Genomic DNA, 115,343 nt, shown 5'->3' on the forward strand with positions numbered 1-115,343 from the left:
TCTTCTTTTTCTTCCTTGCTTATAGCGAATGAATTTATAAATAACCTGATACCAATAAAAAAAAATGTTATTGAGGCTATTAATTTAAGGACTACTTCTGGTAAAAAACTTGAAATAGACCCTCCTGTTAATGCTCCTAGTAAACTTGCAAAGACAAGTGCAGATGAAGAACCTATAAAAACTGCCAATGGCTTATTTGAAGTTCCGCTAATTGTTAAAGTAGCTAGTTGAGTTTTGTCACCTAATTCAGCTATAAAAACGGTAATAAATGTTGACAGTAATAAACTTAAAATCATTTATATATAATTTTTGAAGGTATCAAAAGCCAAATATAAACTTACAATTATCATCAAGACACCTGTAAATAGTGCAAATTTACTTGCAGATATTTTTTTCGATATCCATTTCCCAATTAGTACTCCAACAACACTAGAGCTTATTAAAGCAATTGAACTGCCAAGAAAAACAATTATAGGCTTACCCGATTCGGCAGAGAGCATTAATGTGGCTATTTGGGTTTTATCTCCAAGTTCAGCAATAAAAATTGTTGTAAATGTTGTTATTAATATAGATAAAAAACTCTTCTCTATGTTGTTTTCTTTTTTTTCTATATTACTGTTCATTTTTGTGAAACTGCCATTTTAAATCTTTTCATTTCTTTACTTTTGTATCCATAATTTGATGAAATATGTTGTTTGCAGCAATCTATAAGAAATTTATCTCCAGACTTCAAATATCCTTTAAAGGCCATTGAAAATTTGTCTACCCGGCAAAAATGTGGTCTCGTCTCGTAAATTAAGCATTTTTTATTTTCTCTGTCCAAATTCTTACACCATCCCTCTTTATCGGTCATTGAATTTATTAAAGCAATATCTTTTTTATTAAGTTTGTCCGCCAGACCACTTCTTTCATTCAAGTTGAATTTACAACAAGCTCCACAATTTTCTATACATGTCCATGATTTCATAATTTAATTCAATCTTGTTACGTATCAGTACAGTTCTATCATTTATTTGTAAAAATAGTATCACAAAATATATTCATTAATCATGGCAACACTTATTCCTTTAGCCGTAGTTGCATTGGCAGGACCAGCAATAATTGCACTTGTATTTTATCGTAGATAACGAAAAAATTCCCTGGTGACTTATCTAGAAGGTGTTTATTGGGATTTAGATGGTACTATCGCAAATACTGAATTAGAGGCTCATTTACCTGCTTTTAATAATGCTTTCAATGATCTTGGTATCAATTGGAATTGGGATACTAATAAATATATAGAACTTTTGAAGATAAATGGGGGCAAAAATAGGATTGCTTATTACGCTAAATCGAATAATGATGATTTCTCAGCAAATTTAATTCTCAAAATTCATGAAACAAAGCAGTTTCATTATTTAGAAATTATAAAAAGAAATTGCGTTAGTTTAAAAACTGGTGTTTTTAGATTAATCAATGAATTACATAGAAAAAAAGTAAGACAATTTATTGTTACTTCAAGTTCAAGAAATCAAGTCAATCTTCTTGTTGAATATCTTTTAAATGGTTTCAACCCTTTTGAGTTCATTATTTCAAGTGAAGACGTTGAATTAAAGAAACCAAATCCATTACCATATTTAAAGGCAATCCAATTAAGTGGTATTAACAAAAACAACTCAATTGTTTTTGAAGACTCCAATCCAGGATTAAAATCTTCCTTGGCAGCTAACTTGCCTACAATTTTTGTCCCTTCAAATATCCCAATTGTTCTTGAAGAAAATATTAAATTAGATTGTATTTTAGACAGTCTTGGTGATGAGAATAATGTGGCAAATGTAATTAAAGGCCCTAAACTAAAAAAAACATATGTTGACTATAGCTTTCTAAGTGATTATTTAGTGTCTTTTAGTAATGCAAAAAACTAATTTTTCAAGAATTACCTACCAGTTAATTAATTTATTTTTTGGTTTTCTAAGTGATACTTGGAGGACAAAATCTATTGGTCTAATTTCTGTTTTGACAGGTTATTTTTTGTTCGCAAATTTTCTTACCAAATTTATATCTGAAGGTAAAAATGAGTTGATAATGGTTCCAATAATTATTGTTTTTATTGAAATCATTATAAGAATTAAACCTGCCGCAAGTTCAAAATTTTATTATCTATGGACCGTAATTGATAAATTAAGAATTGGTGCAATTTATGCCGTTATACTTGAGGCATTTAAACTAGGATCTTAAAAGCTATTCTTCTTCTTCTTCTTCAATAGGATAAACAAATCCTTGAGCTTTTCCAGTTAAAACTGATTTACCTAAAGATATAGCTTTTTGAGCGGCTATTGCTGCTTTCCCTTTCCAGACAGCGTGCCTTTGGTTCCTTTTGCTCTTTGATTTTTTCTTCTTTGGTACAGCCATTCTGTTTCTTTATTTCCATATAATAATATAACCTTTAACTGGTTATCTCCAAAACTATTGAGTATATTTTGTATATATACTTCAATTTTTTAAATAAGCATATATGCTTTATTAATCACTTATAAAGATTAGTGTTTAGATCAAAATTCTCATATTCAGATTCTGAATCAAGTTATTCCGATCTTCTAGAAGATATAGAGACGGGGAAAATAGAATCAATATTTTTCTACCCTAGGCAGAGAGAAATTGATGTTCTGTATAAAAATGGTGATAAATTTAAAATACCTATTCTTTACAACGATCAATTAATCCTTGAAAAGGCTACTGAAAATAAGGTAGATCTCACTATTAACAATAGTAGAAAAGAAGCCTCAGCTGCTAATTCATTTGCTTCAATAAGTCTTTTACTGATTTTAATATTAGCTGTAGTCTTAATCTTGAGGAGCACATCAAAATTGGCTTCCAGAGCCTTTGGTTTTACCAAAAATCAAGCTAAATTTGTAACTATTGATGATGTAGAAACGAGATTCGATGATGTAGCTGGTGTACCTGAAGCCGCTGAGGAATTAAAAGAGGTAATAACATTTTTGAAGGAACCAAAGAAATTAGAAAATCTTGGCGCAAAAGTTCCTAAGGGAGTTCTTCTAATTGGCCCACCAGGAACAGGTAAAACATTATTGGCTAAAGCAATTGCTGGTGAATCAGGAGTGCCTTTTATCTCAATATCGGCTTCAGAGTTTGTAGAACTTTTTGTTGGTGTTGGAGCAAGTCGAGTTCGGGATCTATTCTCTAAGGCTAAAGAAAAATCTCCTTGTATAATTTTCATTGATGAAATTGATTCTATTGGTAGGCAAAGAGGTTCTGGGATCGGAGGTGGAAATGATGAAAGAGAACAAACCCTTAATCAGCTTCTAACTGAATTAGATGGTTTTGCTGATAATTCAGGGGTTATTGTTTTAGCCGCAACAAATAGACCAGATATTTTGGATGCAGCATTATTAAGACCAGGTAGATTTGATAGAAAAATTGAAGTAATGCTTCCAGATTTAGATGGAAGAAAAGAAATTCTTTCAGTTCACTCACTTTCCAAACCTATTTCAAGCGAAGTTGACTTAGGATATTGGGCTTCAAGAACAGTTGGATTTTCGGGAGCAGATCTTGCAAATTTGATGAATGAGAGCGCTATTCACTGTGCAAGAGATGAATCTAAATTAATCAGTGACCTTCATGTAGAAAATGCTCTCGATAAAATTACCATTGGCCTGAGAAGTTCATTAATAACTTCTCCAAATATGAAAAAAATTATTGCTTATAACGAAGTAGGCAGAGCGATTGTATCTGCTGTGAGAAATGGAATTGAATCAGTTGATAAAATAACTATTTTACCTAGATCTGGATCTACAGGAGGATATACAAAAATATGTCCCGACGAAGATGTAATTTCTAGTGGCTTGATTTCAAAAAAATTATTATTTTCAAAAATTGAAATTGCTCTAGCTGGAAGAGCAGCAGAATCGATTGTTTTTGGTGAAAATGAAATTACACAATGCTCTGTAAGCAATATTTCTTATGCTACAAATATAGTAAGAGAAATGGTTACGAAATATGGATTTTCAACTATTGGTCCAATTTCAATGGATTCTGATAATAATGAAATGTTTTTAGGAGATGGATTATTTAGAAGAAAGTCCCGCATCGCAGATAATACTAGTTCTAAAATTGATAATGAAATCATAAAGCTTTCTAAAATTTCATTAAATAATTCAATAAAAATATTGAAAAAAAATAGAGTTTTACTAGATAAATTAGTTGATATCCTTTTAAATTTAGAAACTATAGATAAACAAGTATTTAAATTAACAACTTCTAAATTGTTGAAAGTTTGATTTAATTGTTTTAAATTAAATTAAATAAAAAATAAATTATTTTTCTTGATAATTAAAAACAACTCGACAAGGTTAATAATTACGCTTTCATTCTTGCTTATTTTTCCATTCGTTCAGAAGCAATGGTTTAATTTGTATTTATTCAATATTAATAATGTTTCTTTTTATTCAATTCTTTATTATTTAAGCGGCACTATCTGTCCATTTCTAATATCTTTAAACTCATTTAATAACTATACACACTATAAATTTAATAATAATAAAGACTATAGTAAAAATTTAATTAAAGGTAGAGCTTTATTCTTCTTAGTAGCAATAAATTTGATATTTCTATCGTACTTAGTTTCTTATTATTTTTATATAAATTTTGATCTTATAACTAATTTGTTTCTCAAAGGAATTCAAATATCACAACCTAATATTTTTCAATTGAATCTTTTCATATTTTTAATTTCTATGTTATTAATATTCAAGAAATATAGGATTTTCTTTAAGAAATTAATATTAGTAAATTTTTGTTTGATTTCTTTTTTTATTTGGTTTATGCAAATTAATAATATTAAAATTGATGATCAGTTTCATATACATAGATATTATGGTTTAGAAAACATTAATTTAATTAATGTTTTTATTTTACTAGTTATAGAAATAGCTTATTTTATATGGTCTTTTCTATCTTATAAATCTAATTTAAGTGATTGGATGGTTCAACTACCTCAAAAAGGGGATATGAACCCCATTTTGAATATTTTAATTTTTTATTTATTTTTAATTTTTTACTATTCAGTAATAATGTAAAACTTATCTATTCTATAGCGCAGAGAAATATTCTTTACTACTTTTTGGGTCTTCTAACATTGTTTTCTCACCCGGGGTCCAGTTTGCAGGACAGACCTCATCAGGGTTTGCTGCAACGTATTGATACCCTTGAAGGATTCTTAGTGTTTCATCGACATTTCGCCCTACAGGGGCTTTATTAACTGTAGTATGCATAACTATTCCTTCAGGATTAATGAGAAATAAACCTCTATCAGCCTCTCCATCATCATTAAGAACATTATATGCTTGGCAAATTTCTCTTTTTAAATCAGAAACTAATGGGTAGTTAATATCCCCTATTCCACCCTCATTTCTTGGCGTTTGTATCCAAGCCAAATGACAATGTTTGCTATCAACTGATACACCAAGTATTTCTGTATTGATTGATGAAAAATCTTTATATCTATCACTAAATGCAGTAATCTCGGTTGGACACACAAATGTAAAGTCTAATGGGTAAAAGAATAAAACAACCCACTTACCTCTTAGAGCGGAGAGTGTAATCTCCTTAAACTCTTGATCATATACTGCTGTAGCACTAAAATCTGGTGCTTCTTGTCCAACTCTTAAGCTCATGAAAAAATTTGTCCTTTTTTTAATTATGTATGGTCTATATGACCGTATTAAACATTATAATTTTATTAACAATGAATTAGCAAGTTTTTTTAAAATTCAATGAAATGGCATCATACCTTCACTAGGAAGTTTACAATTTTGAATCATAATAAACTTTTAAAAAACCTCAAAAAGGAATTAACTAAATATCCAATTAATAGGCCTGAAAACAAAAAATCTAATTAAAGAAAGTTCTTTTTTATTTAAGATTCCATCAAATTCAACTACCTATAATAGTTGATATTATTGTTTTCGATAATCTTAAATATGGCTAATTACATTGAAAGGTTAAAGAATAAAATAAAAATAAAAAAGTTAGATTCTGAGCAACCAATTGGAGCTTGGATTTTCGTTCTTTTATTAAATATCATTGGCTTTGCTGGTTATTTTTATTTAAAGATAAATAATATTCAACTAAGTAGTTGATAAGTTATCTTATTTCTTTTTTGATTGAACGACAAAAATTTTTTAATCTTTCATTGCTTGTCAAGTCAGGTAAAGTCCATATTGATTCTGTCTTAGGAATAGGATCATTACTCCATTCCTTAAATTCTTCCATTATTGAGGTGTTATTTGATTTTGATATTTCTTTTTTCCTTTTTTTTAAATATTTTCTAATAACTTTTATGTTTGTTTCTATATATTCCCGCATAATAATTATGAATCTATTATTAATCTATCATCTCATTTATTCTGTTTTTCAGGAGAATTCGATTAGACGTTTTGTACAGCTTGAAAAAGTCCAAATGAATAACCTCCTATTAAGATCCATCCAAGTACACTTGAGATTATTGTAGATCTTCTATTATGTCTCCTAATTGCTGATTCAATCATCTCATTTACTTCATCTCTATTAAGAAAATTTTGTTTAGAGTCATTTTTCATTTTTTTTTTTTTTTACGATAAACGAATTTATAAGAAAGTGAGTTTTAGATTTTTCTAATGACTAAGATTTTTATATTTATGAATTTAAGATATTGTTTATCCCTAGCAAAAAATATTAAAAATTATCATGTGATATTTTAAATTTAAGATAAAATGAAGTTCAGTTATAAAAGCATTTTCATCAAAACCAAGAATGAATATCAATGATAAATCTGTTCTAGACTTGCTTAATAAACTTATAGTGATTAATAGATTAAATAAAGTTCAAATTCTCCAAATGGTTAATTTGGTTGATATATCAAATGATATTAATGATTTAAAAGAAAATTTAAAATGGGAAAGTTCTAATTCTTATCTTTAAGCTACTTTTTCTAAACAAACTAATTTCCGGGGAACCTCAAAATTTGATATTTAAATATATAGATTAAGGCATACTTAAACCAATAAATTTTTAGGTCTAAATATTAACTATTTAAAAATTGAAGTTTTAATATTCAGAAAAATTGTTCTTAAAAAATTTTTGACCATAAGATATTTCCTCTTGATTAATTTGATTAAGTGCTGTCTTCTTATTTTGATTGAAGCTTTTAACTACTACTGCCCCAGTTAGGAGGATGATAATGATGATTAGTAAATCTCCAACAGTTACTCCTCTCTCCTTAAGATTCATAGTCAATATATATTTTCTTTAATATAGCCTGTTTAAATTAATCTTTTTTTTTATTTCATAAAAAAAATATATTAAGTAAATATAAAAAAAATATAAAAAATTTATGATTAGGAGGAGTTAAATCATATAAAAATAATAGTTAAATTTATTCGATGGATATTCCAAAAAAAAATCGTTGTTCTAGTTCTCCATCTTTTTATTCTAAAGAGATGATCATTACAAAAAAATCTCTTAACGAAAATCAACTCAAATATACTTATCAAAAACAGTTAATCTCAGACTTAGATCATAAGCACAAAGAATGGTCAAAATTTGCTGGCAGATAGTTTAAATTATTCCATTTATTATATTTAAAAGTTTATTTCTTTTATTTCTTTTCTCCTCTTCCAAATGTAGTGTTATTTCATCATTAATAATGGGTTTTGCTTCATAAGCTAAATACCAGAGAAAAAAACCAACAGGTAATATTAAAATATGCATAACAAAAAATAGTTGACTTAAATCAAATATAGTGCAACACTTTAAATGTGCAAGTGTGACACTAAATCTTATTATTATGCCCTCTCAGAGAAAAAGAATTGGGTTTTTGCCGAGTGAAGAAGTTCAGGACATTATTGATAAATTATGTAAAGACAATAAATTTAGTCAGTCTAAATTAACAGGTTTATTGGTTGAAGAAGCGTTAAGGTCTAGAGGAGTGTTAAGGAACTCTTTTAATCCCAATAGCAATGATAAAAATAATTTCATCAATAATTCCTTTGAAGAAAAGTACTTATCAAAAAATAATAAAATCCCAAGAAAAAGTGATCTTTATTCATTTAACAAACATGAATTTTCGGATGATATCAAAATGATGCATGAATTTATTGAGTTTAAGTATTTTAAGAAAGTAATGAAGCAAAATAATAATATTTTCGAATAAATGGTGTCACACTTAATTTCCCTAAATTTTTTTTGCTTTACTATTTTATGTTGTAATTAAAAAAATTATATTTATATAACTAATTCAAAAAAAATGCTAAATAAGATTAACAAAAATCAAAAAATCTTTGAAATTTAACGGACTAAGTCCTCGTGGAGATAATGAACTTTAGTCCGCATTAAAAAAATAGCAATAAAAAAAAATTAAACAATAAACATTTATTTTTACTCTCGATCTAAAATTAATAAGTTAAAACCCTCTATAATTAATTTCAGTATCTGAATTTAATGAAGACACACAGGATCAAATTTGTGATCTTCTTGAAAATCTACAGCAATTAGAGAAACTTAAAAATAAAGATATTCGTATTTTGCTTGATAAGATAGTGAGACAGTATGTAGGAAAGGAAGTAAATAAATGAAACGATTATTTTGTTATTGACAGTCTTTTTATAATAAAAAAATGAGAACCTTTATTTATTAATGGAATACAAAGGATTTAACTTGACTCAAGGAATGGCTTTGCTACTTTTGAAGCCATTAAACTTGCCTTCTAATTTCGTTCTAAATCTAATAATTTATATAACTAACCCTAGAAATAATATTGGTTATTAACAGTTTCCTCAACTTTTTTAAGTATTGTCCAACTTTGAGCAATTAACTTTTTATATTCATCTCATGCTCCATCATTTTTATGTCGTTCTCTTCTTGTAATAAGAATTGATTCTTTTGCGAAAATAAAAATAACTTTTCCAGAGGAAATAAAAATGTATATTCAAAAAATTAAGATTACATACTTAATTTATTACAATCTTTAAACCCTTGATTCGTTTCAATTTATAAGCCAAAAATTATCTGACAGACATTATTATTTTTAGGCTTTCTCAATTGGTGCCATTGTTAATCCTTTGTTAACAAGTTGCTCATGATATAGCTCTGCTTGTTCAAGATTACCTCTCCATACTTCTGCAGAACCTGAATTATCTACTTTGATGGTTAGATTCCATGCCTTTTTTTTACTCATTCCTGGAATAATTGTCATAATACAATTTGCCACATGTTGAAACGTATTAAAACTATCATCTAGAACTATTACCCTTGCTTCGGGATACTTTGCTTTTTTTTGATCTAAAAAAGTAATAGTGGCATTTAACATAGTAAATTTTCTGATAGTTTTAGCAGTTTATAAATTACACCTAAGCAAGTTAATAGCATAGTATTTAGTTATGTCTCGAGCGTGACTTGAACACGCGACCTGCGGGCTATGAATCCGCCGCTCTAACCAGCTGAGCTACCGAGACATGAGAATATTGTAAGACATTGTTTGTACTTAATTAGGATTTAAAAAATTAATTTGTTTATGAGCCTCATATATCGCAATACCACATGCTACAGAAAGATTTAAACTCCTAACACCCTTCTGATAATTGTCTCTAGATTGTAGATTTGGCATAAATATTGATATTAAAAAGTCGCTTTCATCAATAATGTAATCTGGCAATCCTAAATCTTCTCTACCAAATAGCAAAACATCATCTTTCTGAAATTTAAAATCATTTAAATAAATCCCATTTTTTTTACTAAAAGAAATTATTCTTTTTGTTAATTTTGACTCCAAAAAATTTTCAAAATTTCCATATTTATTAACAGTAACTAATGGCCAATAGTCTAATCCTGCTCTTTTTAAATATTTATCTTCCAGTTTAAAACCTAAAGGTTCTATAAGATTTAAAGGAATGTTAAAGGCGGCACAAGATCTAGCAATATTCCCAGTATTTTGGGGAATTCTCGGTTCAAAAAGCGCGACTTCCAATTTTATGTAGGAATTTCTAAACTTATTTCATCTATTTTGATTGCTCTGCCGTTTATTGCAAGCCAATTATCTTTTGATAAAGTGGTAATTCTCTTTTGAAGCTCACCGATTCTTTCAATATAAGTATTACCAATTTTATATTCTGAGACCAAACTCCAACCTACTTGCTCTCCAACAATAAATGTTATGCTTTTTCTTTTCTTTAAAAAACTTATTAGTGACTCCATCTTTATTAACCATTCTTTATGTTCTCTTTCAATAGTTTCCATAACAAATCCACCAATTGAGTCAATTAATAATGGACCAACTTCTTTGTTTAATGTATTTAATAGATTTGTTGTCTCAATTAATTTCCAATCTTTTGGCCTTCTTTTTCTATGTGATTTAATTTTGTTTTGCCATTCTTTATCATCAGGGTTGTTTTCTGATAAGGCAACATACGATAATTTCTTGATATTCTTTGCTAGATGTTCAGCAAATGCACTTTTACCACTCTTTGTGCCACCTGTAATAAAAATAATTTTAGATGACTTATCACTAAGACTTGAATTATTAGAATTCATAAAATCTCAGTTATTTAGAGAAGTACCACCATGTTGCTAAAGGGATAATCGTAGCAGCAATTAATAACCCAACAACTATGTAGGTAGCAGTAGAACTTTCAGCATCTTTGGATCTCATTACGTTGAAATTCGGATCAACTACTGGGTTATTAATTGATGAAGGCTGACTTTTTTCATAAGTAATAACATTCTTTTGTTGAGTGACAAGAAAGAATTTATTAATTTTGCCAATACCTTCCGCATATGTGGTTGTAGGCAATAGGATAAATATTAAACCAGAAAAGATAGCAGAATAAAAATATTTATATATGTTTGATTTCATTTTTAAAGGTTTTGATTAATTATATATTAAAAACTATATGTTTGAGTATCATTAAACTTACTAACTAATATAATGATTTCATAAATTAAATAGAATTAACATATTTCATATATGGGATTTAATTGGAAATCTTTAATATTAATCGGTACATTACTTTTTATATTTCAAATAGCAAATTTCTTTTCAATAGAGACAATTACTCCCGAGCTTGAAAGAGCACAAGTAGTAGCTGCATTAGCTTCATTGATTATTATCTTGATAGGTTTCTTATTTAAAGAATTTGAACCTTTGGCTGGTGAGAAAATTGATCTTAAAGGGGAAAATAAATTTCTCTTTGATAAAAATATGCCGGATGAAGTTATTGATGAACTTGCATGGGGTTCTGAAGCTATTTTAACTTCTACTGCAGCTGCCTCAATATTAATTCACAATGATGGAGTTAATATTTTGAGAAGAGGAATTACTTCAAATAATGAGTTTAAACCTGGAGAAACTTGTTTGAGATCAATAAAAGATATGAAATTAATATCATTGGCAAGCACTAAATTTTATCCAGGAAGAGATGAATTTTTTAATTTTTGTCCCGATATTCCATCTATTTTGGTTGTACCAATAAATAGGAAGGGGTTTATATTAATAGGAGGTTGGAGTACAAAATGTTTTACTAAGTCTGATGAAAAATGGATAACAAACTGGTCGAAGAAAATTAATAATATTTTTTCAAAAAATAATATTTAAAAATAAATTATGGACCGTACTCTTTTATCATTTCCTTTAAAACTTATTGATTCTGTTTCTAAATTATAGTAGGCATTTTCTGATTTAATTTCAAATTTATTCTCATTATTATCGTCCTTAATTATATATTTTACTGGATTAAAGAATTCAATTATATTATTCTCACCCAACTTTGCTTTTCCTGAATTTAGTATGATATTTTTATTTTTAAATTTTATATTTCCCTCTAAATGATATTTATTCTCTTCTATGTTCCAAATAAAATTATCTGCATATAAATAATCTTCATCTTCCGTTAGAGTTTTTAATTTTACATTTCCTTTTAATTTTAGAAGTTTATTGTTCTCAGATAATGTAGATTCATCTGAAGTAATAATATATTTAGTTACCTCACCGTTAAAAATATTTATGGTAGGTTTTTTAAATCCAAATTTTAATTCATTATTATCATAAGTAGAGCTTGAACTAGTAATAGAATATATTTTATCTCCTCTCTTAGAGAAAATATTCATATCTAAACTATCTATTTGTTGTGTTACTTTATTTTCTTTAACTATATTAGGTGAACATCCAAGAACAAAAACTGGAAGTAATATTAATAATCTAAATATGTTATTCATACTCAAGTTTATTTATTATTGGATTGGGTTTTGGAAGGCTTGAGTTACTCTTTAATAATCCCCATCTTAATTGCTGTTCCCAAGGAATTTCTTTTTTGTATATAGAACCAAGTTGATCATTTATTTTTGATGATAATTCTGGCAATAATGGCAGTAATAATAATCCTATTATTCTTGAACTTTCTAGTACGTTGTAAATAATTTCTTTAATAATAGGAAAATTATTTTTTTCTTTTATTAAAATCCATGGTTGATTATCATTCAAATACAAATTTGTATTAATCGCAAGACTAAGCACTTCATTTGCTGCAAGATCTAATTTGTATATATCAAATTTATGTAAATAGCTTTCTACTGCAATTTTGGCAAAATTCTCTAATTTATTATCACTTGATTTTTCTTCAATATTTGGCACTTTATTTTCAAACCATTTTCTAGACATAGATGATGTTCTATTTAACAAATTACCAATTGTATTAGCTAAGTCATTGTTGATAATGTCAACAAATCTTTTATCTTGAAAATCTCCATCATTACCCAGTGCTATGTCTTTAATTAGATACCACCTTACAGGATCATTTCCATATTTAGAAAGTAATAGCTCAGGGTCGAGAACATTCCCCAAACTTTTACCCATTTTTTGACCCTCTCTGGTGAGAAAACCATGTCCTAAAACTTTTTTAGGAACTTTCATGCCAGCAGAAATGAGCATAGCAGGCCAATAGACGGAATGAAATCTAAGTATATCTTTTCCGATTAAATGAATATCAGCTGGCCATCCTCCAATAATAGATTTTTCCAATGAAAAATCAGTATCATTAGAACTAATAGCACTTACATATCCAAGCAAAGCATCAAACCATACGTAAAAAGTGTGATTTTCGTTATCAGGGACTGGAATTCCCCATGAGACATTAGTTCTTGAGATTGAAAAATCCTTTAGACCCTTAGAAACAAATTTTATAATTTCATTTCTTCTTTCAATTGGCTCGATGAAGGAAGGGTCATTGATTATTCTTTCAATTTGTTCTTGGTATTTCGAGAGCCTAAAAAATAAATTCTCCTCATTTTTCCATTCTAAATTTTTTTGATGTATTGGACATTTGTATGTTGATGAGTTTTCTGGATTATCTTTAAATTCTTCACAACCTACACAATACCAACCTTTTTGTACACCCATATAGATATCATCAGATGATTTAACTCTTTCATAAAATTCATTAACGACCAATTTATGATTTCTGGAACTTGTCCTTATGAATTTATCAAAGGATATATCCCAATTTTTCCAATTTATTTTAAAAATTTTTGAAATTTCATCGCAATGTGACTTTGGTTCAATACCCTTCTCATTTGCTGTTCTTTGTATTTTTAAACCATGTTCGTCAACTCCTGTGATAAAAATAACTTCTTCACCAACAAGCCTTTTATACCTAGCTATGGCGTCACAAATTATTGTTGTATATACACTTCCTAAATGAGGTCTATCATTTACATAATATAAAGGGGTAGTAATGACAAAACTCATAAATCTTTTTTTTTAATATTAACAGATATTTTTTTAACTAATAATAAACTATTAGATAAATTTTTGTTTAATAAATAAACTCTAAAAGATTATTATCATTATTGCTATATTTAACTTTATATACTTTATTACTATATATTTCTATTGATACAAAAAGAGTAATAAGAATTTCTAATGAATATTCTGAAAAAAAAACTAAAGCAATATTTCTTTTATGATTAATCCATTTTACAAATATTATTTTATAAAAAGGTTTATTTTCATTCTTAAAAAATAATGTCAAATATTTATATTTATTATTTTTAAAGATATGATTGTTTTCAATTTGTCTATTTTTTGAATAATCAATAAGTTTTGAAATTGTATTAACACTAAGAGATTCATTATTATTAATTTTATTATATATCTGTCTTTGTATAATTAAATCTAAATATCTTCTTAATGGAGATGTACATTGTACATACGATGTGAGACCTAATGATTCATGATTACTTGGTTTAGTTGTAATATAACTTCTTCCCATATATTGTTTTAGCAAAATATATTTTATCTCACTATCTTTATATTTAGTCAGTATTTCATTTGTATTACAATTTAATTTTTGAATTCTATATGCAGCCGCTAAATTATACTTTTTTAAAAATAAACTAGCTACATAACCCATTAATATCATTGCCTCAGAAACAATTATTTGTGCTATTGTATTTTCTAATTTAGTTATTATAATTTTGTCTTTATTTAACATTATTTTGCTATTAGGACTTTCAAATATAATCGCCCCTTGTTTTTTTCTAAATATAATACTTTTTTCTAATAAATTCTTAATTACAATTAATTCAAATTCTTCTTTAGGCTCTAATTCTAATATTTCATTTGCATCTTCATATGTTAATTGATATTTAGGTTTAATAATTGCTTCAATTATTTCATAATTATGTATTGAACCATCCTTATTGAATTCTATTGCTGCGCTAATAGTTTCTGAAATTTTATTTTGAGCTAAGTTTGCTTTATGAAGTATTTCTTTAGGTAGCATTGGGACATATTGATCTGTTAAATATAAACTGCTATTTTTTCTTCTTGCATCAAGATCAATATTAGAATCTTGCAAAAATAATCTGCATGGATTACTAATATGTATCCATAGATTTTTTATATTTCCTTCTTTTATTTCCAGGGAAATTGCATCATCAACTTCGTCTGGATCTTCAGAGTCAATAATATATGTTTTTAAACTTGTTAAATCTCTCAAATATTTTAAAAATTAATTATGGAGAAACTATATCCGATATGTAACTATCCTTCTGGATTTACAAAGGGTAAGAGAGCTACAATTCTGGCTCTTTTTACTGCTAATGTTAGATCTCTTTGTTGCTTAGAAGTTAAACCAGTCATTCTTCTTGGAAGTATTTTACCCCTCTCAGTTATGAATTTTTTGAGAAGTTCTACATCCTTATAGTCAATGGGATCTCCTGGCTTAATTGGTGATAATTGTTTTTTAAAAATTGAATTTGGCATGATTTGATTACTTTATTTCTTTGTGAATAGTCATTCTGTTTAAATGACGATTAAACTTTTTTAGTTCCAATCTTTCAGTTGTATTTCTACGGTTCTTTTCAGTAGTATATCTTGAGACACCATTCGATCTCTTAGGGTCTGTGCTTGTTCTAGCTTCAGTACATTCCAGGGTAACTACAACTCTTGTCCCTTTTTTTGCCATTTTAATTAATACGTTAATGTATAATTTTCTATTGTACATCTTCAATCAACTATTTTGAAGATATATCCATTTCTATTATTATTGAATAAAAATTATATATGAAAGTATCTCAAAATTGGTTGAAAGAATTAGTAGAAATTAATTCTACACCTGAAGTCCTTTCTGAGAAATTGTCTATAGGTGGGTTTGAGGTTGAATCATTAGAAGATTGTTCAAAAAATGCTAATGGTGTAGTTTTAGGCAAGGTTTTATCTGTTTTTAGACATGAAGGATCTGATAAACTTTCTATTTGCCAAGTAGATATTGGCAATTCAAAGAAGCTACAAATTATCTGTGGTGCGCATAATATTAAATCAAATATTTATGTCTATGTTGCTACTGTTGGTTCAAAATTAAATGCTGTAAATTTAACTATTAAAAGAAGTGAAATTAGAGGTGTAATGAGTGAAGGAATGATATGCTCATTGCAAGAGCTTGGCATAGAAGACTCTAGTGATGGGATAGCGATTATTGATGAAGGTTTGGCCTTGAAATATGAATTGGGGACTCCAGGATCTATCCTCCTTCAATTAAATGATTATATTTATGATTTAGCCATTACAGCTAACAGACCTGATGGAATGTCTGTGATTGGTGTAGCACGTGAAATTTCTGCTTTATTAGAATCAAAATTTAATTTTCCAGAATTAAATCGTAAATATAATATTCATTTACTTAAAGACATTAAACTTTGCCCTGATGCAATAACATCAAATTGTCTTTATACAATAACTTCTATTCACGGAGTAAATGGAGAAAAATTATCCCCAAGATGGCTTAAAGATCGTTTAGAAAAATCAGGTATTAAATCGATAAATCTTTTAGTTGATTTAACAAACTATATTCTTTTAGAACAAGGGCAACCATTGCATGCGTTTGATAAAGATAAGCTTTCAAATTTAATTGGAAAGGACGTTTCTGCAGATGACTTTTCTGTAAGGAAAGGAGTAGATAACGAAAGCCTGGTATGCCTGGATGGAAAAAAATACGATTTAAATCAAAATATAACAGTAATTACTTGTTGTGATAAACCAGTTGCTATTGCTGGGGTTATCGGAGGTTTAGATACTTCAGTAAGCAAAACTACTTCATCCATTTATCTAGAAGGGGCTGTTTTCAATCCAGTCACTATAAGAAAATCATCAAAGGAGATTGGAATAAGAACTGAATCTAGTAGCAGATATGAAAAAGGAATTTCATTCAGAAATACAATAGATTCTGTCACGAGGGCCATCAATCTTTTAGAAGAATTTTTTTCTATTAATGTACCAACTATTTGTACTTCAAATTTAATAAATACTGACGAAAATTTTATAAAATTACGAAGAAGTCGTATACATAAAATTCTAGGCCCATTAATTATCAATGATCAATTAGAAAAAAGAAATTTATCTGACTCTGAAATAGTTGATAAATTAACACTCATAGGTTGTACTTTAAAAAGTAAAGAATATGGCTGGGAGGTAACAGTAATTGCTAATAGATCACAAGATTTAATAAGGGAAATAGATTTAATTGAAGAAATTGCACGATTAATAGGTTATGACAGATTTGATTTAAACCTACCTAATCCAATTAAGCCTGGAAAATTAACATCACAGCAATTGGCATTGAGAAAGATAAAAAATGGTTTAATAGAGAGCGGTTTTAATGAGGTACTGAGTTATTCTCTTGTTCCAGAAGAAAATGACAAACTTATTAAGATTTCTAATCCTTTGCTATTAGAAACTAGCTGCCTTAGAGACAATATCTGGAAAGAACATTTAGAGATTGTTAATCGTAATATAAAAGCTGGACAAACAAGTTGTTATATATTTGAAGTTGGAAATGTTTTTTATAAAAATTCAGAATTTAATCAAGAAGAAATATTGAATGGTGCAATTTTTGGAAATAAAAAAATTGGAAAATGGGCTAATTACTATAGTGATATTGATCTTAATTATTATCAGGCAAGAGGAAAGTTAGAGGAGTCACTTTCATGTTTGAATATAAAAATTGATGATAAACCAACTAATTCAATAGATTTTCTTCATCCTGGGAGAACAGCGGAATTACTTATTGAAGGAAAAAATGCGGGATATTTTGGTGAAATTAATCCAAAACTTATATTAGAAAAGAAGGTATTAAAAAAAGTTTATTTATTTAGAATTAATGTTACTAACCTCTTAGGAGCTGGTACAAGGAAAAATAAATGGATTCCAATTTATAAGCAATTCCCAATAGTTCCAAAAATGGAGCGGGATATAAATTTTATTTTTAGTAAGGAATATTTAATTGGCGATATAATATCAGAAATAAGAAAAACAGGAAAAAACCTCTTAGAGGATGTAAATTTAATCGATGTTTTTGATGATAATAAGCTTGGTGAAAATTTTGTAAGTTACACATTTCGATTATCGTATAGAGATAAAGATAAAACTTTACTTGACTCAGATATTTCATTAATTCACTCGAATATAGTTTCTAAAGTTGAAAAAATTTTTAATACTAAATTGAGAAATTAATCATATTAATAGTCTTGCATGAGACTACACATAAGTCTAGATGTAATTCTCAAACTAGACAGTTAATAATCCTATAAAACTGTTTTGTTTTGTATTATAATGTACATGATCAATATGCTGTCTTTTTTGTTATCTTCATTGCTATAGGTCCAAGTTCCCAGAGGTCAGACGATTGGTCAAAATGTTATTTTGATGTTCCTGATGCATCAATACATTGATATATAAATGCGCCCGATAATACTTTTTGCGATGGCTTTATTGGTCAAGCGTCCCATGGTTTGATGTTAATGGCATTAACAGATGTTCCTAATATTGACAAGGAAAAAGCAATTCAAGGCCTTTAAGTTAAGTAGTACTGTCTTTAAAGCAGTACTTAAACATTTATAACCCTTTATTTGCAACGTTTCTGTGAATAAAACAAATTACTGGACCTAGTAAGGACGAGATATTATTTTTTCCTTATATTATTTCATTTTTTTTATGTTTTTAATATCCAGTAGTAATTTTTATAAATGCAATCCTGATTTATGTATCTCTTTATTCTCTTTTTGGACTATTTAATAGACTAATTATTAGTCTATTATGAGATAAGTAATATAGTGATTTTATAGCTATACGCCAATTTCACCTCTAGAAGAAATATATATTTATTTTAAAAAATTTTTGCACAATAATTACGAATATATTTTTACCGTAAATTGTCTATTTCGTCTTATATAAGAATTGCTTTTAGACTTATAACAAGTCTAGGATTAGACAGTTAATACTTGTTTCTGTATAAATTTTTAAGTAGTTGATATGCTTCATTTAATTTTCTCATTTGATCTGTTGAACCTCCAGCATCAGGATGTGTCTCTAAAGCTTTTGATTTGTAAGCTTCTTTAATTTTTCGTAATGTATGCGCTGATCCTGCTGCTATTGATAGATTCAATAATTTAAGTGCTCCATGTATAGTCATTGTTGAATCCAAGGCTTCAAAGGAGTTTGATCTATTTTTTCGTTTAAATCTACTTACAAATCTTCTTACCAATGTTGGCACTCGATTAATCAATTCAGATGTTGCAAATGGATCTTCTAAGACTCCAATCATTAATAAAACTATTTCCAGTGATGGGTTTTTCTTAACCCAAAATGGACATAATTCAGACATTAATTTATTCGCTGCGCTCCACGTAAAGGGTAGATTCTCTGTTCCATCAAGATTTGGCCATATATCATTTCCAAACCAATCCATTGATGCTTCTATTATATGATCATTAGGTATTGTTCCATATAAGTTTTTCCAATGAGTTATTAACTCGATTCGACATTTTATTAATTCATTTTCATTAATAGTATTAATTTGGATATCATTTATTTTTTCCTTTAACCTCTCGCTATTAATACTCCTTCTTAGATTTTTTACTTTTTTTTCAACAAAATTTGGAAGACTAATGTTTGATTTGACTTTTTCATTAATTTGATTTTTATTCAAAACTATTTTATTAAGAGGTTTCTCTTTAACTTGATTTTTATTTTTTGCTTCGATTAGTACTAAAGCAGTGTTTTCATCAATATTATAATTTTCATCATTACTCCTATCCTCAAAAAAATTTATTTCTTGTTGTTGAGTTTTAGGTATTAAATCATCTTCTTGAAGAAGTTCTGTTAGCAGCTTTTCAATTACAGGTCCTCTGGCTCTAAACCCCCACTCTTTACGTAATTGATCAAACCTAGTAATTAGTCCCTCAGGTAAATCAATTGATATTCTTTTAGTATTTAAATTTTCAGGAATATTCAATTAATTTTTTAAATGATATGTTATTAACTTAATTTTATTCAATAATACTTGAAAGTCTATATGGGATATTAATTTTAAATCTAAATTAAATTTTTTATTTGTCACACATTAATTAAGTATTTTTTTATAATAAAAATAAAAAATGTTTAACTGTAATTTCAATTCTTCAAAAGAGAAAAAGAGCTTTTATCAACATAAAAAATTAGAAATGCTTAACTATATTAAAGATTCTCTGGAGCGCAAAATAGCTTCCGTAACAGCTTCTATACAAGTTTTAGAAAACCAAATAAAAAGAGACCGAGACCTAGAAGTGACTAATTAGTATTCAAACGAAGTTTTCTAAAAGTTTTTCAGGGCCATATTTTTTTAAATAATTAATATTCGATTTTTCAGTTACTAGTAAATACCCTGCAAACCCTAAACCGTTAATACTGAATCCATGTATATGATCATTATTTCTCTTTACAATAGCAATCCATTTATTAGTTATTAAAAGATTGTAAGGATATCTAGGTTTCTTATCACTAATAGGTTCCCCAAGTCCTAATTTCTTACATAAGTTTAAGTACAATTCAAAAAGTAAGATTGAATTTTCATTAAAATTAAATTTGGACACAATAATATTTTTTTTTAGCTTACTGTCTTCATTTTTGTATAATTTATTTTCTAAGAACCAATTTTCTCTGGGGCATGATCTCTCATCTTTAGATCTACGAAGAAGTTGAAAATGCCTGTGAGGTTGACTTGCTCCTGCCATTGGTGAACTATTGAAAAACCATAATCCACTAGTATCTTTATTAACTTTTTGGATTGCGCTCCAATCTTTAATATCCAACCATCCATTTTGAGGTTTCCAATTATTCGTTATCAGTAAAATATGTCCTTTTTGTACAGGGTACTTATTTAATATTAATTGATGATTATCGCCGATTTTATCGATTTCTAGTATCTTTTCCCATGGACAAAATGGATTTTGCTTTGGACCATAAATTTTTTTTTTGTAAAATTTTGATGTATCAAGCTTTCTAATTATGAAGTCATTTTCTTGATATAAATCGCTTGTTATAATATCAGTCTTGAGAGGAATTAGTGATTCATCCTCAATTGATAATCTTGTTTGAGATAATGCTTTTTTCCAATATTTCTCTAAACTCATTTAAATAAATTATCATTTTTATTCTAAAAAAGATAGTAAATATGAAATTACTTTTTATTAAATTGATATTTTTTCAATGTTTCTAGAGGAATTGATTCTAGTACTACAATATTGGTAGATTCTAATATAATCTTAGGTGCAAGTCCATCTAATAGTGATTGCTTCCATCTTTCAAGACAAATACACCAATGATCACCATCCTTAAGGCCTGGGAAGGAATAAATAGGCATAGGAGTTATTAAATCATTCCCTTGTGATTTACTGTATTTCAGGAAATTATCATTCATTACACAACATATGGAATGATTCCCTCCATCATTTTTGTCATATTTACAAAAGCCATCTCTGAACCAGCCTGTAATAGGTTTACAACTACAAACTTCTATTTTTTCTCCTAAAACATTCAATTGCTCTTGACTTTTTATGTTCATAGATTTTTGCTTTTTTTTAAATAATAATAAAACTCAAACATTTCTTAAAAAAGGTTGACGAGTATGGGGGGTGAGGAGGTAATAATTCTAATAAGGTTTTTTTCATTTATGGATTGGGACTTTACTGAAAACGTAGCTTTTAAAGCTCTATTTGATGCTTTCAAAGATAGTGATGAAACATCAGCATTAGAATTTTTATCTAGCGATGGTGCTTCATATTACCTTGAATTAACTCAGGATGCAGCTGGTGAGGGTCTTGATCTTGATGATAATGAAACAATGAACGAACTTCGGGAAGAAATTATTGAATATTTAGAGAACAAATAATGATTTATATTAAGCACTAAAATATTTAGCTTTTGAGTGTAGTGAAATGATAGCTGTAGTACTTTGTTCTGGATGAAGTTGTTCAGATTCATCCATGGTCAAGTTAATTCTTTTTGCATCCAACAATGATAATTGTATTTTTGAGTCAGAGACTTTTGGACATGCAGGATATCCAAAAGAATATCTAGCTCCTCTATATTTTTGTGCTAGTATTTCTCTATTTTTTTCTGGTTCTTCAGCCTTAAAACCGCATTCAATACGAATTAACGCATGGACATACTCAGCTAGAGCTTCTGCTAATTGCACAGTAAGTCCATGGAATAATAAATAATCACTATATTTATCTTCTTTAAATAATTTTTGAGAATGTTCACTAGCAATATCACCCATTGTGACTGCCTGCATAGGAAATATATCTATTGGTTTATCATTTTTCAAATCACAATAGAAATCAGCTATGCAAAGATTATTCCCAGATTTTTGTCTTGGAAAATTAAATTGGGAAATTTTATTTAATGATTTATCCTCAAATAAAAAAACACTATTATCTTTTCTACCACATCTAAAATATCCATAAACTGCTTTGGGTGAAATAAGTTTTTTTTCTACAATTGTCTCTAACCAATTATCCAATAATGGTTTTGCATATGAATCCAAATAGTTATAATATTCATCTATGCTTTGGTTTTTCCCCTTTTTTATTTGCCATTGTCCACTAAATAGAGCTTTTTTATCTAGATAAAAAATTAACTTATTTAAATCTATATCATTGTTATATAAGACTTTCGTTCCAACAAAAGGAGGTTTAATTGGTTCTTCTTCATTTATAAATTTAGATCTTTTAAAATTTACTTTTAAATTTAATTTGGAAGTCTCGGGGCGTATAGATATTGATTTATTAACCGCTTCAGAGTTGGTTTTTGATGAGGCTAAATTAATATTTATACCCTCATTGTTAATAAATCCCTCTGTATTTGACCAATTTCCCTTTTTTTTATTAATCATATATTCATTCATGAATTTAAGATCAGTGAACGCATCTTTGCCGTACAATATTTTCCCTTTATAAATCCTGCTACAGTCCTCATTCACAAATTTTGGCGTTAACGCTGCACCTCCTAATATAACTGGTACACTAATATCTTCATTGTTAAAAGCCTCTAAATTATCTTTCATAAATGCAGTTGACTTAACAAGTAATCCGCTCATAGCAATGCAATCTGCATTGTGCTTCTTTTGTGCATCTATAATTGCTGAAACATCTTGTTTTATTCCAAGATTTATTACTTCATAACCGTTATTTGTAAGTATTATATCAACCAAATTTTTTCCAATATCATGAACATCGCCTTTAACTGTTGCAATTAAGAGTTTTCCATTAGATATTTTTTTATCTACAGTTTCCATATACGGTTCTAAAATTGAGACGGCAAATTTCATTGTTTCAGCGGATTGGAGTACGAACGGCAATTGCATTTGACCTGAGCCAAATAGATCTCCTACTACTTTCATCCCATCTAGTAAAAAGGTATTAATTATTTCAAGAGGTTTATATCTTTTTAACGCTTTATTTAATTGATCTTCTAAACCTATTTTTTCTCCATCAATAATATGATTTTTTAAACTTTCTTCCAGAGTTAAGTTTTTATTCTCTGAAGATGCTTTTTTGAAATCTTGAATAGATAAATCTTGAAAAGCTTTTGTTAGTTCTACTAATGGATCATAAATACAAATATCATCTTCAAATTGCCTTTTGTCATATATCAAATCTAAGCAAAGCTTTTTAGTTTCTTCAGAAATTTTTGATAATGGCAGAATTTTATTTGGTGCGATGATAGCAGAATCTAATCCCGCTTTAATACATTCATCTAAAAATATTGAATTTAAATTAATTCTAGATAATGGAGAAAGGCCAAAACTTATGTTCGATATCCCCAATATAATATGAATTTCTCGGAATTTTTCACGAATTTTTGATATGGCAGTAATTGTTTCTTTAGCGTTTAATCTATCTTCTTCTATCCCTGTAGAGATAGGAAGTGCTAAAGGATCAAAAAAGAGCTCATAATCTGATAAACCACATTCTCTGGTTCTATTAATCGCTCTTTTAACAATGTTATATTTTTTATCTGCATTCCTAGCCATTCCATCTTCATCGATAGTGCCGACGACAAGTCCTGAACCATAGCCCAAGGCTAAATTTAGAACTTGATCAAACCTTTCATCACCGTCTTCGTAATTGGTTGAATTTATAATACATTTACCACCAGATGACTTTAATCCACTTTCCATTTTGTCAGCATCTGTAGAATCAATCATTAATGGTAAATTTATATTGGTAACTAGTCTTGAAGTTATTTCTTTCATATCTTTCACTCCGTCTCTACCAACATAATCAACATTTACATCAAGAACGTGTGCATTTTCTTTTTGTTGTTGTTTGGCAATTGAAATTAGGCCATCCCAATCGTCGTTATTTAATAACTCCCTTACCTTTTTAGATCCACTTGCATTTAATCTTTCTCCAACAATCAAAATAGAGTTGTCTTGTTTGTATGGAACAGAATTATATATTGATGATGCAGAAGGAATATAACCATTTGAATTATTCATACCATTTTTGTTAGTCCTTTCGATATCAATAATTTCATCAATTATTGAAGAAAGATATTTAATATGATCAGGTGTGGTCCCACAACATCCACCTATTAATTGAACATTAAAGTCATATATAAAATTCATTAACTGCATTTTTAATTCTATCGGTTTTAATCTGTAGTGAGCAATACCACCAATATTTTCAGGTAGACCTGCATTGGGAATACAACTAATAGCGAAGGGTGAATTTTCAGACAAATACTTAATATGTTCCTTCATTTGTTCTGGACCAGTTGCACAATTAAGTCCAAGGATATCTATATTAAATGGTTCTAATATTGTTAATGCAGATGCGATATCAGATCCAACAAGCATAGTACCTGTTGTTTCCATTGTTATAGAAACCATTATTGGGATATCTATATTTTTACTATCAAGTACTTCTTTTGATGCTAATAAGGCAGATTTAATTTGCAAAACATCTTGGCAAGTTTCAATTAAAAGAAGATCAACTCCGCCATCTATAAGACCATTTATTTGTTCTTTATATGATTGCTTTAATTCATCAAAATCTATATGTCCTAATGTGGGTAATTTAGTTGTTGGTCCAATTGAACCAGCAACAAATTTTGGTTTATCAAGTGATGCATATTTTGAAGCACAAATTTTTGCTATTAATGCAGCATTTTTATTTATCTCATATGCCTTATCTGCAATATCATATTCATCAAGAACTATTGATGATGCTCCAAAAGTATTAGTTTCTATAACATGACAACCTGCTTCTAAGAATGAATTATGAACCTTTTCAACTACCTTTGGTGATGATAAAACAAGGTTTTCATTACAACCCTCTAATTCTTTACCTCCAAAGTCATCTGAAGTAAGATTTAAGTTCTGAAATGATGTTCCAGTACCACCGTCAAAAATAATTAATGGTTTTTCATCTCTATTTAGATAGTTTCTGAAAGATTCCATTTTTATTCAAAAATAGCTTTTATATTGAAATTCTAGTTACCCAATTATCATAGTCTTGAGAACGACCTTCTGTTATTTCTATAAGCTTATTTTTTAATTTATTCATTATTGGTCTTTCAACATTTAATTTAGTTGATTCAATTTTTTTAACTGGTGTAATTTTTGCTGCTGTACCAGTTAGAAAAACTTCATCTGCTATTAATAATTCTGTTTTATCAACAGGCCTTTCAATTACATTTATTCCAAATGATTTTGCTAATTCAATTACGCTAGCTCTAGTAATTCCCTCAAGGATATCTTGATCAACACCAGGAGTTATTAAGTCACCATTTCTTACAATAAATAAATTCATACCACTAGCTTCACTTACCTTACCACTTGAATTTAATAGCAAGGCTTCATCAAACCCCGATAAACTAGCTTCTGTTTTAGCTAATGAACTAGTAATATAAGCTCCACTTATTTTCCCTCTCAATGGGAGGGATCTATCTTCTTGTCTAGTCCAACTACTCATTCTACAAGAGACGCCATCTGGTGATAGATAATCTCCTAGTTCAATACAATAAATAAAGAAATCTGTTTCAATATTGTGTAACCTTGGAGCTATACCTAAATCGCTTGTATATACAAATGGTCTTATATAAATAGGTTTTTTGGGTTTATTTCTTTTTATAACTTCTTCTAAGGCTCTAAAAATATATTCTTCAGAAATATCAGTTAAGAGTAATTTTGCACTTTGAGATAATCTTTTTATGTGTTTATCAGTTCTAAACAAAAGGAACTGTTCTTTATTCGAAGGGTTAGGTATCGCTCTCATTCCTCCAAAAGCAGCAGTACCATAATGTAGTGCATGAGTAGCTATTGAAATTTTTGCTTCATTAAATGGAATACATTTACCTTCGAACCAGGCGTATGGAAGAAATTCATGCATATTCAATTTATTTAATTAAGGTAAACTTGTTTTATCCTACGTAAGTATTCTAAACCTTATTCATATATAAAAATGCACAGGATATTAAATATAGCAGGAAATGAAAAGAATAAGGATGATTTAATTGAGCAACCAGTGGCAGATTTTATTTTTATAACAAGTGTCAAAGCAGATTTAAATCTCATATCAAACTTATTGTTAGAAAAAGAATTTATATCATTAAATAATAATATAAGAGCATTAGAAATTTCTAATTTAAATTCGTCAGCTCAAATAGATAATTATCTATTAAAAACAATTAATTATGCAAAAGTTGTAGTACTACGATTATTTGGTGATAAAGGTACCTGGAAGTATGGAATTGAACAACTTTTAAATTGGCAAGCAGTCAATAAAAATAGGAAGCTAGTCATACTATCAGGTACTCCTGACCAGGAAGTTTCTTTATGTGAAATAAGTAGTATAGATAAAGCTATTGCATTAAATATTTCTAAGTTATTAAGATCTGGAGGACTTGATAATTATAGAAAATTCCTTAGTTGTCTATATTACCTTCAAGGTGATGAAACATTAATTCCTGCTGAGTTTTTGAATATTTCTATTTATGCAGATCCTTATTTGTATGATTGGAAAATTGAAAAGGGTGAAAAGATAGGAATAATATCCTATAAATCACTTTTTTTGGCTAATGAAATTGAAGTAAACGAAAAACTAAACTTGCAGTTAAGAAAATGCGGACTATCGCCCAAAACATTTTTTATATCAACACTAAAAGATCATATTATTCAAAATAAATTAATAGACATTTTTAAAAAAGAAGATATTAAACTAATAATTACCACAACTTCATTTTCTTCATCTCATATCAAAAATAATGATTTAATTGAATATTCTACAAATATTTTTACTTCTCTTAAAATCCCAATTTTGCAGCTTCTTTCTTCTAATAGATCAAGAAAAAATTGGTTAAATTCATCCATTGGAATGAATTCATCTGATTTATTAATGCAAATAATCATTCCCGAATTTGATGGAAGAATTACTACTTGTCCTTCTGCATTTAAAGAAATAATTTCTGAAAATAATACACTTTACAGTGAAATAACTAGTTATAAAGCTGATAAATCAGGGATTAAATGGATTTCAAAATTAGCAACAAATTATGTGAAACTTCAAAAACTTAATAATTTTGATAAAAGAATTTGTTTAGTAATAAGTAATTATCCAGTAAAGAATGGAAGAATTGGTAATGGTGTTGGTCTTAATACACCATCTTCGATAATAAATATTCTAAACTGGTTAAAAGAAGAAGGATATGACCTGGGATCTTGTGATTATCCTCAAGATTCTTCGGAATTAATGTCAATTCTTATAAAAACTAGAACTAATGATATTGAATCTCAAAATAATAAACCATTAGATTACTTACCACTTAGTGAATATTTAAAATATTGGAATTATTTAGAACTCGAACCAAAAAATATTATTGTTAAACGTTGGGGCAAACCATCTGAAGCGATCGATCTTGATAAAGAAGGCTTCTCAATAAATGGTCTTAGATTTGGAAAAATAACATTATTAATTCAACCCCCACGAGGATATGACGCTTACACTGATAGAGATATTCACTCGCCTGATCTGCCACCTCCACATAGATATTTAGCACAATATCATTGGATAGAAAAAATTTTTAATGCAAATGCTATATGCCATATTGGTAAACATGGAACTGTTGAATGGTTACCTGGCAAATCTATAGGTCTCAGCAATAAATGTTTCCCAAATATTATTTGTCCTGCTATACCTAATATATATCCCTTTATCGTAAATGATCCTGGCGAAGGATCCCAAGCTAAAAGAAGAACTGCTGCCACAATTATTGATCATTTAACCCCTCCTTTAGATAGGTCAGAATTATATGGAAAATTTTCCATTTTGGAAAATTATTTAGACGAGTATATTGAAGCAAAATTATTAAATTCTAATCGTATTGATATAATAGAAAAATCCATTTTTGAATTAATTAAAAAAGATTTTAGTGAAATTACATTAAATGATAAAAACAATCAAATAGAAGAAATTGATTCCTTTCTTTGCACAATTAAAGAATCTCAAATTAGGACAGGTTTGCATGTTTTTGGTAATAGGCAGAATGACATTAATGAAATAAATTTATTCTTGTGTATTGCTAGAGTGCCAAATGCAAGTCGAATTGGTGTTGTTCAATATATAGCAAAACATTTAAAACTAGATTTGGATCCTTGGACAAATAATTTTGATCAAAAGTTAAGTGAGAATGATAAAAAAATATTATTTACTTTTTCAAACGAATACATTTTAAACATTAGGATGTCTATTGAGTTTTTGGAAAAACAAGCAAAGTATCTAATATATTTGTTTTTTTACAAAAAGAAAGGCAATATAAAAAATCTAGAAAAATATAAAAATCAGAAAATAATAGACTATTTCTTTAATGATAAAAAACATCATAATTATTTTTTATTATTAAAAAATGAGATCCTAAATCCAATAATTAATTCTTCATATAATGAGAAATTATCATTTATTAATTCATTAAATGGCAAATATGTTAAGAGTGGTCCATCTGGAGCTCCAACGAGAGGTAAGATTGAAGCTTTACCAACTGGTAAAAATTTCTTTTCAGTCGATTCAAGAGGACTCCCTACGGAATCAGCATGGATTGTTGGTTGTAAATCCGCATCTCAAATACTCGATTTATTTAAACAAGAAAATGGAGAAGACTTAAAAAATATAGCAATATCAGTATGGGCAACATCCACAATGAGAAATGGTGGAGAAGAAATTTGTCAAATACTATATTTATTAGGTGTACAACCTATTTGGGATGGACCCTCAAGAAGAGTAATTGATTTAGAAATTATTCCTTTATCTGTTCTCGATAGGCCAAGGGTTGATGTCACGTTAAGGATTTCTGGAATGTTTAGAGATGCATTTCCTCAGTTAATTAAATTAACTTCTAAAGCGATAAATCTTGTTTCTAATCTTAATGAGAATAATAAATTTAACCCTCTAGCTGGAGCATTAAAGAATGGTAATCCAATTAAACGGATCTTTGGCTCAGCTCCAGGTTCATATGGAGCAGGTCTACAAGAACTAATATCAAATTCTAATTGGGAAAATATTGATGATTTTGGAGAATCTTTTCTTAATTGGAGTAAGTGGATTTACGGCGATAATCTTGAACCTATAGAGGATAAAAAATCATTAGAAAATGCTCTTAAAAATATCCAGTTAGTAGTTCATAACCAAGATAATAAAGAACATGATATTTTAGATTCTGATGATTATTATCAGTTTCAAGGAGGTTTATCTTCAGCAATAAAAAAAATAAGCGGTAAATTACCTGAAATGTATCATGGTGATTTATCTAAATTTGGATTATCAAAAATTTCAAAATTACAAGATGAAATTAATAAAGTTGTTATTTCAAGAATTCTTAACCCAAAATGGATAAATGGAATGAAGGATAATGGTTATAAAGGAGCGTTTGAATTCTCAGCAACCCTAGATTACTTATATGCTTATGATGCCACTACTGAAGTAATTTCAGATTGGTGTTATGAGGAAGTTTATAAAATATGGTTATGTGATCATGATCTTAAGAATTTCTTTCTAGAGAATAATCCATGGGCATTAAGAGATATTTCACAGAGATTTCTTGAAATTATAAATAGAAAAATGTGGAGGAATTGTTCTTATGAAGTTATTGAAAATTTAAAGAACATAATTATCAATACTGATTCAATAATTGAGAAGAACGAATTTTGACCTATCTTCCTAAAAGTGAAAATCCATGACTATCAGTGCCACATGATTTAAGCATTGAATATCTATCAGTTAATTCATCGATTTTGTCACAAATAAAATTACTGGCTTGCCATATTGGATTGAGGTTATAGTCATACCAAACCTCAATCCCATTAACCTTATTTTTGTGGGCTTCTGGAATTAAGATGTTAAATGGAATTCTATATCTAGCAGGATGAGCTAAAAATGATAAACCACCAGCAAGTTCTATTGCTCTTGCGACAGAATTTATTTGCAAATCGTTTCCTATTGGAGATTCACCTAAAATATATGGTGAAAGAGACTCACTATTTATATTAATTCCCAAGCCTAAAACATGAACTAAACATCCCTTAAGTAAACAATTAATTTCAATACCAGGTATTAATCTGAATGAATTTTTTGGATATTTTTTTAATAAACCATTATCAGTTATATATTTGTGAGCCATTATTGAATGATGATCTGTAATTGATAAGAATTGAAGTTTGTTACGAAAAGCTTGATCTAATAAATCTTCAGGGCGCATACTTCCATCGCTAAAGTTAGTATGACAGTGAAAATTTATAATATGAGGACAACTATATTTATCGATTTTTGAGGTTAAATCTATTAACTCTTCTTTATCCATAAATAAAAAGTTTTTAAAATTTTGATATTGAATTTATTAAACTATCAACTTTTTCCCAATCCGTTAGTTCATATGTTTTTGAAGTGTCTTTGGGACCATTAGTTATAAACATAATAAATAGAATTGCTAATTTATTTAGTGTATCTAAGCTTGGATAATCTAATCTCCCTGCGAAAACCTCCTTGACTGTAGGTTCCCATTTGACTTTTTTTAAGAATTTTACAACATATGGATTTGTTTCAGGAGTTGATTTTTCAGGTTTTCTTGCTGTTAAGTTTAAAGAAAAGAAAGCAGTTTTTACCTTGTCTAATTTTTCAATATTTTGTTGAATAAATTTGTAAACATTTTTTCTATGGTATCCATACCTAACGCTTGCGCCAATAACAATTTCCTCAAAATCATTTAAATCATAATCAGCTGAATCTTCAACTGAAATAATACTTACTTTTTTTCTTCCTTTTAATTTTTTATAAATGTAATTGCAAATTTCTTTAGTATGTCCATCAACAGTGGAATATATAATAAGAAGTTTTGATTTTCTCCAGAACACTATAAAAGGAAATTAATTAAAACTTATTTTAATTCGAATTAACCCTAAAATCCTACAATATCAACTTCTATGAATATTTTATATAAATTCTGATTAATCATTATTAAAAAAATTAAAAATGTCATTGGCAGTATTAGCTCCAAGTCCCTTTACTTTCATTAGATCTTGCTTACTAGCGATCCTAATGGCATCTACAGAATTAAAATGCTCCAATAATTCCTTTATTCTTGAAGAACCTAATCCAGGGATTTGCGTTAATTGTGATCTAGTCATTCTTTTGGATCTTTTATTTCGATGAAATGAAAGTGCAAATCTATGAGCCTCATCTCTTAATCTCCTAAGAAGCATAACCCCTTTTTGATTCATATCTGTATTAAGAGGTTTTGATAATCCTGGAACATATATTTCTTCTTTCTTTTTTGATAAAGAACATAAAATTACATCTTTCTCTAGATTAAGATCTTCTAAAGCTTTCATAGCGGAATTTAGTTGTCCTTTTCCCCCATCTATCATTACTAAATCAGGCCAATCTGAAAAAAGTTGATTATTAAAAGTTTTATTTTTTGAATTCATAAGATAACTAAGATCACCTCCATCATTCTTATATCTTGACCATTTTTTAAATCTTCTATAAATCACTTCATATATAGATGCATAATCATCACTATGACCAATATAGACATTATTATCTTTTATTTTATATTTTCTATAATTTTGTTTAGATGGTATACCATCTATAAATACAACCTGAGAAGCTACTGGGTCGGAGCCTTGAATGTGACTAATATCATATCCCTCTATTCTTTTTGGATGAGTATTTAATTCTAGTATTTGAGATAAATCTTCAATCGCAGATTCATTATCTTGAATTCCATTTAATATCCTATTTAATTCTAACTTGGCATTTTTTTTAACCATTTCTATAGTTTTTAATTTATTACTTCTTTTTGGATTGAAAATATTAACTTTTTTTTGTTTTATGTGAGAAAGCCATTCTTCAATTGTTTGTTTATTTGTAAATTCGTATTGAACTAAAATTTCAGATGGTATTTCTATTTCATCTACATTTATATAGTGCTCTTCAAAAACTCTTTGTAGAATCTCACTTTCGCTAGAGCCTTCTAATTTTTGACTATATCCAATTCTTCCAATTAATTTACCAGATCTCATTTGAAATATTTGAATACTTGCTATATTTTTCTCCGATACAATTCCAAAGATATCTCTATTTATCGAAGAATCTGGTACTGATATTTTTTGAGCTTCTGTTAATAATTTAAGACCGTTAATTTGATCTCTTATTTTTGCAGCTTTTTCATACTGTAAATCATTAGAGAAGTAAGCCATTTTATTTTCTAAAATTTTAATTAAATCATCATTTCTTCCTTGAAATATCATTGAGGCTTGTTTTATAATTTTTCTATATTCCTCTGATGAAATTTTTTCGAGATCAACCCCAGTAATTTCTCTATAAAACGACTTTGATAATTTACTATGCCTTAAAGGAAATATTTTCTTAATTAAAAATAAAGTATTTCTTAAAAGACCTACATCAACGTAAGGTCCGTAATATTTATCTAAATAATTTCTATTTCTCCTTTTTCTAGTAATAAATATTCGTGGATATTTCTCACTCCAAGTTATACATAGATATGGATATTTCTTATCGTCCTTTAAAAGAATATTAAAATATGGTTTGTTTGTTTTTATTAAATTTGACTCTAAATTAAGTGCTTCATATTCACTATCTGTAATTATTATTTCGATTTCAGTTATTTGACGAACCATTAAACTTAATCTTGGAGTTAAATCTGAAAAATTATTGAAATAACTACTTACCCTACTTCGAAGTTTTTTTGATTTGCCAATATAAAGTAAATTATTATTTATATCTTTAAAAAGATAACAGCCAGATGATTTTGGAATTTCAGATAATCTTGATTTTAATAACTGCTTATTATTAATTAATTTATATTCAATTTTGAAATTATATTTTTTATCTATTTCTTCAGTAGAGGAAAAACTCATTTATAGTTGTTAACCTCCATAATTCCAACCAGTTGAACTTAAATTAAGTGAATCAACATCATTATTCAAATAAGCAGATTTAACTTCACCTACAAAAACGGTATGGTCTCCATGCATAACATTACCAACGACTTCACATTCAACTCCACCCACACTATCAACTAAAATTGGTAAACCATTATCACCTAGATTGAATTCAACAGATTCGAATCTACCTCCTAATGCTTTTTGAGGTTTAAAGAAAACAGCTGCTAGATCTTTTTGATCACTTTTAAGAACATTTAGTGAAAACTTATTTGTAGATTTTATTATTTCATGACTAGACCCATCTCCTCTAACTGCCATAACAACTAATGGGGGGGTAAAGGAACCTTGGGTAACCCAGCTAGCAGTAAATCCATTTACTTCATTTTTATATTCGTCTCTTACACCACAAATGAATAATCCATGAGGTATTTTTCTTAATAAGATTTTTTTTGCTTCTAGATTTAATGTCATAATTAATTTATCTAATAGACTTATTTTAACTAAATTTCTTATTCGATCATAATAAATTCATGAAAATTCTTTATCCAGGTACATTTGATCCTCTAACAAATGGCCATTTAGATTTAATTGAAAGGGCTGATAAATTATTTGGTAATGTTATTGTTGCTGTTTTAGAAAATACTACTAAAACTCCTACATTTAATCTTCAAAAAAGAATATTACAAATAAAAAATGCTCTTTCTCACTTGGATAATGTAGATGTAATTTCTTATTCAGGACTAACTGTTGACTGTGCAAAAGATTTAAAAGCCAATATTATTCTTAGAGGCTTAAGAGCTATGAGTGATTTTGAATATGAACTACAGATAGCTCATACAAATAAATCTTTAAATAATGAAATTGAAACTTTATTTTTATCGACAAATACAAAGTTCAGTTTTCTTAGTAGTTCTTTAGTAAAGGAAGTTGCAAAATTTGGTGGTGAAATTAGTCATATGGTACCACCATCGGTTGAAATAGATTTAAAGGAATATTTTAAATAACTTTTATTTACAAGATTTCATGTAATAAATTTCATTTAATAATTTAAATACTTTATCTTTATCAATATTATTTGAATTTTGAATAATGCTAATTATTATTGGCTTCTCGTGTTTGTATAGATATCCTGATAATGCAAAGACATTTGAAAGGGTCCCTGTTTTTCCGAAGAACTTTCCTGATAATTGCGTATTTACAAATTCTTTACCTAATGTTCCTCTAACACCCATAATTGAAAGTGTTGATTGATAAGCTTTAAAATTTTTAGAGTATTTCATCTTATCTAAAAATAAAACTATTAACTTTGTAGTAATTTTATTTTTTCTAGACAGTCCACTAGCGTCTGCAAAGATAGTATTAAAAACTGGTAGACCTTTTTTTTCTAACCATTTTTTTAATTTAATATAATCATTATCATTCCATGTATTAGATGCATTTTTAAAAAGTGATTCTGCAGTAAAATTATGACTTTCAGAATTTGTTAGAGTTAATAAAGAGAGTATTGGATTAGAATAAACGGTATTTATCTCTAAAGAATCTTTTAAATAAAATAATTTTTTTGAATCAAAAAAATTAAGATTTATATTTGAATTTAAAAACTTATTATTTAAATAGTTTTCAATAAAATTACTAAGAGTATAGACATTATCATAATTATTGTTATTACTTTCTATTGCCAGAGATGTAATAGGTGAGCCATATTTATAAAGTTTATCAGTATTTGTCCAACCATTAGGCCAATATAATCTTGGATCTATTTCAACAATATTAAAATTAATATTTTTATTTACTATAACCTTTGAAATTAGTTCAACTATATCGTCATAATTTAAATCTGGATCACCTTGACCAACCAAATAATAATTGTTTTTATTTTTTTTTAATAATGTAGTTTTTAAATTATTATTTAATTTATATTTATTTAAAACATACGCAGATGAAAATAGTTTTAGATTTGATGCCGGCGTCCTTAATACTTCATCATTATATGAACTAATTAATTTACCATTATTATTCATAATAGATACACTGAAAGTATCATCAAGTGTTTTATTCAATAATGCATCATAGTTAGGACAATTTTTGTTACTAGTAATTATTCCAGGAAAATTAAAATAAATACTATTTAGTATCCTTATTTTTTGATTTATTAGTAAATACCTTATTAAGAAAGGAGATGTTACTAATACAAGAAAAATTACGAAAATTGAATAAATTCTTTTTATCACATTCAATCTATAAATTTACAAAAATGGTTTCATTGTCGGGTTTAATCTCAAATTCTTTTTTAAAATAATATTTTTGGTTTTCTTCTTTGAAAAGCAACCAGTTATTTGGATAAATATGCATAAGAGCTGCTTTATTTAAAGGCTGAAGAAAATAAATATTTTTCCATGTTTTAACAAAGGTTTTACGTCTTTCTCTAATAACACTTCCTATCCCAATATTCGCATCTTCAAATTTTGGATTTAATGAATAGTGAGTTCCTTTATAATTATCAGACATCGGTTCAAATGAATCAAAATCATAAGGCTGAGGTATCATCGATATCATTGCACTATCAATATTATTTATGTTATTTGATTCATTAAATGATTTAAAAGTAAAGATTTTATCTTTGATATCTGGATAGTCTCTTTGAGCCAAAGCTACCGAACCTTGATCAGCAAATGTTATGTATACATTATTATTTTTAGCTAATAACTTGTAAATAGTTATTCCAATTCTGTTAAATTTTAATCCTTCAAAATTAAATTCTATTGTAAATCTTTTTTTTGAATCTAATAAACTTGGAATAATTGCATCCTCCATATTTTTAATAGATTCGTTTAGATCCTTAGGTAGTCTGTAATTAGTTTCCATTAAAATTTTTCAATACATATATGAATAAGTTCTAAAAATTTATCTATTTCTGACTTATTGTTTATTGAACCTAAAGTAACACGAATATTTGAATATAGTTCATCATCCTTAAAACCAATATTTTTAAGAGTTGAGCTAGGTTTCCCTGATGAGCTTGAACATGCACTTCCACTACTTATTGCAATATTGTTTTCTGACATGAAATTAACAATCTTATAGGCTTTAATAGGCTCAAATCGATTATTTAATACTAGAAATGAAATATGATTGGGAAGCCTATGTTTTATACTGCCGGTAATCTTTATGTGATTATTATTCTCAATTTTTTGAAAAAAATAATTTTTAAGTTTATTAATATTATTTGAAGGAAATTCAGTTATGTAATCATATAATTTTATTTTTCCTTTAATATTTTTTAATGATTCGTACATTCCAGCTATTAATGGCAAAGCTTGTGTACCTTGTCTAATTGAATATTCCTGAGTAAGTGATATGTCATTATTTTTTAAAATTAATCTAGACTTTTCTTTTGTTAAAAGAATTCCGATACCTTTTGGACCACCAAATTTATGAGCAGATAAACTTAAAAGGTCACAATTAAGATCTTTCCAACTGAATATTCCATTACTTAATATTTGAGTTCCATCTAAATGAAATATTATATTTAACTCTTTACATTTTGAACCTATTAATTGAACAGGTTGTATTGTACCAATTTCACTTTGTCCCCATATAATTGATGCTAGCTTAGTTTCTTTAGTTAACGTTTTATCAATATTAGAAATATTTAAAATCCCATCATTATTGACGGTCCATTCACATATTTCCCAACTTTGTTCTCTTAGTTTATTAGCACATATAGTTGTTGCTTGATGTTCAACATTTGAAATAACAACTCTACCTTTTTTAAAGGTCTCATAAATATTACTAAATATAATATTTGTAGATTCCGAAGAACCAGATGTAAAAATTATATCCTCTGGTTCTGCATCAAATTTATAAGCAATTTTAGATCTAATTTTTTCAAGATATGTAGAGCATTTTATCCCTGGCCCATATGTAGATGATGGATTATACCAATAATTTCTATAAGTTGAATTTATTACATTTAAAACATTCTCAGATAATGGAGTTGTAGATGCATTATCTAAATAGATAAAATTATTTTCCATTATTTTACTAAGATTGATCCTGAGAATACCTTTTTAGCATTACCGGTCATAATGACTTCACAGTCTTCTTTTGACCAATCAATCTTAAGATTACCTCCTGGTAAAGTTACTATTGTTTCAGAATTACAAAGACCTAATTTATAAGCTGCTACATGAATAGCACAAGCTCCTGTTCCACAGGCTAAGGTTGGTCCTGCTCCTCTCTCCCATACTTTTACTTTGATATTATCTTTATTTAGTATTTGACAAAAATGAACATTAGTTTTTTCTGGAAATAATTCATTTTTTTCAAATATAGGACCAAGTCTAGAAAGAACAATTGAATCTAAGTCTTGTACAAAGAATATTAAATGAGGATTTCCCATTCCTACTGCATAACCTTTTTTATTAAAATTTTTCTCAATAAAATCATGTGTAGGAACTGAATTGATTTTTTTTTCAATTTTTGTAGGAATATTTTGACTATCTAAAATTGGAACTCCCATTTTTACTGTAATTTCATCATTTATATATTTAGCAATTTTTAAACCTGCTTTAGTCTCAATTTTATATTCAGTATTTTTATTCTTAATTGAATCATTTAAATGTAGATACTTAACTAAACATCTAATTCCATTTCCACACATTTGTGCCTCAGAACCATCAGAATTAAAGATTATCATTTTTGCATAATTATTTTCTTTAGGTTCTTCTATGAAAATTACACCATCTGCTCCAATACCAAATTGCCTGTTACAAATTTTTTTTATATCAAGAAATTTATTTGTCTTGTAATTTTTATATAAATCATTTCTTCTGGAATCAATTATTAAAAAATCATTTCCATTTCCTTGATATTTTTCAAAAGTTATATTTTTCATTTGTAAAACATATATTTTAAATTTTAATTATAAATTATTCCTTTTAACAATCTATTTCTATTTTATATAATGGATATTAAAATAAAAATTTAATAAATAAGAATTAAGTGATTTATCCTGATAAAAAATATGAAGCTGATATTAATTTATATAATCCATCTGAAATAGAAAAAAAATGGCAGTCAATATGGACTGAAAATAATTTATATAAAACCGATGAATTAACTGAGAATGACGAGAAATTTTACGCCTTATCAATGTTCCCCTACCCATCAGGTAATCTTCATATGGGACATGTTAGGAATTATGTAATTACAGACTTAATTGCTCGGTTTCATAGGTTTAAAGGAAAAACTGTTTTGCATCCTATGGGTTGGGACGCATTTGGTTTGCCTGCAGAGAATGCAGCGATTGAAAGAGGAATTAGTCCAAGTGTCTGGACTAAAAAAAATATTACTCATATGAAATCACAATTAATGCTTTTGGGACTATCAGTTGATTGGGATAAGGAATTTGCAACCTGTGATGAAAATTATTATATTTGGACTCAATATCTTTTTTTAGAGTTATACAAGGCAGGTCTTGTGTATCAAAAGGAATCAGAAGTTAATTGGGATCCTATAGATAATACAGTCTTAGCGAATGAACAAGTTGACTCAGAGGGTAAATCGTGGAGATCTGGAGCAATAGTTGAAAAGAAATTATTAAAGCAATGGTTTTTAAGGATTACTAATTATGCAGATGAGTTATTAAAGGATTTAGAAAAATTAGATAAATGGCCAGAGAGAGTAAAAACAATGCAAGATAATTGGATTGGAAAGTCAATTGGTACAAATATTAATTTTAATATTAATACCAATCCAAAAGAAAGAATAACTGTATTCACAACAAGACCAGATACTTTATTTGGAGTTACCTATTTGGCAATTTCGGTTAATCATTCATTAATTAAAAATATTTCTGATCAAGCCACCTTAGACGAAATAGAAAAACTTAAACAATATTTAAAAAATAATAAAAACAATGAATTCGACAAAATTGGTATAAAAACTAGCTTAATAGCTATAAATCCAGTAAATTCAGAATCTATACCTGTTTGGGTAGCTAGTTATGTTCTTGATGAATACGGAACAGGAGCTGTTATGGGTGTACCTGCTCACGATCTAAGGGATTTTGAATTCGCTAAGAAATACAATATTGATATTAAACAGGTAATAATAAAAGAAATAAGTGAATCAAAGAAAGAACTTGATAATGCTTATTTAGAAAATGGATATCTTATTAATTCAGATCAATACGACGGCATTACAAATGCTATTGCTAAATTAAAAATTTCAGAGGAGGGCGTAAAGCAAGGATGGGCTAAAAATAAGATTCAATATCGTCTAAGAGATTGGTTAATATCTAGACAAAGATATTGGGGATGTCCCATCCCAATAGTTAATTGTAAAAAGTGTGGTTCTATACCTTTAAAACAATCCGAATTACCAGTTATCTTGCCAAAAGATATAGATATATCGGCTAATAAGATTAATTCTCTAGGTGATAATAATAATTGGATCAATACAACATGTCCAAAATGTGGAATACCTGCAAAAAAAGAAACCGATACGATGGACACATTCATGTGTTCATCTTGGTATTTTTTAAGATATCCATCAAAATGTTCTAGTAAGCCATTTGAAAAGGATGCAATTAATAATTGGTTGCCTGTAGATCAATATGTGGGAGGAGTAGAGCACGCAATATTACATTTGTTATATGCCAGATTCTTCACTAAAGCCCTTCGAGATAATGAATTGTTTGAAATTGATGAACCATTCAAAAAGCTCTTAACTCAAGGAATGGTTCAGGCTGCTGCCTATAAGAACAATAAAACGGGTAAATATGTTTCTCCCTCAGATATTATGGACCTATCAAATCCTACAGATCCAATTGACAATTCAAAACTTGAAGTTCTTTTTGAGAAGATGTCCAAATCAAAATATAATGGAATAGATCCTGAATCTGTAATTAAAAGATATGGAGCAGATACAGCAAGAATGTTTATATTATTTAAAGCACCGCCAGAAAAAGATTTGGAATGGGGAGATACAGATGTTGAAGGACAATTTAGATTTTTAAGTAGGATTTGGAAACTATATATAAATTGCGAAAAAGATATAAATAATAAAAACAAGTCCTATCCAAATAAAGAAAAAACTTTAATAAAGTCAATGAATATAGCTATAAAAGAAATTACTAATGACATAATAAATAACCAATTTAATACTGCGATTTCAGAACTTATGAAATTTTATAATTCATTATCAAATTCTATAAATGAAGTAAATAATAATTTAAAAAAAGATGCTTTGAGAACATTTTGTATTTTGTTGGCTCCATTTGCTCCTCATATTGCAGAAGAAATATGGCATCTTATAGGATTTACAAATTCTGTTCATTTAGAAAAATGGCCTTCATTTAATGTCGAAGCACTAAAAGAAGATTCATATGAACTAGTAATACAAGTTAATGGAAAAGTTAGAGACAAGATAAATATTAATAATGAAATAAATGAAGATCAAATTAAGGATTTAACTCTTAAAAGACCTAACATATTAAAATGGACTAAAGATAAGGAAATAAGAAAAATAATTATTGTTAAAGGAAAAATTATTAATATAGTTGTTTAAGAATTTGTTTTTTTTATAACTAATGAATTTGGATTAGACCAATCGCCCTTGACTAAATAATCATCATTACCGAAACACATTTCACGGATTATAAAGAATATAGGTTCATTTACTGTATTATCAAATAATGATGTTATGTCATTTATGGAGTATTCTCCTCCTTGGTCTAACATATCACTTACTTTTTGTTGATAATCAATAATATTTGCTGCTGCTTTCTTTCCTGCTTCAACTCCTGGTTGATCATAAGCATTTATATTTACTAATTCAGCGTAGAAGGATACAGCTCTCTCAAATAAAGCGATTAACGCACCTAGTGAAAAACAATTTAATTCTTCTAATGTAATAGTTATACTTTGTCTATTTTCACTAGAAAGTGCTGATCTTGTTCCTTGCAAAAAACCAGAAAGATACTCTTTAGGATTATCATTATCATCAAAAATATTAGTCGAAGGAGAATCTAATAATTCTATAAAAATACAAAAGAAGTTATCAATCCCATCTCTCAGTTGCTGTACATAAGCATGTTGATCTGTAGATCCCTTATTACCAAAAACGGAAATACCTTGATTAACTACTTGACCATTTCTATTGAATTTCTTACCTAATGATTCCATTACTAATTGTTGAAGATATTTACTAAATACCTGTAACCTGTCTCTATAAGGTAAGACAACCATATCTCTTTTTCCAATGCCATCCCCAGTTAAATACCATGCAGATGACAATAATGCTGCGGGATTATTTTTAAAATTAGTTGAGCGAGTGGCCTCATCCATTAATGATGCCCCTCTAATAAATTCAAATATATTTTCTTGAATAAGTGCTAATGGAAGTAATCCAACTGAGCTGGTAATACTAGTTCTTCCTCCTACCCAATCATGTAAATTAAAAATTTTTAACCAATTTTCAGAAGTGGCTTTTTTAAATAACTTACTATCATTCATTGTTATAGCTATGGCATTATGATTCCATTCAAGAGTATTATTTTCACAATGACTTTTAATAATTTCCATAGCAATTCTAGGCTCAGGCGTACCTCCTGATTTACTTACTACTACGAACAATGTTGTAGATAATTTTTCAGACAATTCTTCTAACTTTTCGCTAATTAAAAAAGGATCAACATTATCGATATAAGAAAAATTTAATCCCTTAGAGCACTTTTGAAGTGACTCTGTAATAAGTAATGGGCCTAAAGCACTTCCGCCAATTCCTATCCATAGAACATCAGTATAGTTCTGATTATTCTTATTCTTGATATTTCCGCTTAAAATTTGTTTACCAAATTCAGAAATATCATTAATATCTGCCCTAATCTCTTCACTTATTTTAGAAGATGGAGAAATTTCTGGATTCCTTAGCCAATAATGTCCAACTTGTCTGTTTTCATCAATATTTGAGATAGCACCATTTTCTAATTCTTTTATTGATAAAAAAACATCAATAAATTTCTTTTCTAAAGTATTTATCTCTTCATTTGTGAAATTAATTTTGCTTATGTCTAACCAAATATTTAATTTTTTATCAAACCAAAGATAATTACAAAATTTATCCCAAGTATTTGAATCTCCATTCATTTTTTATCTTTTTATTTCTTTTATATTCTTAATTATATCTACCTATTAGTACTAAGATTTAAATCATTTAAATTTGTTTAAATATATTTTTTAAAATAATAATGTTTTTGAATATACACAATTAAAAAAGATGTTAAATTTTATCGAATCTGTATTTATCATTGGATAAACTACAAAATTTTGAATACATCATTTAATTACATTATTTCTCCTGAAATATCTAAATTTAAAAAATTTTCACCAAAATTAAAAATTGGTGTTCTTGCTTCTGGAAAAGGAACAAACTTTCAGGAGTTAATAAATCTGTCGCAAAAAAGTATATTAGACGTAGACATAAAAGTACTTATTACAAATAAAGACGATGCATATTGTATAAAAAGAGCAGACATTGCAGAAATACCACGAGAAATTATAAGAGATAAAGACTTTTCTCAAAATAAACTATTTGAATTGGAAATTATTAATGTTTTGATCAATTATGATGTCGAACTTGTAGTAATGGCTGGTTGGATGAAAATTGTTTCACCACTATTTATTAATAAATTTAAGAACAAAATTATTAATATTCACCCTTCATTACTTCCTGCATATAAAGGATCTTCTGCAATTAGGGATTCTTTATTAAATGGTTCAAAAATTACTGGTTGTTCAGTACATTTTGTTGAGGAAAAGGTTGATAGCGGTTCTCTTATAATGCAAGCTGCCTTACCCGTTTTAAATGACGACAATATTGAAACACTTTCAAAAAAAATACAAATACTCGAACATAAAATTTTACCTCATTCAATTTCACATGCTGGTTATTTAATAAGAAGTGATTTAAGGAAAGTTATTCGTTAATTCAAGACCATCGTCCATTGAAAATCCGCTCATAATATTTAAATTTTGTATGGCTTGCCCAGTCTGACCTTTTAACAAATTATCAATTACAGATAAAATAATAATTCTTCCATTTCGATTATCAACTTTTACAGATAGAAAAATTTGATTTGTATTTTTAACCCATTTGGTTGATGGGTATGTATCTACAGGTAAGACTTTTATATTTTTAAAGTTTCTATAGAAATTATCCAAAAGAATTCTGCAATCATCCGATGTCAAACCTGGATCTCTTAATCTCCCATATATAGTCGAATGCATACCTCTTGAAATTGGAATCAAGTGAGGAGTAAAAAGCAGTTCAATATTATTTCCCGATAATGAAGAAGCTATTTGCTCAATCTCTGAAGTATGTCTATGGTTTATCAATCCATATGCGGATAACCCTTCTCCACATTCTGATAACAATAACTTTTGGTTTGGTTCTCGCCCCCCTCCAGAAGTAGCACTTTTAGAATCAATTACTATACCTTCATTTTCAATTATTCCCTGTGAAAGGTAAGGAGCAAGTGGAATAAGAGCCGATGTTGGATAACATCCTGGACATGCAATTAATCTTCCTTTTGAAATGGATTCTTTATTTATTTCAGGAAGTCCGTAGACAGCCTCTTTACATAAATCATCATCATTCCTTTTATAAATAATAGCTTCTTTGGAATATACTTCTTTCCATTGATCTAGTGACTTATATCTATAATCAGCTGACAAATCAACAACCTTAACTCCTTTATCTAGTAATTTCCTTGTCAAGGTGGAGGATAGACCATTCGGTAAACAAAGCAAAGCGATATCTGCTTTGTTGGATATATTTTCTACTGAAATTTTTTCTATATAAGGATTAGTATCAAGTGAAATAAAAGGGAATTTATCATTCCACTTTGAGCCAGATGTTTTATTACCTCCTAAAAATGAGATTTTGTAGTTTTTATTTTTCTTTAAAAGATTTACCGCTTGAATGCCGCCGTAACCAGTAGCACCAACTATTGCAACATTCATTTCTTTGAATTGGCAGACTTTGAGATAGGATTATAAAGTGTTGAATTTAGGATAACTAACACACTTTTTTTCTATATTGATAGGAATAATGAAAGAAACAAGTCCCAAATCAAATAATGGAACAATTTTGGATAAAAATAAATCATTTAAAATTGAATTTGATCCTATCAGTGATGCATTAGCTGCAATAAGGAATGGTGAATGCATAATTGTTGTAGATGATGAAAGAAGAGAAAACGAGGGTGATTTAATTTGTGCTGCTCAGTTTGCGACTCCTCAACAAATTAATTTTATGGCTACTGAGGGTCGGGGTTTAATATGCCTTGCGATGCAAGGTGAAAAGCTAGACTCATTAGATTTACCTTTAATGGTAGATAGAAATACAGATAAGAATCAAACGGCATTTACCATATCAATTGATGCTGGCCCTGAAAATAACGTTTCCACTGGGATTTCAGCTGAAGACAGAGCAAAAACAATTCAAGTAGCAATAAACCCAAACACAAAACCTGAAGATTTAAGAAGGCCAGGACATATTTTTCCTTTAAGAGCTAAAAAAGGAGGGGTTTTAAAAAGGGCTGGTCATACAGAAGCAGCAGTAGATATTGCCGCAATGTCAGGTTTATATCCCGCTGGAGTAATTTGTGAAATACAAAATCCCGACGGTTCGATGTCAAGACTTCCACAACTTAAGGAGTATGCAAAACAATGGGGGATGAAATTAATATCAATAGCGGATTTAATAAGCTACCGATTTCAAAATGAGAGATTTGTTTTTAGAAAATCCGATGCTGTTCTTCCAAGTATTTTTGGGAATTTCAAAGCCTATGGATATATTAATGAACTTGATGGATCAGAGCATGTTGCATTAGTTAAACATAAATCAACAAAATTAAGCGAACCGGTTTTAGTAAGAATGCATTCAGAATGCTTAACTGGTGATGCTTTTGGATCATTACGTTGTGATTGTAGACCTCAGTTAGAGGCTGCTTTATCAAGAATAGAAAAGGAAGAAGAGGGTGTCGTTGTTTACTTAAGACAAGAAGGTAGAGGTATTGGTCTTATAAATAAATTAAAAGCTTATAGTTTACAGGATGGTGGACTAGACACAGTAGAAGCTAATGAAAAATTAGGATTTCCTGCTGATCTAAGAAATTATGGAGTAGGAGCACAGATATTAACTGATCTTGGTATAAAAAAATTAAAATTGTTAACAAATAATCCTAGAAAGATTGCTGGATTAGGTGGTTATGGAATTGAAGTTATTGAGAGAGTTCCATTAGTAATTTGTCCTAATGATAATAATGCAGAATATTTGAGTGTTAAGAAAACAAAGCTTGGCCACATGATTGATGAAGATAATTTTAATATCAGAAATATCGATCCTTTTATATCTATTTTTCTAGACGGAAAATATAAATCCATAGACCTAGTTCCAATAAAAAATAAAGTTATTAATTTCTGTAATGATCAAAATATTAATATTAAATTGGAAAGCACTCCAAGATTATTAGCATTTTGGAATCGACCAAAATTAGTTTGGAGAATCTTACATGATCGTGATAGAACTAATTCCAACATTACCGATGATGAAATAAAGAATATAGAACTATTTATTCAGTTCTTATCTCAATACGAAAATAGTACAAAGATTGGCATTATTGTTTCTAGAAATATTGAACAAGCACTTCATCCAAAAAGTAGCATAAAGCTTATTAATACTAAATTTACTATCAATAATGAAATCTTATATTCATCTACAAGAAAATTTAATTTAGATAAAGAGACATTTAGTATTGTTTTTGAAAACTAAGATTACTACTTTAGGCTTGCCTTTAAAATTCTTGAACCGTTAGTAAGCTTTAACACTACTTCCATATCATCTGTCTTTCCAAAAACAGTATGAACAGCATCTAGATGGGGTTGTGGTTCATAAACTATAAAAAACTGACTACCACCTGTATCCTTACCAGCATGTGCCATAGAAAGTGATCCTTTTAGATGTTTATTTGAATTGATTTCACATTTAATGTTATATCCAGGACCTCCAGTTCCAGGCATACCAGATGCTCCCTCTCGGGTATTTGGACATCCACCTTGGGCCATAAATCCAGGTATAACTCTGTGAAAGGCTAGACCATCGTAAAAACCATCACTTATCAACTTCTTGAAGTTATTAACAGTGTTTGGTGCATCATCAGAGAAAAATTCAATATTAATATTCCCAACTTCAGTTTCAAATAATGCTTTTGTCATTTTTATTTATATATTAAATTACTTAATATATTAATCCTTAAAGCAACTTTTCAAGGTTTTCCTTAATGGTATTAATATCGACTTTTTCTTTTTTATTAATTTCCTCTCCCCAATCACCAACTTCTAGGTTTTTCTGGGGTGGTGATATTAGTAACCTATCTTCGGCTGTTTTAGGAACAAAATTTTTCTCAACCAATTTACATTCATAATCTAACTTAGTACAAAAATCTTTTATTTCTTCTAGGTCGATCATTTCAACTGTCGGTAATGGAAAATCTTGAGCTTCTAGGAGACCACAGTATCTTGTTGCATCATCCTTGTCTTCAAAGACAAGAATAATAGTTCTTCCTTTAAGTTCAATTGAATGCATTCCTTCCTTATCTGTTCCTGAATTATATAAAAGAACAAATATATTCATAAGTATTAATTTTTCTATTTATATAATATTTGATTAAGAATCAGAAAGTGATAATTCTTGTAATCTTGTATATAAAGCAATTTCTTCATCATTAATATCAGCAGGGATAACAACCATGATTTCAACATATTGATCACCTACGTAATCTTCGAATGTTAAACCCCTACCCTTCAAACGTAACATTCTTCCGGTAGATGATTTTGGAGGCACTTGAAGGGTTACATTTCCTTCAAGAGTAGGAACCTCTACTGCACAACCAAGTAGAGCATCATGAGGAAATAACTCTAATTTATAAAGAACCCTCAAACCATCTATTCTTAGACCACTTGCCGTTTGAACTTTTAACTGTAGATAATGATCTTTCCCTCCTCTTGCAATATTTTCAAGTCTTAATCTCCAGCCATCTCCAGCGAATGCAGGTGTATCAACTTCAACGACAGTTTGATCTTCAAGTTCAATTAATATTGAAGCTCCTTTTAAGGCCTCTTCTGGAGTTAATTCGATAATTGTTTCAATATCATGATCGAGTTTAACTGGCGGTGGTTCCTCTGGAGATGTTGTAGGGTAATCATAATTATTGAATTGATTATTTTCAATATTTATGGATTCATCATCAAGTGGTTCATTATTGTATTCGTCGGGATTCTTAGGGTTGTATTCATATCCAAATAATGAATCTAGATAATCTTGAAAATCAGGAAATCCTGTTTGGAAATTATTATTTTCGTAATCATATTGGATATTTATATCAGAGCTTTCATTTCTTTTATTAGGATCTCTTAGGTATTCGTATGCTTCATTAATTAATTTGAATCTTTCTTCTGCATTTAGATCATTTTTATTTAGATCTGGATGCCATTTTCTTGCTTCTCTTCGAAAGGCCTTTTTAAGTTCTTTATTGTCGAAATCATAGGATAAACCCAAAATCGACAAATAGTCTTTTTTAGAGGAAATAGTCATTGTCCCATGGATCGTCATCCCTAGAATTACCATACCTCGAATTTCTAGAATTTCTATTCATTTGATTATCCCAAGGATCATCATCCCAGTAATCATCTGAAAAAAGTTCGTCTTTTAGTGATCCAAATGTATTTTTAATACCCTGTAATGGATTATTTTCAGTTTTCCTTTCTGCCGCAAATTTTTTATTTAAGCCAAATAATGCTTCTTGGAGAACGCTTACTGAAATTTCTAATTCTTGAGGATCATCATCATCTATGAATTCTTCAACATCTTCAATGGCTAATTCAACAGCTCGTTGTTGTCTTTCAGCTCCATAAGGTCCAAATTCTAATGATGCATCCCTAAGTCTTCTCTCTGCTTGGGCAATAAGAGTTAAGGCACTATTTTTTCTATCAATGACAGATCTCTTCTTTCTATCTTCATTAGCTTTTGATTTTGCTTCTTCAATTATCGAATTAATTTCTTGTTCATTTAAATTAGAGCCTCCAGAAATTGTGACAGCTTGCTTTCTTCCTGTTGTTCTGTCAGTTGCACTAACTTCTAATAGACCATTAGCATCAATATCAAAAGCAACTTGAACTTGTGGTATGCCTCTAGGTGCTGGTGGTATTCCTGATAACCTGAATTTACCAAGTGATTTATTTTCAGAAGCTAAAGGCCTTTCACCTTGCCTAACTTGAACAACAACTGAAGATTGATTAGCTTCTGATGTACTAAAAACATCAGATTGTCTTACAGGTATTGGAGTATTACGAGGAATAAGTACCTTCATAAGACCTCCAATTGTTTCTAACCCTAAAGATAAAGGTGTAACGTCGTTTAGCAATAAATCTTGTAAATCACCATTAATTATTCCGGATTGTATCGCAGCACCAATTGCAACAACTTCATCAGGATTAACAGATTGACAGGGCTCATTAGGAACAAGAGTCTTGACCAATTGTTGTACCATTGGGATTCTTGTGCTTCCTCCCACAAGAACAACCTCATCAATATCTTCTGCGTTCCATCCAGAGTCATTTAAGGCTATTTGAACAGGCTCTAATAACCTGTCTAGTAGATCTTGTGATAATGATTCAAATATTTTTCTATCTATTGTCTCTTCAATATGTAAGGGACCGTCTTTACTTGTAGTGATAAAGGGTAAAGAAATTTTTGTTTTAGGCAATCCAGATAATTCACATTTAGCTTTTTCAGCGGCTTCAGTTAATCTCTGCAAAGCTTGTCTATCCCTTCTTAGATCAATATTATATTTATCAAGAAATTTTTCAGCAAGCCAATCAACTATTTTTGAGTCGAAGTTATTTCCTCCTAGTTGAGTATCTCCACAGGTAGCTTTAACATCAAATACACCATTAGAAATTTTTAATAATGAAACATCAAATGTTCCTCCCCCTAAATCAAAAACCAAAACATTATTAGAGGAACTTTTTTCAAAACCATAAGCTAGAGCTGCAGCTGTAGGTTCATTTAGAATTCTATCTACTTTAATACCGGCTAAGATTGCAGAATCCTTGGTGGCTTGCCTTTGAGATTCATTAAAATAAGCAGGGACGGTAATAACAGCAGAGTCAATAGTATCTCCTAGATATGTTTCAGCATCATTAATTAATTTTCTAATTAAAGAGCTCACCAACTCTTCAGGAGCATATTCTCTTTTTGTATTGGGACTTAGAACCCTAACACTTCCAGTATTATTTGCCTTTACATTGTAAGGAACAGAAATACTATTATCATCTAGCTCATCCCAGTCGTTACCTATAAATCTTTTTAAATTATAAAATGTATTCTTAGGATTTAAAACAAGTTGTCTTCTCGCTTGGTCTCCTATTACTATTTCTTTGTCTTTTGTAAATCCAATTATTGAAGGTGTAGTTCTAGACCCCTCAGTATTTGCAATAACAATTGGACGCCCAGCTTCTATAACTCCTACAACAGAGTTAGTAGTACCTAAATCAATTCCAACTATTTGACCCATGATTTTAGATCGCTAAATTAAAGCAAAATTTACTAATAATTAAATTAATTTTTATCTTAGATATTTACATATAATAGTAAAAATGAAATATTTTCAACTGAATTTAAATAAATAAGATTATTTATAACCTTTAAAATCGATTAATATTTATTTTAAAATATCTTTTAAGAAATAATTGTTGATGTAATTAACCAAAATCAACTAAAATAAAACGGAGAGAGAGGGATTCGAACCCTCGATAAAGTTGCCCCTATACAGCATTTCCAGTGCTGCGCCTTCAACCACTCGGCCACCTCTCCCAAGAACACTATATTAACCCTTTGTCATCCCATTTTTGAGGAAAGTTATTTGAATAAGACTTTCAAAGTCACTATTAAAAATAAAGTAACCGGAAAGGTTTACAAAGAGCAGGTTAATTGTGATGAATATATTCTTAAGGAATTTGAAAAGAAAGGGTTTAAGCTTCCATTTTCATGTAGAAATGGTTGTTGTACAAGCTGTGCAGTTAAAATAATATCTGGGAATTTGCAACAACCTGAAGCGATGGGGGTATCCCAAGCATTAAAAGATAAAGGTTATGCCTTGCTTTGTGTCGCAAAAGCAACTGCTGATCTTGAAGTGGAAACAACATACCATGATGAAGTTTATGATTTGCAATTTGGACAATATTTTGGCAAAGGCAATACCAGAGTTGCACCGCCCTGGGAATTCGAGGAAGATTAATTAAAATGTTTGAACAAAAGGATATAGAAGAACTTAAAAAGAATATAGACTTATCTAAATTGAATGAAATTGCCAAAATCTCTGCTCAAATTGGCAATGAAATTCTTAAAAATAATTATAATAAAATTCAAAAAATATCATCTAAAGGTAGGAAAGGTGATCTTGTTACAAATGTAGATTTAGAAGTTGAAAATAAAATAAAAGAATTTTTAGAAGAAGTAACACCTGAAATATCTATCAATGCTGAAGAATCAGGAAAATCAATTAAATCCTCAAATTTAATATGGTGTATCGATCCATTAGACGGTACTACTAATTATTCCCATGGATATCCATTTTTTGCTACTTCTATTGGCCTTGTTTATAAAAACGTACCAATTCTAGGGGCAATATCCGTTCCATATTTAAATGAACTATATTCGGCTTGTATTGGTGAAGGATCATACTGTAACGATATTCTACTTAAGGTATCTCGTCCCGCTAAGCTTTCAGATTGTTTACTTGTTACTGGTTTCTCTTATGACAGATTTGAGACAGAAGATAATAATTATGCAGAATTTTGTTATTTAACGCATAAAACTAGAGGAGTCAGGAGAGGGGGAGCTGCTGCAGTTGATCTTGCATTTGTTGCTGCAGGTAAGTTAGATGGATACTGGGAAAGAGGATTAGAGGTCTGGGACTTAGCGGCCGGTGCTATTATTGTTAAAGAAGCTGGTGGAATTATTTCAGATTATCCATCAGGTGAATTTAATTTAAGTTCTGGAAGAATTCTTGCCTGCTCTCCCAGCCTTGAAAATGAATTAAAAAATGAACTAGATAAAGTTTCTCCATTTAAAAAAAATCTCTATACCTAAAAAGTCGATAAATATTAAAATGACTGAAATAAAGGAATTTAATTTAATAGATGCCAAGAATAACTCCAATATCATTAGTAATTTAAATAATATATACAAATTATGGGGTTATGAAGAAGTCTCACCTTCATTTATAAACACTTTAGAGACTATAAAAGGTCGAGGTGTTATTGAAGAAAATGAGGTCATTGGAATTGTAAGTAGTAATTCATTATGTCTTAGGCCAGAAATGACAACATCTATTGTCAAATTGTCATCTACTAGATTAATAAATAAGAAAAGGCCTATAAGATTATTCACCAATGGAATAGTCTTTGATAAGAAATTAAATAATAAAAATTCATTTAAATTACAAGAAAAACTGCAAAGTGGAATTGAATTAATTGGATATGATACAAAATACCCAGAAATAGAAGTTATTAATATCTTATTTGATGCGATAGATAAAATTAATTTGAAGGATGGCTGTAATCTATATCTACTAGTTAGTACCACAAAAATAATGGACCTAGTATTAAATAAGTATAAGAATAATAATTTTGAAGAAATTAAGAAAAGTCTTGTTAACTTTGATCAAGATAAATTATCTAAATTAGGAATTGAAGATGATGATAAATATATCCTAAGAGATTTATTATTTACACGAGGTGAACCAAATGCAATATTAAAAAAATTGAAAGGGATATATGGCACTAGTAAAAGTCTCGATGACCTAAATTTTTTATTTAAAACATTATCAAAAATTTCAAATAAATATGGTGTTAAATTGCAACTTGATCCAACTTTTCAACCTCACTTGAATTTATACGAAGGAATAGTTTTCCAACTTATAGGGCATAGTGGTAATAATAAAACCGTAATAGCGAAAGGCGGAAGATATGATGAACTAGTAAGATTCTTTAATCCTAATGAGAAAATTTTAAATGGAATTGGATTTACAATCTCAATAGACATTTTAAGAAATTTAATTAAGGAAGAAATTACTGATAAGAAAAAAATATTATTAATGTTTAAAGATTCCTCATTATTAGAAAAAGGTATGAATGAGCAAAAAGAACTTCAGAAAAGAGGTTATATTGCTGTCTTACATTTAAATCCCTGCGATGACTTGGTAAAAGCCAATCAAATAATGAATGAAAATAATTGTACTGAGATTTTGTGGATTAAATAAAACCTGTTAAAAATTAATTTAAGTTTTTAATTTATATTTTATATTGTTCGGACAATACTCCTAATTAAGCTTGATTAACTAGTTTCTAGGAAATAAGATTTATATGTTTGATTTTTTTTTAAATGGAAAAAGGCGAAATTCGTATTAATACCGAAAATATTTTCCCAATTATTAAGAAGGCAGTATATTCTGACCATGAAATCTTTTTAAGAGAGCTTGTAAGTAATGGTGTAGATGCAATAAGTAAACGAAGAATGGCATCTATGGCGGGTGATTGTGAAAACACTGAGGAGGCTCAAGTAAAAATAACAATTGACCGTGACAAAAATACGCTAACAATTTCGGATAATGGAATTGGAATGAACGATGAAGAAATTAAGAAGTACATAAACCAAGTAGCATTCTCTAGTGCTGAAGAATTCCTTTCAAAATATAAAAAAGATAATGATGAATTTATAGGGCATTTTGGACTTGGTTTTTATTCCAGTTTCATGGTTGCAGATAGAGTTGATATATTAACTAAATCAGCGATTGGAGAATCAAAAGCTTTCAAATGGTCGTGTGATGGATCCCCAAATTTCACGTTAGAGGAATCAGAAAGAGAGATAATTGGTACTGATGTGATACTTCACCTTCTTGAAGAAGAAAAAGAGTTTATTGAGCCTGAAAGGATTAAATCATTAATAAAAAAATATTGTGACTTTATGCAAATAGATGTCTTATTAGAAGGTGAAATAATTAATAAGAAAAACCCTCCTTGGAGAAAACAACCCAGTGAATTAAAAGATGAAGATTATATTGAGTTATATAAATACCTTTACCCTTTTCAAGGAGATCCACTGTTATGGATTCATCTAAATACAGATTATCCATATGACATACAAGGTATATTGTATTTTCCTAAGTTGTCTGGTAGAGCCGATTGGGAAAAGGGAGAAATAAAATTATTTTGTAACCAAGTATTCGTAAGCGATTCAATTAAAGAGATAGTACCAAAATACCTTTTACCTCTTAGAGGAGTTATTGATTCTACTGATATACCCTTAAATGTAAGCAGAAGTGCATTACAAACAGATAGAAAAGTAAGGTCCATATCATCATTTATTTCAAAAAAAATAGCTAATAAATTAAAGGAATTGATAAAAAATACTCCAGAATTTTATGCGGAAATCTGGGATTCCATATCTGCTTTTGTTAAAATTGGTGCTATCGAAGATGATAAATTTGCTGATTTAGTTGATAACAGTATAATTTTCGAAACAATTATCAATTCAGAGAAAGACGTAAGTAAGGATATTAAAAATAAATCCCTTATCAAATCCAATGATAAGTATTTCACAACTCTCGCCAATTATAAAGAACGAAATAAGATATATGACTCTAAGAAAATTATTTATTGTTCAGATTTAATTGCTCAGTCAAGTGCATTAAATATCTGTTTATCTGATAACAAAGAAGTTATTAAATCAGATCCCTTAATTGATGCACAATTTCTACCATGGTTAGAAAATAAAAACGATGATTATCAATTCCAAAGAGTTGATTCAGAAATCAATGAACTAGAAGATAAGGAGTCAAAAGAAATTGTAGATAAGGATGGGAAATCAAATACAGAAAATCTTAGAGACACCATAGTAAAAGCACTTAACAATGAAAAAGTAACAGTTAAAGTTCAATCACTTACAAGCAAAGGCGCTCCCCCTGCAATGATCTTACTTCCAGAGCAAATGAGAAGAATTAATGATATGGGTGCTTACATGGAACAAAAGATGCCTGGATTACCTGAATATCATGTTCTCTTAGTAAATAAAGAACATCCTCTTATTGTTGGCCTCAATAAAATTACAGGAAATAAAATAATTATTGATAAAAAAGATCCTGTTGAAAATCCATTGGCATCTAAAATCGCTAATTATGTTTACGATATGGCTAAACTATCTGTTGGTGGGTTAAATCAGGAACAGATAATTAATTTACAAAATAACAATGCCGAATTAATTTCAGAATTGCTTAATTCAACAACTTAAGTGGTGTGTTAAAATTTTTAAAGATATAATTCAAAAAATATGTCAAGAGTTTGCGAACTTACTGGTGCTAAAGCTAATAACGGGATGGCTGTTAGCCACTCACATATTCGTACAAAAAAATTACAACAAGTAAACCTACAAAAAAGAAGGCTTTGGTGGGAAGAAGGAAAAAAATGGGTAAATATAAAAATCAGTACCAAAGCTCTTAAATCTATACAAAAAGTAGGTCTAGATAAATTCGCAAAATCAAATGGAGTTGATTTAAAAAATTTCTAAATTTGATGAGAAATTTAGTTATAAGTTTATTAATATCATTTTTTCTTTTTTATAATTGTAATTCTACTTTAGCTTTTGACTTTGCTCCTGAAGTTGGTGATTTAGCTCCAAAATTTAAGCTAGAAGGTTTTAATAAAAATATAAAAATAAAAAAAATTTGGGAACTAAATGATTTTCAAGGTAAGTGGCTTGTTATGTATTTTTATCCCAAGGATTTTACAGCAGGTTGTACTCTAGAAGCTAAAGGTTTTTCAGAATTAAAAAAAGATTTTTCAAAATACAATGCAGAAATTGTTGGTATTAGTGCTGATAATCAAGATTCTCATGAAAGTTTCTGCAGTGAAAAATCCATAAACTATACTTTATTATCTGATCCTAACGGAATTATTAGTGATAAATATGGTTCTTGGATTCCCCCATTTTCAGATAGAAATACTTTTTTGATTTCTCCAGATGGGAAAATTTCTTATAGATGGATTAGTGTTTTACCTATAAATCATGCCAAGGAAGTACTTAATGTACTAAAGGAAAAAATATAAATTTTGCACGAACTTTCATTTGGAACTTGGTTAATTCACATCTCTTCGGTCATTGAATGGATATTTACTATCTTTGTCATATACAAAATTTCTACATATAAAGAATATAATTTATTTTTTTGGTTAAGCTTAGCTATGGTCCCAAACTTAATAGGAGCAATGTGCGCTATAACTTGGCATATCTATGATAATCAAGATGCATTATATGGATTAGTTACGCTTCAAGGGATATTTACATTTATAGGAAATTCAACATTAGCTTTGGCTTCAATGAAAATCTTTAGAGGAAGTGAGAGTTATGAATGATTTATTTTTAAATTTTATTGAAAAATTAGGTTCAATAGACAACACAGCTTTGTTCGCTGCATCAATAATTCCATATGCAATTTTTTTGTTTTACTTATTTAAAATCAATTCTGTAAATAATTTTGTAAAAACCGGCTTTTCCTTAACAGTTTTATTCGTATTCATAACTATATTATTATCTATCTTCGCCTTAAATTACTACGATAAAACCCTTGTTGAGGTTGACTTCTTGCATGGTTTAGCAGAATCTTTCCTAACCATAAGCGATTTTGTTATATTATTCGGATTCATAAGGATGTTAAATAACTTAGAAGTTAACAACTCTTAAGACCTTTAACAATTTTGTGTTTTTTTGATAAAAGTATTAGAGAATAGTTAAAAATAACAATTTTTATGATTAATACATTTCTTGCCGCCGCTTCTGCTCCAGCAACATATGAATGGTCACCAAAGTGTGCAGTTGTGATGATAGCTTGTAACATACTCGCCTACGCAATTGCTAAGGCAACTATTAGAAAACCTGAAGAGGGTTTTATGATGCCAAATGGAAGATTTTTTGGTGGTCTAAGTCATGGTGCATTTGTTGGGGCTAATTGCCTTGGACATTTATTAGGTATTGGCTCCATTCTTGGGTTAGCCTCACGCGGTGTTTTATAAAAATAATAAAAAACTTTTTAATTATTTAAATTAAATTTCTCAATAATTTTATCAGCCATCTGATCAGGCATAAGCCCTAGTTTTTCTTTGCTCTGATCAGGTGAAGCATGATCTACTAAAATATCTGGTATGCCAATCCTGTAAACAGGAATATTTACTTCTTTATCGTTAAATAATTCAACGATAGCCGAACCAAATCCACCAATTAATGTTCCTTCTTCCATAGTTACTACTTTTTTAATTCTGTTTGCTAAAGGCAAAATAAGATTTTCATCCAGAGGTTTTACAAATCTTGCATTTACAATGCATGAATTAATGTTTTTATCTTTTAATATCTTTGAAGTTTCAATTGCTGATGCAACCATAGACCCATAAGCAATAATTAATATATCATCTCCATCTTCTAGTACTTCGGCTTCACCTATATTTAAGGGTTCCCAACCTTCATCCATAACAGCTACTCCTAATCCAGAACCTCTGGGTATTCTTAAAGCAGTTGGCCCTTTATGATTAATTGATGTTATTAGCATTCTCTGTAATTCTGATTCATCCTTTGGCGCCATTAAGACAAAATTTGGGATAGATCTCATATAACTGATATCGTACTGACCTTGATGTGTAGGACCGTCAGCACCCACTATTCCAGCTCTATCAAGAACGAATGATACAGGTAAATTTTGAATCCCTACATCATGTATTAATTGATCGAAAGCACGTTGAAGGAAAGTGCTATAGATAGCTACAACAGGTTTAAGACCATCACATGACATACCTGCTGCAAGAGTGACTGCATGCTGTTCAGCTATTCCTACATCTACATATTGATCTGGGATATTTTTTTGCAATATATCTAATCCAGTACCAGTAGCCATTGCTGCAGTGATTCCAATAACTTTGCTATCTTGCTCACATATTTTTAATAAGGTTTGACCAAAAATTTTACTGTAACTAATAGGCTTTGGTTTTTTTGATGGAATAGATTTACCAGTAGTTAAGTCAAATGAAGATTGTGCATGATATCCAACTTGATCAGTTTCTGCATATGGATATCCCTTTCCTTTTGTTGTTAAAACATGGACTAGAACAGGTCTTTTAAGTCTATGAGCAGCATTAAATGTATTAATTAAATTGCCTATGTCATGCCCGTCAATTGGTCCCATATAAGTAAATCCAAGTTCTTCAAAAACGGCACCAACCTTTGGAACAGCTAAACGTCTTACGCTTCCTTTAATATTTTTAAATTCTTCTGGAATATCCTTACCAATTAACGGAATATTCTTTACACTTTCTTGGACACTATCTGATAAAAATTGTAGTTGAGGACTTAGCCTTACTTTATTTAAATAGGTTGAAAGTGCACCAACAGGAGGAGATATGGACATATCATTGTCGTTTAAAACAACTACTAATGGAGTATTTGGAAGAGTTCCTGCATGGTTAATGGCTTCAAGAGCCATTCCGCCAGTCAATGCTCCATCTCCAATAACCGCTACACATTTATAATTTTCACCTTTTCTATCTCTTGCTATTGCCATGCCTAAAGCAGCGGAAATAGAAGTACTTGCATGACCTGCACCAAAATGGTCAAATTTACTTTCACTTCTTTTAAGATAGCCTGCTACACCATTTTGTTGCCTAAGAGAATCAAAATCACTAAAACGACCTGTTATTAATTTATGTGGATAACCTTGATGACCAACATCCCAAACAACCTTGTCAAAATCAAGATCAAGAGTTTGATATAACGCTAATGTTAATTCCACTACACCTAATCCAGGACCAAGATGTCCACCACTAGTAGATACTACTTGGAGATGTCTTTCTCTAATTTGACAAGCAATTTCTTCTAATTGTGAAACTGTTAAGCCATGTAGTTGATTTGGATGACTTAACTCACTTAAAAGCATTACATAAAAACATTTATATATATAATCTAAAACGCCGAGGTGCAAAATGAGTACTTTTTTTGAAATAGATCATGTAATGTTTTATTAGATTAATAATTAATGCTAAAAATATATATATGAATGATTATTTTGAAAAGATACTTCAGGCTGAAGTCTATGAAGTAGCAAAAAAAACACCATTAGAAAAAGCACATAATTTAAGTAATATGCTTAAAAATGAAATCCTCTTAAAAAGAGAAGATCTTCAAGATGTATTTTCTTTCAAAATAAGAGGAGCATATAACAAAATGAGTAAGCTTAGCAAATCACAGCTTTCTCAAGGAGTAATTACATCTAGTGCTGGTAATCATGCCCAAGGCGTTGCTATGAGTGCTCTTAAATTAAATTGCCAAGCCACTATATTAATGCCTATTACCACCCCTCTAGTAAAAATAAACGCAGTAAAAAATTTAAAAGCAAAAGTTATATTATTTGGAGATAATTATGATGAAACTTATAGAGAGGCAATAAGGATTAGCAAAGAAAATAATTTGTGTTTTATTCATCCTTTTGATGACCCTGATGTAATAGCAGGTCAAGGAACTATTGCAGTGGAACTTCAACAGCAATTAAAAGAAAAACCTTATGCAATTTATATTGCTGTCGGGGGAGGTGGATTAATATCAGGAATATCTTTATACATAAAAAAAATATGGCCTGAAGTAAAAATAATTGGAGTAGAGCCTCAAGATGCAGATGCAATGTCAAAATCCTTGGAAGAATCAAAAATTGTGGAATTATCTTCAGTAGGGCAATTTGCAGATGGGGTCGCCGTTAAAAAAGTTGGAAATAATACTTTCGATATTGGGAAAAGATATATAGATAAGATGATAAGGGTTAACACAGATGAAATATGCGCTGCAATAAAAGATGTTTTTGAAGATACTAGATCGATATTAGAGCCAGCAGGGGCACTATCAATTGCTGGAATGAAAAAAGATATTTTTAACTCTAATTATTCAAATAAAAAAATGGTTGCAATTGCTTGTGGTGCAAATATGAACTTTGAGAGACTTAGATTTGTTGCGGAAAGAGCAGAGCTTGGAGAATGTAAAGAAGTAATGATGGCTGTTGAAATTCCTGAGCATGCTGGAAGTTTAATTGATTTCTGCAAGTTGCTTAATAATAGAAATTTAACTGAATTTAGCTATAGAATGTCTAATTCTATAAATGCTCAGATCTTTGTAGGAGTTCAGGTTTATGGATTAAATGATAAAAAAAACCTATTAGATCAATTCAAAAATTCTCAGTATCCATTTATTGATATAAGTGATGATGAATTATCTAAAAATCATCTTAGACATATGGTAGGAGGAAGATTACCAAAGAATATTAATGAATTAAATAAAAATTTTGTAGAGTTACTATACAGATTTGAATTTCCAGAAAAACCAGGAGCATTAATAAATTTTCTAAGTAATATGAAATCTAATTGGTCCATAAGTGTATTTCACTATAGAAATTATGGTGCTGATGTCGGAAAAATTGTTATAGGAGTTTTAATCGATACAACTGAAATTGAAGAGTGGGACAATTTTGTAAAAGTCTTAGGTTATAAATATTGGGATGAAACTAAAAACAATACTTATAAATTATTCCTTGGTGCATCAAATTAAAAATAAGCTAAATTAAGGAAGAATCTGGTAATAAAAATTAACCAATCTGATTTAGCAACAAATCAAATATCTAATATAGATCTAATTACAAGGATTGAAGCTGTCCTTTATTTGAAAGGCAGGCCAATAACTAAAAAGGATCTTTCTGAAATTACTAATTCTGATATCAATTCAATAAATGATGCAATTAAAGAATTAAAAAAAAAATATTCCAAACCAAGTTCAGCAATTGAAATAAATGAAGCAAATAATAGTTTTTGTCTTGAGTTAAAATCAAGTCTTAATAATTTTGTAGAGGATCTTCTTCCTTCTGATTTGAAAACATCAGAATTAAGGACATTGGCAACAATTGCAATAAAAAAGAAGATTCTCCAATCAGATCTTATACTTCTTCGAGGTTCAGGAGCATATGATCATATTAAAGAATTACTAGACAAGAAATTTATTTTAAAACGAAAACAAAAAGATGGTAGATCATTTTGGATATCACTATCTGAAAAGTTTTTTCAAACATTTGATGTGAGTAATGAATACCTATCAAAGATAGGAAGCCGCAACAATAAGCAGCAATAAAATGTAAATGTTAGAATGTTATAAATTACGAAATAATGATGTTATCTGAGATTTTTGCAGTTTTAGGTCAAACTTTATCTATTTATTCTTTCATACTAATAATTAGAATTTTACTTACATGGTTTCCTGGCATTGATTGGAGTAATGGAATTCTTTCGGCAATAACATCTATCACAGATCCTTATTTAAATATATTTAGAGGTATTATCCCTCCAATCGGTGGATTCGATATTTCATCGTTATTAGCCTTCCTACTTTTAAATGTTATTCAAAACTTAATTACAAATCTTCAATATGCCAGCTTAGGGTATAGCTGAATTTTATCTATCGTCCCCAGAACCACTTATCTTTCCCTTAGCAGCTCTTAATTTTAGTTTTTCAAGATTTTGTAATGCAACATCTTCTAAATTGAAATTTAATTCTGTACAAAGATTTGATAGGTACCATAAAACATCTCCTAACTCTTTTTTAATTCCTAATTTTGATTCATTATCAAATATTCCATTTTTATCTCTAATTACTTTTTTTACTTTTTCTGCAACCTCCCCAGATTCGCCAACTAAACCAAGAGTTGGGTAAATGTAATTTGAACCTAAATTTGGGTATTGTGCTGTTTCTCTTGCTTTTTTCTGATAAGTTTTAAAATCCATGATTTAAATAACGAACTTTGTGTATGGTAAATTTATTTATATCTAGCAATATTATTTATATATGTCGAATATTGATTTAAAAAGAAGAACAAAAATAGTTGCAACTATTGGTCCCGCAACACAGTCGGAAGATATAATTACAGATTTAATTAAAGCTGGAGTAACAACATTCAGATTGAATTTCTCACATGGAGATCATAAAGATCATGCAGAAAGAATTAAAACTATTAGGAAGGTATCAAAAAAATTAGATATCGATATTGGTATCCTGCAAGATCTGCAGGGACCAAAAATTAGATTAGGAAGATTTAAAGATGGTCCCGTAAAAGTAAAAAAAGGGGATAAATTCACACTTACCTCCAATGAAGTTGATTGTACAAAAACTATAGCGAATGTAACCTACGATAAATTATCTCAAGAAGTTAGTGAAGGGAAAAGAATACTAATAGATGACGGTAAAATTGAGATGATTGTTGAAAAAATTGATATTAAAACTAACGTTTTAGAATGTTTGATTACGGTTGGTGGAGTTCTTTCAAATAATAAAGGTGTAAATTTCCCAGATGTTCAATTATCAGTTAAGGCTTTAACAGATAAAGATAGGGAGGATTTAAAATTTGGTCTATCTGAAGGAGTTGACTGGATAGCTCTTAGTTTCGTAAGAAATCCATCAGATATTAACGAAATTAAAGATTTAATAAATAAAAATGGGCATTCAACTCCTGTAGTTGCAAAAATAGAAAAATTCGAAGCTATAGATCAAATAGATACTTTATTACCTCTATGTGATGGTGTTATGGTTGCCAGAGGAGACCTGGGAGTTGAAATGCCAGCTGAAGAGGTTCCTCTCTTACAGAAAGAATTAATAAGAAAAGCTAATTCATTAGGTATACCAATAATTACAGCTACTCAAATGCTTGATTCAATGGCATCTAATCTACGACCAACTAGGGCAGAGGTAAGTGATGTTGCCAATGCAATACTAGATGGAACTGATGCAGTAATGCTTTCAAATGAGACTGCCGTTGGTGATTATCCTGTAGAAGCAGTAAAAACGATGGCAACTATAGCTAGAAGAATTGAAAGAGATTATCCCCTTAAAGCTATTGAGAGTCACCTAGCTAGTACAATACCAAATGCTATTAGTGCAGCTGTTAGTAATATAGCTAGACAACTCGATGCAGGAGCAATAATTCCTTTAACAAAATCAGGCTCTACAGCTCGAAACGTAAGTAAATTTAGACCTCCAACTCCTATTTTGGCGACAACTACAGAGAGGAGTGTGGCGAGAAGATTACAATTAGTTTGGGGTGTGACCCCTATAGTTGTACAAAATGATGAAAGAACCGCAAAAACATTTAGTATAGCAATGCAAATTGCTCAAGAAATGGGGATACTAAATCAAGGAGATTTGGTAGTTCAAACGGCAGGTACACTTACTGGTATAAGCGGATCAACAGATTTAATAAAAGTTGGTTTAGTAAGAAAGATTGTTTCAAGAGGGGTCTCCATAGGTGAAATAGGAGTTACTGGAAAAGCGAGAATAATAAAAAACAATCTTGATATTTCGTTAATTTGTCCGGGAGAAATTTTATTTGTTCCAGAGGAATTTATGGAAAATATACCATTGAGCAAAAATATAGCCGGAATAGTTACAAACCAAAAAGTAGACGATGTTTACTCATTATTTAATAAAAAAAATAAGAAGATTTCAACAATCTGTAATTTAGAAAATATTGATGACCATCATTTTATTAATGGTGATCTAGTAACTTTACAACTTAATGAAGGGGTGATTTATATGGGACAAATTGAAGATGATGAAGAAGCAATAGATAAATATAAATATGTCTAGGAGAATCTCAATAAAGGAAGCCTTAAGCATGGCTACAAAAACATTAGTATCTAATAAATTGAGAAGTTCATTAACAATGCTTGGAATAATAATAGGAAATGCATCTGTGATCACACTCGTTGGACTTGGAAGAGGTGCTCAAACATTAGCAAAAAACCAATTAAGTAATTTAGGGGCAAATGTTTTATTCATAGTTCCTGGAAACAATGACACTAGAAGAAGAGGCATTTCATTTCCTAAAAACTTAGTTTTAGAAGATGCATTAGCAATAAGTAATCAAGTACCAACTGTTAAAAAAGTTGCTCCTCAAATCTCTGCGAACGAAATAGTTCAATCAAATTCTAAGAGCCTAAATATATCAATTGCTGGAGTTACTCCAGAGTTTCTTGAAGTTAGAAGCTTTGAAGTAGATAATGGTAGATTTTTTTCAAAAAGTGATATCAATAGTGCAAGAAGTAATGTAGTAATAGGACCTGATCTTAGAGATGAATTTTTCAAAAATAATTCTTCTCCACTTGGTGAAAAAATCAGAATTAAAGATCATACTTATGAAATAATAGGAATTTTAAAACCAAAAGGAGCTGTATTTGGCAGTAATCAAGATAAAAATGCTTATATTCCACTGACTACAATGGTCAATAGGATTACTGGAAAGGATCCTACTTATGGAGTTAGTTTAAGCTTCATTAGTGTGGAAGCTAAAAATAAAAATGCAACTAGTGCTGCAAAATTTCAAATTACTAATTTATTAAGGCAAAGACATAAAATAATAAGAGATGATGACTTTGCTGTTCGATCACAAGAAGATGCTTTAAACATAGTAACTAGTATCACAAGTGGGTTAACATTTCTATTGGCAGGTATAGGGGCTGTCTCATTAGTCGTAGGAGGTATAGGAATAATGAATATTATGCTTGTTTCTGTTAGCGAAAGAACTGAAGAGATTGGTCTTAGAAAAGCAATAGGTGCAAAACAGTCAGACATATTAATTCAATTTTTAATCGAGGCATTGATTTTATCTACAATTGGAGGATTAATAGGAACTACAACTGGAATATCTGGTGTTTTTCTTTTATCTCTGTTAACACCATTACCTGCATCTGTAGGAATTACTACAACTCTTTCAACCATGATCATTTCAGGATCTATAGGTTTGATATTTGGTGTTTTACCAGCAAAAAGAGCTTCTAGGTTAGATCCAATTGTTGCATTAAGAAGCTTATAAATAGAATTTATAATCATGCTCAATTTATATAAATCAATTGAGATACTTGTCAGTCTTCAATTATTAATAATAACGGCAATGTTACCTATTTATATTCCACTCCCATTAATTAATAAATCAATTAATAGCTTTGAGATACCAATCACATGGCAAATAACAACAATTATATTTTTAACACTAATATTTAATAGCAAAGTAGTTTTCAGAGCATATACTATTTATATTTTTTTAGGGTTGTTTATATCTCCTGTCTTTCATGAAGGTGGTTCTCTAGGATATTTGCTAACTCCAAATTTTGGTTATTTATTAGGGGTATATCCATTAATAAAAATAATTGATAAATTAAATAAAAAAAACAACATAAATATTGGCAACTTTTTAATAAATGGATTTTTAGCAATATGTGCTATGCATTTGACTGGAGTAATTTATAACTTTATACAAATAATATATTACAATCAATTTAATATATTTTTATACAATCTTGGTAAATATTCTGTAGGTAAAATTGGATATCATTTAATAATGCTATTTCCATTAATATTACTTATTAAGCCTATAAAGTATTTTAAATATAATAAAAAATGATTAATAAAGTTCAAACAAAATACTATTTTATAATTTTGAGTTTTTTTATTATTATAATTGATCAATTTACTAAATATTTAATGTATCGTAATTACAAAACTTTGGTAAATAAAGATTTTATATTTTTTAAATTAGACTTCGTGAAAAATTACGGGGCTGCATTTAATATCTTTAGTGGTAGTAGAATATTTTTATCTATGATAAGTATAATAATATCAATAATACTTCTTTCTTTAATATTAAGAAAATACACTTCAAATATACTTGAAATATATTCATACTCTTTCATTCTTGGTGGAACTATTGGAAATGGAATTGATAGAATATTTATGGGTTTTGTGATTGATTTCATAAATTTAAATTTTATAAATTTTCCGGTATTTAATATTGCCGATATATCTATTAATATTGGTTTTATATTAATAATATATAGTATTTTTAAAAATAATAGTTAATATGAAATACCTGAAAATAAAGTATATTAAATATTTTTTATTTATTTTAATTCTTTATTATATTTTTTTATTTATATTAAAAATAGTGAATTTATATTCTCTTTTATTTTTAATAGTAGTTATTTTTACTCTATATATGAGTGATAAGAAATTATTTAAAAAAGTGGTTTATAAATTATTTTATAGTAATAAAATAAGTTCACTATCATTCAAAAATACTTATGGAGCAGCTAAAACAAGTTTAGACAGTATCGAAAAAATTAATAGAAAAATTAGTGATAAAGTAAAAGTAGAATTATTAAATTATGAAAAAAATAAATTAGAGAGACAATTAAAAACAGGAGATTATAAAGTTACACTTTTTGGAGCTGGTTCCTCAGGAAAAACATCTATAGCAAGATCATTATTGAAAAATATTGTTGGAAAAACTTCTGCCAAAATAGGTACGACAAAGCAGATTAATAGTTATGTAATTCGAATCCCAATCTTAAAAAGAAACATTAACATAATAGATACTCCAGGATTATTTGAACCATCGAGAATTGGTGAAGAAAGAGAAAAATCAACGATATTACAGGCATCAAATTCTGATTTGGTTCTCTTTGTTTTAGATCAGGACATAAACAAATATGAAAAATATTTAATTAATGAATTATTGAAAATAGGAAAAAAAATAATAATAGTACTAAATAAATGTGACTTAAGAACGTTAGAAGATAATACCCTCATTAAAGAAAATATAATTTCTATTACTTCTGCTAAGAAAAATAAAATTTCAGTTGTTCAAACAATTGCAGTACCTCAAAAATCCTCTTATATAAAATCAGACCCATTAAATTACAGTACAGATGTTGGGAGTTTGTTTAGAGAAATAATAGAAACTCTCGAAAGTAATGGAGAAGAGTTATTAGCTGAAAATATTCTCTTTAGCTCAAGCAAATTAGGAATTAAAAGTAAAAAATTCATACAAGAGCAAAGATATTTAATGTCAAATAAAGTTATTAAGAAATACATGTGGATAACAGGGGGGGTCATACTTGTTAATCCACTACCTGCTATTGATTTTCTTACTACCACTTCAGTTAACGTTCAAATGGTAATGGAATTATCAAAAATATATGAAATAACACTTACCAAAAAAGATGCAAAGGATTTATCAAAATCATTACTAAGTACTTTAGCTAAATTAGGAATCGTAAAAGGAGGACTTGCCATTATTTCTCCTGTTTTATCTACAAGTTTGACTAAAATAATTATCTCAAAGTCACTACAATCAATTACAGCAGGTTGGCTAATAAGAATAGTAGGACTAAGTTTGGTTGAATATTTTAAAAATGGACAAGATTGGGGAGACGGAGGAATTCAAGAAGTAGTAGATAATATCTACAGAATAAGTAGGAGAGAGGAATTTTTAAATAATTTTGTAAATGAAGCTATCTCAAAAATTAAAATCAAAAAGTATTTTAAATCGAATAATAGGTTGCCCCCATCTCTTATGTGATATTTGATAATTGATCATTAATGAAAGTCCTAAAATCAAAAATAGTTATTAAAAGTAAGTAAGCAATACAAATAGCAATAGATATAAAACCTGTTACTATAGCTATAATTTTTGGTCTACCCATATTCATTGATAAGGGTCAAAAAACTTCAAAAGTTCTTCAATATGAGAATTGTTAGTATTATAGTTTCCCATTACAACTCTTAAAAAATATTTACCTTTAAATTTTGGTCTAGAAAGCATAAAATTATTTTTCATCAGTTCATTTACTTTAGTTTGAGTCCAGATATCTGAGTCTTTTGCCGTAAGTCCATTTGGTAAGAATGAAACAATATGTAAAGGGCCAGAATATATTTCAAATTTATTTTTACTTATATTTTTTATAAAAAAGTCCTTTTTGTCTATTGATGATTTTAATATATCTTCTATACCTTTCATACCTAAAAATCTTAAGCCAAGCCATAGTTTTATAACCTCTGCGGGTCTGGAACCTTGTATGCCTATTTCTCCTCTGTTTAATATATTTTCATTAGATGATATGTATGGAAGTCCTGTAGAAAATGTATTTTCTAAAGTACTCATATTTGATACCAATAAAAGAGAAGAAGTCTTGGTGATGCCAATTATTTTTTGAGGATTTATTGTTATGGAATTTGCCTTATCAATATTATTTATGCCTTCGATTGGAATTGAAGTTACAGCAAAGATTCCTCCAATAGAGCCATCAATATGCAACCATATATCTCTCTCCTTGCATATTTCACTAATATCTTTAATAGGATCAATAGCTCCTCTTACAGTCGTTCCAAGTGTGGCAACAACAGCAAATATTTTTTTATTTTCTATTGAACAATTGTCTAATGTTTTCCTTAGACATTGTATATCCATACATCCTTTATTATCAGTTTTAACCCTAATGAGATTATTTTCATCGAGACCCATTATTCTTATGCATTTAATAAATGAAGAATGAGCATCTTCACTGACAAGTAACACAGATTTAGGATCTGAACCTAATCCAGCATTATGTCTAGCTGCTATGAGTGCGTTCAAATTACTTAAGGTACCTCCACTTGCTGCTATACCACCTGAATAATTATTAAAGCCTATTTTCTTTGCAAACCATTTGCATAATGATTCTTCAAGCAAAGTAACACTTGGAGATAACTCGTAAGCAAGAAGATTATTATTTAAACCAGCAGCAATTAAATCACCCAAAATAGAGAATATCAAAGGTGGGGGATCAAGGTGTGCTAGGGAACCGGGATGAGCCGGATTATATGAACTATTCAAAAGTGATTCAATCTCAGAGAATAAATCCTCTGCGGAATTACCGTCCTCCTCAGGCATTATGCACTTGAAATTCTCTTCAAGAGGTAAAGGACCATATTTTTCTGCATTAGAGAACCAGTTACAAAGAGTTTGAGTTGCTCTATTGAGAAGAGTGGTCAAATTATTGTTAGTCCCTAAATAAGACGGGAAGTATATATCTTTTTTATTAATTAAATCTTCAGTCATCAGATAAGATATCTAATAGTAAGTCTATTCTTAATATTGGTAAATGAGGTATATTTTTGAAAATGAAAATAGTAATAGCGAACAACCAAATAGCACAAATAATTCAAACTATTCTAAATGGATGAACTTGATATTAAGAAGATCAGAAGAAATAGGACAGGTAGAATTACCAATCTGTTCTGTAATTTTAGATGAGAGAGGAAGATGTATTGGAAGAGGTATTAATAGGAGAAATATTAATAAAGATCCATTAGGTCATGCTGAAATAATGGCACTAAGGCAAGCATCCTTAATAAAAAATGATTGGAGATTTAATGAATGTATTATTATCACAAATTTAGAACCATGTACCATGTGTGCATCGGCACTTATTCAAGCACGGATGGGTAAAGTTGTTTTTGGAGCTTATGATAAGAAAAGAGGGGGGTTAGGCGGCTCAATTGACTTATCAAAACATAAAAGTTCTCATCACAAAATGGAGATAATAGGAGGCATTTTAGAAGATGAATGTAGTAGGCTCTTACAAATATGGTTTAAAAATTTAAGGACTAAAATATAGAATGCTTCTTTAACTCAGTATCAAAGAGGTTTAATAATCTATCTACATTTTCTTCACTTGAGTTAAAACCCATTAACCCAATACGCCATACCTTTCCAGATAATTCACCAAGTCCATTACCTATTTCTATTCCAAAGTTTCTTAAAAGATGGTTTCTAAATCCATCTCCATCAACAAATGGAGGAATCTTAACTGTTGTAAGAGTGGGCAATCTATAATCCTTTGATACATGTAATTCCAAACCCAGAATTTCTAAACCACTCCATAGTCTATTGGCATTAGTATTATGTCTATTCCAAACATTTTCTAACCCCTCATTTGCTATTAATCGTAAACCTTCTCGAATAGCAAAATTCATATTTACAGGCGCGGTATGATGGTAAACACGATCAGAACCCCAATATTTATTTAATAAAGATAAATCTAAGTACCAATTAGGTACTTTTGTTTTTCTTAAACTTAGTTTTTCTTCAGCTCTTTTATTCATTGTAAAAGGGCTTAATCCTGGGGGGCAACTTAATCCCTTCTGACTACAACTGTATGCTAGATCAATTTTCCATTCATCTATGAATAATTCTAAAGCTCCAAGTGAAGTAACTGCATCAACTAAAAACAAGCAGTTATTTTTTCTACATATATCACCAATCCCTTCAAGAGGCTGTAAAACACCACTTGATGTTTCAGCATGGACAATAGCAAAAATGGCTGGTTTTTTAGTCTCTATTTCAAACTTAATTTCCTCATAAGTAAAAGCCTCACCCCATGGCTTTTCCATAAAAGAAACTTGAGCTTTATATCTGGTTGCCATATCAACTAATCTGTCTCCAAAATATCCTTTTTTAGCAATCAAAATTTTTTCTCCTTCTTCAATAAAATTAGCTATTGAAGCTTCCATCGCTGCACTACCAGTTCCGCTCATTGGAAGAGTAAGACGATTATTGCACTGCCAGGTATACCTTAAAAGCTGCTGAACATCAGACATCAATGAGATATATGCTTCATCTAAATGACCAATAGGATTCAAAGAAAGAGCGCTTAAGACTTCTGGATGAGCATTTGAAGGACCAGGGCCTAATAAAAGTCTAGAGGGAACATATGTCTTTGAGAAATGAGATAAATTCTCTTTATTTAATGCAGGAATAAGTTTTGCTTCTGTCAAAGCATTAAATTCAATTACCTTTAAATTAGACTAATATCGTCGCTTAAGCGATATTTATTTAAAGAAATTAATTCAATTTAAATAATTAAGTAATTAAGTAAATAATTATTAAAGTTATAACTTGAAACACTGAAAGAAGATGTCTAGTGTTGAAAAAAGTTACGGTTGATACATAATAAGACTCATCATGTTACTAATTTCATAGAAGGTATTTCAAAAGTTATGTCTAAGTCTCCACAAGATGTTTTAAGTCAAATTAAAGACGAAGGAATTGAACTCATCGATTTAAAATTCACAGACATCCATGGTAAATGGCAACATTTAACTCTTACATCAGACATGATAGAGGAGGATTCATTTACAGAAGGTCTAGCCTTTGATGGTTCATCAATAAGAGGTTGGAAAGCAATTAATGCCTCAGATATGTCAATGGTTCCTGATGCAAGTACAGCATGGATAGATCCTTTTTATAAACATAAAACTCTAAGTATGATTTGCTCTATTCAAGAGCCTAGAAGTGGTGAACCTTATGATAGGTGCCCAAGATCGTTAGCTCAAAAGGCTTTAAAGTATTTAGAATCTACTGGTATAGCTGATACAGCATTTTTTGGACCAGAACCAGAATTCTTTTTATTTGATGACGTGAGATATGACTCAAAAGAAGGTTCCTGCTTTTACAGTGTAGATACTATTGAAGCTCCATGGAACACAGGAAGAATTGAAGAAGGTGGAAATTTAGGATACAAGATCCAATATAAAGAAGGTTATTTTCCAGTTTCTCCAAATGATACTGCGCAAGATATCAGATCTGAAATGCTCCTTTTAATGGGTGAATTAGGTATACCCACAGAAAAGCATCACCATGAAGTTGCTGGTGCTGGTCAACACGAACTTGGAATGAAATTCGATTCGTTAATAAATTCGGCTGATAACGTAATGACTTATAAATACGTTGTTAGGAACGTTGCAAAAAAATATGGGAAAACCGCAACGTTTATGCCCAAGCCTGTTTTTAACGATAATGGAACTGGAATGCATGTTCACCAAAGTTTATGGAAGAGTGGGCAACCACTATTTTTTGGTGAAGGAGCATATGCAAATTTATCTCAAACGGCAAGATGGTACATCGGAGGCATACTTAAACATGCACCTTCATTCCTAGCATTTACTAACCCAACTACAAATAGTTATAAACGATTGGTTCCAGGATTTGAAGCTCCTGTAAATCTAGTTTATTCTGAGGGCAATAGATCAGCTGCAGTAAGAATACCTTTAACAGGTCCTAGCCCTAAAGCTAAAAGATTAGAATTCAGATCAGGTGATGCACTTGCCAATCCTTACTTAGCATTCTCTGTAATGATGCTTGCTGGTATTGATGGAATAAAAAATCAAATTGATCCTGTTGATGGAGTAGATTTCGATTTATTTGAACTTCCAGCTGATGAACTTGCAAAAATAGATACAGTTCCTTCATCTCTAAATGATTCACTTAATGCGCTAAAAGCAGACAAGGATTATCTATTAGCTGGTGGAGTATTTACCGAAGATTTTATTGATAACTTTATTGATATAAAATACGAAGAGGTACAACAATTAAGACAAAGGCCTCATCCACATGAATTCTTCATGTACTACGATGCTTAGTTAATAAAAAATTTTTTTTAATTAATCAATTTGAGAAATATCACAAAATATTCTCAAATTGATTTTTTTTTTGTTGGAATATAAATACATAAGTTAAAAAATGACAAGGGAATCTATTTCAAAAATTGCATATAAAACGCTTCAACAGAGTAAAAGCATTGCAGGTTTTGCTCACAAACAGATCAGTTCAAGATTAATGAATTTTATTCTTCCCGATTCTAAGCTAGAAAACATTGATATAGATAAGAATCTTCTATTAGAAATTCAAAATTCTATGGATTTTTTAAGAGAAGAAGATTGGAATGATGCTGAAAAAAATATATATCCAAAAAAATTATTGTTTGATGAGCCATGGCTTAGATATTTGACTCAATATCCTAAAATTTGGTTAGATATGCCAAATACATGGGATAGGAGGAGAAAACAAAACTTTGATGATCTTCCGAAATCCATTGAAAAAGATAACTATCCTCAATATTATTTAAGAAACTTTCATCATCAAACAGATGGTTATTTGTCCGATTTTTCAGCTAGTATTTACGACTTACAAGTAGAAATTCTTTTTAATGGAAGTGCTGACTCCATGAGGAGGAGAATAATAAAACCAATAAAAGAAGGACTTGAAAATTTTAGTAATAGAAAAAAAAGTTCTATTAAAATACTTGATGTTGCTACAGGATCAGGAAGGACATTAAAACAATTAAGAGGCGCATTTCCTAAAGAAAAAATTACAGGAATTGACTTATCTGATTCATACTTAAAAGAGGCAAGTAGATATATTTCAGATTTAGATGGCGATTTAATTGAGTTAATAAAAGGTAATGCTGAAGAACTACCTTTTGAAAATGATATTTTTCAATGCATTTCTTGTGTTTACTTATTTCATGAATTACCTAGAACAATTAGAGATAAAGTATTAAATGAATTTTTTAGAGTTCTAGAACCCGGCGGAACTATGGTTTTAGCTGATTCGATTCAAATAAGTGATTCGCCTAACTTTACATCCATTATGGAAAATTTCTATAAATCTTTTCATGAGCCATTCTATTGTGATTACATAAAGGATAATATAAATTCCAAAATTGAGAAGGTAGGTTTTAAAAATGTGAAATCAAAGTCCTTTTTTATGACCAAAGTATGGTCTGCTGTAAAGTGAATCTAAAACTTCTATGACTTATTGGGATAAAGATACTATTAGGCTTGCTCAAAGTCTTAATGATAAGTTAAAAATTGATCATTTAAAATGGCATAAAGATAAAGGGAATAAATATAAGAGATCTGCAGAACTTATTTCGGCTGGGTTATGTCAATTAATAATTTCTTGTAATGAGAAAGAAACTATTGATTATATGGAAGAAAGTATTAAATGGTTAAAAGAAATTAAGGTAGATCAGCCTTGCCCAAGTAAAAATCACCTTTTCGAAGCCAACTGAAGTCTATTCCCCTTACTACTCCATCTGATATCATCAAAACATTCATTAATAATATATAAACCTCGTCCATTAATACTATTTATTTTTTTTGGTAATTTATAGTCTCTTTTTTTTATTTCTAAACCATTACCTTGGTCCTGAATTTGCCATACACACCAATTAGGAGTAATTATTCTTCTCACTCTAATACTTTTTGTGGGGTCTAATTTATTACCATGTTTTACTGCATTAACAAGCGCTTCATGTAAACCAAGTTTAATAAGATAAGATGATTGATATTTTTTAATTGGTTCCAATAATTGATCTACAAATTCATTTAAATGTAATGAAGATTCAAATTCGTAATTTGACCAGTTAATCCTTGATCTCTTAAAAAATTTTTTTAAAATATTTTTGCCCTGATATAAGGACATAATAATATTTTGATACTAACTCAATATTAACTTATTAAATACCTCAATTTCAAAGAATATTATCATGTCTTTCTGCTATTGCTGGATGCCTTAGGATTGAGTCCATAAGTCTTACTCCTCTTAGTTGATTTATTAAAGGCATATGTCCATCAGGAGCGTCTAATGACCAACAAAAAGATGTAGGATATCTTGTCCATAAACCATCTTTCTTCCAACCTATTTTAGGCCACAATAATTCATATTTTTTCCCTACTGATTTTAAAATCTTAGCTTGTATTGAAAAACTAAATCTACCAGTAGAATAAACGGTCCATAATCTATCGATTGTTTGGAGATCTTTACCTGACATATTCTTAACCTCACTGTAGAAAACATATCCACGTTTTTCAGCTAATTTTCCAGCTAATTTTCGCAGGTATGAACTTGTTAATCTATCTGCGTCTTCAAATTTCTGCTCAATAAGCATCAATTGTAATTCTTCATAATTAATGTCCTTATCTGAATAAGTATTAAACCAATTATTGAATTTGTTGTTTTGAAAGAATTCAGGCTTATTTTTTTTTAAAACTTGCAATAACCAACCTGCGACCCACTCATCACCATCTTTATCAAAGATTTCAAACAATTTTGGTCCAAGTTTATAAATGTTTTCGACTTCAGCTTCGATTTGAATTAATAAATTTATTCTTTTACGTTGATTAGAATCTACAAATTTATTTATAAGATCTAATGTAGCATTAGGATAGTTGTCTTGTTCTTTGTTAGTCATTTTAAATAAATTAACCTAAAAATAAAAAACTATCCATGCATTTCAAAAGAGAAAAACTAGAGAAATTTAGAAGTTTTAACGGACCACTTATAGATGTTAGGAGCCCGAGTGAATATTATAAAGGACATATGCCTAATTCTATTAACATTCCATTATTTGATAATGATGAGAGGGAAATAGTTGGGAAAATATATAAGATAGAAGGTAGGGAAAAAGCAGTAATAAAGGGATTACAATTTTTTGAAAAAAAATTGGATTTATTTCTTGATAATTTATTTAGTAATATTTACATTAATAAACCTATTCCTAAAAACATTAATGATGAATTAACAATAAGAATATATTGTTCTAGAGGTGGAATGCGGTCACAAAGTATTGCTTGGTTACTAGAAAAATATAAATTAAATTCCATCTCACTTAAAGGAGGATACAAAACCTATAGGAGATGGATATTGGATAGTTTTTCAAAAAAGTGGAATATTATTATCATAGGCGGGAAAACTGGGACTGGAAAAACAAGGTTATTGTCATTACTAGAGAAAAAAAAATATCAAACTATAGATCTTGAAGGATTTGCTTGTCATAGAGGAAGCACATTTGGTGGTTTAGGGATGAAAGAACAACCATCAAACGAACAATTTGAGAACAAAATTTCAGAAAAATTAAGTACTTTTAAATCAAATAAAAATATTTTTGTAGAAGCTGAAAGTGCAAATATTGGTAAATGCAAAATACCTCATGAATTCTTCAATCAGATGAAAACATCAAGGAGAATTGAAATTATAAGGAGCGAATTAAACAGGTTAGATGAGTTAATAGAAACTTATAGTCAATTTAAGAAATCAGAACTCAAAGAATCTGTACTAAGGATAAAAAAAAGATTAGGGCCACAAAGAACAAAAAAAGCTCTTGATGGGATTAACGATGAAAAATGGGAATTAGTTTGCAGATGTGTTTTGGATTATTATGATAGATGTTATGAATTTGAAAAGGTTGGTAAAGAAAACATTAAGACATTAGATTTAACTGACATGAAATATGATGAAAAGATCTTAAAATTAATAAATTATTTTTTATAAAATGTCAATAAACGAAAGTAAAAAATATTTCCTAAAATATAAAATATTATTTGAACATTATGTCAGTAAATAAAACAGCAAAAATACAATTTTATCAAGGAACTGATGAACCAGTAGTGCCTGAAATAAGACTTACTAGGAGTAAAGATGGAACTACTGGTCAAGCATTTTTTTTATTTGAGAAACCCCAGGCATTAACTTCAATTGCAGACGGAGAGATCACAGGTATGCGTATGATTGATACTGAAGGGGAGATATTAACAAAGGATGTAAAAGTAAAATTTGTGGATGGAGAACCAATATTTTTAGAAGCAGTTTATATTTGGAAGAACACTCCAGACTTTGATCGATTTATGAGATTTGCAAATAGTTATGCCAAAACAAATGGATTAGGATATTCTGAGAAGAAGTAGAATATTAATTAAGTTGAATAGTCCATCATATTTCAAGTTAATAGTAATTTTAATCACATCTTTAATAATATGGACTTTAAGGGACTTCCTACTTTTAATAATTTGCTCATTAGTAATTTCAAATATTGTATGTAATTTATGTAATCAAATACAAAAGGGGCTTAAAATTCCCAGATTATTATCTTTGTTTCTAGTATTAACAGCAATATCAGTTCTAGTTTTTACTATTTTTATTCTAGTCTTACCTCCGTTTGTGAAAGAATTCAATGAAATACTGGTTGATATTCCAAACGGTTTATCTAAAATAATAGATTTACTTAATACAAATCTGAATAATTTAAATAGTTTATTTTATGGCGAAGAATCAGAAAATGTTCTCGATATATTTAATCTCATAAATAATGTAGTTACCATTCCAGACGCTGCAACTATTGCAAAGGCTATACAAGAAAGTTTTAGGAACTTAATTAATATAGCGGGGAATCTGGGCTCAGGACTTTTAAAGTTAATTTTTGTACTAGCAGTCAGTTTGATGATATCTCTTGAGCCAAAACAATATAAAGAAAATATTCTTACGTTAATTCCTAAGAATTATCGTAATAAATTCAGAAATATTCTTGATAAATGCAATATAGCTTTAGCAAACTGGACATTCTCTATGGTAATAAGCTCTTTATCTGTAGGTATATTATCTTTAATTGTTTTATCAATACTAGATGTCAAATATGTTATTTCTAATGCTTTAATAGCAATGGTTTTAAATATAATTCCAAATATAGGTCCAGTAATTAGTGGTATATTTCCAATTTCGATTGCACTTCTAGATAATTTTTGGAAACCGATGGCAGTATTAGGAGCATATATAATTATTCAAAATATAGAAAGCTATTTAATAATGCCTTCTATAATGAAGAAAAAAGCTAATCTTCTTCCTGGTTTAACCTTAATCTCACAATTCGGATTTACTTTCATTTTTGGTCCATTAGGTTTAATCTTATCTCTTCCTTTAGCAGTAGTAATTCAGGAATTAATAAAGGAATCAATTAAAGAAAATTAAATCTTACTTGTTTAATTTTTTATATAAATAGGGATAGGATAAAAGTATAAAGAAAGCTAAGGGATGTCTACTAAAAGCAAAGTGTAATGAATTAAAAGTAAAATGATCAAATAATATTCTCAATTCAGTAGAAAGATCTATTAATACTAAAGAAAGTAAAATCATTAAATAGTAATTCAATTTCATAAAATTCGAAATATGTTTTAATCTTTAAGCAAAAAAGATGGAGCTAATAAAATACTTGAATAACTTCCAACTATAATTCCTATTGATAAGGACAAAGAAAACCAAAATAGTGAGTAAGAACCAAACAAAATTAGAGTCAATAAAGGGATTAAGGTTGTAATGCTTGTAAAAGTTGTTCGCCTGAATGATTCATTAACTGATAATTGAATAGTGTCGTTATAGTCTTCTTTTTTTAATTTTAAATTTTCACGAATTCTATCAAATATAACAACAGTATCATTTACAGAATAACCTGCAATAGTTAATAAGGATACCGCAAATAAGCTATTTACCTCGACAGATAATATAATTCCTAACCAAGAAAAGATACCGAAAACTATTAATAAATCATGGAATAAAGCTAATAATGCAAATAAAGCATATTTTCTATCAAATCTAATAGTTATATATAAAGATATTGCAAATAAAGAAACCAACAATGAAGTAACACAGTTAGTTAGTAATCTTTTTCCAAGCTTTGGACCAATTAATCTTGAATCTTTACTCTCATAGTTTAAAGGCCCAATAATTTTATCAAGATTAGTAATTAGATTATTAGATTCTTCAATACTCAAGTAAGGTGTTCTTATTGATATTAATTTATTATTATTTTGAAATTGTAATTTAACATTATTTAAAATATTTTTATTTTTAGAAAACTCTCTTAAATTTTCTAAAACCGAATCAGGAGAAATATCAGAACATGACTCTTCACAAAATCTCTCAATTCTTAATTCATTTCCCCCAACAAAATCCATCCCTAGATTAATAGGTTTCTTATATGAAGTATTAAATGTGGAATATAAGATACCTAAAAGACTGAACAAAATAAGAAATGTTGAAAACCCAATTATCTTTTTTTTATTTTTTATTAGTTCAAGATTAAATAATTTCATAGAAAGATAAGAAATAAAAGATTTAATTAGTAAAGTTGTTCCTGGGTAGGTAAAGATTTTTTTGTCTTAAGGATTGATATGTTGTAAAAAATCGCAGAATAGTTTTTGAACAATTTAATGATGTAAATAAGCTTATTAAAACTCCAATACCTAATGTTGCTGAAAAACCCTTAACAAAATTTGTACCTAATAAAAATAATACAAAACAACTTAGAAGAGTTGTAATGTGTCCATCCACAATGGATGAATTTGCTCTTTGAAAACCGCTATCAATAGATCTTATAAGAGTATTACCGTCATTTAATTCTTCTCTAATTCTCTCAAATATTAGTATATTCGCATCAACAGCCATGCCAATACTTAGTATGAGACCCGAGATTCCAGGTAATGTTATAGTCACAGGTATTAAGGAATAAAGAGCCAAGTTAAAGAAACCATAAAGAATTAGAGATAAAACTGAAACAAAACCTAAAATTCTATAATTAAAAATCATAAATATACCAACAATAATTAATCCACTAACGGCTGCATAAAGACTTTTTAAAATATTATTTAATCCAAGCAATGCTCCTATGGTATTAGTTTCTACTATTTCAATTGGCAAGGGTAATGAACCTCCTTTAAGTTGTACTTCTAATTCTCTAGCATTTTCAGCGTTAAAATTACCACTTATTGTTGCTGACCCACCTGTAATGCCAGTATTAGCGAACTGACTACCAACACTAGCTTCACTTATAGATTCTCCATCAAGAATGATTGCTAAAAGTTGATTAGTACCAGCAATTGATTTTGTGATTTCGGCAAATTTATCACCTCCTGTATTACTAAAAGTTAATAAAACTTCCCAATTACTATTTGTTTGTTCTTGTCTCCTTCCTGCATTAATAAGATCCTTACCAGACAAATCTGTTTTGATAAATAAATTTGTAATTTTTTTATCAACATATTTTTTAATTTCAATTAATTTGCCATATAAATCTTGACTATTAGAAGAATAATTTAATTTTTGTTCAATATCTTTGATTCTATCTTGAATGGTTTTTAAGAACTCATCTGACTTTTGATTTTTTTCTAAAGAGGAAAATTCATCTATTAAATCTTTAATATTCAATCTCTGAAGTTGCAATTCCTTTAAATCTGAAGATGTTCCTAATTTTTGGGTTCTAAACTCCAATAAAGCTGTCTTACCTAGAACTCTTGAAGCAACTAATGGATTCTGTTCTCCAGGTAACTCTAAAATCAATTGATCGCCACCAAGTGTTTGCAAGTTAGATTCGGAAACACCTAAATTGTTAACTCGTCTATCGATAACAGAATTAACTGCGTCAAGTTCGTCCTTGGTTACCTTACCTTCCTCTTTAATAATTTGCAGTGTAAGTTGAGAACCACCTTGTAAATCCAATCCCAACTGGAGAGGGTAATTTAATAATAAATAAACAGATAAAGTAAGTATAAATATTATAAAAAAAAGCCAACCTTGCCTTCTTTTCATTGACTATATACTCCCACTTATTAAATGTTCAACATTTTCAACTATTTGATGAGGTTGGATTATTGTCAAATTCTCAAGATTTCCATTATATGGAGTTGGTATATCCTGACTAGATAACCTTATTGGTCTGGCGTCAAGATCATCGAAACACTCTTCTGTTATCAAAGCAATCAATTCTGCGCCAATGCCGCCCGTCTTCATACATTCTTCAACAATAATTACTTTATTTGTTTTTCTTATTGATTTTGCGATAGTTTCCATATCAAATGGTTTTAAACTTATCAAATCAATTAGCTCTACATCTATTCCTTTTTTATCTAATTCTTCAACAGCGTTAAGGCAATGATGTCTCATTCTAGAATAAGTTAATAAGGTAACATCTTTACCTTCTCTTACAACGTCAGCCTGATCTAAAGCACAAGTATATTCTCCCTCAGGCAATTCTTCAGACAAGTTGTAGAGAAGTACATGTTCGAAAAACAGAACAGGATTATCATCTCTAATCGCTGCTTTCATTAAACCTTTAGCATTTGTAGGAGTACTGCATGCCACAATTTTTATACCAGGAACTGCATGAAAATATGCTTCAAGTCGTTGACTATGTTCTGCTCCAAGTTGTCTCCCAACTCCGCCTGGACCTCTTACTACTGTAGGAATCTTATAATTTCCTCCACTTGTATATCTAAGCATTCCCATATTATTAGATATCTGATTAAAGGCTAAAAGCAAAAATCCCATATTCATTCCTTCTACTATTGGTCTTAACCCAGTCATTGCTGCACCTACAGCCATACCTGTAAAACTATTCTCTGCAATTGGAGTATCTAATACTCTTAATTCCCCATATTTTTCATATAAATCCTTAGTTACCTTATAAGAGCCTCCATATTGACCAACATCTTCACCCATAACGCAAACATTAACATCATTTGCCATTTCCTCATCAATTGCTTCTCTTAAAGCGTTAAACAATAATGTTCCAGCCACAATTAATTTCCTTATTAATCACACAATAATCTTACCATTTTAATTAATTTATCCTCCCTCTGCAAAGGTTATAAGCAGTAATATTGACAAAATCATTCCTGGTGAGAGCAAAAGAATTAAAAGACCTAGGTCATGTATAGACATTCAAAAAAAAGTATTTTTTTAATGATATTGGCAATTCAACTTTTCTTCAGAAAAAAACTGCGAATAAATACAATGAAAAGTCCAATCCCAATAAAAGCAAAAGAAAAAGTTAGCAAAAAAGATAATCCAATTATTAAAGTATTAAGACTAGAAGAAATATTTTGGACTATTTCAGAAGAATTAGATGGTTTATGTATTGAAAAATATATTGCAATTTTATTACTCAAGAAATAAAAAAAGATAAATAATAAAAAACTAGTTAATGAGCCAACTATGAAATTTATTGGCCCTTTTTCGGGAATATTGTTATTTTCAATATTCTCATTATTTTTATATTCGCTATTATCAGGCACAATAAAATATTTGTTAATAGAGTAATTTATATAAATGTTATTCCCTTTTCAAGTAAAGTACAAACCCAAGAATCATAACCTTTATCTTTAAATAATTCGTAATTTACGCTTAATTCTTTTTTAGCCGTTTCAGTATCTTTAAATAATGCAAAGCAAGTAGGGCCTGATCCACTCATAGAAAATGTCAAACAATTATTTAACTTAGAAAGTAAATATAATGCCTGCTTTACAGAATCATTCTCCTTCTCTACAACTAATTGCAAATCGTTTTTTATATTCATTTTTTGATTAAAAAAACTTAATCTATTTAAGCCATTATCTCTAAGATTGTTTCTTATCTTCGCGATCATTTCTTTACTAGTAAGATAATCATTACAAAATCTATTACTATATTTTTTATAAGTCTCAGCAGTAGATACTGATACATCAGGATTTTTTAAAAGAAGTACTCCATATTCAAATTTTGAATCTAATTTCTCCAAAATTTCGCCTCTTCCAAAACATAACTGAATACCACCATTAATAAAGAAAGGAACATCTGACCCTAACTTTGATGCCAAGGTAGTTAGTGTGTTTTGATCAAGGTTCAAATTCCATAATTTATTAAGTCCAATTAATGTTCCTGCTGCATTACTAGATCCACCAGCTAATCCTGCCCCTATTGGAATGTTTTTTCTTAAAAATATATTTGCTCCTAAATCTAAATTTGATTTTTCTCTTAGTAAATTTGCTGATTTAACTATTAAGTTATCCCTTGAAACACTTAAATCATTACAATCAGATGCAAGTTTAATTAAACCTTCATTATTAATTTCCAATTCCAAGTAATCAGAAAGATCAATATTTTGCATAATCATTGCTAATTCATGGAAACCATCCTCTCTTTTGCCTATAACTTCAAGGTGCAAATTTATCTTGGCAGGAGATTTTATAATGATTTTTCCATTAGTCAAATCTTGCATGTATTTAAATTTTACTTTTTATTTTAATACAATTTACTGCTAGATTAATCCATTGTTCAATTGAAATATCTTGTGGTCTTAAATTAAAACAAACTCTTGAAGATTCAGATAATTTATTTATCTCTTCATTTGAAAGTATTGAATTAAGAGTATTTCTAAGCATTTTTCTTCTTGAGTTAAACGAAATTCGAAGAAGTTTATCTATATATTTTTCTACACTTATGTCTAATCTTAAATCTTTTTTTATAGGTTCGAAAACTACTAAGGATGAATGAACTTTAGGAGGCGGACGAAATGAATTGGGTGCTACATCGCAAATTTTTTTTATTTTTGATAGAAGTTGTATCCTTATACTAAGCGCCCCTGCATTGGAACTCCCCTCTTTTGACAAAATCCTATCCACAACGTCTTTCTGCATTAAAAAAATAATTTTTGCATAATTATAGTTTTTTATGACACCTAATCTCCCTATAAAAATATCTAATATTGGGCCAGTTATATTGTATGGAATATTTGCAACTACTTTTGTAATCTTATTGTTAATAGAGTTTAAATTTACAGATAGAATATCTCCCTGCTGAAGTGAAAACTTATCATTATTATTGAATTTAATTTTCAACAAATTAATTAAATCTTTATCTAATTCAATTGCGTGTAATTTCCTAATTTTTGAATCTAATAACTTAGAGGTTAAAGCTCCTCTTCCTGGACCAATTTCTAAAATAAAGTCATTTTCATTAAGATCAGCTACTTCCTTGATTTTTTCTAATATTTTGCTATTTACTAACCAATGTTGTCCAAATCTTTTTTTTTGATGATAGTTTTTAGAATCCATCTAAAAGATAAATAATATGTTTAAATTAAATATGAATTTATTTAATATTTTATATCATGAGCTTATCCAAAAAAAATTTAGATAAACTTAATAACTATAAAATAAATAAAAATTTAAATAACTATAGAAATAATATTAGTAATTATACAAAAATAGATAACAATAAGAACTTAACTAAAATTCCACTTAAATCTCAAGATCCCAATGAAATTTTTTATTCTTTAATCGACAATTCAGAATCTCTAGACGAAACTTCTAAAGTCAATAATTTACTAAGAAATACTGAGATCAATCAATTTAATATTAATTCTAGAAAAGCTAATTTTTCTAAGAAACTAACAACTGAAGAGGAAATGTATGATGAATTTAATTATCTTCTTGATGAATAATTAAATTTATTATTTACTTATGCTTCAGAGTAATAGATTAGCAATTTATGCTATCGGCAAAATAAAGAAAATTTGGATTAGAGATGGAATTAACCAATACAAAAAAAGAATGCCCGAACTTATAATTAATGAGTTAAAGACTTTTAATATAAAAAGTCTTAAAACCAATAATAATATTATTGTCTGCCTTAGTGAGGAAGGAAAGCAGTTTACTTCAGTTGAACTATCTTCTTTACTCTTGAATTTTAAAAATAAACAAATTAATTTTTTAATCGGTGATCCTGATGGAATTAGTTCAGATATAAAAGAAAAATCTGATATTATACTTAGCCTTTCTCCTTTAACTTTTCCTCATGAATTAGCTAGATTAATACTAATCGAGCAAATCTATAGAGCTATTTCCATATCTAATAACTCCCCTTATCATCGTTTTTAAAAGATTAGATTTAATCTAAAATTAATCTACAAAAGCTTAACAAATAACTATTTTTTTAGTTTTTACTGTACAGTACATATATACTATTAATTTAAGTTTTGGATTCCTTTGGCTCAGCGGCTAAAAAGTTTAAACTCCCCTTATTAGCGGATTCTGTATCAGCAGGATTTCCCTCTCCTGCAGATGATCATACAGAAGAAAATATTGATTTAAATGAACATTTAATATCTCATCCTTTTAGTACTTTTTTTCTTAGAGTCAAAGGCGACTCAATGATAAATGCAGGAATTAAAGATAAAGATTTAATAATAGTAGACAAGAGTTTAACCGCCAGACCGGGGAATATTATTATTGCAATGATAGACGGAGAATTTACAATAAAAAGATTATCTATAAGAAATAATGAATTATATTTAAAAGCAGAAAATCATAATTATCCTGATTTTAGATTTAAAAACCATATTGATTTACAGATATGGGGGGTTGTCATTTATTCAATACATAGCTATTTATGAGAATCTCAAGTATTGAGGCTATAGCTCTTATAGATGCTAATAATTTTTACGCGTCATGTGAACAAAATATCAATCCTCATTTAAGAAATAAACCAGTAGTAGTTTTATCTAATAATGACGGATGTATTATTGCGAGAAGTCCTGAAGCGCGAGCTTTAAAAATTAAAATGGGAACTCCTTATTTTAAAGTGAAAGAAAGATTAAATAAATTAGATGTAGCAGTCTTAAGCTCAAACTACTCGCTTTACGGCGATATGAGCAGAAGACTAATGAATTTACTAAAAAACTACTGTGAACAGATAGAAATTTATTCTATTGACGAAGCATTTGTCTCAATTTCTAGACCTAATGATAAAAATCTATATCCTTGGGCAAGAAGCGTAAGATCATTAATATATCAGAATCTAGGGATTACCATAACAGTAGGAATAGGAGAGAATAAAGTAAGAGCAAAGATTGCTAATAAATTAGCTAAAAATATTGATTATTCAGCTGGAATATTTGATTTAGCTAGAACCAGAAATGAGAATAATTATTTGAAAAGAATTAGTGTAGATAAGATCTGGGGAGTCGGGAAACAAACCTCTAATTGGTTACAAAGTAAAGGGATTAAAAATGCGAGAGAACTAAGAGATATGGAAGAAAATGAAATTATTAAGAAACTAGGCATCGTATGGACAAGATTGCAATTAGAACTGAAAGGTCATAAATGTCTGCCTATAGAAAAAAACAAGAAATCAAGAAAAGAAATTCAGGTAAGCAGGAGTTTCGGTACTCCTGTCACAAAATTAGAAGACTTAACTCAAGCACTGGCGACTCACGCAATAAAAGCGTCTGAAAAAATGAGAAGTCAGAATTTACAATCATCTAATATTAGAGTATTTGCCAGAACCAGTAAATATTCAAGTCAAAATTATCAAAGAAGTGCTCATAGAAAGCTTACAAATGCAACAGATGACACAAATAATATTTTAAAAATAGTAGTTGAATTATCTAAAGAAATTTATAATCCCGAATATAAATTCTCAAAAGCTGGTGTTTTAATGCAGGATTTAACTAATAACGAATATTTACAGCAATCAGTTATCAATTACAAATCTCATAAAGACCTAAAAAAATCAACAAATCTCATGAGAACAATTGATTCATTAAATAAAAGATTTAATAACAATGCAATTACATGGGCTATTACAAAAAAACCACAAAGTTGGACGATGAATAAGAATTTCTTAAGTCGCTCATCTACAACTGACATAGAACAAATCCCAACTATAGTAAAGTAAACAAAATAAAATGGAATTTATTATATTTTTAAGCAAATTAGATAAAGAGATTCTTGAATTATTAATAAAAGCAAACTACATAGTTGAAGAAAACAAAATTGAATGTCTCGTAAACAAAGAAATAAAAGGACTACATAACTTTGAAGAAAATAAAATAATAATATGTACTGAGAATGCAAAAAGGAAAACAAATTATAGAGTAACTAAACAAAAACGAAATAAAGATAACTTCAAAACAGAATTGGCAATAAGAAAAGCATTGAGACATGAAGCCACTCATGCTATACAAAAATGTAATAACAATAAAACAGTGGGGAATATAAAAAATTTAGAAGGTAAATTACATCAAAGGAAGAAGAAGGCATTAGAATTTTCTACTTCAAATTTTTCTGGGACTTATGCAAAAGAAGTGGAAGCTTATGTTCTTGAAGATAAACCCAAAAAGGTAAAAAACCTTATTAAAAAATACTGCCTATAAATTTAAATAAAAAATGTTAACTAGCAACGAAATTACCACAGCGTTGTTTATCTAAAAAATTAATATGTTGTCTTTCTAAATAATATAATTCCTGAAATTTAATCGCATCTGAATTTAAATCCTTAAAAAGATCGTCTATCTCTTTATTAGTATTTGATGAACCTGAAGAAGGATTATCAATTAAGATGGATATACAATTTTCTAAAGTTTTTAATCTTTGAGATCCCCAAGATTCGATCAAGTGTCTACATCTTTTTAGAGAATTATATTTCTCAAGAAGTGATAAAGTTCCGAGTAAATTATCTTTAGGATTACTCAGCAATGTTAAAAACAACTCATTTGGATTAATAAAAATATTAATCTTATTTGATGAGTCAGGATCATTAAGAGCTAAGTAGTCAGGCAGATGTGAGATTAAGTTAATAGCAGAAAAGTCTTTTTGAAGAATTTGACTATTTGATTTTTTTAAATCATTTAAATAATTTGAACCCAAATTATTTTGTTCGATTTTTGAAATGGCTTCCCATAAATTTTGTATATAATTAGTATTAAAACTGGTTATTTCTCTTTTGAGAAATTCATCACGAATAAATAGTCTAAGATCTGGGCAATGTAAATAATAAAAAATTATTTCCGATTCATTTTTCTCACGCCGAGAAATTTCATTTGGTTGTTCAAATTTTTTTGATCTACCATGCCAACGAAATCCCTTAACTTGATTTCTTAAATCTTGTTCAAACTGTATTGCCAACCTAGCTTGTCCTTTACTTAATTGTTCGGCAACTTTCTGTAAGTAATGAGTTCTGGTTGATGATTGAGGTAATTTACTCAATAACTTTACTAATGAAGAAATAACACTCTGGAAAATTTCAGACTTAGTTAAATCTTTATCTTTAAAGATCTGATCAATCTCCCAATCAATCCAAAATGATGAATTATCAATTAAATTAAAATAATCTTCAGGAGTATGACTATTCAAATATTCGTCAGGATCTTTAAAATCACTTAGTTGAAGTATTTTAAGATTAATTTGATCATGAAGAGAGAGACTTTCAACTTCTTTAATTACTCTTTTTGTAGCTAATATCCCTGCATTATCAGAATCAAAATTCAAAATTATATTTTTATTATCTGTACATCTACATAGTTGAGAAATTTGATATTTATTTAATGCGGTGCCTAGAGACGCAACAGAATTAGTAATACCTTTTGAATGAAGAGAAATTACATCAAAATAGCCTTCAACAATAATAGCTTTATCTCTTTTTCTAATATTGCTAGAAGCTTTTTCGAATGCAAACAACATTTTTCCCTTTTCAAATATCTCTGATTCAGGAGAATTAAGATATTTAGGTTCCTGTCCATCAAGAGATCTACCCCCAAAGGCAACTACTCTTCCCTGCATATCATGAATAGGAACAATTAATCTATTTCTAAAACGATCATAAATCTTGTCAGAATTATCTTTAGAAATTGCAAGACCTGAAGCTAAAATTTGATTAATATGAAATTTTTCTACCTTAGATAGATAATTAAATAAATCATTCCATGAATTTGGAGCGAAACCTAATTCAAAGTTATCAATAATTTTGTTATTTAAGTTTCTATTTGAGGTTAAATATTTCATTGCTTCAACACCAAGAGAATTATTTAATTGAGACTTAAACCAATTTTTAGTGACTCTTAGTATTTTATAAAGTTCTTCCTTTCGAGATAATTGTTTTTTATATGCTTCAACTTGGTGACCCTCAAGATTTTCAACATTAATATTGTTTTTCTTAGCGAGAGAAAGTACCACATCAGAAAAATTTGCACGAGTAAATTCCATTAAAAATTTAATGGAATTACCACCCGCACCACAAGAGAAACAGTAATAGAATTGTTTAGTTGGTGATACTGTCATGGAGGGCTTAGTATCATCATGAAAAGGACAAATTCCAACAAATTCCTTCCCTTTCTTCTTAAGAACAACATGTTCAGATATAACATCAACAATATCTGCCTTTTCTTTAACCTCTTGAATAGTTCTTGGATGTATAGAATGAACCATTGAGATTTTTATCAACAAATAAATAATGTTTATTTGTTATAGTTCAAAATCAATTAAGAATCTACATAATTTCACAATAAAACTATTTATTAAATGATAAATATCGCAAAATTAGAAAAAAAGTTAAATTCATTTAATAAGTTTAATTTGGTATTTGCCTCATTCTTCTTTAGTTTGATGACTTTGTGCGTAAAAAATATTGATAAAAGGATACCTATTTATGAATTAGTTTTCTTCAGGTCTTTGCTAAGTTTAATGATTACATTATTCATAATTAATCTAAAAAATATAAACCCTTTAGGTAACAATAGACCATTACTTATTTTAAGAGGTGTTTTAGGAACTCTAGCTTTGGTTTGTATTTTTTATGCGATAAGAAATATGCCTCTTAGTATATCTACTGTCATTCAGTACACATATCCTATTTTTATATCTATATTTGCTGGAATATTTATAAACGAAAAAATAACTCGGAATTTGGTTTTTGCTTTAATTATTGGCTGGATTGGAATATTAGTAATATTAAATCCATCTCAGTTATCAAATATAAACGTTGAAATTGAAAATATTTCTATTATATTGGCATTTCTTGGATCAATTTGTACTGCATTGGCTTACGTAACGGTTAAGGAACTTTCATTAACTGAAGATGTTTATGTAATTATTGAATATTTTCCACTTGTATCTTTTATAACATTATTGCCAATTGTATTAATCAACTGGGTTACCCCAAATTGGGATGAAATAGTTTGGATATTTGGAATTGGGCTATTTACTCAATTAGGTCAGACTTTCTTGACTATAGGATTAAAAAACTTACCTGCGTCTGAAGCCTCGACAATTAACTATTTACAAGTATTATTCGGATCAATATGGGGAATTTTATTTTTCAGTGAAATGATAAACATAAATTTTTTATTAGGGGCTTCACTAGTTTTATTAGGAACTATTATATCTACTACCAAAATAATCAAAAGGACATAGAATGTTATAAGTATTAAACAAAAACAGTGAAATTCTTTTATTTAACTTTGTTGTTTTGTTTTTCTCCTATTCTTCAAGTTAAAGCTACAACTCCAAAGTCAGTAACTTGTACAAGAACTGAATATAGAGAAGAATATATTCCTGGAACAAAATCAAATCCCGGATATGTAAGAAGTTATGAAGTAGATGTAGAAATACCTTGTGGAGGATCAAAAGCGAAGAGAATTAACGATGATGACTGTACTGATGGGAAGATAGCTGGTGCATTACTTGGGGGAGGAGTAGGTGGTGCTATTTCAAGAAAAGAGGGTCGATGGTGGGCAGTACCACTTGGTGCAGTTACAGGAGCAGCTATTGGTTGCCAAGTGGATGGTGGTTAATTGATTAGTTGGATAACTGGAGAACTTGTTGAATTTTGGCAAACCAATCAAAAATATTTCGTTTTAATAAATTGCCAAGGATTAGGGTACGAAATTCAAATACTAGAATCCTTTTTTATTAAATTAAAAACAAATAAAAGATCTAATACAAACATTACTCTTTGGATAAAACATATCAAGAAAGAAGATTCAGATTTACTTTTTGGCTTTACATTGAAGGATCAAAAGAATTTTTTTATTGAAATTTTAAATGTAAGAGGTGTTGGATCTCAAATTGGTATGGGGATATTAAATAAATTTTCCATTAGTGAACTCATCAATGCAATAAAAACACAAAATAAAAAACTAATTAGTTCTGTCCCCGGTATAGGTCAAAAAATGAGTGATAGATTAATTTTAGAATTAAAAAGTAAATTTAAAAATGAAATAAAAATTGAAGGAGAAAAAGGCAAAAATGAAGTTGAGGTTAAGAATCCTGAAATCAAGAAGATGGTTGAAGACCTTCAGTTAACTTTAGAGTCTTTAAATTACACCAAGAATGAAATTAAAAGTATTTTGCCAGTAATTGTCAAAGAAACTGATGACCTTTCTAAAAAAGAAAAAAAAGCATCATTTGAGAATTTATTAAAATTAGCTATGAATCATTTAGACAACGTTAGTAGTAATATCGTCAGATAACATAGTAATATAGGTTTAAGAAAAACAAATTTTATGTCATTAGATACAGCTGAAAAACAGGAGCTTATTAAAAACCATCAAGTACATGCGACCGATACAGGCTCAGCAGAAGTTCAAATCGCAATGCTCTCTAAAAGAATTTCGAAATTAAGTGACCATCTTCAAGGAAATATTCATGATTTCGCTTCAAGGCAAGGATTATTAAAAATGATTGGTAAAAGGAAAAGATTGCTATCTTATATAAAAGACAAAAATATACAAAAATTTCAAGATCTAGTAAAGAAAATTGGAATCAGAGGTTGATTTCAATTAATGAAAAAAAAACAATCAAAAAAAAAGATACAAAATAAAAAGAAAAAAATTTATTCTGAGAAAACTGCGTTTGCTAATCTAGAAAAAACATCTAATACAGTCACAACCCCAAATAGATCAACTAGTGGGATACCTAAATATGTTGCTGATAGAATGGCAAGAAGAATATTTTTTACAGCTGGAATACCGACAATATTAGGAATGTCTGTTTTTGTTGTTAGCTACATTATTGTTACAAAAAATATTGCTGAAATACCTCCTTCCTCAACAATCGCAATTTCAGCGTTGTTTTTCTTATTAGGTCTTGCAGGATTAAGTTTTGGAATATTATCAGCTAGTTGGGATAAGGAGCCTGGATCTTTTTTCGGTATTGAAAACATCCCAATGAACATTCAACGAGCAAAAGCAGCTTTTAAGCCAGCAACTCAAAATTTTGAAAAGAATAGTTAATTCAGGAAACTAAAGATTTCAAATTAACTTTGAACGATTTATCTTCCAACAATTTACATGCTCCTTGGATATCTCCAATACAGAATTGTTCCCCAAATTTAACGTAGGTAACGTTATTTTTATTTCTCACTGCAGCTAAAACTGGTATCTTGATTCCACATTTACCTTTATCTGGCTTAAATTTGATTAAACAGTCTCTTAATGTATTTTGAACTCTTACATCTGATGCTTGAAAACTTTCAAGATTAATAATAAGCAATTTAAGGTTATCTATTTCTCTACAATCATCAATTATTAACTGAGTTTTATCACTTTTTTTGTCTATCGTTCCCCAGACCAATAATCTTGTATCAGTAAATAAAAATTCTGATAATCTGAGATAAGTCTTAGGAAAAACTATTGCTTCGCAACTACCAGAAAGATCTTCCAGCTGAACTATCGCCATCCTATCACCTTTTCTCGTAGTGATTTGCTTTAACTCAGGGATCATCCCAACTAATGAGACTTTGGATCTATCTTTTGTTTCTTCTAACTGAGAAATACTTATTGGGGATACAAGTTTTGCTGGCTTAGTTAAATGTTTTAGAGGATGATCAGATAAGTAAAAACCCAAAAGCTGCTTTTCCAACTTTAACTTCTCAATAAGCGAATAATCATCCACCTTAGCTAATTGTGGATCTGAAAATGCTACATTTGAGAACTCTTCATTAGAATCAAATAGATTTCCTTGGCCGGACAATCTATCACGATTTCTTGAAGAGGCCCATTCAATAACATATTCTAAATCTGACAATAATTGAGCTCTATTATTATTATTTGAAAACTCATCTAGTGCTCCACAATGAATTAATGATTCAAGGCTTCTTTTGTTGAGAAGATTAGAAGGTAATCGCTCGCATAAATCTGATAATGACTTAAAACTTCCATAATTATTACGATTTTCAATTATATTTTTTATTGCAGAATCTCCTAAATTTTTAATAGCAGATAGGCCAAATAAGATCTGATTATTCTTAATCGTGAAATCAATTCCAGAGAAATTAATGCTTGGTGAAATGACTTCTATTCCCATCGAATAACAATTAGAAATATATCTTTGCATCTTGTCGCTGGAGCCAGAGTTTACGCTTAAGAGAGCTGCCATATATGCAACAGGAAAATGGGCTTTTAAAAATGCTGTTTGATAAGTTACTGCACCATAAGCAGTTGAGTGGCTTTTATTAAAACAATATTCTGCGAATAAAACCATTTGATCAAAAAGATCATTTGCTAATTTTTCATCTACACCCTTCTTCATAGAACCGTCTACAAAAATATTCCTATGTTTTACCATCTCTGATACTTTCTTTTTCCCCATTGCTCTTCGAAGTAAATCAGCATCACCCAGTGAATAACCCGCTAAGTCTTGAGCAATTTTCATGATTTGTTCTTGGTAAACCATAATTCCGTAGGTTTCGGTAAGAATTGACTTTATAAAAGGATGAGGAAAATCAACCTTTTCGTTCCCATTTTTTCGTTTTATGAACTTTGGTATAAGTCCAGCATCAAGAGGACCAGGTCTATAAAGAGCTAAGATAGATGAAATATCCTCAAGAGAGTTAGGTTTAAAGTCTTTTACAACTTGTTTCATCCCAGAAGATTCAAGTTGAAATATACCTTCAAGATCTCCTCTCCCAATAAGCTCAAAAGTCTTTACATCATTTTGAGGTAAATTATCAATATTTATTGTCTTTCCAGTGGATTGATGAATCAGAGAAACTGTCTTTTCAATCATCGTAAGATTCTTAAGACCCAAAAAATCCATTTTCAATAATCCAAGTGATTCAATATCATCCATAGAATATTGGGTTATTATTTGTCCTTCATTATTTCTTTGAAGAGGTACAAGCTCATCAAGAGGATCTGATGCAATAACAACTCCTGCAGCATGAACTCCATATGTTTTATTAGTTCCTTCAATTCTTAAAGCCAAATCAATCCATTTTTTTACCCTATTTTCATTAATATATTTATCTCTAAACTCTTGACTAGGAGAATTCTTATCAATCATTTCATTAAGTTTATAAGGTTTTCCTCTTACAACCGGTATTAACTTAGCTAATTTATCTGCCTCTCCATAAGGAATATCTAGAACCCTCGCAACATCCTTTAGAACCGCCTTAGAAGTCATCTTATTGAAAGTAATTATTTGAGCAACTTTATCCTCTCCATATCGATTAGAAACATAATCAATAACTTCATTTCTCCTATCAATGCAAAAGTCGGTATCAATATCTGGCATAGACTTTCTTGCCGGATTTAAAAATCTCTCGAACAATAATCCATGCTGAACAGGGTCTATATTTGTAATTTGAAGAGCATATGCTACTAGAGAGCCTGCTGCAGAACCTCTACCTGGTCCTACTGGGATAGAGTTATCTCTAGCAAATTTGATATAGTCCCAAACAACCAAGAAATAATCTGGAAAACCCATATCTTTTATGATTTTTAATTCCGAAGATAGTCTTTTTTTATAATTCTCATCAACTTCTGTAAGAGAGCGTTTTTTAAGTCTTTTTAAAAGTCCTTCATTAGATAATTCTGTTAGTAGAGAAAAAGAATCTTTGTGTTGATTAAGAGGGAATTTTGGCATTCTATATTTACCAAACAAATCAAATACTTCAATTTTTTGAGAAATTTCTACCGTATTATTCACAGCCTCTTTAATTGATTCGTCATCAATATGATCTTTAAAAAGTTCAAGCATTTCATTTTCACTTTTAATATATTCAGTGCCGGTATATCTCAATCTTTTTTCATCGCTTATTAGTTTTCCCGTTAATACACAAAGCAAGGCATCATGTGCTTCAACATCCATATTTGATATGTAGTGAGCATCATTAGTGGCGATGACTTTTATTTCGTGCTTCTTCCCAATTTTTAATAGTTCAATGTTAACAATTCTATCCTCAATAGAACCGTGATCTTGTATTTCAAGATAAAAATCATCTGCAAATAATTTTTTATACCAAAGAGCTATATCCTCTGCTATATCTAATCTTCCTTTCAAGATGGCCTGAGGTATCTCTCCACCAAGACAAGCTGTAGAAATAATAAGACCCTCACTATATTTACTTAAAAGAAATTTATCAATACATGGTCTAGAAAAAATACCTCGGCCTCTCATCCCATTTAAGTGACTAATTGTAGTTAACTTTACGAGATTCTTATAGCCTGTATGATTTTTTGCTAAGACTACCAAATGATATCTTTTTTCTTTTTTAGGCTGAGGATCATCAATAGATCCATTAATCACATACATTTCATTACCAATTATTGGTTTTATACCTTTCTCATTACACTTCTTGACCAAATCAAGGACTCCATACATAACTCCATGATCGGTCAGAGCGATAGAATCCATTCCAAGATCAACAGCTCTATCTACAATTTTAGAAATTTGACTTGCTCCATCAAGGAGACTGTAATCACTATGATTATGAAGCGGAACGAAACCCATACTCAATTAATTTCTATATATAAGATAGAGAAATTTTCTAAAAGGTCTATGTTTTTTGATTACAAATTAATTATTAATACAAATTTAAAATAAAGATCTATTTTTAATTACTTGAGCATCAATTTCGAAAATATGTGCGGCATTCAATATTCTATTCTCTTCCAATACATTACCTATTAGTTGAAGTCCTATAGGCAAGCCTTTAGTATCAAACCCACAAGGAATACTAATAGCAGGAAGACCGGCTAAATTAGCCGGCACAGTTAAGAGATCAGACAAATACATAGAAAGTGGATCATTTACAAAATCTCCCTTTAAAAAAGCAGTAGTTGGACAAGTAGGAGTTAATAAAATATCAACTTTTTTAAAAGCTTTATCAAAATCATTTCTTATTAAAGTTCTCACTTTTTGTGCTTTCTTGTAGTAGGCGTCAGTGTATCCTGCGGACAAAGCATAAGTTCCTATCAGTATTCTTCTTTGAACTTCATCTCCAAACCCTTCAGCCCTGCTTTTTGAAGTCATCTCTAAAAGATTAGTCCCTTCATTTGATCTATAGCCATATTTAACTCCATCGTATCTGGCTAAATTTGCAGATGCTTCACATGGCGCGATTACATAATATGTAGCTATTCCGTCATTAAACCTAGGGCATTCAACTTCGATAATTTCAGCTCCTAAAGTTTTAAATCTCTCAACTCCGGAAAGAACAGATTCCTTAACCTCTGGATTAAGTCCTGGATGTTCAAAGCACTCTTTGATTATTCCAATTTTTAAATCTTTTATAGATTTATTTAAATCACTTATATAATTTGGCACTGGTTTATCAAGACATGTTGAATCTAAGGGGTCTTTACCAGATATTGAATAAAGGATTTCAGCAGCATCTGAAACAGTATTTGTAATTGGGCCAATTTGATCAAGAGAGCTAGCAAATGCTACTAGTCCCCATCTACTTACTCTTCCATAGGTAGGCTTAAGTCCAACAACGCCACAAAAAGAAGCTGGTTGCCTTATTGATCCGCCGGTATCAGAACCTATGGCAGCAACACATAGTCCAGCAGCAACTGAAGCAGCACTTCCACCTGAACTTCCTCCTGGAACTCTATTAATATCCCAAGGATTTGAAGTAACACCAAATATAGAAGTTTCTGTTGAACTACCCATTGCAAATTCATCCAAATTTGTTTTACCTAAACAAATACCGCCTGAATACAATAATTTACTTGAAGCCGTGGATTCATAAGGTGCTACAAAGCTTTTAAGCATTTTACTTGCACAAGTTGTTACGACTCCCTTAGTGCAAATATTATCTTTAATTGCTATTGGCATTCCAGCAAGGTTTGGAAGTTTTTCTTCATTTTGAATTAATTTATCAATATTTTCAGCTTGAGCAATTGCATTATCTTTTGTAGTACAAATAAATGAATTAATTTGAGGATCTATAGTGTCGATTTTTGTAAAAAAATCATTAATTAATTCCTTAACAGAAGCGTTTTTACTATTAATTTCCTTTCTTAAAATACTAAAGTTCATTAATAAATCTATTTATCTTTTAATTAAAGAATATCAAAAAGTTAATGGTTCTTCTTTTTTGCAACGAACTAAACTATGTTTAATATTTGTCGCACCTTCATCAGAAAGATCCTTAATAAAAGAGGACATATTTGCATTTAAACTGCTTTTTGTAATAAATGGACCAAACCAGTATGTAGTACTACTAGGTTGATCTGTCTCAATTTTAGCCCACCAAGCTAAGCCGAGTTTGTTTCCAAAATGTCTAATCAAATTTTATTTGCCCCATATGGAGGTCAATTCTTGTTAAATTCTATACAATTTTGAAGTGAAAATTCAAAAAATTTTCATTAATTAAATAAATGTATTGAAATAACAATATTTTAGAGAATCCTAAATACAGTAATTACAAAGAAATAAATTATTTACCTGTTAGGTGAAATAGTGATATTGCCGCTGCCACAGAGGCATTTAGACTAGATGTTCTCCCTTTAAGAGGGATCCTTAGCAAGAAGTCGCATTTTTTTTGAGTCAGCAAAGAAATGCCTTTATCTTCAGCACCGATTATTACTACCAATGGAGTTTTTTCATGAAAGTCTGAGATTGATAATTGACCATCGCCAGTTAATCCAATAATAAGAAACCCATTTTTCTTTAGTTCCTCTAATGCCCTATTTAAATTAACAACTCTACTTACTTGCAAATGTTCCAAAGCTCCTGCTGCCACCTTTGCAACTGTTCCCGTTAAGCCAGCGGATCTTCTTTGAGGAATGATAATACCCTTACAATCAAATGCTTCTGCAGATCTTATAATCGCACCAACATTATGAGGATCAGTTATACCATCTAGGGCCAGAATAATAGGATTTGATGATTTTTTTAATGAAAAATCAATCAATTTATCTAATGAAATTGTTTTAGAGCATGCCAACTGCAATGCTACTCCTTGATGAGAAGCACTAAAAGTTAATTGCGAAAGTCTGTTCCAAGAAACTTCTTCAATGAGAACTCCTTTTGATTTGATTTCCTTTAGTAAAATATAGAATTTCTCTGAAGAAAAAATTTCTGAAGTACACCAAATCCTATTAATAGCTCTTTTACTTATGAGAGTCTCATAAACTGAATGTTTTCCCCATATCCAATCATCCAAATTTTTTTTATTTATATGTTCTTGATAAATATCAGACACTTTATTAGAGGGTTCTATATTAAATTGATTTATTGATTTTCTATTTTTTAAAGAATAATAGTTATTTTTCTTTTTATAACTATCATCTATAAAGTTAACATCCTTATTTTTAGGAGATTTGGTAGAAAATCTATTTTTATTTTTTGAAGAATTTAAATTTTTTGAGTAAAAATTAGAATTTTTTTTGTGTTGTTTACTATTTTTTCCAGAATGATTATTTTTTGAGAAGTTTTTCATAAAATTTAATCAATTTTAATTTCAAGATGTTCAAAAAGAGCTGATAATCTTTGAGGATCTTTTAGAAATAACCAACCTATAAGAGTTTCAAAACCTGTTGCTCTTGAATATATGGTAGGGTCTGCAGACTTCGGGTATCTTTTCGTTTTATTTCTAGCACGTCTAATTAAATCAATTTCATTTGTATTTAATAGATGTTCAATTTGACTTAAAGATTTTGATTGTGATTTTGCTTTTACTTCGTTTACTACAGATAAATGAAGTTCTTTTGACTTTAAGGGAAAATGTACATGTCTAAGTCTTTGATGAAGTTCCCATACCGAATCACCAAGCCAAGCAAGTTGAATAACACCAATTTCTTCAGGGGATCCATATGGGACCAAGTTTTGAATCCAATAATTCAATTTTTTAAATAAGTTAATGCATCTTCGAGACTTGACTTTAAGTTAAGAAAATCACCTAAACGCACAAGTTTAATTGTTTGAGCAACTCTCGAATTGCCTACAACTGAGAAACCTAACTTCAACTTTTTACATTCTTTAGCAGTCTGAACAAGAGCTCCAAGACCGGAAGAATCTACAAAATCAATTTTTGTAAGATCAATAATGAAAGGAAGCTTATTCTTTAAATTATTCGTAACAAAAGTCTTAAATTGTTTTTCTGAGAAAGCATCAAGTTGACCTTTAAAAGTAAAAACAATAATATTTGTTTTTATATCGAGGTTTCCTCTCAAAGAAACCGTTAGCTTCTGGAAATCTTCTATGATGAAATTCCTCCAAAAAATTAATATATCAAATGTAATTATCAAATCAAAAGAAAACAATATGTCAACATCTTTCTAACATTAGAGAAACAAATTTTTTAAATAAATAATCTGAATCATGTGGACCAGGGCCTGCTTCTGGATGATATTGAACACTAAATATCGGCTTATTTTTAACCTCTAATCCAGCAACAGTATTATCGTTAAGGTTATAGTGAGTTATATCTACAATGTCCTTAGGTAAGGAATTGGGGTCTAGGGCAAAACCATGATTCTGACTAGTTATTTCAATTTTATTATCTTTTCCACAAGGATGATTTAGGCCACGATGTCCAAAAGAAAGTTTATATGTTAAACCTCCTAAGGCTAATCCAAATATTTGATGACCTAGGCATATTCCAAACATAGGAATTTCACCATGTTCAATAAGTGATCTTGCTAAATCTATACCTTCAGTAACAGAAGAGGGGTCTCCAGGTCCATTTGAGAAGAATATTCCATCAGGCTTATTAGACAGAACTTCCTTCAATGAAGATCGGGAGGGTAGAACTAAAATTTCACAACCATGAGAGACAAGCCTATTTAAAATTGATTTTTTTATTCCAAAATCTATTGCTACAATTTTTAATTTATAGGGCTTTTCTGAATATCTTTTCCTAATGTCAAAATCTGTTTTTGTAGGATTTTGCCAAGAATAATGTTCATTTGTGGAAACTACTTTTGATAAATTTAATCCCTCCATTTTTGGAGTTTCATAAATTATTTCTAAACAACTTTCGGGAGTTTTATCTTCAGAGGTAAGAACTCCATTCATCGAGCCGTTAGATCTTAATATCTTAACAAGTGCTCTTGTATCAATTCCAAAAAGGCCTATTATATTTTTTTCAATTAACCATTGATTAAAACTCTTTAGGGATCTCCAGTTACTATTGTTAGTTGAATAATTTCTAACTATTATTCCTTTAACATTCATATTAGATTCTGAATCTTCAAGATTAATACCAGTGTTACCAATTTCTGGATAAGTGAATGTTAATATTTGTCCATAGTAACTTGGATCAGTGATAACTTCCTGATATCCCGTCATACCTGTATTAAAAACTATTTCGCCAATAGCCGTACCCGAAGCACCAAAAGAAAAGCCTGGAAATACAATTCCATTACTTAGAACTAATTTTGCATTTTTCTTATATGGATTAATCATCAATTTGACATTTATTCATTTGAGGATAAATAATTTTTTAAAAGTAAAAATTTTTTCAAAGGGTTACCTTGATTAATGGAAAGTAAAGCTCTATTAAATCCTGAATGTAAATCATCCTCAATCCCTGCTGCCCAAAGGACTAATGAAGTATTCAAGGCAACGACTTCTTTGTGCGATTTTTGACCAGAACCATTTAAAACAGAATTTAATATTTCCTCATTAGAGTCACTTTCTAAAACTACAAGCTTTTCATTTGAGATGTTTTCATGATTAAAATCAGATATATTTATTTTTGAAAATCGTAATTCACCATTTTCGATTAAAACCAATTTATTTTCACCTTGAAGTGAGGCTTCATCAAGACCGCCAAAACCGTGGACTACTATAGCTCTATTCATCCCCATATTTAATAGTGCTCTTCCCATCGGCTCTAAGAGATCCTCAGAAGCAACTCCTAATACTTGGGCATTGGGTCTTAAAGGATTTACCAATGGTCCAAGTTGATTAAATACAGTCCTTATACCAAGGGCTTTTCTTAATGGAGCAAGCTTTATTAAAGCTTTATGCCAAGCAGGTGCAAACAAAAAAGTTATTCCAATATCATTCACGGCAGATATTACTTTTTCTAATGAACAATTCAAATTCAAACCAAGATTCAACAAAACATCTGCAGAGCCAACTTTTCCACTAGCACTTTTATTTCCGTGTTTAGCAATATTTACACCACATGAAGCGGCTACAAATGCTACCGCCGTGGAAATATTAAAGGTATTAGCTCCATCACCTCCAGTTCCACAAGTATCTACCATATACAAATTTGGTCTTGATACTGGCAATTCGCAAACATTTAAAAGTTCCTCAGCCATAGAACTTAATTCAATCCCTGTACAGCCCTTAGCTCTCAAAGCACTCAAAAAAGCTCCTGTTTGAACATCAGATATTTCACCATTAAGCCATCTTTGCATTAATGATCTAGCATTTAAATCATCAAGATTTTTTCCTTCTAATAAAAGATTTAGGATTTCAATGTTGGATAGATTAGTAGACATTTATTTTTTAAAGAAAATTATGCAGACAAATTTTAATTTGAAGTATCAAAACCTGACCCAACTAAATCTTTATTTGTATTAGAGGGTCTAAAGCCTTTTGACCAAATATTTTTTGTTTTTGAAAAAAGTTCATTTTTAGAAATTTTCCAAAATTTTAAAATTTTTTCAATATCATTTTTAATCTCAACTTCACCAAGGAAGTTAGTATAGCGATTTATTAATCTAGCTAAATTTATAAAATCAAGATCTTCTGGTTTTTCTTTAGTTATAAGAGAATCTATAATGTTCTTGTCTCTAGCATGTAATGGATGAGTTTGATCGTTACTCATAGATAATTACTGAATTATTTATAAAACTAGCTCACATATTTAAAAATGAAACATTATCTTAATCATATAGGCAAAATTAAATGAAAAATCTAAAGTTTAAAGTTATATCTAGATACATAAGACCATACAAAAAAGAATTTCTATATGGTGCTTTAGCACTCTTGTTGGTTAATATATTGAGCGTTGTAATCCCACTAGAAGTGAAAAATATAATTGACCAATTACAAAATGGTTTCTCTTCAGATTTTGTAATTACTAAATCATTGTGGTTAATCTTATTAGCAACTTTTATGGGTTTAATTAGACTATTCTCTAGACAAATTGTGTTTGGGATAGGTAGAAAAGTTGAGGTGAATCTTCGCCAAAAACTTTTTGATCATTTGCTTATTCAAGACCCTGAATGGATACAAAAAAAAGGTAGTGGGGATATTATTAGTAGAGCTACAAGCGATATTGAAAATATAAGAAGACTTTTAGGTTTTACGATTTTAAGTTTATGCAATATTGTCTTAGCTTATTTACTCACCATTCCATCGATGTTTTCCATAAACAAAACACTGACAATATCCGCATTAATGATATTTCCATTAATTCTTGGAATTGTAAGCTTATTCGGAGGTCGAATGGTTAATCAAAGAAAAGCTCAACAAGAATATTTATCTAAACTTAGTGATCTTATACAAGAAGATCTTTCTGGCATAAGCGCTATTAAAATTTATGCACAAGAAAATGCCGAGAAGAAAGAATTTAATCTTTACAATAGAGCTTATCGAAATTCAGCCATAAAACTTGCAAGAACTGCAAGTACACTGTTCCCATTGCTGCAAGGCATTTCCTCAATTTCATTATTAATTTTATTAGGTTTAGGAAGTTTTCAACTAGAGAGCGGATTTATTTCAATTGGTGGCTTAGTAGCATTAATTCTTTATGTTGAAAGACTAGTTTTCCCAACAGCTCTCTTAGGTTTTACACTAAATACTTTTCAACTCGGTCAAGTAAGTTTAGATCGTGTAGAGGAAATATTTCAGAATAAGCCAAATATTGTAGATGGACTAAACACCAAATATTTAAAAAGAAAAGTAAATGGATTTTTAGAAGCAAGAAACTTAACCATAAAATTTCCAGGATCAAAATTCAATTCTTTAAATGGTCTAAATTTTAAAATTTATCCTGGAGAGCTTATTGCAATAGTTGGCCCTGTAGGTTGTGGCAAAACGACACTTGCGAAGTCTCTTGGAAGAACTATTGATATTCCCGAGGGTCAATTATTTTTAGATGAAATTGATGTAAAAAAAATTAAATTAGGAGATCTAAGAAAAAATATTGCAATCGTACCACAAGAAGCATTTTTATTTACTTCTACAATCTCGGAAAACCTAAGTTTTGGCGAACCTAAAGCTTCTAAGGGATTAGTCAAAAAAAGTGCAACAAAAGCTAGATTAATCGATGATATAAATAATTTTCCTCAAAAATTTAAAACAATTGTTGGAGAAAGAGGTATTACACTTAGTGGTGGACAGAGACAAAGAACTGCTCTTGGAAGAGCATTACTTGTAAATTCTCCTATTATTGTTCTTGATGATGCTTTGGCAAGTGTAGACAATAAAACAGCCTCAAGAATAATTGATGAAATGCGAGAAAGAAGTAACAAAACTATTCTAATGATTAGTCACCAACTATCAGTAGCAGCTTCATGTGACAGGGTTCTAGTAATGGAAAAAGGAGAAATAGTACAAGAAGGAAAACATAAAGATTTAGTAAAAGAGAAAGGACTATATAAACAACTTTGGGAAAGAGAACTAGCTACAAAAGTTGTTAAGAGCTAAATTAATGTTTTTTCACTTATGATATAAAAATTTAAGTTATGTTTAAATTTCTAAAAAAAATCATGAATAATGAAGACTCAACTTTAACTAATGATTTTAATACAGTTCATAGAATCTTAAAAACAGATATCAAAAGAAAACCCAATCCTCAAGAAGATGAAATTATTTTTGGATGTGGTTGTTTCTGGGGTGCTGAAAAATGTTTCTGGAAACTTCCAGGAGTTGTTACAACTTCCGTAGGCTATGCTGGTGGGAATAAAAGTAACCCAACTTATTATGAAGTATGTTCTGGTTTAACTGGTCATTCAGAAGTTGTTAGAGTTATCTGGGATAAAATTGAAATAGATATAAGTGATTTATTAAAAATGTTTTGGGAATGTCATGACCCTACTCAAAAAAATAGACAAGGTAATGATATTGGGACTCAATATAGATCAGCGATATATTACAAAAATGAAAATAATAAAAAAATCATATTAGCCAGTAAAGAACAATATCAAAAAGAACTTAATAAAAAAAATCTTGGTTTAATTGAAACAGAAATAAAAATGATTGATACCTATTTTTATGCAGAAAATTACCATCAACAATATCTTGCATCTGCTGGCAGCAGGCAGTATTGTTCTGCTTCTCCTACAAAGGTTAAGCTAGGAGGTTTTACTGGAAGTAATTACAAATTAGAAGACTATATATGGGAAAATTTTAATTGGGAAGTTGATAAGTGTGTATTGAGATCTGATAACAATCCTATAAAGAATAAGATTTAAACCCATCTTATCTTTATAGTAATAATACGGGGCGTAGCGCAGTTTGGTAGCGCACCACTTTGGGGTAGTGGGGGTCGTGGGTTCAAATCCCGCCGTTCCGATTACTTGTCTTCATCATTTATTAGGGATTTATATAGTTTATATGAGCTTATTCCAACAGCTATAAAAGTAAAAGATGAAAAAAAAGCAAGCACTAAAATGGTAAGGTTTGAAACTTCAACTTCACCTAGCTGGAATGATATGAAAATATTCATAAGACATTATTTTTTTTTTTTTAACATTAACATAATGGAAAAAATTTTTACCATAAAGAATTATAAATTCAGAAGAATTACAACCCCAAAGACAAACCGATAGATAATAAATAATTTTAACCCGCTTGATGATAAATACTTTAATAAGAAATCAATAGCTAATAATGAAGATAAAAATGTCGTAGTAAGACCAACAATTAGAGGTAGAAAACCATATGAGAAGAAATCATTTAGAGAAGAAATCAGCTCAACAATAGCAGCGATAGAGATAGCCGGCATTCCTAAAAGAAAAGAGAATTTTGCAGCGTCACCTCTTTCCCAACCAGATACTAAAGCGGTAGAAATTGTAACACCAGATCTTGAAACGCCGGGAAAAACAGCAAATGCTTGAGCAAGACCTATCAAAATACTATCTGAAAATTTATGATTCTTTAAATTTATTGAACCTTTTTTCGAACTATCAGCTATGTACATAAAAATTCCCATAAGAAAAGAAATAAATGCTATTGATACATTTGAGCGAAGAAATTTATCAAAAAAATATGGTAAATATAGTTTTATTATTCCACCAAGAAAAATAATTGGGATAGTACCAATCAAAATTGATTTAAATAATTTTTTATTTAATAAATTATCAATTATAGTTTTTGAAGATTTACTTCTTAATTTAAAAATTTCGTTCCTAAAATACCAAACTAAGGCCAAAACACTTCCAAGTTGAAAAATTGCAGACAATGAAGGTCCAGGATCTTCAATTCCAAAAAAAATAGATATAACTTTTAAATGAGCAGTACTACTTACAGGGATAAATTCTGTTAAACCTTGAATTAAGCCATATAAAATAAATTCTAAATATTCCAAAAACATTTTAAAATTAACTCATTTATTAATAGCAATTTAGAAAATACAATATACATTGAATAAGTAAAAGCTAATATAATTTAATGAAAAAAAAATTTATTTTAATAACGTTATTTCTTTTCTCTCTTTTATTTTCATCTAATACCTTAAACGCAAATTATTTGTTAATTATAGGAACTTATAGACAAGGACCAGGAGGGAGGCCAGAAGTTAGTGGAATAACCAGTCCATCGTTACATTCTATTCCTATGGAAAACTTGGAAACATGTAATAAGGCAGGCGCAAAAATTACAAATGAAATATATAAGCCTGTTTGGCAATTTGATAGTAAATGGACTTGTGTGTTTAGCGGTAATACGAAATAAAGTTACCTTTTAACATCGTGAGCGCAGCCATCTCCTTTGTAATTTTCACTTTCATAAAAATCATTTTTCGTGCCAAAGTAAATAGTTAGCAATACGAATGGCAAACTTAAAATAAATAAAATAGTTGTTAAATCCATGATTAGATAATTGGATTAAGAATATTATAAAAATTTAAAATATATATTTCTTAATTAACTTTAGCTTTAATAATCCGTAGGCCCTTTGAAACCAAGATAAAAGAAGTCTCCTAAACCAACTAAAAGTAAAACTCCTGCAATAGCAGCAGAAGGAACAAAACCTCCAATCGCAAAAGAAGAAAAGTAATGCATCTATAAAAACTAAACTAGTTTATGATATCAACAAAAGATAGTAATTTGTAATAAATTTTGACTCGAAGACAAATAGAGAGTTTTGTTCTAGGCGACTAAAGTAGAATCTTCATTATCTGATGAAACTCTTATTCTCTCTTCCAACTTAGGGCCGTATAGTTCATTTCCCCAGATTTCAACTTTTGAGTCGTTTGGAGCCATAAAAGTAAGGATATCAGTTGGAAATAAAACTCTCTCTAAAAAAAAATTTGATGGACCAATACATCTCAAAACCACCATTCTGCATCCTTTATTTTTGTAGGAGAACTCAACCATTCATAAACTAAAATTTAAACTAATTAAACACTATTTGTTGCTAAAAAAAATGTATAAAAATTTACTGAAAAAATTTTTTTTTTTAAAAAACTACAAATTTAATCCAACATCAACTAAATTTCTCTCTTGATCTATTAATAACAAAGCATAGGAATTCAAAATATCAAAACTTTGATGTGGAATGGAAACATTAAGCATTCTCAAGAAATTAGATAATTTTTCATCTTGAAGCGCATAACCTTTTTGTGAAAACATCTCTTTTTCTTGATTTGACTTCCACATATTCATGTATTCAAACTTCAAAGGTTTTAAGTGCCAAATGTTATCTATTAAACTCCAAACATCTAAATATTTGTATAAATTCTTTTGAATGTTGAATCTATAATGGACTTCATTAGAACTCAAATTTGCAGATTTCATGTATTGAACATTAATATCGGTAAATAAAGGTTCAATTCCCAAAAACCATCCTTCAAGAATCAATAAATCAGGATTATCTGATCTCCAATGTGATCTATCTCCTAAACCATTTCTTAAAGATTTATCGAAAACAGGCACATTTAATTCTCCATTTTTTTTCCAACATGATAATTTTTCATACATTAATTTTACGGAGTGACTACCAGGGAAACCCCTAGAAACATTCCAAGGGTTATTCTTAATTGCTGTTTCCATTTCATCTGAAGGAAGATAAAAATCGTCAATTGATATAACAGCTATCTTGAAATTTAATTTCAACGATATTGCTTCAAGCCATTTACCTAATGTTGTTTTTCCAGTTCCAGGAAGAGCTGAGATTCCTATTATTTTTCTATTACAAAATTTAGTTTGTAATCTATAAGCCTGACCTAGAATAGGTAAAGCCAAACCCCAAATCCAATCATCATTTACTTTATTATTCCAGAAATGATTAATTGAAAGCATTTTTTTTTGATTATTCCAAAAATAAAACCAATCATCCAAAGATTCCCAGCCAATATCAATAATTAATCTTTCAAATTTATCAAGTGGAAAATTAATATTTAAATCTTTCATATTTTTAAATTAGATCTAGCTTATTTATTAATTTGTTAACTTCATTTCTCCAACCAAAACCGTTAGGTTCAGAAGCTATAGTGAAATCCAAATTTTTCAATTGATCTATTAAATTTAAATTAGGTCCGTTTATGCCTGGAATAACAATTCTAATATCTGAGTTTAAAAGTAAAGGCAAATCATTTGGAGAGTCCCCCAAACCTATAATTTGAATATTTTGATTATTTGAATAATTTTTAAGGGCATTTATTGCTTTTCCTTTATTAGAGTCGGTAGATAATAAATGACTCATTCTATTTCCTTTAAAAATATCAACTTTGAATTTTTCACAACAGATATTAATTCTCTCTTCTAAAAAAGATGGTGGATTTAAAAAAGGCATACTCCAATGCCTATCTCTCATTAAGTTTAATGAGTCACCTTTTAAGCCTGTAAGCTTAGTGGCTTCTTGATCAGAAATATTATTAAGAGGAATTAGCTTATAATTAATTTCCTTAGAAATGTAATTCAGGATTTCTTCAAGAATTTCGTAACTTTTTCCAAGAATAATTTGTCCATCAACTTTTTTAAGAGATTCTCCATATATTGCTGCACCATTCTCTACGATGTATGGGTCAGTCAAGCTAAGTTCTTTTCTAATAACTTTTACTTCAGCAGCTGTCTTACTTGTGCAAAGAATTACAGGTATAGATAATCTCTGTAGCGTTTTTATTGTTTTTTTAGCAGGAGTTAAATCATATGAATGATCCATTAAAGTACCATCTACATCACTAACTACCCAAATAGAAGAATTTTCAATCATTTTAAATAGAACCAAGCCAAACAACTTGAAAAGGATCAAGACTAATATTTTTACAATTGTATTTAGTGGATGTTAAAAAATCTTGCATGTTAAAATCATTAACTATTAATTTTGGCAGATCAATATCATTCAATTGATAATTAATTTTATTTTCTGTGATATTATGGATTGCGAAAATGGGATCAGAACCTTTACCTCTTTTGATTACAACAATATCGCTTCTACCTCTAGATAAACAATCCATGTCTGAACAAGGATGAAATTGCTTTAATTCTGATCTCACATCCATAGCATTATGGAGAAATTTTAGGTTTTTATTAGCATTAGATTCAGGATTATTTAAAACGGATAAAAGAGTGTCTGATTTAAATTTTTCTCTATTGAGGTCTCTTCTTTGCCCTGTCATGGAAAAACTTTTAATATCATTTTTGGAAGCCAGCAATGCTGGCAAATAAAATGCAGGAATACCTTTTAGAGCCATTACTAACAATTGAGTCAGGATAAATCTCTCAAATTGAAATCGATTAGAATCTCTACTAGAGTCTTCCATTGCGCTCCACCAACTAATATTTAATTCATAAGGCTTATCATCACCATTTGATAAACGCCTATGACTTACTAGTCCACCTCTTTTCTCACAACTAATTAATAAATCTGTAATTCTCTCCTCATTCATTAGACCCTCGAGGGCTCTTAAACCTATGCCATCGTGTGATGCAGTGAAATTAAAAAGAGTAGTATTATCAGGTAATTTTGGCCAATCAAAAATCCATGAATTTAGTATATCAGCTCTAGAAGTAATAATTGCTTCTAGAAGAAGAGGAGGCAAAGGGAAGTTATATGCCATATGGGCTTCATCTTCTGGAATAAGATAAGATAAATTTTCTTTCTGAGGAACATTTGTTTCTGTAATTAAAACTCCTTTGTAAATAAGATAATTTAAAAGAAGTCTTAAAATTTTTACAATTGAGTGCGCTTTTGGCAAATGTAAGCAAGTTGTCCCTGACTCCTTCCAAATAAAACCTACAGCATCAAGCCTAAACCATTTAATTCCATTAGATAAATAAGTAATGATTAAATTTAAGAACTCAAGAGTCATTTTTGGATTATGCCAATTCAAATCAATTTGATCTGGACCAAAAGTTGTCCAAACTTGTCTAGGACCATCTTCTGTATTAATTTGAGAAAACAAAGATGAACTTCTTGGTCTTACAACATTTGACCAGTCAAGATTTTGTTCCGGTGAAAAAACATTTGAGATTCCAGGTTCTTGGGATTTAATAAATTGTTGAACCCATGGATGAGAAGACGAAACATGGTTAAGAACCAAATCTGCCATCAAAACATGATTTTTGGAAATGCTCTTGAGATCGTCCCAATCACCAAATTTTTCTTCTAGGGCATCATAACTAGAGACTGCAAAACCTCCATCACTTGTGGATTTAAGAAAAGGAAGAATATGAACAACTCTTGAAAGGCTGCCAAAATGTTTACTTAACAAATCTCGAAGAGTAATTAATGTTGGCTCCCCAGTTTTATAAATACTATCTGCATAAGTTATTAAAACCGAATGAGATTGATTCCATTTTTCTTTATTACCAATTTCTTCATAAGAAGATTTCTCTGAGAAATCATCTAAAATCTGTAATAATTGATTTGAAATAAAATTAATTTCTTCTGTAGTATTATTTGAATAAATTGTTTTCAACAATTTATAAAGTTTTAATCTATCTAATTTTTTCTCTGAATCAATTTGCTTCACTTTGAAAAAATCATCGAAGTATTAACACCATTCTGCACATCAATTAGAAAATGGACTTTCAACAAGGTTTAATCACAACAATACATGAATACGGTGTCACAAGCGATCTACTTAAAGAATTAAATAAAAGTCTTACAAAAAGACCCACAAGTATTTTAATTCCTTGCTTATATGAAGAATTTGAAAGACCTGCTTTGAAAGATATTAGAGAAGTTTTAAAAAATCTTACAGGATTAAATGAATTGGTAATAGCTCTCTCTGCAAAAACCATTCAGCAAGTTAAAGCAGCAAAGTCATTTTTTGACTCAATGCCATATCCAGTTCATGTGCAGTGGACAAATTCTCCTTCAGTCATAGAGCTATTAAAAAGCCAAGAAAGAAATGGATTAGAACTTTTGGGAACCCCTGGGAAAGGTTGGGCAGTCTGGCAAGGCATAGGTGTTGCCACTAGAAAATCAGATGTTGTTGCTCTTTTTGATGCCGACATAAGGACTTTTAGTCCATTGTATCCTTCAAGGATGATACTTCCTCTTCTGGATGATTCATATGGAATATCATATGTAAAAGCTTTTTACAGTAGATTATCTCTAGAGACAAACCAATTACAAGGTAGGGCAACAAGATTATTTGTTGGTCCTCTACTAGCAAGTCTCGAGCAATTAGTTGGGAAGGGTCCTTTTTTAAAGTATCTCCAATCATTTAGATATCCATTAGCGGGTGAGTTTGCCTTTACTAAAGATCTCGCTATGAATTTAAGAATACCTTGTGACTGGGGTTTAGAAATAGGTTTATTATCCGAAGTTTATAGAAACGTAAGGACCTCCAAAATAGCCCAAGTTGATCTAGGTTTGTTTGATCATAAACATAAAAACATTGGTAATTCTTCTAGAGAAGGATTGCAAAAAATGTGCACCGAAATACTTTCAAGTGTTTTGAGAGGCCTTATGGAGCATCAAGCAGAGACCTTGACTAGCACTCAGCTAGCAACTTTAGAAGTTCTTTATAAAAGAGTAGGAGAGGATAGGGTAAAAAAATTCGGATTAGATTCAGCAGTTAATCAACTCCCATACGATAGGCACGAAGAAGAGTTATCCGTCCAAAAATTTGCAAAATTATTGAGACCTGCTACAGAAGATTACCTCGCTTGCCCTACAACACAGCAGTTACCAAGTTGGTCGAGAGTTCTCTCTTGTGAAAACAAAATGCAAGAAGATTTGGCAATTGCGGGTTCAAAATATATAAATAGAAGTGAAAAAGAATTAATTAATAATATCTAAAGCAAAATCTCTTCTGATCAATTTGGGCTTCGTCAAAAGTTTTACAAGAAGGAAGTTCTCCATCTTAAAACTTAGCAAATTTCACGATCGGATAATTTTTTTAAAATTAAGGTACAATTTTATTCTTTTTCACACCTTATAAGATCAATACTGTTTGGATGTTCTTTAATATATTTATTAAATTCCATTGCTAGTGTTCTAGCTTCATAAGCATCAAAAGCATAAAAACAATTTTCTAGTCTTATATTTTGAAAGTCACGATAATGTACGGTGTATGGCTTCAAAGTGTCATCTTTATTCATTGTAATTTGCTAAAAAGCAATTAGTTCATATTTAAACAATGCATAAGATTAAAAATAAAAAAAATATCTTTTGTTGTTATCAAAATATATTTATTTTTAATTATGTATAAAAAAATACTTTATGAATCCAAATGAAAATTAATTTCTTTTTTTTTTATTTTTAGAATAATTCTTTTTACCTTCTATTAAAAAAACAAATTTAGATAATATATAGCCAAAAAAAGGTACCCAAAACCTATCATATAAAAATTTCATAAGAAAATTAAGCAGCTATTGAATCTTTACTTCTAAATTCAGGAGTTTTAATAACCCTTAAGTCAATTGAATTAAATAAGTGTTGCATAAGCAAAAAATCAAGTTCACCATTTAATAAATCAATATCAGAAGAAAGCAGATCGTCAACAAAATAATCAAAAGTATCGGGAAGAGGATTCACAATTAAAATTTATTTTTGTCATTATCATCGCATATACAAAAAAAGTCAACAAAATATACAAATGAAAATAATTCTCACAAAAGTGAAAGATAGATTGATTTTTAATTTTTTATGGTGTTTTGATTAGGAAGTTTGAAACTAAAATTTCAAATTTAAAATAATCTAAATAACAAAAATAAGGACAAAAAATAAAATATTTAATATTAAATTCAATTCTTTTGAATTAAACTTCATTTATCTTGCAGTATATAATTTAATATCCTTCATAAATTAGGACATATAAAAACAACAAAAACAAATATTTTCAAAAAAATCAAATGAAAGTATCATCATTTAATATAACAAGATTCTTGACGTGATCATTAGTAAACAATCGCTTAAATTTTTTTTGATACTTTATAAATTAACGTGAAAGATTATAATTTTAAAAGTAAAGGATTGATTTTTTATTAATTATTTTTTAATTAGTTCAAAGTAACCATTTTTATTTAATAAGTACTTGTCAAACCAAAGGCTTAATAGATTGTCTAATCCTATTCCATACATTTTATTTATTTGAGAAGTCTTATAGTCAGATAGAGCTAGCAATAAATAAGGAAAAATCATATCAGAAACCCCTTTTGGGAGTTTATCTAAAGGAACTCCATGCGCTCTATCCCATAAAATTTGCATATCTTGAGAGAACAAAGTACTCCAATAATTAAAGTTGCAATGCAATTTTTCAGGAGGTAATAAATTTATAGATGAAATTGAGAATGATGAATTCATAATAGATTGATAATTTATGGATTAATTGATTTCAGTATTTGAAATGGAAAGAAATAATTTCTAATGAGTAAATCTCCTACAAATAAATACATACAAAAGATAACGCACAGTGCTGCACTTAGCAATAGTTTTTAATCATGGTATTCATCCACCATTTCTTGAAACTTAAGGAACGATAAGAACTTTTTATAAGTTTCAAAATCAAAGCCTTCCTTATTATTTTTTTTAAATATGTTTGAATTGCAAGCTTCTATATTACTTCCTAAATTAGTATTCATTGTAAATTTTTCATTAACTTTACAATTTCCAGAATCTTTTGATAATGTCTTTGAATTATTATTAATCTCATTATATGATTTAGTTGTTTTACCAGTTTTATTGTTAAATATTCCTCTTCTAGATAGTGCTTCCTCTACTAAAATACTTATAATTTTTGAATTACTTAAATTATTCTCTAAGCTCAATTTATCAATTAGTTTCATGACATCCTCCCTTGGAATAAAACCAACTCTTTTTTTCTTAGTAGGCATCTGAAAATGATGTAAAGTTCAGCACTTAATTATTATTAGTGTTGCACTATATTCAATATAAGTCAATTAAATTCTTGTGATCTTTTATAGACAGTCTTACAATTTTGGTCTCATTGGATATCTTTATCTACAATCTAAAAATTGCTCGCACTGGATAATGATTTCTATTTAGAAGGATCTAAAGAGAATGAATATCTCAGAAAAGACCAGTAAAATCTATTTTTTTTAAATAACTAGATAAAATATAAGAACTTTGTTTCTTAACGAATTATATACAAAATCTAAACCATAATTAGAATAAATTTTAAAGCCATAAAATCTATGACTGTTCATCAAGACTACGAAATAAAAATCAATCTAAACGAATTGATTGAGAAGAGAATTCCATGCTGTGACTTACTGCATCCAAATCATTGTTTAACAGAAAAACAAGTATCTGAAATTGCAAATAATATTCATATGAATTTAAATTTGCATGATCTTTATAAACAGGTAGATAAGCAAATCTTGAATTATGTAAATGCAGCTGGTATTGATAATAAAGATCATTGGGTTGAACCGCAACTGCCTGATTTAGAAAGAGATTTAAAAGAAGAAGTGGGGATAGAGTTTGATTAATCTTTTCCCTTATTATAAAAACTTTTAATATATATATTTTTTTTCTAAATCATCTATCAATTTATAAATACTTTTAGCTGATTTCTTTCTTTTTCTTAATATTGAAAAAAATATAAATCCAATCAATGTGATTAAAAAAGGAGTTATGATGTAATTTATAGTCATGAATTATAATTTATCTATTATTTAAATTATTAAAAAGTTTGCCAGAATAAAATAGGTACTTTATACAAATAACATTCACAATAAATAATTAAGATTTTTTATAAAAAAAGAGAAAAAGTAAAGTAGATTATATAAATTAAGAATTAAATGGCTTTAATTTAATGTAGGTAATGGTTAATTATTTCGCACTAACAATAAACGAGATGGGGATAGGTACGATGGAGATAGTCGTTATTGGAGTGGTAACTTTATTATTTCCAATAATGTTTGTTTATGCATCTAAAAACCTAGATGCCAAAGGTGTTTTCGAGTGGATGATGGAGAAACCTAATGATTGGATAGGACGAAAATAAGACGCGAATAATTTCCATATATCTAATCAAAATCTAATTTTTCTAAACTATTAACAGGAAAATCATAAACTTGGCATTTATTTTCTAAATCATTAACTATTGAATTTTTTAGTAATGAGTAGTCTATTAACTTATTGAGTTTATTATTTTTAAATTCCTTATTAGTTTCTCCAATCGCGAATGCCAAAGCGCCATCAGAAGAAATCCCAAATCGGGAAGTATTGCAGTAAGTTCTAGTGAATTTATTAGAAATCCTTTTGGTATATTTATCAATAGTTTTAAAGGAAGTATCTAATGAGTAAACAGGACTAATAAATACTAGAAGCAAAGTTAAAATAAAAATCCAAAAAATTCTTTTGATCATAATATTTTCTGAAATGAAAATTTAATATAATTTGGAATAAAACTGAGATGACTATATTTTATTAAAAATTATAAAATTGATAATTTAAATATCTAGAAAAATTGTTTTTGATATTTTTGAAGTTAAACAAACTAAAGGATTATCTAAAAGTTTAAATTTCCTTTAATGATTTTTTGAAAAACCGCTAAAAGCTTTTCCATATTAAAAATTAATTTTACTCGTTAGGAATTCAATGAATAAATAATTAAAAAATAAGTAAATTAATTATTAAAAATATGGCTTGCGCTATGTAAATCTTCTAGCACTTGAATTATTGTTTATATAGGAATTAAACACAAAAAAAATATGGCATTACCAGAGTTAATATATTCCCCTATTGATGGGGGAACTATACATAGATATGAAATTAGTGGTGGCAAGAGGAAATACTTAAGGTTTATTGGTTGTTATCTCGGCCAATGCAATTTCTACAAAGATGTTGATGATGCCATTGATTACATAAAAAATCTAAAGAAATTACAAAAGATACAAAAATTCTGAACTAAAGATACAAAAACCTTCCCTTAATAAAGTATTTATTTAGACCGACATAATTATTGCTACAAATAATAGAGAATTTTATTTTTATGAGAAATTGATTATTTCCTTGGGTTATAGTTCCGAAAGATAACTTGTCAATTAAAAAAAAGAAATTAATTTATGGAAAACAGACAAATTAATTTTTTTAAATCAAAAGACTTTAATACCGTTCTTAATCCTCTAAAGAAAGGAACGGTAGTAAAAATTGACTCGTTTGATATTAGAGAAAATCAAAAAGAATTAAATATAGGTTTATTTGGTTGGTATGCAATTTGTCCTTCAAAAGAACTTAAAAAAAATACTCTTCATTATTTTTCACTATATGATGAGCCTCTTGTTCTCTATAGAGATGAGAATGAAACCATTAGGTGTATTAAAAATATTTGTCCACATAGGGGGGCCTCCTTTTATGGAGGGACATTATCAAATGGAGTAATAACATGTCCATATCATGGAGCTAAATTCTCATCAGAAGGAAGTTGTCAAAATCTAGATCGAATAACCTGCAGCCACATAGTTGATAATAATTACGATAACTACGCAAAAAGAATACATTTATATCAATACAAAGCTTTAGAAAAAGATGAATATATTTTTGTGCATTTTTCAAAGAAATCTGAGACTGATTTAAATAATCTAAATGTAGATTCACCTATAAGTAACTACGATTTATCTGCTAATGGTTTTTCACAAGAAGATTATGTATCTGAGGAGGTATTAGTTGACTTCAAATGTGATTGGTCAAGAATAATTGAAAATCACTTAGATATACTTCATATTTTTTGGGTTCATGGAGATACAATTCCTGATAAAGATGTTAATAAAAACGTACTTGTTAGTTTTAACCAAAAAATTAATGTTACTCCGAAATACATTGAAAGTATTTATTCATACAAGAATGAACCTACCAAAGAATTTATTAGAATAAGATTCATAGCACCTGGCAGGATATTAATTTATAAAGGAGATCCTACCGTATCAAGATATTTACAAGTTTTAGATCATATTCCACTAGGAAATAATAAAGCAAGAGTAATAGTTAGACACTACAGGAAAT

General features: G+C 29.2%; 129 protein-coding genes and 3 tRNA genes (2 of these 132 only partly in view). 58 read left to right on the forward strand and 74 right to left on the reverse strand.

Translation table 11 applies throughout. From position 1 onward, the window contains the following. The 3 genes in view from EU92_RS03020 to EU92_RS0109155 are tightly spaced (each overlapping or abutting the next) and all read right to left on the reverse strand, a layout consistent with a single transcriptional unit that may run on beyond the window. Positions 1-296, reverse strand: the 5' portion of a protein-coding gene (locus EU92_RS03020) for a TMEM165/GDT1 family protein (RefSeq protein ID WP_032514413.1). The gene continues 16 nt to the left of window position 1, outside the view; only the first 296 of its 312 coding nucleotides appear in the window; it begins with the start codon at positions 294-296; its stop codon lies beyond the left edge, outside the window. Continuing rightward, entirely contained in the window at positions 297-623 is a 327-nt protein-coding gene (locus EU92_RS03015) for a TMEM165/GDT1 family protein (RefSeq protein WP_032514412.1), read from the reverse strand. Beyond that, positions 620-967: a YkgJ family cysteine cluster protein gene (locus EU92_RS0109155; protein ID WP_032514411.1), complete on the reverse strand. Its 348-nt coding sequence runs from the start codon at positions 965-967 to the stop codon at positions 620-622. Before EU92_RS0109155 ends, EU92_RS03015 begins: the two co-directional genes overlap by 4 nt. A 175-nt stretch (positions 968-1,142) precedes the next feature. Here EU92_RS0109155 and EU92_RS03010 point away from each other — a divergent pair, with 175 nt between their 5' ends. Further along, on the forward strand, positions 1,143-1,904 hold the full coding sequence (locus EU92_RS03010; RefSeq protein WP_032514410.1) for an HAD-IA family hydrolase: 762 nt from the start codon (positions 1,143-1,145) through the stop codon (positions 1,902-1,904). After that, complete coding sequence (locus EU92_RS03005; protein WP_032514407.1) at positions 1,891-2,217, forward strand: DUF565 domain-containing protein; 327 nt, start codon at positions 1,891-1,893, stop codon at positions 2,215-2,217. The genes EU92_RS03010 and EU92_RS03005 overlap by 14 nt, the downstream gene beginning before the upstream one ends. A gap of 3 nt (positions 2,218-2,220) precedes the next feature. Here the strand turns inward: EU92_RS03005 and rpmF are convergent, their stop codons facing one another. Beyond that, the gene (rpmF, locus tag EU92_RS03000) at positions 2,221-2,391 is read right to left on the reverse strand and encodes a 50S ribosomal protein L32 (protein WP_002805281.1); all 171 of its coding nucleotides are present in this window, start codon (positions 2,389-2,391) and stop codon (positions 2,221-2,223) included. A 131-nt stretch (positions 2,392-2,522) separates the two neighbouring features. On the opposite strand from rpmF, the gene ftsH reads away from it, so the two are divergent. Then, the gene (gene ftsH, locus EU92_RS02995) at positions 2,523-4,277 is read left to right on the forward strand and encodes an ATP-dependent zinc metalloprotease FtsH (protein WP_032514406.1); all 1,755 of its coding nucleotides are present in this window, start codon (positions 2,523-2,525) and stop codon (positions 4,275-4,277) included. A gap of 810 nt (positions 4,278-5,087) precedes the next feature. On the opposite strand, the gene EU92_RS0109160 is transcribed toward ftsH, so the two are convergent. Beyond that, on the reverse strand, positions 5,088-5,672 hold the full coding sequence (locus tag EU92_RS0109160; protein ID WP_032523580.1) for a peroxiredoxin: 585 nt from the start codon (positions 5,670-5,672) through the stop codon (positions 5,088-5,090). A 306-nt stretch (positions 5,673-5,978) separates the two neighbouring features. On the opposite strand from EU92_RS0109160, the gene EU92_RS09965 reads away from it, so the two are divergent. Further along, the gene (locus tag EU92_RS09965) at positions 5,979-6,137 is read left to right on the forward strand and encodes a hypothetical protein (protein WP_193741771.1); all 159 of its coding nucleotides are present in this window, start codon (positions 5,979-5,981) and stop codon (positions 6,135-6,137) included. A gap of 4 nt (positions 6,138-6,141) precedes the next feature. Here EU92_RS09965 and EU92_RS02985 read toward each other — a convergent pair whose 3' ends face one another. Together EU92_RS02985 and EU92_RS09970 are read right to left on the reverse strand one after the other, a co-directional pair. Then, on the reverse strand, positions 6,142-6,363 hold the full coding sequence (locus EU92_RS02985) for a hypothetical protein (RefSeq protein ID WP_032514403.1): 222 nt from the start codon (positions 6,361-6,363) through the stop codon (positions 6,142-6,144). A 62-nt stretch (positions 6,364-6,425) separates the two neighbouring features. Further along, entirely contained in the window at positions 6,426-6,596 is a 171-nt protein-coding gene (locus EU92_RS09970; protein WP_193741770.1) for a hypothetical protein, read from the reverse strand. Positions 6,597-6,789: 193 nt separating this feature from the next. Between EU92_RS09970 and EU92_RS09975 the strand changes: the two genes are divergently transcribed. After that, entirely contained in the window at positions 6,790-6,957 is a 168-nt protein-coding gene (locus EU92_RS09975) for a hypothetical protein (protein ID WP_193741769.1), read from the forward strand. 126 nt (positions 6,958-7,083) lie between these two features. On the opposite strand, the gene EU92_RS02980 is transcribed toward EU92_RS09975, so the two are convergent. Further along, positions 7,084-7,266: a hypothetical protein gene (locus EU92_RS02980; protein WP_032514402.1), complete on the reverse strand. Its 183-nt coding sequence runs from the start codon at positions 7,264-7,266 to the stop codon at positions 7,084-7,086. Positions 7,267-7,418: 152 nt separating this feature from the next. Between EU92_RS02980 and EU92_RS09980 the strand changes: the two genes are divergently transcribed. Then, entirely contained in the window at positions 7,419-7,592 is a 174-nt protein-coding gene (locus EU92_RS09980; protein WP_193741768.1) for a hypothetical protein, read from the forward strand. A 1-nt stretch (position 7,593) separates the two neighbouring features. On the opposite strand, the gene EU92_RS09985 is transcribed toward EU92_RS09980, so the two are convergent. Then, entirely contained in the window at positions 7,594-7,746 is a 153-nt protein-coding gene (locus EU92_RS09985) for a hypothetical protein (protein ID WP_193741767.1), read from the reverse strand. Positions 7,747-7,822: 76 nt separating this feature from the next. Between EU92_RS09985 and EU92_RS02975 the strand changes: the two genes are divergently transcribed. After that, complete coding sequence (locus EU92_RS02975; RefSeq protein WP_032514401.1) at positions 7,823-8,188, forward strand: hypothetical protein; 366 nt, start codon at positions 7,823-7,825, stop codon at positions 8,186-8,188. A gap of 873 nt (positions 8,189-9,061) precedes the next feature. On the opposite strand, the gene clpS is transcribed toward EU92_RS02975, so the two are convergent. The 5 genes from clpS to EU92_RS02950 form a co-directional block, all read right to left on the reverse strand. Continuing rightward, complete coding sequence (gene clpS / locus EU92_RS02970) at positions 9,062-9,343, reverse strand: ATP-dependent Clp protease adapter ClpS (RefSeq protein WP_032514400.1); 282 nt, start codon at positions 9,341-9,343, stop codon at positions 9,062-9,064. A gap of 71 nt (positions 9,344-9,414) precedes the next feature. After that, positions 9,415-9,488 (reverse strand) — tRNA-Met (locus tag EU92_RS02965). Positions 9,489-9,517: 29 nt separating this feature from the next. Beyond that, the gene (locus tag EU92_RS02960; protein WP_032514399.1) at positions 9,518-10,000 is read right to left on the reverse strand and encodes a tRNA (cytidine(34)-2'-O)-methyltransferase; all 483 of its coding nucleotides are present in this window, start codon (positions 9,998-10,000) and stop codon (positions 9,518-9,520) included. Between the two features lie 2 nt (positions 10,001-10,002). Further along, on the reverse strand, positions 10,003-10,563 hold the full coding sequence (locus EU92_RS02955) for a bifunctional adenosylcobinamide kinase/adenosylcobinamide-phosphate guanylyltransferase (protein ID WP_032514398.1): 561 nt from the start codon (positions 10,561-10,563) through the stop codon (positions 10,003-10,005). A gap of 10 nt (positions 10,564-10,573) precedes the next feature. Next, a complete protein-coding gene (locus EU92_RS02950) occupies positions 10,574-10,885 on the reverse strand; it encodes a hypothetical protein (RefSeq protein WP_032514397.1) in 312 nt (103 codons plus the stop codon). 111 nt (positions 10,886-10,996) lie between these two features. On the opposite strand from EU92_RS02950, the gene EU92_RS02945 reads away from it, so the two are divergent. Then, positions 10,997-11,623 (forward strand): cofactor assembly of complex C subunit B, encoded by a 627-nt coding sequence (locus EU92_RS02945; protein ID WP_032514396.1) that lies wholly within the window; start codon positions 10,997-10,999, stop codon positions 11,621-11,623. Here the strand turns inward: EU92_RS02945 and lptC are convergent. From lptC to rpmG, 5 genes are all read right to left on the reverse strand, one after another. After that, positions 11,620-12,243 carry an LPS export ABC transporter periplasmic protein LptC gene (gene lptC, locus EU92_RS02940; RefSeq protein WP_052045066.1) on the reverse strand — a complete coding sequence of 208 codons (624 nt, stop codon included), beginning with the start codon at positions 12,241-12,243 and terminating at the stop codon, positions 11,620-11,622. The two genes, EU92_RS02945 and lptC, sit on opposite strands and share 4 nt — an antisense overlap. Beyond that, entirely contained in the window at positions 12,236-13,771 is a 1,536-nt protein-coding gene (metG, locus tag EU92_RS02935; protein WP_032514395.1) for a methionine--tRNA ligase, read from the reverse strand. The genes lptC and metG overlap by 8 nt, the downstream gene beginning before the upstream one ends. A gap of 67 nt (positions 13,772-13,838) precedes the next feature. After that, complete coding sequence (locus EU92_RS02930) at positions 13,839-15,023, reverse strand: ribonuclease catalytic domain-containing protein (protein ID WP_032514394.1); 1,185 nt, start codon at positions 15,021-15,023, stop codon at positions 13,839-13,841. 44 nt (positions 15,024-15,067) lie between these two features. Then, entirely contained in the window at positions 15,068-15,289 is a 222-nt protein-coding gene (rpsR, locus tag EU92_RS02925) for a 30S ribosomal protein S18 (protein ID WP_002806014.1), read from the reverse strand. 7 nt (positions 15,290-15,296) lie between these two features. Continuing rightward, the gene (gene rpmG, locus EU92_RS02920; RefSeq protein ID WP_032514393.1) at positions 15,297-15,491 is read right to left on the reverse strand and encodes a 50S ribosomal protein L33; all 195 of its coding nucleotides are present in this window, start codon (positions 15,489-15,491) and stop codon (positions 15,297-15,299) included. Positions 15,492-15,589: 98 nt separating this feature from the next. On the opposite strand from rpmG, the gene pheT reads away from it, so the two are divergent. Further along, positions 15,590-18,034, forward strand: a complete 2,445-nt coding sequence (gene pheT, locus EU92_RS02915; protein WP_032514392.1) for a phenylalanine--tRNA ligase subunit beta — start codon at positions 15,590-15,592, stop codon at positions 18,032-18,034. 760 nt (positions 18,035-18,794) lie between these two features. Here pheT and EU92_RS02910 read toward each other — a convergent pair. The 3 genes from EU92_RS02910 to EU92_RS02895 form a co-directional block, all read right to left on the reverse strand. Further along, positions 18,795-19,814: a DnaJ domain-containing protein gene (locus tag EU92_RS02910; RefSeq protein ID WP_032514391.1), complete on the reverse strand. Its 1,020-nt coding sequence runs from the start codon at positions 19,812-19,814 to the stop codon at positions 18,795-18,797. Positions 19,815-20,139: 325 nt separating this feature from the next. Continuing rightward, positions 20,140-20,970, reverse strand: a complete 831-nt coding sequence (locus EU92_RS02900) for a DUF4922 domain-containing protein (RefSeq protein ID WP_032514389.1) — start codon at positions 20,968-20,970, stop codon at positions 20,140-20,142. 47 nt (positions 20,971-21,017) lie between these two features. Further along, positions 21,018-21,401 (reverse strand): DUF2237 family protein, encoded by a 384-nt coding sequence (locus tag EU92_RS02895; protein ID WP_032514388.1) that lies wholly within the window; start codon positions 21,399-21,401, stop codon positions 21,018-21,020. Positions 21,402-21,509: 108 nt separating this feature from the next. On the opposite strand from EU92_RS02895, the gene EU92_RS02890 reads away from it, so the two are divergent. Then, positions 21,510-21,728: a hypothetical protein gene (locus EU92_RS02890; protein ID WP_032514494.1), complete on the forward strand. Its 219-nt coding sequence runs from the start codon at positions 21,510-21,512 to the stop codon at positions 21,726-21,728. A gap of 9 nt (positions 21,729-21,737) precedes the next feature. Here EU92_RS02890 and metH read toward each other — a convergent pair whose 3' ends face one another. Together metH and EU92_RS02880 are read right to left on the reverse strand one after the other, a co-directional pair. Continuing rightward, positions 21,738-25,304 (reverse strand): methionine synthase, encoded by a 3,567-nt coding sequence (metH, locus tag EU92_RS02885; RefSeq protein WP_032523581.1) that lies wholly within the window; start codon positions 25,302-25,304, stop codon positions 21,738-21,740. Between the two features lie 19 nt (positions 25,305-25,323). Next, a complete protein-coding gene (locus EU92_RS02880) occupies positions 25,324-26,235 on the reverse strand; it encodes a branched-chain amino acid transaminase (RefSeq protein WP_032514386.1) in 912 nt (303 codons plus the stop codon). Between the two features lie 72 nt (positions 26,236-26,307). On the opposite strand from EU92_RS02880, the gene cobN reads away from it, so the two are divergent. Beyond that, on the forward strand, positions 26,308-30,045 hold the full coding sequence (gene cobN / locus EU92_RS02875) for a cobaltochelatase subunit CobN (RefSeq protein WP_032514385.1): 3,738 nt from the start codon (positions 26,308-26,310) through the stop codon (positions 30,043-30,045). A gap of 1 nt (position 30,046) precedes the next feature. On the opposite strand, the gene EU92_RS02870 is transcribed toward cobN, so the two are convergent. The 4 genes from EU92_RS02870 to EU92_RS02855 all read right to left on the reverse strand — a co-directional run bounded on the left by EU92_RS02870 (position 30,047) and on the right by EU92_RS02855 (position 33,770). Next, positions 30,047-30,694: a PHP domain-containing protein gene (locus EU92_RS02870; RefSeq protein WP_032514384.1), complete on the reverse strand. Its 648-nt coding sequence runs from the start codon at positions 30,692-30,694 to the stop codon at positions 30,047-30,049. A gap of 13 nt (positions 30,695-30,707) precedes the next feature. Next, positions 30,708-31,244, reverse strand: a complete 537-nt coding sequence (gene hemG, locus EU92_RS02865) for a menaquinone-dependent protoporphyrinogen IX dehydrogenase (RefSeq protein WP_032514383.1) — start codon at positions 31,242-31,244, stop codon at positions 30,708-30,710. Between the two features lie 93 nt (positions 31,245-31,337). Next, positions 31,338-33,272, reverse strand: a complete 1,935-nt coding sequence (gene uvrC, locus EU92_RS02860) for an excinuclease ABC subunit UvrC (RefSeq protein WP_032514382.1) — start codon at positions 33,270-33,272, stop codon at positions 31,338-31,340. 9 nt (positions 33,273-33,281) lie between these two features. After that, on the reverse strand, positions 33,282-33,770 hold the full coding sequence (locus EU92_RS02855; protein WP_032514381.1) for a flavin reductase family protein: 489 nt from the start codon (positions 33,768-33,770) through the stop codon (positions 33,282-33,284). Between the two features lie 59 nt (positions 33,771-33,829). On the opposite strand from EU92_RS02855, the gene coaD reads away from it, so the two are divergent. After that, entirely contained in the window at positions 33,830-34,303 is a 474-nt protein-coding gene (gene coaD, locus EU92_RS02850; protein ID WP_032514380.1) for a pantetheine-phosphate adenylyltransferase, read from the forward strand. A gap of 3 nt (positions 34,304-34,306) precedes the next feature. On the opposite strand, the gene EU92_RS02845 is transcribed toward coaD, so the two are convergent. From EU92_RS02845 to dapF, 4 genes are read right to left on the reverse strand one after another with little or no spacing between them, the layout of a single operon-like run. Beyond that, positions 34,307-35,530 carry a D-alanyl-D-alanine carboxypeptidase gene (locus tag EU92_RS02845; RefSeq protein WP_032514492.1) on the reverse strand — a complete coding sequence of 408 codons (1,224 nt, stop codon included), beginning with the start codon at positions 35,528-35,530 and terminating at the stop codon, positions 34,307-34,309. 7 nt (positions 35,531-35,537) lie between these two features. Then, positions 35,538-36,164: a DUF1995 family protein gene (locus EU92_RS02840; RefSeq protein WP_032514379.1), complete on the reverse strand. Its 627-nt coding sequence runs from the start codon at positions 36,162-36,164 to the stop codon at positions 35,538-35,540. After that, complete coding sequence (locus EU92_RS02835) at positions 36,164-37,336, reverse strand: cysteine desulfurase family protein (protein WP_032514378.1); 1,173 nt, start codon at positions 37,334-37,336, stop codon at positions 36,164-36,166. The genes EU92_RS02840 and EU92_RS02835 overlap by 1 nt, the downstream gene beginning before the upstream one ends. Further along, complete coding sequence (dapF, locus tag EU92_RS02830) at positions 37,336-38,196, reverse strand: diaminopimelate epimerase (protein WP_032514377.1); 861 nt, start codon at positions 38,194-38,196, stop codon at positions 37,336-37,338. Before dapF ends, EU92_RS02835 begins: the two co-directional genes overlap by 1 nt. 107 nt (positions 38,197-38,303) lie before the next feature. Between dapF and leuS the strand changes: the two genes are divergently transcribed. Next, complete coding sequence (gene leuS / locus EU92_RS02825; protein WP_032514376.1) at positions 38,304-40,871, forward strand: leucine--tRNA ligase; 2,568 nt, start codon at positions 38,304-38,306, stop codon at positions 40,869-40,871. Here leuS and EU92_RS02820 read toward each other — a convergent pair. Next, positions 40,868-42,451 carry a glucose-6-phosphate isomerase gene (locus EU92_RS02820; protein WP_032514375.1) on the reverse strand — a complete coding sequence of 528 codons (1,584 nt, stop codon included), beginning with the start codon at positions 42,449-42,451 and terminating at the stop codon, positions 40,868-40,870. The two genes, leuS and EU92_RS02820, sit on opposite strands and share 4 nt — an antisense overlap. 180 nt (positions 42,452-42,631) lie before the next feature. Here EU92_RS02820 and purN point away from each other — a divergent pair, with 180 nt between their 5' ends. Then, a complete protein-coding gene (gene purN / locus EU92_RS02815) occupies positions 42,632-43,291 on the forward strand; it encodes a phosphoribosylglycinamide formyltransferase (protein WP_032514374.1) in 660 nt (219 codons plus the stop codon). Here purN and argC read toward each other — a convergent pair. Beyond that, positions 43,271-44,326, reverse strand: coding sequence for an N-acetyl-gamma-glutamyl-phosphate reductase (argC, locus tag EU92_RS02810; protein WP_032514373.1), 1,056 nt, complete (start codon positions 44,324-44,326; stop codon positions 43,271-43,273). The two genes, purN and argC, sit on opposite strands and share 21 nt — an antisense overlap. An 88-nt stretch (positions 44,327-44,414) precedes the next feature. Here argC and ribBA point away from each other — a divergent pair, with 88 nt between their 5' ends. Further along, the gene (gene ribBA / locus EU92_RS02805) at positions 44,415-46,139 is read left to right on the forward strand and encodes a bifunctional 3,4-dihydroxy-2-butanone-4-phosphate synthase/GTP cyclohydrolase II (protein WP_032514372.1); all 1,725 of its coding nucleotides are present in this window, start codon (positions 44,415-44,417) and stop codon (positions 46,137-46,139) included. A gap of 5 nt (positions 46,140-46,144) precedes the next feature. Here ribBA and EU92_RS02800 read toward each other — a convergent pair whose 3' ends face one another. From EU92_RS02800 to EU92_RS02780, 5 genes are all read right to left on the reverse strand, one after another. Continuing rightward, a complete protein-coding gene (locus EU92_RS02800) occupies positions 46,145-46,582 on the reverse strand; it encodes a peptidylprolyl isomerase (protein WP_032523582.1) in 438 nt (145 codons plus the stop codon). Between the two features lie 37 nt (positions 46,583-46,619). Then, positions 46,620-47,000 carry a DUF3110 domain-containing protein gene (locus EU92_RS02795; RefSeq protein ID WP_032514370.1) on the reverse strand — a complete coding sequence of 127 codons (381 nt, stop codon included), beginning with the start codon at positions 46,998-47,000 and terminating at the stop codon, positions 46,620-46,622. A 33-nt stretch (positions 47,001-47,033) separates the two neighbouring features. Then, positions 47,034-47,993 (reverse strand): DnaJ C-terminal domain-containing protein, encoded by a 960-nt coding sequence (locus EU92_RS02790; RefSeq protein WP_032514369.1) that lies wholly within the window; start codon positions 47,991-47,993, stop codon positions 47,034-47,036. Continuing rightward, a complete protein-coding gene (gene dnaK / locus EU92_RS02785; RefSeq protein WP_032523583.1) occupies positions 47,944-49,941 on the reverse strand; it encodes a molecular chaperone DnaK in 1,998 nt (665 codons plus the stop codon). The genes EU92_RS02790 and dnaK overlap by 50 nt, the downstream gene beginning before the upstream one ends. Positions 49,942-50,153: 212 nt before the next feature. After that, positions 50,154-50,240 (reverse strand) — tRNA-Ser (locus EU92_RS02780). A 49-nt stretch (positions 50,241-50,289) separates the two neighbouring features. Here EU92_RS02780 and EU92_RS02775 point away from each other — a divergent pair. The 9 genes from EU92_RS02775 to psaK all read left to right on the forward strand — a co-directional run bounded on the left by EU92_RS02775 (position 50,290) and on the right by psaK (position 56,494). Beyond that, the gene (locus tag EU92_RS02775) at positions 50,290-50,664 is read left to right on the forward strand and encodes a 2Fe-2S iron-sulfur cluster-binding protein (RefSeq protein WP_032514367.1); all 375 of its coding nucleotides are present in this window, start codon (positions 50,290-50,292) and stop codon (positions 50,662-50,664) included. A gap of 5 nt (positions 50,665-50,669) precedes the next feature. Next, complete coding sequence (locus EU92_RS02770) at positions 50,670-51,518, forward strand: inositol monophosphatase family protein (protein WP_032514366.1); 849 nt, start codon at positions 50,670-50,672, stop codon at positions 51,516-51,518. Between the two features lie 19 nt (positions 51,519-51,537). Then, positions 51,538-52,689, forward strand: coding sequence for an ATP phosphoribosyltransferase regulatory subunit (locus EU92_RS02765; protein ID WP_032514364.1), 1,152 nt, complete (start codon positions 51,538-51,540; stop codon positions 52,687-52,689). Between the two features lie 122 nt (positions 52,690-52,811). Further along, positions 52,812-54,716 (forward strand): molecular chaperone HtpG, encoded by a 1,905-nt coding sequence (gene htpG / locus EU92_RS02760; RefSeq protein ID WP_032514363.1) that lies wholly within the window; start codon positions 52,812-52,814, stop codon positions 54,714-54,716. A 39-nt stretch (positions 54,717-54,755) separates the two neighbouring features. After that, on the forward strand, positions 54,756-54,992 hold the full coding sequence (rpmB, locus tag EU92_RS02755) for a 50S ribosomal protein L28 (RefSeq protein ID WP_032514362.1): 237 nt from the start codon (positions 54,756-54,758) through the stop codon (positions 54,990-54,992). 5 nt (positions 54,993-54,997) lie between these two features. Further along, positions 54,998-55,531 (forward strand): peroxiredoxin, encoded by a 534-nt coding sequence (locus EU92_RS02750; RefSeq protein ID WP_032514361.1) that lies wholly within the window; start codon positions 54,998-55,000, stop codon positions 55,529-55,531. Between the two features lie 3 nt (positions 55,532-55,534). Beyond that, the gene (locus tag EU92_RS0109165; protein ID WP_032514360.1) at positions 55,535-55,837 is read left to right on the forward strand and encodes a DUF2499 domain-containing protein; all 303 of its coding nucleotides are present in this window, start codon (positions 55,535-55,537) and stop codon (positions 55,835-55,837) included. After that, positions 55,830-56,165, forward strand: coding sequence for a DUF3593 domain-containing protein (locus EU92_RS02745; RefSeq protein ID WP_032523584.1), 336 nt, complete (start codon positions 55,830-55,832; stop codon positions 56,163-56,165). Before EU92_RS0109165 ends, EU92_RS02745 begins: the two co-directional genes overlap by 8 nt. A gap of 65 nt (positions 56,166-56,230) precedes the next feature. Continuing rightward, positions 56,231-56,494, forward strand: a complete 264-nt coding sequence (gene psaK, locus EU92_RS0109170; protein WP_032514358.1) for a photosystem I reaction center subunit PsaK — start codon at positions 56,231-56,233, stop codon at positions 56,492-56,494. A 17-nt stretch (positions 56,495-56,511) separates the two neighbouring features. On the opposite strand, the gene dxs is transcribed toward psaK, so the two are convergent. Further along, positions 56,512-58,401, reverse strand: coding sequence for a 1-deoxy-D-xylulose-5-phosphate synthase (dxs, locus tag EU92_RS02740; protein ID WP_032514357.1), 1,890 nt, complete (start codon positions 58,399-58,401; stop codon positions 56,512-56,514). A gap of 116 nt (positions 58,402-58,517) precedes the next feature. On the opposite strand from dxs, the gene ilvA reads away from it, so the two are divergent. The 3 genes from ilvA to EU92_RS02725 all read left to right on the forward strand — a co-directional run bounded on the left by ilvA (position 58,518) and on the right by EU92_RS02725 (position 60,946). Then, positions 58,518-60,056, forward strand: coding sequence for a threonine ammonia-lyase, biosynthetic (gene ilvA / locus EU92_RS02735; RefSeq protein WP_032514356.1), 1,539 nt, complete (start codon positions 58,518-58,520; stop codon positions 60,054-60,056). Positions 60,057-60,122: 66 nt separating this feature from the next. Continuing rightward, positions 60,123-60,629: an SMC-Scp complex subunit ScpB gene (gene scpB / locus EU92_RS02730; RefSeq protein ID WP_032514355.1), complete on the forward strand. Its 507-nt coding sequence runs from the start codon at positions 60,123-60,125 to the stop codon at positions 60,627-60,629. Positions 60,630-60,667: 38 nt separating this feature from the next. Next, a complete protein-coding gene (locus EU92_RS02725) occupies positions 60,668-60,946 on the forward strand; it encodes a YggT family protein (RefSeq protein ID WP_032514354.1) in 279 nt (92 codons plus the stop codon). Positions 60,947-60,949: 3 nt separating this feature from the next. On the opposite strand, the gene EU92_RS02720 is transcribed toward EU92_RS02725, so the two are convergent. Then, positions 60,950-61,279 (reverse strand): nucleoside triphosphate pyrophosphohydrolase family protein, encoded by a 330-nt coding sequence (locus tag EU92_RS02720; RefSeq protein WP_032514353.1) that lies wholly within the window; start codon positions 61,277-61,279, stop codon positions 60,950-60,952. Between the two features lie 61 nt (positions 61,280-61,340). Between EU92_RS02720 and pyk the strand changes: the two genes are divergently transcribed. The 5 genes from pyk to EU92_RS02700 are packed head-to-tail and all read left to right on the forward strand — an operon-like array spanning position 61,341 to position 66,903. Then, the gene (gene pyk, locus EU92_RS02715; RefSeq protein ID WP_032514352.1) at positions 61,341-63,134 is read left to right on the forward strand and encodes a pyruvate kinase; all 1,794 of its coding nucleotides are present in this window, start codon (positions 61,341-61,343) and stop codon (positions 63,132-63,134) included. After that, the gene (locus EU92_RS02710; RefSeq protein ID WP_032514351.1) at positions 63,127-64,359 is read left to right on the forward strand and encodes an ABC transporter permease; all 1,233 of its coding nucleotides are present in this window, start codon (positions 63,127-63,129) and stop codon (positions 64,357-64,359) included. The genes pyk and EU92_RS02710 overlap by 8 nt, the downstream gene beginning before the upstream one ends. A gap of 15 nt (positions 64,360-64,374) precedes the next feature. Further along, a complete protein-coding gene (locus EU92_RS02705; protein WP_032514350.1) occupies positions 64,375-64,947 on the forward strand; it encodes a biotin transporter BioY in 573 nt (190 codons plus the stop codon). Beyond that, on the forward strand, positions 64,944-65,402 hold the full coding sequence (gene lspA / locus EU92_RS0109175; protein WP_032514349.1) for a signal peptidase II: 459 nt from the start codon (positions 64,944-64,946) through the stop codon (positions 65,400-65,402). Before EU92_RS02705 ends, lspA begins: the two co-directional genes overlap by 4 nt. Before the next feature lies 1 nt (position 65,403). Continuing rightward, positions 65,404-66,903, forward strand: coding sequence for a GTP-binding protein (locus EU92_RS02700; RefSeq protein WP_032514348.1), 1,500 nt, complete (start codon positions 65,404-65,406; stop codon positions 66,901-66,903). Positions 66,904-67,029: 126 nt separating this feature from the next. On the opposite strand, the gene EU92_RS02695 is transcribed toward EU92_RS02700, so the two are convergent. After that, positions 67,030-68,421, reverse strand: a complete 1,392-nt coding sequence (locus EU92_RS02695) for a pyridoxal phosphate-dependent decarboxylase family protein (RefSeq protein ID WP_032523585.1) — start codon at positions 68,419-68,421, stop codon at positions 67,030-67,032. Between the two features lie 43 nt (positions 68,422-68,464). Here EU92_RS02695 and EU92_RS02690 point away from each other — a divergent pair, with 43 nt between their 5' ends. Then, positions 68,465-68,980 (forward strand): nucleoside deaminase, encoded by a 516-nt coding sequence (locus EU92_RS02690; protein WP_032514346.1) that lies wholly within the window; start codon positions 68,465-68,467, stop codon positions 68,978-68,980. Here EU92_RS02690 and EU92_RS02685 read toward each other — a convergent pair. Then, positions 68,970-70,139, reverse strand: a complete 1,170-nt coding sequence (locus EU92_RS02685) for a pyridoxal-phosphate-dependent aminotransferase family protein (RefSeq protein ID WP_032514345.1) — start codon at positions 70,137-70,139, stop codon at positions 68,970-68,972. The two genes, EU92_RS02690 and EU92_RS02685, sit on opposite strands and share 11 nt — an antisense overlap. Before the next feature lie 222 nt (positions 70,140-70,361). Here EU92_RS02685 and glnA point away from each other — a divergent pair, with 222 nt between their 5' ends. The 3 genes from glnA (at position 70,362) to EU92_RS02670 (ending at position 73,216) form a co-directional block, all read left to right on the forward strand. Next, positions 70,362-71,783 (forward strand): type I glutamate--ammonia ligase, encoded by a 1,422-nt coding sequence (glnA, locus tag EU92_RS02680; protein WP_032523586.1) that lies wholly within the window; start codon positions 70,362-70,364, stop codon positions 71,781-71,783. Positions 71,784-71,883: 100 nt separating this feature from the next. Next, positions 71,884-72,939, forward strand: coding sequence for a class I SAM-dependent methyltransferase (locus EU92_RS02675; protein ID WP_032523587.1), 1,056 nt, complete (start codon positions 71,884-71,886; stop codon positions 72,937-72,939). A gap of 13 nt (positions 72,940-72,952) precedes the next feature. Beyond that, positions 72,953-73,216, forward strand: a complete 264-nt coding sequence (locus EU92_RS02670; RefSeq protein ID WP_032523588.1) for a DUF6439 family protein — start codon at positions 72,953-72,955, stop codon at positions 73,214-73,216. Here EU92_RS02670 and EU92_RS02665 read toward each other — a convergent pair. Together EU92_RS02665 and EU92_RS02660 are read right to left on the reverse strand one after the other, a co-directional pair. Next, positions 73,195-73,629, reverse strand: coding sequence for an ATP-binding protein (locus EU92_RS02665; protein WP_032514341.1), 435 nt, complete (start codon positions 73,627-73,629; stop codon positions 73,195-73,197). The genes EU92_RS02670 and EU92_RS02665 overlap by 22 nt on opposite strands. A gap of 49 nt (positions 73,630-73,678) precedes the next feature. After that, on the reverse strand, positions 73,679-74,398 hold the full coding sequence (locus tag EU92_RS02660; RefSeq protein ID WP_032523589.1) for a GUN4 domain-containing protein: 720 nt from the start codon (positions 74,396-74,398) through the stop codon (positions 73,679-73,681). Positions 74,399-74,433: 35 nt separating this feature from the next. Here EU92_RS02660 and mnmH point away from each other — a divergent pair, with 35 nt between their 5' ends. Genes mnmH through EU92_RS0109180 form a run of 3 tightly spaced genes read left to right on the forward strand, consistent with a single transcriptional unit; the run spans position 74,434 to position 76,947 of the window. Next, entirely contained in the window at positions 74,434-75,477 is a 1,044-nt protein-coding gene (gene mnmH, locus EU92_RS02655; RefSeq protein ID WP_032514339.1) for a tRNA 2-selenouridine(34) synthase MnmH, read from the forward strand. Between the two features lie 59 nt (positions 75,478-75,536). Further along, positions 75,537-75,890 (forward strand): photosystem II reaction center protein Psb28, encoded by a 354-nt coding sequence (gene psb28, locus EU92_RS02650; RefSeq protein WP_032514338.1) that lies wholly within the window; start codon positions 75,537-75,539, stop codon positions 75,888-75,890. Between the two features lie 13 nt (positions 75,891-75,903). Next, positions 75,904-76,947 (forward strand): AI-2E family transporter, encoded by a 1,044-nt coding sequence (locus EU92_RS0109180; protein ID WP_032514337.1) that lies wholly within the window; start codon positions 75,904-75,906, stop codon positions 76,945-76,947. A 203-nt stretch (positions 76,948-77,150) separates the two neighbouring features. On the opposite strand, the gene secF is transcribed toward EU92_RS0109180, so the two are convergent. The 6 genes from secF to rsmA all read right to left on the reverse strand — a co-directional run bounded on the left by secF (position 77,151) and on the right by rsmA (position 82,841). Beyond that, positions 77,151-78,068 (reverse strand): protein translocase subunit SecF, encoded by a 918-nt coding sequence (gene secF, locus EU92_RS02645; RefSeq protein WP_032514336.1) that lies wholly within the window; start codon positions 78,066-78,068, stop codon positions 77,151-77,153. A 22-nt stretch (positions 78,069-78,090) separates the two neighbouring features. Beyond that, positions 78,091-79,560: a protein translocase subunit SecD gene (gene secD, locus EU92_RS02640; protein ID WP_032523466.1), complete on the reverse strand. Its 1,470-nt coding sequence runs from the start codon at positions 79,558-79,560 to the stop codon at positions 78,091-78,093. Positions 79,561-79,563: 3 nt separating this feature from the next. Continuing rightward, the gene (locus EU92_RS02635) at positions 79,564-80,547 is read right to left on the reverse strand and encodes a pyruvate dehydrogenase complex E1 component subunit beta (protein ID WP_032523465.1); all 984 of its coding nucleotides are present in this window, start codon (positions 80,545-80,547) and stop codon (positions 79,564-79,566) included. 179 nt (positions 80,548-80,726) lie between these two features. Further along, the gene (locus EU92_RS09570) at positions 80,727-81,044 is read right to left on the reverse strand and encodes a DUF3082 domain-containing protein (RefSeq protein ID WP_072013186.1); all 318 of its coding nucleotides are present in this window, start codon (positions 81,042-81,044) and stop codon (positions 80,727-80,729) included. A 26-nt stretch (positions 81,045-81,070) separates the two neighbouring features. Then, the gene (gene ispE, locus EU92_RS02630; RefSeq protein WP_032523590.1) at positions 81,071-82,006 is read right to left on the reverse strand and encodes a 4-(cytidine 5'-diphospho)-2-C-methyl-D-erythritol kinase; all 936 of its coding nucleotides are present in this window, start codon (positions 82,004-82,006) and stop codon (positions 81,071-81,073) included. Positions 82,007-82,010: 4 nt separating this feature from the next. Further along, on the reverse strand, positions 82,011-82,841 hold the full coding sequence (rsmA, locus tag EU92_RS02625; RefSeq protein WP_032514331.1) for a 16S rRNA (adenine(1518)-N(6)/adenine(1519)-N(6))-dimethyltransferase RsmA: 831 nt from the start codon (positions 82,839-82,841) through the stop codon (positions 82,011-82,013). 56 nt (positions 82,842-82,897) lie between these two features. Here rsmA and EU92_RS02620 point away from each other — a divergent pair, with 56 nt between their 5' ends. The 5 genes from EU92_RS02620 (at position 82,898) to EU92_RS02600 (ending at position 85,942) form a co-directional block, all read left to right on the forward strand. Then, positions 82,898-83,230 (forward strand): hypothetical protein, encoded by a 333-nt coding sequence (locus tag EU92_RS02620; protein ID WP_032514330.1) that lies wholly within the window; start codon positions 82,898-82,900, stop codon positions 83,228-83,230. 19 nt (positions 83,231-83,249) lie between these two features. Further along, positions 83,250-83,666: a 23S rRNA (pseudouridine(1915)-N(3))-methyltransferase RlmH gene (locus tag EU92_RS02615; RefSeq protein ID WP_032514329.1), complete on the forward strand. Its 417-nt coding sequence runs from the start codon at positions 83,250-83,252 to the stop codon at positions 83,664-83,666. Between the two features lie 98 nt (positions 83,667-83,764). Beyond that, positions 83,765-84,181, forward strand: coding sequence for a LexA family protein (locus tag EU92_RS02610; protein ID WP_032514328.1), 417 nt, complete (start codon positions 83,765-83,767; stop codon positions 84,179-84,181). Beyond that, positions 84,178-85,464: a Y-family DNA polymerase gene (locus EU92_RS02605; protein ID WP_032514327.1), complete on the forward strand. Its 1,287-nt coding sequence runs from the start codon at positions 84,178-84,180 to the stop codon at positions 85,462-85,464. The genes EU92_RS02610 and EU92_RS02605 overlap by 4 nt, the downstream gene beginning before the upstream one ends. A 10-nt stretch (positions 85,465-85,474) precedes the next feature. After that, positions 85,475-85,942: a hypothetical protein gene (locus EU92_RS02600; RefSeq protein ID WP_032514326.1), complete on the forward strand. Its 468-nt coding sequence runs from the start codon at positions 85,475-85,477 to the stop codon at positions 85,940-85,942. A gap of 16 nt (positions 85,943-85,958) precedes the next feature. On the opposite strand, the gene dnaG is transcribed toward EU92_RS02600, so the two are convergent. Continuing rightward, positions 85,959-87,992, reverse strand: coding sequence for a DNA primase (gene dnaG, locus EU92_RS02595; RefSeq protein WP_032523463.1), 2,034 nt, complete (start codon positions 87,990-87,992; stop codon positions 85,959-85,961). 93 nt (positions 87,993-88,085) lie between these two features. Here dnaG and EU92_RS02590 point away from each other — a divergent pair, with 93 nt between their 5' ends. Genes EU92_RS02590 through EU92_RS02570 form a run of 5 tightly spaced genes read left to right on the forward strand, consistent with a single transcriptional unit; the run spans position 88,086 to position 90,796 of the window. Next, positions 88,086-88,976, forward strand: coding sequence for a DMT family transporter (locus EU92_RS02590; RefSeq protein ID WP_032514324.1), 891 nt, complete (start codon positions 88,086-88,088; stop codon positions 88,974-88,976). Positions 88,977-89,002: 26 nt separating this feature from the next. Further along, complete coding sequence (locus tag EU92_RS02585; protein ID WP_032514323.1) at positions 89,003-89,356, forward strand: glycine zipper 2TM domain-containing protein; 354 nt, start codon at positions 89,003-89,005, stop codon at positions 89,354-89,356. After that, positions 89,357-90,034: a Holliday junction branch migration protein RuvA gene (gene ruvA / locus EU92_RS02580; protein WP_032514322.1), complete on the forward strand. Its 678-nt coding sequence runs from the start codon at positions 89,357-89,359 to the stop codon at positions 90,032-90,034. Between the two features lie 33 nt (positions 90,035-90,067). After that, a complete protein-coding gene (gene rpsO / locus EU92_RS02575) occupies positions 90,068-90,337 on the forward strand; it encodes a 30S ribosomal protein S15 (RefSeq protein ID WP_032514321.1) in 270 nt (89 codons plus the stop codon). A gap of 9 nt (positions 90,338-90,346) precedes the next feature. Further along, complete coding sequence (locus EU92_RS02570) at positions 90,347-90,796, forward strand: PAM68 family protein (RefSeq protein WP_032523591.1); 450 nt, start codon at positions 90,347-90,349, stop codon at positions 90,794-90,796. 1 nt (position 90,797) lies between these two features. Here the strand turns inward: EU92_RS02570 and EU92_RS02565 are convergent, their stop codons facing one another. The 9 genes from EU92_RS02565 to EU92_RS02525 all read right to left on the reverse strand — a co-directional run bounded on the left by EU92_RS02565 (position 90,798) and on the right by EU92_RS02525 (position 100,578). Further along, the gene (locus tag EU92_RS02565; protein ID WP_032514319.1) at positions 90,798-94,295 is read right to left on the reverse strand and encodes a DNA polymerase III subunit alpha; all 3,498 of its coding nucleotides are present in this window, start codon (positions 94,293-94,295) and stop codon (positions 90,798-90,800) included. An 84-nt stretch (positions 94,296-94,379) separates the two neighbouring features. Next, the gene (gene gatA, locus EU92_RS02560; RefSeq protein WP_032514318.1) at positions 94,380-95,828 is read right to left on the reverse strand and encodes an Asp-tRNA(Asn)/Glu-tRNA(Gln) amidotransferase subunit GatA; all 1,449 of its coding nucleotides are present in this window, start codon (positions 95,826-95,828) and stop codon (positions 94,380-94,382) included. Between the two features lie 33 nt (positions 95,829-95,861). Next, positions 95,862-96,080, reverse strand: coding sequence for a DUF1816 domain-containing protein (locus EU92_RS02555; RefSeq protein ID WP_032514317.1), 219 nt, complete (start codon positions 96,078-96,080; stop codon positions 95,862-95,864). A 148-nt stretch (positions 96,081-96,228) separates the two neighbouring features. Next, complete coding sequence (gene rlmB, locus EU92_RS02550; protein ID WP_032514316.1) at positions 96,229-97,233, reverse strand: 23S rRNA (guanosine(2251)-2'-O)-methyltransferase RlmB; 1,005 nt, start codon at positions 97,231-97,233, stop codon at positions 96,229-96,231. A 5-nt stretch (positions 97,234-97,238) separates the two neighbouring features. Beyond that, positions 97,239-97,637 carry a ribonuclease III domain-containing protein gene (locus EU92_RS02545; protein ID WP_032514315.1) on the reverse strand — a complete coding sequence of 133 codons (399 nt, stop codon included), beginning with the start codon at positions 97,635-97,637 and terminating at the stop codon, positions 97,239-97,241. Next, the gene (locus EU92_RS02540) at positions 97,634-98,056 is read right to left on the reverse strand and encodes an STAS domain-containing protein (RefSeq protein WP_080726904.1); all 423 of its coding nucleotides are present in this window, start codon (positions 98,054-98,056) and stop codon (positions 97,634-97,636) included. Before EU92_RS02540 ends, EU92_RS02545 begins: the two co-directional genes overlap by 4 nt. A gap of 4 nt (positions 98,057-98,060) precedes the next feature. Continuing rightward, positions 98,061-99,200, reverse strand: coding sequence for a glutamine-hydrolyzing carbamoyl-phosphate synthase small subunit (gene carA / locus EU92_RS02535; RefSeq protein ID WP_032514314.1), 1,140 nt, complete (start codon positions 99,198-99,200; stop codon positions 98,061-98,063). 11 nt (positions 99,201-99,211) lie between these two features. Continuing rightward, entirely contained in the window at positions 99,212-100,249 is a 1,038-nt protein-coding gene (gene trpD / locus EU92_RS02530) for an anthranilate phosphoribosyltransferase (RefSeq protein WP_032514313.1), read from the reverse strand. A gap of 32 nt (positions 100,250-100,281) precedes the next feature. Next, positions 100,282-100,578, reverse strand: a complete 297-nt coding sequence (locus EU92_RS02525; RefSeq protein WP_032514312.1) for a DUF3288 family protein — start codon at positions 100,576-100,578, stop codon at positions 100,282-100,284. A gap of 80 nt (positions 100,579-100,658) precedes the next feature. Here EU92_RS02525 and EU92_RS02520 point away from each other — a divergent pair, with 80 nt between their 5' ends. From EU92_RS02520 to EU92_RS02510, 3 genes are all read left to right on the forward strand, one after another. Continuing rightward, a complete protein-coding gene (locus EU92_RS02520) occupies positions 100,659-102,404 on the forward strand; it encodes an ABC transporter ATP-binding protein (RefSeq protein ID WP_032523592.1) in 1,746 nt (581 codons plus the stop codon). Positions 102,405-102,442: 38 nt separating this feature from the next. Further along, the gene (msrA, locus tag EU92_RS02515) at positions 102,443-103,171 is read left to right on the forward strand and encodes a peptide-methionine (S)-S-oxide reductase MsrA (protein ID WP_032514310.1); all 729 of its coding nucleotides are present in this window, start codon (positions 102,443-102,445) and stop codon (positions 103,169-103,171) included. A 27-nt stretch (positions 103,172-103,198) separates the two neighbouring features. Next, a tRNA-Pro gene (locus EU92_RS02510) sits at positions 103,199-103,272 on the forward strand. Here the strand turns inward: EU92_RS02510 and EU92_RS09990 are convergent. Together EU92_RS09990 and EU92_RS02505 are read right to left on the reverse strand one after the other, a co-directional pair. Next, positions 103,273-103,425: a hypothetical protein gene (locus EU92_RS09990; RefSeq protein WP_193741766.1), complete on the reverse strand. Its 153-nt coding sequence runs from the start codon at positions 103,423-103,425 to the stop codon at positions 103,273-103,275. Positions 103,426-103,485: 60 nt separating this feature from the next. Beyond that, a complete protein-coding gene (locus EU92_RS02505; RefSeq protein WP_032514490.1) occupies positions 103,486-104,286 on the reverse strand; it encodes an undecaprenyl-diphosphate phosphatase in 801 nt (266 codons plus the stop codon). An 83-nt stretch (positions 104,287-104,369) separates the two neighbouring features. Here EU92_RS02505 and EU92_RS02500 point away from each other — a divergent pair, with 83 nt between their 5' ends. Next, positions 104,370-104,651 carry a hypothetical protein gene (locus tag EU92_RS02500; RefSeq protein WP_032514309.1) on the forward strand — a complete coding sequence of 94 codons (282 nt, stop codon included), beginning with the start codon at positions 104,370-104,372 and terminating at the stop codon, positions 104,649-104,651. A gap of 2 nt (positions 104,652-104,653) precedes the next feature. Here the strand turns inward: EU92_RS02500 and EU92_RS10300 are convergent, their stop codons facing one another. From EU92_RS10300 to EU92_RS02480, 6 genes are all read right to left on the reverse strand, one after another. Beyond that, a complete protein-coding gene (locus EU92_RS10300; protein WP_011376397.1) occupies positions 104,654-104,788 on the reverse strand; it encodes a hypothetical protein in 135 nt (44 codons plus the stop codon). Between the two features lie 66 nt (positions 104,789-104,854). Beyond that, positions 104,855-104,980 carry a hypothetical protein gene (locus EU92_RS10305; RefSeq protein ID WP_275040531.1) on the reverse strand — a complete coding sequence of 42 codons (126 nt, stop codon included), beginning with the start codon at positions 104,978-104,980 and terminating at the stop codon, positions 104,855-104,857. An 87-nt stretch (positions 104,981-105,067) separates the two neighbouring features. Then, complete coding sequence (locus EU92_RS02495; protein ID WP_032514308.1) at positions 105,068-105,295, reverse strand: DUF1830 domain-containing protein; 228 nt, start codon at positions 105,293-105,295, stop codon at positions 105,068-105,070. A 90-nt stretch (positions 105,296-105,385) separates the two neighbouring features. Then, a complete protein-coding gene (locus tag EU92_RS02490; RefSeq protein WP_032514307.1) occupies positions 105,386-106,330 on the reverse strand; it encodes a kinase in 945 nt (314 codons plus the stop codon). Between the two features lie 4 nt (positions 106,331-106,334). After that, entirely contained in the window at positions 106,335-107,132 is a 798-nt protein-coding gene (gene yedP, locus EU92_RS02485; protein ID WP_032514306.1) for a mannosyl-3-phosphoglycerate phosphatase-related protein YedP, read from the reverse strand. Between the two features lies 1 nt (position 107,133). After that, on the reverse strand, positions 107,134-108,894 hold the full coding sequence (locus EU92_RS02480; RefSeq protein WP_032514305.1) for a sugar phosphorylase: 1,761 nt from the start codon (positions 108,892-108,894) through the stop codon (positions 107,134-107,136). A gap of 50 nt (positions 108,895-108,944) precedes the next feature. Here EU92_RS02480 and EU92_RS02475 point away from each other — a divergent pair, with 50 nt between their 5' ends. Continuing rightward, positions 108,945-110,171 (forward strand): glycosyl transferase, encoded by a 1,227-nt coding sequence (locus tag EU92_RS02475; protein ID WP_032514304.1) that lies wholly within the window; start codon positions 108,945-108,947, stop codon positions 110,169-110,171. A gap of 119 nt (positions 110,172-110,290) precedes the next feature. Here EU92_RS02475 and EU92_RS0109190 read toward each other — a convergent pair whose 3' ends face one another. The 4 genes from EU92_RS0109190 to EU92_RS02465 form a co-directional block, all read right to left on the reverse strand. Continuing rightward, on the reverse strand, positions 110,291-110,473 hold the full coding sequence (locus EU92_RS0109190) for a hypothetical protein (RefSeq protein WP_032514303.1): 183 nt from the start codon (positions 110,471-110,473) through the stop codon (positions 110,291-110,293). Between the two features lie 262 nt (positions 110,474-110,735). Continuing rightward, positions 110,736-110,909: a hypothetical protein gene (locus tag EU92_RS09995; protein WP_193741765.1), complete on the reverse strand. Its 174-nt coding sequence runs from the start codon at positions 110,907-110,909 to the stop codon at positions 110,736-110,738. Between the two features lie 453 nt (positions 110,910-111,362). Beyond that, positions 111,363-111,677, reverse strand: coding sequence for a hypothetical protein (locus tag EU92_RS02470; protein WP_032514302.1), 315 nt, complete (start codon positions 111,675-111,677; stop codon positions 111,363-111,365). A gap of 131 nt (positions 111,678-111,808) precedes the next feature. Next, complete coding sequence (locus EU92_RS02465) at positions 111,809-112,207, reverse strand: hypothetical protein (protein ID WP_032514301.1); 399 nt, start codon at positions 112,205-112,207, stop codon at positions 111,809-111,811. A gap of 321 nt (positions 112,208-112,528) precedes the next feature. Between EU92_RS02465 and EU92_RS02460 the strand changes: the two genes are divergently transcribed. Further along, a complete protein-coding gene (locus tag EU92_RS02460; protein ID WP_032523462.1) occupies positions 112,529-112,825 on the forward strand; it encodes a hypothetical protein in 297 nt (98 codons plus the stop codon). Positions 112,826-113,160: 335 nt separating this feature from the next. Then, a complete protein-coding gene (locus EU92_RS0109195; RefSeq protein WP_032514299.1) occupies positions 113,161-113,343 on the forward strand; it encodes a hypothetical protein in 183 nt (60 codons plus the stop codon). 22 nt (positions 113,344-113,365) lie between these two features. Here EU92_RS0109195 and EU92_RS02455 read toward each other — a convergent pair whose 3' ends face one another. Next, positions 113,366-113,707, reverse strand: coding sequence for a hypothetical protein (locus tag EU92_RS02455; RefSeq protein WP_032514298.1), 342 nt, complete (start codon positions 113,705-113,707; stop codon positions 113,366-113,368). A 345-nt stretch (positions 113,708-114,052) separates the two neighbouring features. Between EU92_RS02455 and EU92_RS02450 the strand changes: the two genes are divergently transcribed. Then, positions 114,053-114,247, forward strand: a complete 195-nt coding sequence (locus EU92_RS02450) for a hypothetical protein (RefSeq protein WP_032514297.1) — start codon at positions 114,053-114,055, stop codon at positions 114,245-114,247. A 159-nt stretch (positions 114,248-114,406) separates the two neighbouring features. After that, on the forward strand, positions 114,407-115,343 hold the 5' portion of the coding sequence (locus EU92_RS02445) for a Rieske 2Fe-2S domain-containing protein (RefSeq protein ID WP_032514296.1). The gene runs 386 nt beyond the window's last position; only the first 937 of its 1,323 coding nucleotides appear in the window; it begins with the start codon at positions 114,407-114,409; the stop codon falls past the right edge of the window.

The sequence above is a fragment of the Prochlorococcus marinus str. MIT 9107 genome, from assembly GCF_000759855.1.
Classification (GTDB): Bacteria; Cyanobacteriota; Cyanobacteriia; order PCC-6307; family Cyanobiaceae; genus Prochlorococcus_A; species Prochlorococcus_A marinus_N.

Coding starts and splice junctions, on each gene's coding strand:
- EU92_RS03015 (WP_032514412.1), bottom strand. CDS start 623: ATGAACAGTAATATAGAAAAAAAAGAAAACAACATAGAGAAGAGTTTT.
- EU92_RS0109155 (WP_032514411.1), bottom strand. CDS start 967: ATGAAATCATGGACATGTATAGAAAATTGTGGAGCTTGTTGTAAATTC.
- EU92_RS03005 (WP_032514407.1), top strand. CDS start 1,891: ATGCAAAAAACTAATTTTTCAAGAATTACCTACCAGTTAATTAATTTA.
- rpmF (WP_002805281.1), bottom strand. CDS start 2,391: ATGGCTGTACCAAAGAAGAAAAAATCAAAGAGCAAAAGGAACCAAAGG.
- EU92_RS0109160 (WP_032523580.1), bottom strand. CDS start 5,672: ATGAGCTTAAGAGTTGGACAAGAAGCACCAGATTTTAGTGCTACAGCA.
- EU92_RS09965 (WP_193741771.1), top strand. CDS start 5,979: ATGGCTAATTACATTGAAAGGTTAAAGAATAAAATAAAAATAAAAAAG.
- EU92_RS02985 (WP_032514403.1), bottom strand. CDS start 6,363: ATGCGGGAATATATAGAAACAAACATAAAAGTTATTAGAAAATATTTA.
- EU92_RS09970 (WP_193741770.1), bottom strand. CDS start 6,596: ATGAAAAATGACTCTAAACAAAATTTTCTTAATAGAGATGAAGTAAAT.
- EU92_RS09975 (WP_193741769.1), top strand. CDS start 6,790: ATGAATATCAATGATAAATCTGTTCTAGACTTGCTTAATAAACTTATA.
- EU92_RS02980 (WP_032514402.1), bottom strand. CDS start 7,266: ATGAATCTTAAGGAGAGAGGAGTAACTGTTGGAGATTTACTAATCATC.
- EU92_RS09980 (WP_193741768.1), top strand. CDS start 7,419: ATGGATATTCCAAAAAAAAATCGTTGTTCTAGTTCTCCATCTTTTTAT.
- EU92_RS09985 (WP_193741767.1), bottom strand. CDS start 7,746: ATGCATATTTTAATATTACCTGTTGGTTTTTTTCTCTGGTATTTAGCT.
- EU92_RS02975 (WP_032514401.1), top strand. CDS start 7,823: ATGCCCTCTCAGAGAAAAAGAATTGGGTTTTTGCCGAGTGAAGAAGTT.
- clpS (WP_032514400.1), bottom strand. CDS start 9,343: ATGTTAAATGCCACTATTACTTTTTTAGATCAAAAAAAAGCAAAGTAT.
- EU92_RS02955 (WP_032514398.1), bottom strand. CDS start 10,563: ATGAATTCTAATAATTCAAGTCTTAGTGATAAGTCATCTAAAATTATT.
- EU92_RS02950 (WP_032514397.1), bottom strand. CDS start 10,885: ATGAAATCAAACATATATAAATATTTTTATTCTGCTATCTTTTCTGGT.
- EU92_RS02945 (WP_032514396.1), top strand. CDS start 10,997: ATGGGATTTAATTGGAAATCTTTAATATTAATCGGTACATTACTTTTT.
- lptC (WP_052045066.1), bottom strand. CDS start 12,243: ATGAATAACATATTTAGATTATTAATATTACTTCCAGTTTTTGTTCTT.
- metG (WP_032514395.1), bottom strand. CDS start 13,771: ATGAGTTTTGTCATTACTACCCCTTTATATTATGTAAATGATAGACCT.
- rpsR (WP_002806014.1), bottom strand. CDS start 15,289: ATGCCAAATTCAATTTTTAAAAAACAATTATCACCAATTAAGCCAGGA.
- rpmG (WP_032514393.1), bottom strand. CDS start 15,491: ATGGCAAAAAAAGGGACAAGAGTTGTAGTTACCCTGGAATGTACTGAA.
- pheT (WP_032514392.1), top strand. CDS start 15,590: ATGAAAGTATCTCAAAATTGGTTGAAAGAATTAGTAGAAATTAATTCT.
- EU92_RS02900 (WP_032514389.1), bottom strand. CDS start 20,970: ATGAGTTTAGAGAAATATTGGAAAAAAGCATTATCTCAAACAAGATTA.
- EU92_RS02895 (WP_032514388.1), bottom strand. CDS start 21,401: ATGAACATAAAAAGTCAAGAGCAATTGAATGTTTTAGGAGAAAAAATA.
- EU92_RS02890 (WP_032514494.1), top strand. CDS start 21,510: ATGGATTGGGACTTTACTGAAAACGTAGCTTTTAAAGCTCTATTTGAT.
- metH (WP_032523581.1), bottom strand. CDS start 25,304: ATGGAATCTTTCAGAAACTATCTAAATAGAGATGAAAAACCATTAATT.
- EU92_RS02880 (WP_032514386.1), bottom strand. CDS start 26,235: ATGCATGAATTTCTTCCATACGCCTGGTTCGAAGGTAAATGTATTCCA.
- cobN (WP_032514385.1), top strand. CDS start 26,308: ATGCACAGGATATTAAATATAGCAGGAAATGAAAAGAATAAGGATGAT.
- EU92_RS02870 (WP_032514384.1), bottom strand. CDS start 30,694: ATGGATAAAGAAGAGTTAATAGATTTAACCTCAAAAATCGATAAATAT.
- uvrC (WP_032514382.1), bottom strand. CDS start 33,272: ATGAGTTTTTCCTCTACTGAAGAAATAGATAAAAAATATAATTTCAAA.
- EU92_RS02855 (WP_032514381.1), bottom strand. CDS start 33,770: ATGACATTAAATCTAGAAGCAAAAAAAATCTTATTAAGAAAAATACCT.
- coaD (WP_032514380.1), top strand. CDS start 33,830: ATGAAAATTCTTTATCCAGGTACATTTGATCCTCTAACAAATGGCCAT.
- EU92_RS02840 (WP_032514379.1), bottom strand. CDS start 36,164: ATGGAAACTAATTACAGACTACCTAAGGATCTAAACGAATCTATTAAA.
- EU92_RS02835 (WP_032514378.1), bottom strand. CDS start 37,336: ATGGAAAATAATTTTATCTATTTAGATAATGCATCTACAACTCCATTA.
- dapF (WP_032514377.1), bottom strand. CDS start 38,196: ATGAAAAATATAACTTTTGAAAAATATCAAGGAAATGGAAATGATTTT.
- EU92_RS02820 (WP_032514375.1), bottom strand. CDS start 42,451: ATGAATGGAGATTCAAATACTTGGGATAAATTTTGTAATTATCTTTGG.
- argC (WP_032514373.1), bottom strand. CDS start 44,326: ATGAATGTTGCAATAGTTGGTGCTACTGGTTACGGCGGCATTCAAGCG.
- ribBA (WP_032514372.1), top strand. CDS start 44,415: ATGAAAGAAACAAGTCCCAAATCAAATAATGGAACAATTTTGGATAAA.
- EU92_RS02800 (WP_032523582.1), bottom strand. CDS start 46,582: ATGACAAAAGCATTATTTGAAACTGAAGTTGGGAATATTAATATTGAA.
- EU92_RS02795 (WP_032514370.1), bottom strand. CDS start 47,000: ATGAATATATTTGTTCTTTTATATAATTCAGGAACAGATAAGGAAGGA.
- EU92_RS02790 (WP_032514369.1), bottom strand. CDS start 47,993: ATGGTAATTCTAGGGATGACGATCCATGGGACAATGACTATTTCCTCT.
- dnaK (WP_032523583.1), bottom strand. CDS start 49,941: ATGGGTCAAATAGTTGGAATTGATTTAGGTACTACTAACTCTGTTGTA.
- EU92_RS02770 (WP_032514366.1), top strand. CDS start 50,670: ATGTTTGAACAAAAGGATATAGAAGAACTTAAAAAGAATATAGACTTA.
- EU92_RS02765 (WP_032514364.1), top strand. CDS start 51,538: ATGACTGAAATAAAGGAATTTAATTTAATAGATGCCAAGAATAACTCC.
- htpG (WP_032514363.1), top strand. CDS start 52,812: ATGGAAAAAGGCGAAATTCGTATTAATACCGAAAATATTTTCCCAATT.
- rpmB (WP_032514362.1), top strand. CDS start 54,756: ATGTCAAGAGTTTGCGAACTTACTGGTGCTAAAGCTAATAACGGGATG.
- EU92_RS02750 (WP_032514361.1), top strand. CDS start 54,998: ATGAGAAATTTAGTTATAAGTTTATTAATATCATTTTTTCTTTTTTAT.
- EU92_RS02745 (WP_032523584.1), top strand. CDS start 55,830: ATGAATGATTTATTTTTAAATTTTATTGAAAAATTAGGTTCAATAGAC.
- psaK (WP_032514358.1), top strand. CDS start 56,231: ATGATTAATACATTTCTTGCCGCCGCTTCTGCTCCAGCAACATATGAA.
- dxs (WP_032514357.1), bottom strand. CDS start 58,401: ATGCTTTTAAGTGAGTTAAGTCATCCAAATCAACTACATGGCTTAACA.
- ilvA (WP_032514356.1), top strand. CDS start 58,518: ATGAATGATTATTTTGAAAAGATACTTCAGGCTGAAGTCTATGAAGTA.
- EU92_RS02725 (WP_032514354.1), top strand. CDS start 60,668: ATGTTATCTGAGATTTTTGCAGTTTTAGGTCAAACTTTATCTATTTAT.
- EU92_RS02720 (WP_032514353.1), bottom strand. CDS start 61,279: ATGGATTTTAAAACTTATCAGAAAAAAGCAAGAGAAACAGCACAATAC.
- pyk (WP_032514352.1), top strand. CDS start 61,341: ATGTCGAATATTGATTTAAAAAGAAGAACAAAAATAGTTGCAACTATT.
- EU92_RS02710 (WP_032514351.1), top strand. CDS start 63,127: ATGTCTAGGAGAATCTCAATAAAGGAAGCCTTAAGCATGGCTACAAAA.
- EU92_RS02705 (WP_032514350.1), top strand. CDS start 64,375: ATGCTCAATTTATATAAATCAATTGAGATACTTGTCAGTCTTCAATTA.
- lspA (WP_032514349.1), top strand. CDS start 64,944: ATGATTAATAAAGTTCAAACAAAATACTATTTTATAATTTTGAGTTTT.
- EU92_RS02700 (WP_032514348.1), top strand. CDS start 65,404: ATGAAATACCTGAAAATAAAGTATATTAAATATTTTTTATTTATTTTA.
- EU92_RS02695 (WP_032523585.1), bottom strand. CDS start 68,421: ATGACTGAAGATTTAATTAATAAAAAAGATATATACTTCCCGTCTTAT.
- EU92_RS02690 (WP_032514346.1), top strand. CDS start 68,465: ATGAGGTATATTTTTGAAAATGAAAATAGTAATAGCGAACAACCAAAT.
- glnA (WP_032523586.1), top strand. CDS start 70,362: ATGTCTAAGTCTCCACAAGATGTTTTAAGTCAAATTAAAGACGAAGGA.
- EU92_RS02675 (WP_032523587.1), top strand. CDS start 71,884: ATGACAAGGGAATCTATTTCAAAAATTGCATATAAAACGCTTCAACAG.
- EU92_RS02670 (WP_032523588.1), top strand. CDS start 72,953: ATGACTTATTGGGATAAAGATACTATTAGGCTTGCTCAAAGTCTTAAT.
- EU92_RS02665 (WP_032514341.1), bottom strand. CDS start 73,629: ATGTCCTTATATCAGGGCAAAAATATTTTAAAAAAATTTTTTAAGAGA.
- EU92_RS02660 (WP_032523589.1), bottom strand. CDS start 74,398: ATGACTAACAAAGAACAAGACAACTATCCTAATGCTACATTAGATCTT.
- mnmH (WP_032514339.1), top strand. CDS start 74,434: ATGCATTTCAAAAGAGAAAAACTAGAGAAATTTAGAAGTTTTAACGGA.
- psb28 (WP_032514338.1), top strand. CDS start 75,537: ATGTCAGTAAATAAAACAGCAAAAATACAATTTTATCAAGGAACTGAT.
- secF (WP_032514336.1), bottom strand. CDS start 78,068: ATGAAATTATTTAATCTTGAACTAATAAAAAATAAAAAAAAGATAATT.
- secD (WP_032523466.1), bottom strand. CDS start 79,560: ATGAAAAGAAGGCAAGGTTGGCTTTTTTTTATAATATTTATACTTACT.
- ispE (WP_032523590.1), bottom strand. CDS start 82,006: ATGCAAGATTTGACTAATGGAAAAATCATTATAAAATCTCCTGCCAAG.
- rsmA (WP_032514331.1), bottom strand. CDS start 82,841: ATGGATTCTAAAAACTATCATCAAAAAAAAAGATTTGGACAACATTGG.
- EU92_RS02620 (WP_032514330.1), top strand. CDS start 82,898: ATGAGCTTATCCAAAAAAAATTTAGATAAACTTAATAACTATAAAATA.
- EU92_RS02615 (WP_032514329.1), top strand. CDS start 83,250: ATGCTTCAGAGTAATAGATTAGCAATTTATGCTATCGGCAAAATAAAG.
- EU92_RS02605 (WP_032514327.1), top strand. CDS start 84,178: ATGAGAATCTCAAGTATTGAGGCTATAGCTCTTATAGATGCTAATAAT.
- EU92_RS02600 (WP_032514326.1), top strand. CDS start 85,475: ATGGAATTTATTATATTTTTAAGCAAATTAGATAAAGAGATTCTTGAA.
- dnaG (WP_032523463.1), bottom strand. CDS start 87,992: ATGGTTCATTCTATACATCCAAGAACTATTCAAGAGGTTAAAGAAAAG.
- EU92_RS02590 (WP_032514324.1), top strand. CDS start 88,086: ATGATAAATATCGCAAAATTAGAAAAAAAGTTAAATTCATTTAATAAG.
- rpsO (WP_032514321.1), top strand. CDS start 90,068: ATGTCATTAGATACAGCTGAAAAACAGGAGCTTATTAAAAACCATCAA.
- EU92_RS02570 (WP_032523591.1), top strand. CDS start 90,347: ATGAAAAAAAAACAATCAAAAAAAAAGATACAAAATAAAAAGAAAAAA.
- EU92_RS02565 (WP_032514319.1), bottom strand. CDS start 94,295: ATGGGTTTCGTTCCGCTTCATAATCATAGTGATTACAGTCTCCTTGAT.
- gatA (WP_032514318.1), bottom strand. CDS start 95,828: ATGAACTTTAGTATTTTAAGAAAGGAAATTAATAGTAAAAACGCTTCT.
- rlmB (WP_032514316.1), bottom strand. CDS start 97,233: ATGAAAAACTTCTCAAAAAATAATCATTCTGGAAAAAATAGTAAACAA.
- carA (WP_032514314.1), bottom strand. CDS start 99,200: ATGATTAATCCATATAAGAAAAATGCAAAATTAGTTCTAAGTAATGGA.
- trpD (WP_032514313.1), bottom strand. CDS start 100,249: ATGTCTACTAATCTATCCAACATTGAAATCCTAAATCTTTTATTAGAA.
- EU92_RS02525 (WP_032514312.1), bottom strand. CDS start 100,578: ATGAGTAACGATCAAACTCATCCATTACATGCTAGAGACAAGAACATT.
- EU92_RS02520 (WP_032523592.1), top strand. CDS start 100,659: ATGAAAAATCTAAAGTTTAAAGTTATATCTAGATACATAAGACCATAC.
- msrA (WP_032514310.1), top strand. CDS start 102,443: ATGTTTAAATTTCTAAAAAAAATCATGAATAATGAAGACTCAACTTTA.
- EU92_RS09990 (WP_193741766.1), bottom strand. CDS start 103,425: ATGAATATTTTCATATCATTCCAGCTAGGTGAAGTTGAAGTTTCAAAC.
- EU92_RS02500 (WP_032514309.1), top strand. CDS start 104,370: ATGAAAAAAAAATTTATTTTAATAACGTTATTTCTTTTCTCTCTTTTA.
- EU92_RS10300 (WP_011376397.1), bottom strand. CDS start 104,788: ATGGATTTAACAACTATTTTATTTATTTTAAGTTTGCCATTCGTATTG.
- EU92_RS10305 (WP_275040531.1), bottom strand. CDS start 104,980: ATGCATTACTTTTCTTCTTTTGCGATTGGAGGTTTTGTTCCTTCTGCT.
- EU92_RS02495 (WP_032514308.1), bottom strand. CDS start 105,295: ATGGTTGAGTTCTCCTACAAAAATAAAGGATGCAGAATGGTGGTTTTG.
- EU92_RS02490 (WP_032514307.1), bottom strand. CDS start 106,330: ATGAAAGATTTAAATATTAATTTTCCACTTGATAAATTTGAAAGATTA.
- yedP (WP_032514306.1), bottom strand. CDS start 107,132: ATGATTGAAAATTCTTCTATTTGGGTAGTTAGTGATGTAGATGGTACT.
- EU92_RS02475 (WP_032514304.1), top strand. CDS start 108,945: ATGGACTTTCAACAAGGTTTAATCACAACAATACATGAATACGGTGTC.
- EU92_RS0109190 (WP_032514303.1), bottom strand. CDS start 110,473: ATGAATAAAGATGACACTTTGAAGCCATACACCGTACATTATCGTGAC.
- EU92_RS02470 (WP_032514302.1), bottom strand. CDS start 111,677: ATGAATTCATCATTCTCAATTTCATCTATAAATTTATTACCTCCTGAA.
- EU92_RS02465 (WP_032514301.1), bottom strand. CDS start 112,207: ATGCCTACTAAGAAAAAAAGAGTTGGTTTTATTCCAAGGGAGGATGTC.
- EU92_RS02460 (WP_032523462.1), top strand. CDS start 112,529: ATGACTGTTCATCAAGACTACGAAATAAAAATCAATCTAAACGAATTG.
- EU92_RS0109195 (WP_032514299.1), top strand. CDS start 113,161: ATGGTTAATTATTTCGCACTAACAATAAACGAGATGGGGATAGGTACG.
- EU92_RS02455 (WP_032514298.1), bottom strand. CDS start 113,707: ATGATCAAAAGAATTTTTTGGATTTTTATTTTAACTTTGCTTCTAGTA.
- EU92_RS02450 (WP_032514297.1), top strand. CDS start 114,053: ATGGCATTACCAGAGTTAATATATTCCCCTATTGATGGGGGAACTATA.